Source organism: Novosphingobium sp., assembly GCF_031417815.1.
GTDB lineage: Bacteria > Pseudomonadota > Alphaproteobacteria > Sphingomonadales > Sphingomonadaceae > Novosphingobium.
The window spans coordinates 1-110,573 of record NZ_JANOWI010000017.1 but is presented as its reverse complement, the minus strand read 5'-3'; the positions used below and the strand labels follow the sequence as shown (position 1 = coordinate 110,573).

At 64.6% G+C, this 110,573-nt stretch carries 112 protein-coding genes and 2 tRNA genes (1 of these 114 running past the window's edge); 53 read left to right on the top strand and 61 right to left on the bottom strand.

Annotation, left to right across the window (positions count from 1 at the left end):
* Positions 1–328 carry the 5' end (the start) of a type II CAAX prenyl endopeptidase Rce1 family protein gene (locus RMN99_RS04600; protein WP_309622118.1) on the bottom strand. The gene continues 383 nt to the left of window position 1, outside the view, so the window shows 328 of its 711 coding nt (coding positions 1–328); the start codon lies at positions 326–328; the stop codon falls past the left edge of the window.
* Between the two features lie 101 nt (positions 329–429).
* On the opposite strand from RMN99_RS04600, the gene RMN99_RS04595 reads away from it, so the two are divergent.
* The 3 genes from RMN99_RS04595 to ruvC are packed head-to-tail and all read left to right on the top strand — an operon-like array spanning position 430 to position 1,992.
* Positions 430–1,173 carry a YebC/PmpR family DNA-binding transcriptional regulator gene (locus RMN99_RS04595; protein ID WP_309622117.1) on the top strand — a complete coding sequence of 248 codons (744 nt, stop codon included), beginning with the start codon at positions 430–432 and terminating at the stop codon, positions 1,171–1,173.
* The gene (locus RMN99_RS04590; RefSeq protein WP_309622116.1) at positions 1,173–1,523 is read left to right on the top strand and encodes a DUF3147 family protein; all 351 of its coding nucleotides are present in this window, start codon (positions 1,173–1,175) and stop codon (positions 1,521–1,523) included. The genes RMN99_RS04595 and RMN99_RS04590 overlap by 1 nt, the downstream gene beginning before the upstream one ends.
* Position 1,524: 1 nt before the next feature.
* Positions 1,525–1,992 (top strand): crossover junction endodeoxyribonuclease RuvC, encoded by a 468-nt coding sequence (gene ruvC, locus RMN99_RS04585; RefSeq protein ID WP_309622115.1) that lies wholly within the window; start codon positions 1,525–1,527, stop codon positions 1,990–1,992.
* 1 nt (position 1,993) lies between these two features.
* On the opposite strand, the gene RMN99_RS04580 is transcribed toward ruvC, so the two are convergent.
* Together RMN99_RS04580 and RMN99_RS04575 are read right to left on the bottom strand one after the other, a co-directional pair.
* Positions 1,994–3,466 carry a hypothetical protein gene (locus RMN99_RS04580; RefSeq protein ID WP_309622114.1) on the bottom strand — a complete coding sequence of 491 codons (1,473 nt, stop codon included), beginning with the start codon at positions 3,464–3,466 and terminating at the stop codon, positions 1,994–1,996.
* A 2-nt stretch (positions 3,467–3,468) separates the two neighbouring features.
* Positions 3,469–3,912 (bottom strand): hypothetical protein, encoded by a 444-nt coding sequence (locus tag RMN99_RS04575; RefSeq protein ID WP_309622113.1) that lies wholly within the window; start codon positions 3,910–3,912, stop codon positions 3,469–3,471.
* 123 nt (positions 3,913–4,035) lie between these two features.
* On the opposite strand from RMN99_RS04575, the gene RMN99_RS04570 reads away from it, so the two are divergent.
* Positions 4,036–4,362 carry a hypothetical protein gene (locus tag RMN99_RS04570; RefSeq protein WP_309622112.1) on the top strand — a complete coding sequence of 109 codons (327 nt, stop codon included), beginning with the start codon at positions 4,036–4,038 and terminating at the stop codon, positions 4,360–4,362.
* A gap of 96 nt (positions 4,363–4,458) precedes the next feature.
* On the opposite strand, the gene RMN99_RS04565 is transcribed toward RMN99_RS04570, so the two are convergent.
* Positions 4,459–5,325, bottom strand: a complete 867-nt coding sequence (locus RMN99_RS04565; protein ID WP_309622111.1) for a TIGR00730 family Rossman fold protein — start codon at positions 5,323–5,325, stop codon at positions 4,459–4,461.
* A gap of 199 nt (positions 5,326–5,524) precedes the next feature.
* Between RMN99_RS04565 and RMN99_RS04560 the strand changes: the two genes are divergently transcribed.
* From RMN99_RS04560 to RMN99_RS04545, 4 genes are read left to right on the top strand one after another with little or no spacing between them, the layout of a single operon-like run.
* Positions 5,525–6,886 (top strand): O-antigen ligase family protein, encoded by a 1,362-nt coding sequence (locus RMN99_RS04560; protein WP_309622110.1) that lies wholly within the window; start codon positions 5,525–5,527, stop codon positions 6,884–6,886.
* Positions 6,886–7,587: a polysaccharide biosynthesis/export family protein gene (locus RMN99_RS04555; RefSeq protein WP_309622109.1), complete on the top strand. Its 702-nt coding sequence runs from the start codon at positions 6,886–6,888 to the stop codon at positions 7,585–7,587. Before RMN99_RS04560 ends, RMN99_RS04555 begins: the two co-directional genes overlap by 1 nt.
* A 39-nt stretch (positions 7,588–7,626) precedes the next feature.
* Complete coding sequence (locus tag RMN99_RS04550) at positions 7,627–9,810, top strand: polysaccharide biosynthesis tyrosine autokinase (protein WP_309622108.1); 2,184 nt, start codon at positions 7,627–7,629, stop codon at positions 9,808–9,810.
* Positions 9,810–10,979, top strand: a complete 1,170-nt coding sequence (locus RMN99_RS04545) for a hypothetical protein (protein ID WP_309622107.1) — start codon at positions 9,810–9,812, stop codon at positions 10,977–10,979. Before RMN99_RS04550 ends, RMN99_RS04545 begins: the two co-directional genes overlap by 1 nt.
* Here RMN99_RS04545 and RMN99_RS04540 read toward each other — a convergent pair.
* The 6 genes from RMN99_RS04540 to RMN99_RS04515 are packed head-to-tail and all read right to left on the bottom strand — an operon-like array spanning position 10,957 to position 17,673.
* On the bottom strand, positions 10,957–11,535 hold the full coding sequence (locus tag RMN99_RS04540; RefSeq protein WP_309622106.1) for a putative colanic acid biosynthesis acetyltransferase: 579 nt from the start codon (positions 11,533–11,535) through the stop codon (positions 10,957–10,959). The genes RMN99_RS04545 and RMN99_RS04540 overlap by 23 nt on opposite strands.
* Entirely contained in the window at positions 11,532–12,668 is a 1,137-nt protein-coding gene (locus RMN99_RS04535; protein ID WP_309622105.1) for a glycosyltransferase, read from the bottom strand. The genes RMN99_RS04540 and RMN99_RS04535 overlap by 4 nt, the downstream gene beginning before the upstream one ends.
* Before the next feature lie 18 nt (positions 12,669–12,686).
* The gene (locus tag RMN99_RS04530) at positions 12,687–13,370 is read right to left on the bottom strand and encodes an NnrU family protein (RefSeq protein ID WP_309622104.1); all 684 of its coding nucleotides are present in this window, start codon (positions 13,368–13,370) and stop codon (positions 12,687–12,689) included.
* A gap of 21 nt (positions 13,371–13,391) precedes the next feature.
* Positions 13,392–14,684 (bottom strand): amidohydrolase family protein, encoded by a 1,293-nt coding sequence (locus RMN99_RS04525; protein WP_309622103.1) that lies wholly within the window; start codon positions 14,682–14,684, stop codon positions 13,392–13,394.
* On the bottom strand, positions 14,681–16,096 hold the full coding sequence (locus tag RMN99_RS04520) for an amidohydrolase (protein WP_405029552.1): 1,416 nt from the start codon (positions 16,094–16,096) through the stop codon (positions 14,681–14,683). The genes RMN99_RS04525 and RMN99_RS04520 overlap by 4 nt, the downstream gene beginning before the upstream one ends.
* Positions 16,097–16,104: 8 nt before the next feature.
* Positions 16,105–17,673 carry an oligopeptide:H+ symporter gene (locus RMN99_RS04515; RefSeq protein WP_309622101.1) on the bottom strand — a complete coding sequence of 523 codons (1,569 nt, stop codon included), beginning with the start codon at positions 17,671–17,673 and terminating at the stop codon, positions 16,105–16,107.
* A gap of 173 nt (positions 17,674–17,846) precedes the next feature.
* On the opposite strand from RMN99_RS04515, the gene RMN99_RS04510 reads away from it, so the two are divergent.
* From RMN99_RS04510 to RMN99_RS04465, 10 genes are all read left to right on the top strand, one after another.
* On the top strand, positions 17,847–18,191 hold the full coding sequence (locus tag RMN99_RS04510; RefSeq protein WP_309622100.1) for a GntR family transcriptional regulator: 345 nt from the start codon (positions 17,847–17,849) through the stop codon (positions 18,189–18,191).
* Between the two features lie 170 nt (positions 18,192–18,361).
* On the top strand, positions 18,362–18,643 hold the full coding sequence (locus RMN99_RS04505; protein WP_309622099.1) for an integration host factor subunit beta: 282 nt from the start codon (positions 18,362–18,364) through the stop codon (positions 18,641–18,643).
* Positions 18,644–19,066 (top strand): ASCH domain-containing protein, encoded by a 423-nt coding sequence (locus RMN99_RS04500; protein ID WP_309622098.1) that lies wholly within the window; start codon positions 18,644–18,646, stop codon positions 19,064–19,066.
* 64 nt (positions 19,067–19,130) lie between these two features.
* A tRNA-Leu gene (locus RMN99_RS04495) sits at positions 19,131–19,215 on the top strand.
* Positions 19,216–19,352: 137 nt separating this feature from the next.
* Positions 19,353–19,982 carry a PilZ domain-containing protein gene (locus RMN99_RS04490; protein WP_309622097.1) on the top strand — a complete coding sequence of 210 codons (630 nt, stop codon included), beginning with the start codon at positions 19,353–19,355 and terminating at the stop codon, positions 19,980–19,982.
* 49 nt (positions 19,983–20,031) lie between these two features.
* On the top strand, positions 20,032–21,642 hold the full coding sequence (locus tag RMN99_RS04485) for an NAD(P)/FAD-dependent oxidoreductase (RefSeq protein WP_309622096.1): 1,611 nt from the start codon (positions 20,032–20,034) through the stop codon (positions 21,640–21,642).
* Positions 21,643–21,662: 20 nt separating this feature from the next.
* Positions 21,663–22,088: a GtrA family protein gene (locus RMN99_RS04480; protein WP_309622095.1), complete on the top strand. Its 426-nt coding sequence runs from the start codon at positions 21,663–21,665 to the stop codon at positions 22,086–22,088.
* A 23-nt stretch (positions 22,089–22,111) separates the two neighbouring features.
* On the top strand, positions 22,112–23,149 hold the full coding sequence (locus tag RMN99_RS04475; protein ID WP_309622094.1) for an NAD(P)-dependent oxidoreductase: 1,038 nt from the start codon (positions 22,112–22,114) through the stop codon (positions 23,147–23,149).
* 68 nt (positions 23,150–23,217) lie between these two features.
* Entirely contained in the window at positions 23,218–24,927 is a 1,710-nt protein-coding gene (locus tag RMN99_RS04470; protein ID WP_309622093.1) for a hypothetical protein, read from the top strand.
* Complete coding sequence (locus RMN99_RS04465; protein ID WP_309622092.1) at positions 24,924–26,744, top strand: hypothetical protein; 1,821 nt, start codon at positions 24,924–24,926, stop codon at positions 26,742–26,744. Before RMN99_RS04470 ends, RMN99_RS04465 begins: the two co-directional genes overlap by 4 nt.
* Here the strand turns inward: RMN99_RS04465 and msrB are convergent.
* The 4 genes from msrB to RMN99_RS04445 form a co-directional block, all read right to left on the bottom strand.
* Positions 26,731–27,222: a peptide-methionine (R)-S-oxide reductase MsrB gene (gene msrB, locus RMN99_RS04460; protein WP_309622091.1), complete on the bottom strand. Its 492-nt coding sequence runs from the start codon at positions 27,220–27,222 to the stop codon at positions 26,731–26,733. The genes RMN99_RS04465 and msrB overlap by 14 nt on opposite strands.
* A 79-nt stretch (positions 27,223–27,301) precedes the next feature.
* Complete coding sequence (locus tag RMN99_RS04455) at positions 27,302–28,636, bottom strand: cytochrome P450 (protein WP_309622090.1); 1,335 nt, start codon at positions 28,634–28,636, stop codon at positions 27,302–27,304.
* Between the two features lie 112 nt (positions 28,637–28,748).
* Entirely contained in the window at positions 28,749–29,978 is a 1,230-nt protein-coding gene (locus RMN99_RS04450; protein ID WP_309622089.1) for an ABC transporter permease, read from the bottom strand.
* A complete protein-coding gene (locus tag RMN99_RS04445; protein WP_309622088.1) occupies positions 29,975–30,943 on the bottom strand; it encodes an ATP-binding cassette domain-containing protein in 969 nt (322 codons plus the stop codon). The genes RMN99_RS04450 and RMN99_RS04445 overlap by 4 nt, the downstream gene beginning before the upstream one ends.
* Positions 30,944–31,010: 67 nt before the next feature.
* On the opposite strand from RMN99_RS04445, the gene queG reads away from it, so the two are divergent.
* Entirely contained in the window at positions 31,011–32,081 is a 1,071-nt protein-coding gene (gene queG / locus RMN99_RS04440) for a tRNA epoxyqueuosine(34) reductase QueG (RefSeq protein WP_309622087.1), read from the top strand.
* A gap of 174 nt (positions 32,082–32,255) precedes the next feature.
* Here the strand turns inward: queG and RMN99_RS04435 are convergent, their stop codons facing one another.
* The 4 genes from RMN99_RS04435 to RMN99_RS04420 all read right to left on the bottom strand — a co-directional run bounded on the left by RMN99_RS04435 (position 32,256) and on the right by RMN99_RS04420 (position 39,628).
* Positions 32,256–36,923 carry an NAD-glutamate dehydrogenase domain-containing protein gene (locus RMN99_RS04435; protein ID WP_309622086.1) on the bottom strand — a complete coding sequence of 1,556 codons (4,668 nt, stop codon included), beginning with the start codon at positions 36,921–36,923 and terminating at the stop codon, positions 32,256–32,258.
* A 135-nt stretch (positions 36,924–37,058) separates the two neighbouring features.
* Positions 37,059–38,039 (bottom strand): LLM class flavin-dependent oxidoreductase, encoded by a 981-nt coding sequence (locus RMN99_RS04430; RefSeq protein WP_309622085.1) that lies wholly within the window; start codon positions 38,037–38,039, stop codon positions 37,059–37,061.
* Positions 38,036–38,881 (bottom strand): hypothetical protein, encoded by an 846-nt coding sequence (locus RMN99_RS04425; RefSeq protein WP_309622084.1) that lies wholly within the window; start codon positions 38,879–38,881, stop codon positions 38,036–38,038. The genes RMN99_RS04430 and RMN99_RS04425 overlap by 4 nt, the downstream gene beginning before the upstream one ends.
* Before the next feature lie 15 nt (positions 38,882–38,896).
* Positions 38,897–39,628 (bottom strand): alpha/beta hydrolase, encoded by a 732-nt coding sequence (locus tag RMN99_RS04420; RefSeq protein WP_309622083.1) that lies wholly within the window; start codon positions 39,626–39,628, stop codon positions 38,897–38,899.
* A 121-nt stretch (positions 39,629–39,749) separates the two neighbouring features.
* On the opposite strand from RMN99_RS04420, the gene RMN99_RS04415 reads away from it, so the two are divergent.
* The 3 genes from RMN99_RS04415 to RMN99_RS04405 all read left to right on the top strand — a co-directional run bounded on the left by RMN99_RS04415 (position 39,750) and on the right by RMN99_RS04405 (position 44,556).
* Positions 39,750–41,393, top strand: a complete 1,644-nt coding sequence (locus tag RMN99_RS04415) for an alkaline phosphatase D family protein (RefSeq protein WP_409035231.1) — start codon at positions 39,750–39,752, stop codon at positions 41,391–41,393.
* A 264-nt stretch (positions 41,394–41,657) separates the two neighbouring features.
* Positions 41,658–43,655, top strand: a complete 1,998-nt coding sequence (thrS, locus tag RMN99_RS04410) for a threonine--tRNA ligase (protein WP_309622126.1) — start codon at positions 41,658–41,660, stop codon at positions 43,653–43,655.
* 157 nt (positions 43,656–43,812) lie between these two features.
* Positions 43,813–44,556, top strand: coding sequence for a sulfite exporter TauE/SafE family protein (locus RMN99_RS04405; protein WP_309622081.1), 744 nt, complete (start codon positions 43,813–43,815; stop codon positions 44,554–44,556).
* Here RMN99_RS04405 and RMN99_RS04400 read toward each other — a convergent pair.
* The gene (locus RMN99_RS04400; RefSeq protein WP_309622080.1) at positions 44,545–44,676 is read right to left on the bottom strand and encodes a hypothetical protein; all 132 of its coding nucleotides are present in this window, start codon (positions 44,674–44,676) and stop codon (positions 44,545–44,547) included. The two genes, RMN99_RS04405 and RMN99_RS04400, sit on opposite strands and share 12 nt — an antisense overlap.
* Positions 44,677–44,737: 61 nt before the next feature.
* Here RMN99_RS04400 and RMN99_RS04395 point away from each other — a divergent pair, with 61 nt between their 5' ends.
* Positions 44,738–45,790: a peptidylprolyl isomerase gene (locus RMN99_RS04395; RefSeq protein WP_309622079.1), complete on the top strand. Its 1,053-nt coding sequence runs from the start codon at positions 44,738–44,740 to the stop codon at positions 45,788–45,790.
* Between the two features lie 163 nt (positions 45,791–45,953).
* Entirely contained in the window at positions 45,954–46,268 is a 315-nt protein-coding gene (locus RMN99_RS04390) for a DUF1905 domain-containing protein (RefSeq protein WP_309622078.1), read from the top strand.
* Positions 46,269–46,320: 52 nt separating this feature from the next.
* Here the strand turns inward: RMN99_RS04390 and RMN99_RS04385 are convergent, their stop codons facing one another.
* Positions 46,321–46,683: a VOC family protein gene (locus tag RMN99_RS04385; protein ID WP_309622077.1), complete on the bottom strand. Its 363-nt coding sequence runs from the start codon at positions 46,681–46,683 to the stop codon at positions 46,321–46,323.
* The gene (locus tag RMN99_RS04380; RefSeq protein WP_309622076.1) at positions 46,683–48,776 is read right to left on the bottom strand and encodes a bifunctional (p)ppGpp synthetase/guanosine-3',5'-bis(diphosphate) 3'-pyrophosphohydrolase; all 2,094 of its coding nucleotides are present in this window, start codon (positions 48,774–48,776) and stop codon (positions 46,683–46,685) included. Before RMN99_RS04380 ends, RMN99_RS04385 begins: the two co-directional genes overlap by 1 nt.
* Before the next feature lie 99 nt (positions 48,777–48,875).
* Here RMN99_RS04380 and RMN99_RS04375 point away from each other — a divergent pair, with 99 nt between their 5' ends.
* On the top strand, positions 48,876–49,151 hold the full coding sequence (locus tag RMN99_RS04375; protein ID WP_309622075.1) for a type II toxin-antitoxin system RelE/ParE family toxin: 276 nt from the start codon (positions 48,876–48,878) through the stop codon (positions 49,149–49,151).
* A gap of 18 nt (positions 49,152–49,169) precedes the next feature.
* Positions 49,170–49,484, top strand: coding sequence for a HigA family addiction module antitoxin (locus RMN99_RS04370; RefSeq protein ID WP_309622074.1), 315 nt, complete (start codon positions 49,170–49,172; stop codon positions 49,482–49,484).
* Positions 49,485–49,877: 393 nt separating this feature from the next.
* Here the strand turns inward: RMN99_RS04370 and hemF are convergent, their stop codons facing one another.
* On the bottom strand, positions 49,878–50,735 hold the full coding sequence (gene hemF, locus RMN99_RS04365; protein ID WP_309622073.1) for an oxygen-dependent coproporphyrinogen oxidase: 858 nt from the start codon (positions 50,733–50,735) through the stop codon (positions 49,878–49,880).
* A gap of 85 nt (positions 50,736–50,820) precedes the next feature.
* Between hemF and pdeM the strand changes: the two genes are divergently transcribed.
* From pdeM to RMN99_RS04350, 3 genes are all read left to right on the top strand, one after another.
* Positions 50,821–51,492: a ligase-associated DNA damage response endonuclease PdeM gene (gene pdeM / locus RMN99_RS04360; protein ID WP_309622072.1), complete on the top strand. Its 672-nt coding sequence runs from the start codon at positions 50,821–50,823 to the stop codon at positions 51,490–51,492.
* A gap of 88 nt (positions 51,493–51,580) precedes the next feature.
* A complete protein-coding gene (infC, locus tag RMN99_RS04355; protein WP_309622071.1) occupies positions 51,581–52,102 on the top strand; it encodes a translation initiation factor IF-3 in 522 nt (173 codons plus the stop codon).
* Between the two features lie 34 nt (positions 52,103–52,136).
* Positions 52,137–53,543 (top strand): DASS family sodium-coupled anion symporter, encoded by a 1,407-nt coding sequence (locus tag RMN99_RS04350; protein WP_309622070.1) that lies wholly within the window; start codon positions 52,137–52,139, stop codon positions 53,541–53,543.
* Here RMN99_RS04350 and RMN99_RS04345 read toward each other — a convergent pair.
* Complete coding sequence (locus RMN99_RS04345; protein ID WP_309622069.1) at positions 53,540–54,310, bottom strand: hypothetical protein; 771 nt, start codon at positions 54,308–54,310, stop codon at positions 53,540–53,542. The two genes, RMN99_RS04350 and RMN99_RS04345, sit on opposite strands and share 4 nt — an antisense overlap.
* Positions 54,311–54,417: 107 nt before the next feature.
* Between RMN99_RS04345 and RMN99_RS04340 the strand changes: the two genes are divergently transcribed.
* Positions 54,418–55,728, top strand: coding sequence for a cystathionine gamma-synthase family protein (locus tag RMN99_RS04340; RefSeq protein WP_309622068.1), 1,311 nt, complete (start codon positions 54,418–54,420; stop codon positions 55,726–55,728).
* A gap of 248 nt (positions 55,729–55,976) precedes the next feature.
* A complete protein-coding gene (locus RMN99_RS04335) occupies positions 55,977–56,459 on the top strand; it encodes a PaaI family thioesterase (RefSeq protein WP_309622067.1) in 483 nt (160 codons plus the stop codon).
* Here RMN99_RS04335 and RMN99_RS04330 read toward each other — a convergent pair.
* From RMN99_RS04330 to hisB, 15 genes are all read right to left on the bottom strand, one after another.
* Complete coding sequence (locus RMN99_RS04330) at positions 56,456–56,770, bottom strand: YciI family protein (protein ID WP_309622066.1); 315 nt, start codon at positions 56,768–56,770, stop codon at positions 56,456–56,458. The two genes, RMN99_RS04335 and RMN99_RS04330, sit on opposite strands and share 4 nt — an antisense overlap.
* A 7-nt stretch (positions 56,771–56,777) precedes the next feature.
* Positions 56,778–57,311 carry a J domain-containing protein gene (locus tag RMN99_RS04325; protein ID WP_309622065.1) on the bottom strand — a complete coding sequence of 178 codons (534 nt, stop codon included), beginning with the start codon at positions 57,309–57,311 and terminating at the stop codon, positions 56,778–56,780.
* A gap of 404 nt (positions 57,312–57,715) precedes the next feature.
* The gene (gene pal / locus RMN99_RS04320) at positions 57,716–58,231 is read right to left on the bottom strand and encodes a peptidoglycan-associated lipoprotein Pal (protein WP_309622064.1); all 516 of its coding nucleotides are present in this window, start codon (positions 58,229–58,231) and stop codon (positions 57,716–57,718) included.
* 54 nt (positions 58,232–58,285) lie between these two features.
* Entirely contained in the window at positions 58,286–59,650 is a 1,365-nt protein-coding gene (tolB, locus tag RMN99_RS04315) for a Tol-Pal system beta propeller repeat protein TolB (protein ID WP_309622063.1), read from the bottom strand.
* Entirely contained in the window at positions 59,647–60,492 is an 846-nt protein-coding gene (locus RMN99_RS04310; RefSeq protein ID WP_309622062.1) for a hypothetical protein, read from the bottom strand. Before RMN99_RS04310 ends, tolB begins: the two co-directional genes overlap by 4 nt.
* Positions 60,493–60,501: 9 nt before the next feature.
* Positions 60,502–60,891 carry a biopolymer transporter ExbD gene (locus RMN99_RS04305; protein ID WP_309622061.1) on the bottom strand — a complete coding sequence of 130 codons (390 nt, stop codon included), beginning with the start codon at positions 60,889–60,891 and terminating at the stop codon, positions 60,502–60,504.
* Between the two features lie 51 nt (positions 60,892–60,942).
* The gene (gene tolQ, locus RMN99_RS04300) at positions 60,943–61,668 is read right to left on the bottom strand and encodes a protein TolQ (RefSeq protein ID WP_309622060.1); all 726 of its coding nucleotides are present in this window, start codon (positions 61,666–61,668) and stop codon (positions 60,943–60,945) included.
* Complete coding sequence (locus RMN99_RS04295; RefSeq protein WP_309622059.1) at positions 61,665–62,123, bottom strand: YbgC/FadM family acyl-CoA thioesterase; 459 nt, start codon at positions 62,121–62,123, stop codon at positions 61,665–61,667. The genes tolQ and RMN99_RS04295 overlap by 4 nt, the downstream gene beginning before the upstream one ends.
* 185 nt (positions 62,124–62,308) lie before the next feature.
* Positions 62,309–62,686: a histidine triad nucleotide-binding protein gene (locus RMN99_RS04290; RefSeq protein ID WP_309622058.1), complete on the bottom strand. Its 378-nt coding sequence runs from the start codon at positions 62,684–62,686 to the stop codon at positions 62,309–62,311.
* On the bottom strand, positions 62,686–63,000 hold the full coding sequence (locus tag RMN99_RS04285; RefSeq protein WP_309622057.1) for a phosphoribosyl-ATP diphosphatase: 315 nt from the start codon (positions 62,998–63,000) through the stop codon (positions 62,686–62,688). Before RMN99_RS04285 ends, RMN99_RS04290 begins: the two co-directional genes overlap by 1 nt.
* 37 nt (positions 63,001–63,037) lie before the next feature.
* Entirely contained in the window at positions 63,038–63,223 is a 186-nt protein-coding gene (locus RMN99_RS04280; RefSeq protein WP_309622056.1) for a hypothetical protein, read from the bottom strand.
* Positions 63,224–63,319: 96 nt separating this feature from the next.
* The gene (gene hisF, locus RMN99_RS04275; RefSeq protein WP_309622055.1) at positions 63,320–64,081 is read right to left on the bottom strand and encodes an imidazole glycerol phosphate synthase subunit HisF; all 762 of its coding nucleotides are present in this window, start codon (positions 64,079–64,081) and stop codon (positions 63,320–63,322) included.
* Positions 64,082–64,334: 253 nt separating this feature from the next.
* Entirely contained in the window at positions 64,335–65,063 is a 729-nt protein-coding gene (gene hisA / locus RMN99_RS04270) for a 1-(5-phosphoribosyl)-5-[(5-phosphoribosylamino)methylideneamino]imidazole-4-carboxamide isomerase (protein WP_309622054.1), read from the bottom strand.
* On the bottom strand, positions 65,060–65,680 hold the full coding sequence (gene hisH / locus RMN99_RS04265; protein WP_309622053.1) for an imidazole glycerol phosphate synthase subunit HisH: 621 nt from the start codon (positions 65,678–65,680) through the stop codon (positions 65,060–65,062). Before hisH ends, hisA begins: the two co-directional genes overlap by 4 nt.
* Positions 65,673–66,266 carry an imidazoleglycerol-phosphate dehydratase HisB gene (gene hisB / locus RMN99_RS04260; protein WP_309622052.1) on the bottom strand — a complete coding sequence of 198 codons (594 nt, stop codon included), beginning with the start codon at positions 66,264–66,266 and terminating at the stop codon, positions 65,673–65,675. Before hisB ends, hisH begins: the two co-directional genes overlap by 8 nt.
* Before the next feature lie 83 nt (positions 66,267–66,349).
* On the opposite strand from hisB, the gene RMN99_RS04255 reads away from it, so the two are divergent.
* The 3 genes from RMN99_RS04255 (at position 66,350) to gmk (ending at position 67,941) form a co-directional block, all read left to right on the top strand.
* Positions 66,350–66,838, top strand: a complete 489-nt coding sequence (locus tag RMN99_RS04255; RefSeq protein ID WP_309622051.1) for a ClpXP protease specificity-enhancing factor SspB — start codon at positions 66,350–66,352, stop codon at positions 66,836–66,838.
* 94 nt (positions 66,839–66,932) lie between these two features.
* Positions 66,933–67,253 carry a hypothetical protein gene (locus tag RMN99_RS04250; protein WP_309622050.1) on the top strand — a complete coding sequence of 107 codons (321 nt, stop codon included), beginning with the start codon at positions 66,933–66,935 and terminating at the stop codon, positions 67,251–67,253.
* Positions 67,254–67,284: 31 nt separating this feature from the next.
* Entirely contained in the window at positions 67,285–67,941 is a 657-nt protein-coding gene (gene gmk, locus RMN99_RS04245; RefSeq protein ID WP_309622049.1) for a guanylate kinase, read from the top strand.
* On the opposite strand, the gene RMN99_RS04240 is transcribed toward gmk, so the two are convergent.
* The 4 genes from RMN99_RS04240 to RMN99_RS04225 all read right to left on the bottom strand — a co-directional run bounded on the left by RMN99_RS04240 (position 67,938) and on the right by RMN99_RS04225 (position 72,176).
* Entirely contained in the window at positions 67,938–68,813 is an 876-nt protein-coding gene (locus RMN99_RS04240) for an SMP-30/gluconolactonase/LRE family protein (RefSeq protein WP_309622048.1), read from the bottom strand. The two genes, gmk and RMN99_RS04240, sit on opposite strands and share 4 nt — an antisense overlap.
* Positions 68,814–68,815: 2 nt before the next feature.
* Positions 68,816–69,631 carry an SDR family NAD(P)-dependent oxidoreductase gene (locus RMN99_RS04235; RefSeq protein WP_309622047.1) on the bottom strand — a complete coding sequence of 272 codons (816 nt, stop codon included), beginning with the start codon at positions 69,629–69,631 and terminating at the stop codon, positions 68,816–68,818.
* 125 nt (positions 69,632–69,756) lie between these two features.
* Positions 69,757–70,896 (bottom strand): acyl-CoA dehydrogenase, encoded by a 1,140-nt coding sequence (locus RMN99_RS04230; RefSeq protein WP_309622046.1) that lies wholly within the window; start codon positions 70,894–70,896, stop codon positions 69,757–69,759.
* A gap of 119 nt (positions 70,897–71,015) precedes the next feature.
* Positions 71,016–72,176 (bottom strand): acyl-CoA dehydrogenase family protein, encoded by a 1,161-nt coding sequence (locus RMN99_RS04225; RefSeq protein ID WP_309622045.1) that lies wholly within the window; start codon positions 72,174–72,176, stop codon positions 71,016–71,018.
* 170 nt (positions 72,177–72,346) lie between these two features.
* On the opposite strand from RMN99_RS04225, the gene RMN99_RS04220 reads away from it, so the two are divergent.
* The 5 genes from RMN99_RS04220 (at position 72,347) to RMN99_RS04200 (ending at position 78,407) form a co-directional block, all read left to right on the top strand.
* The gene (locus tag RMN99_RS04220; RefSeq protein WP_309622044.1) at positions 72,347–73,201 is read left to right on the top strand and encodes an SDR family NAD(P)-dependent oxidoreductase; all 855 of its coding nucleotides are present in this window, start codon (positions 72,347–72,349) and stop codon (positions 73,199–73,201) included.
* A complete protein-coding gene (locus RMN99_RS04215) occupies positions 73,198–74,652 on the top strand; it encodes an MFS transporter (protein WP_309622043.1) in 1,455 nt (484 codons plus the stop codon). The genes RMN99_RS04220 and RMN99_RS04215 overlap by 4 nt, the downstream gene beginning before the upstream one ends.
* A gap of 86 nt (positions 74,653–74,738) precedes the next feature.
* Positions 74,739–76,022 carry an acyl-CoA dehydrogenase family protein gene (locus tag RMN99_RS04210; RefSeq protein WP_309622042.1) on the top strand — a complete coding sequence of 428 codons (1,284 nt, stop codon included), beginning with the start codon at positions 74,739–74,741 and terminating at the stop codon, positions 76,020–76,022.
* 117 nt (positions 76,023–76,139) lie between these two features.
* The gene (locus tag RMN99_RS04205) at positions 76,140–77,228 is read left to right on the top strand and encodes a Zn-dependent alcohol dehydrogenase (protein ID WP_309622041.1); all 1,089 of its coding nucleotides are present in this window, start codon (positions 76,140–76,142) and stop codon (positions 77,226–77,228) included.
* Between the two features lie 105 nt (positions 77,229–77,333).
* Positions 77,334–78,407, top strand: coding sequence for a phosphotransferase family protein (locus RMN99_RS04200; RefSeq protein ID WP_309622040.1), 1,074 nt, complete (start codon positions 77,334–77,336; stop codon positions 78,405–78,407).
* 62 nt (positions 78,408–78,469) lie between these two features.
* Here the strand turns inward: RMN99_RS04200 and RMN99_RS04195 are convergent, their stop codons facing one another.
* Positions 78,470–80,866: a S8 family peptidase gene (locus RMN99_RS04195; protein ID WP_309622039.1), complete on the bottom strand. Its 2,397-nt coding sequence runs from the start codon at positions 80,864–80,866 to the stop codon at positions 78,470–78,472.
* 175 nt (positions 80,867–81,041) lie between these two features.
* On the opposite strand from RMN99_RS04195, the gene dapD reads away from it, so the two are divergent.
* From dapD to RMN99_RS04180, 3 genes are all read left to right on the top strand, one after another.
* Positions 81,042–81,881, top strand: coding sequence for a 2,3,4,5-tetrahydropyridine-2,6-dicarboxylate N-succinyltransferase (gene dapD, locus RMN99_RS04190; protein ID WP_309622038.1), 840 nt, complete (start codon positions 81,042–81,044; stop codon positions 81,879–81,881).
* Positions 81,881–82,660, top strand: coding sequence for a glutaminyl-peptide cyclotransferase (locus RMN99_RS04185; protein ID WP_309622037.1), 780 nt, complete (start codon positions 81,881–81,883; stop codon positions 82,658–82,660). The genes dapD and RMN99_RS04185 overlap by 1 nt, the downstream gene beginning before the upstream one ends.
* A 72-nt stretch (positions 82,661–82,732) precedes the next feature.
* On the top strand, positions 82,733–82,930 hold the full coding sequence (locus RMN99_RS04180; RefSeq protein WP_309622036.1) for a hypothetical protein: 198 nt from the start codon (positions 82,733–82,735) through the stop codon (positions 82,928–82,930).
* Positions 82,931–82,937: 7 nt separating this feature from the next.
* Here the strand turns inward: RMN99_RS04180 and RMN99_RS04175 are convergent, their stop codons facing one another.
* Positions 82,938–84,212 (bottom strand): dipeptidase, encoded by a 1,275-nt coding sequence (locus RMN99_RS04175; protein ID WP_309622035.1) that lies wholly within the window; start codon positions 84,210–84,212, stop codon positions 82,938–82,940.
* Between the two features lie 37 nt (positions 84,213–84,249).
* Positions 84,250–85,365, bottom strand: a complete 1,116-nt coding sequence (locus RMN99_RS04170) for a hypothetical protein (protein ID WP_309622034.1) — start codon at positions 85,363–85,365, stop codon at positions 84,250–84,252.
* Between the two features lie 121 nt (positions 85,366–85,486).
* Between RMN99_RS04170 and RMN99_RS04165 the strand changes: the two genes are divergently transcribed.
* Positions 85,487–85,624: a hypothetical protein gene (locus RMN99_RS04165; protein ID WP_309622033.1), complete on the top strand. Its 138-nt coding sequence runs from the start codon at positions 85,487–85,489 to the stop codon at positions 85,622–85,624.
* A 132-nt stretch (positions 85,625–85,756) separates the two neighbouring features.
* On the opposite strand, the gene RMN99_RS04160 is transcribed toward RMN99_RS04165, so the two are convergent.
* The 3 genes from RMN99_RS04160 to dinB all read right to left on the bottom strand — a co-directional run bounded on the left by RMN99_RS04160 (position 85,757) and on the right by dinB (position 88,010).
* Positions 85,757–86,191 carry a hypothetical protein gene (locus RMN99_RS04160; RefSeq protein ID WP_309622032.1) on the bottom strand — a complete coding sequence of 145 codons (435 nt, stop codon included), beginning with the start codon at positions 86,189–86,191 and terminating at the stop codon, positions 85,757–85,759.
* A 123-nt stretch (positions 86,192–86,314) separates the two neighbouring features.
* Positions 86,315–86,713, bottom strand: coding sequence for a hypothetical protein (locus RMN99_RS04155; RefSeq protein WP_309622031.1), 399 nt, complete (start codon positions 86,711–86,713; stop codon positions 86,315–86,317).
* A gap of 169 nt (positions 86,714–86,882) precedes the next feature.
* On the bottom strand, positions 86,883–88,010 hold the full coding sequence (gene dinB, locus RMN99_RS04150) for a DNA polymerase IV (protein ID WP_309622030.1): 1,128 nt from the start codon (positions 88,008–88,010) through the stop codon (positions 86,883–86,885).
* Between the two features lie 76 nt (positions 88,011–88,086).
* On the opposite strand from dinB, the gene RMN99_RS04145 reads away from it, so the two are divergent.
* Both RMN99_RS04145 and RMN99_RS04140 read left to right on the top strand, forming a co-directional pair.
* Positions 88,087–89,340: a multidrug effflux MFS transporter gene (locus RMN99_RS04145; RefSeq protein WP_309622029.1), complete on the top strand. Its 1,254-nt coding sequence runs from the start codon at positions 88,087–88,089 to the stop codon at positions 89,338–89,340.
* A complete protein-coding gene (locus RMN99_RS04140; RefSeq protein WP_309622028.1) occupies positions 89,337–90,812 on the top strand; it encodes a glycerol-3-phosphate dehydrogenase in 1,476 nt (491 codons plus the stop codon). The genes RMN99_RS04145 and RMN99_RS04140 overlap by 4 nt, the downstream gene beginning before the upstream one ends.
* Before the next feature lie 166 nt (positions 90,813–90,978).
* On the opposite strand, the gene RMN99_RS04135 is transcribed toward RMN99_RS04140, so the two are convergent.
* Entirely contained in the window at positions 90,979–92,499 is a 1,521-nt protein-coding gene (locus RMN99_RS04135; RefSeq protein ID WP_309622027.1) for a carboxyl transferase domain-containing protein, read from the bottom strand.
* A 137-nt stretch (positions 92,500–92,636) separates the two neighbouring features.
* On the opposite strand from RMN99_RS04135, the gene RMN99_RS14370 reads away from it, so the two are divergent.
* Positions 92,637–93,521 carry a c-type cytochrome gene (locus RMN99_RS14370; protein ID WP_409035230.1) on the top strand — a complete coding sequence of 295 codons (885 nt, stop codon included), beginning with the start codon at positions 92,637–92,639 and terminating at the stop codon, positions 93,519–93,521.
* 77 nt (positions 93,522–93,598) lie between these two features.
* Here the strand turns inward: RMN99_RS14370 and RMN99_RS04120 are convergent, their stop codons facing one another.
* Genes RMN99_RS04120 through RMN99_RS04110 form a run of 3 tightly spaced genes read right to left on the bottom strand, consistent with a single transcriptional unit; the run spans position 93,599 to position 95,899 of the window.
* Complete coding sequence (locus RMN99_RS04120; RefSeq protein ID WP_309622026.1) at positions 93,599–94,006, bottom strand: GFA family protein; 408 nt, start codon at positions 94,004–94,006, stop codon at positions 93,599–93,601.
* Between the two features lie 28 nt (positions 94,007–94,034).
* Positions 94,035–94,691 carry an RlmE family RNA methyltransferase gene (locus tag RMN99_RS04115; protein ID WP_309622025.1) on the bottom strand — a complete coding sequence of 219 codons (657 nt, stop codon included), beginning with the start codon at positions 94,689–94,691 and terminating at the stop codon, positions 94,035–94,037.
* Positions 94,688–95,899 (bottom strand): Ppx/GppA phosphatase family protein, encoded by a 1,212-nt coding sequence (locus RMN99_RS04110; protein ID WP_309622024.1) that lies wholly within the window; start codon positions 95,897–95,899, stop codon positions 94,688–94,690. Before RMN99_RS04110 ends, RMN99_RS04115 begins: the two co-directional genes overlap by 4 nt.
* A gap of 142 nt (positions 95,900–96,041) precedes the next feature.
* Between RMN99_RS04110 and RMN99_RS04105 the strand changes: the two genes are divergently transcribed.
* Positions 96,042–96,115: transfer RNA gene (locus tag RMN99_RS04105), tRNA-Gln, on the top strand.
* A gap of 59 nt (positions 96,116–96,174) precedes the next feature.
* On the opposite strand, the gene RMN99_RS04100 is transcribed toward RMN99_RS04105, so the two are convergent.
* The 5 genes from RMN99_RS04100 to RMN99_RS04080 all read right to left on the bottom strand — a co-directional run bounded on the left by RMN99_RS04100 (position 96,175) and on the right by RMN99_RS04080 (position 102,445).
* Positions 96,175–97,581 (bottom strand): sugar transferase, encoded by a 1,407-nt coding sequence (locus RMN99_RS04100; RefSeq protein WP_309622023.1) that lies wholly within the window; start codon positions 97,579–97,581, stop codon positions 96,175–96,177.
* A 57-nt stretch (positions 97,582–97,638) separates the two neighbouring features.
* Positions 97,639–98,670, bottom strand: a complete 1,032-nt coding sequence (gene holA / locus RMN99_RS04095) for a DNA polymerase III subunit delta (protein WP_309622022.1) — start codon at positions 98,668–98,670, stop codon at positions 97,639–97,641.
* Positions 98,667–99,185 carry an LPS assembly lipoprotein LptE gene (gene lptE / locus RMN99_RS04090; RefSeq protein WP_309622021.1) on the bottom strand — a complete coding sequence of 173 codons (519 nt, stop codon included), beginning with the start codon at positions 99,183–99,185 and terminating at the stop codon, positions 98,667–98,669. Before lptE ends, holA begins: the two co-directional genes overlap by 4 nt.
* Positions 99,185–101,899 (bottom strand): leucine--tRNA ligase, encoded by a 2,715-nt coding sequence (gene leuS, locus RMN99_RS04085; RefSeq protein WP_309622020.1) that lies wholly within the window; start codon positions 101,897–101,899, stop codon positions 99,185–99,187. Before leuS ends, lptE begins: the two co-directional genes overlap by 1 nt.
* Before the next feature lie 63 nt (positions 101,900–101,962).
* Complete coding sequence (locus RMN99_RS04080) at positions 101,963–102,445, bottom strand: DUF3576 domain-containing protein (protein ID WP_309622019.1); 483 nt, start codon at positions 102,443–102,445, stop codon at positions 101,963–101,965.
* 282 nt (positions 102,446–102,727) lie between these two features.
* Here RMN99_RS04080 and RMN99_RS04075 point away from each other — a divergent pair, with 282 nt between their 5' ends.
* The 3 genes from RMN99_RS04075 to RMN99_RS04065 all read left to right on the top strand — a co-directional run bounded on the left by RMN99_RS04075 (position 102,728) and on the right by RMN99_RS04065 (position 105,071).
* A complete protein-coding gene (locus tag RMN99_RS04075) occupies positions 102,728–103,522 on the top strand; it encodes a hypothetical protein (protein ID WP_309622018.1) in 795 nt (264 codons plus the stop codon).
* Positions 103,523–103,630: 108 nt separating this feature from the next.
* Positions 103,631–104,353, top strand: a complete 723-nt coding sequence (phbB, locus tag RMN99_RS04070; RefSeq protein ID WP_309622017.1) for an acetoacetyl-CoA reductase — start codon at positions 103,631–103,633, stop codon at positions 104,351–104,353.
* A gap of 61 nt (positions 104,354–104,414) precedes the next feature.
* The gene (locus RMN99_RS04065; RefSeq protein WP_309622016.1) at positions 104,415–105,071 is read left to right on the top strand and encodes a PilZ domain-containing protein; all 657 of its coding nucleotides are present in this window, start codon (positions 104,415–104,417) and stop codon (positions 105,069–105,071) included.
* Positions 105,072–105,086: 15 nt separating this feature from the next.
* Here the strand turns inward: RMN99_RS04065 and RMN99_RS04060 are convergent, their stop codons facing one another.
* Positions 105,087–105,845 (bottom strand): DUF4019 domain-containing protein, encoded by a 759-nt coding sequence (locus RMN99_RS04060; RefSeq protein WP_309622015.1) that lies wholly within the window; start codon positions 105,843–105,845, stop codon positions 105,087–105,089.
* A 134-nt stretch (positions 105,846–105,979) separates the two neighbouring features.
* Here RMN99_RS04060 and RMN99_RS04055 point away from each other — a divergent pair, with 134 nt between their 5' ends.
* Both RMN99_RS04055 and RMN99_RS04050 read left to right on the top strand, forming a co-directional pair.
* Positions 105,980–106,222: a ribbon-helix-helix domain-containing protein gene (locus RMN99_RS04055; protein WP_309622014.1), complete on the top strand. Its 243-nt coding sequence runs from the start codon at positions 105,980–105,982 to the stop codon at positions 106,220–106,222.
* Positions 106,222–106,923, top strand: coding sequence for a hypothetical protein (locus RMN99_RS04050; RefSeq protein WP_309622013.1), 702 nt, complete (start codon positions 106,222–106,224; stop codon positions 106,921–106,923). Before RMN99_RS04055 ends, RMN99_RS04050 begins: the two co-directional genes overlap by 1 nt.
* Before the next feature lie 106 nt (positions 106,924–107,029).
* Here the strand turns inward: RMN99_RS04050 and RMN99_RS04045 are convergent, their stop codons facing one another.
* Entirely contained in the window at positions 107,030–107,278 is a 249-nt protein-coding gene (locus RMN99_RS04045) for a hypothetical protein (RefSeq protein WP_309622012.1), read from the bottom strand.
* A gap of 85 nt (positions 107,279–107,363) precedes the next feature.
* Complete coding sequence (gene murA, locus RMN99_RS04040; protein ID WP_309622011.1) at positions 107,364–108,647, bottom strand: UDP-N-acetylglucosamine 1-carboxyvinyltransferase; 1,284 nt, start codon at positions 108,645–108,647, stop codon at positions 107,364–107,366.
* A gap of 337 nt (positions 108,648–108,984) precedes the next feature.
* Here murA and galU point away from each other — a divergent pair, with 337 nt between their 5' ends.
* Positions 108,985–109,869, top strand: coding sequence for a UTP--glucose-1-phosphate uridylyltransferase GalU (galU, locus tag RMN99_RS04035; protein WP_309622010.1), 885 nt, complete (start codon positions 108,985–108,987; stop codon positions 109,867–109,869).
* Between the two features lie 6 nt (positions 109,870–109,875).
* Here the strand turns inward: galU and RMN99_RS04030 are convergent.
* Positions 109,876–110,573: transketolase C-terminal domain-containing protein (locus RMN99_RS04030; RefSeq protein WP_309622009.1), on the bottom strand; the 698-nt coding region annotated here is incomplete at its 5' end.

Genomic DNA, 110,573 nt, shown 5'->3' with positions numbered 1-110,573 from the left:
GGCACAGCGCAGCGCGGGTGCCGCTTTGCCAGCCGCGGAACAGCAGCTCTTCGGACAGCGGGGCAAACAGCACCACAATCGGCATCAGCCAACGCTGGGGCACCGCCTCGAACGCCACCGGATCGGCCAGATCGAACATGCCCTGCCACAGCCGGATGAACGGCAACACCAGTGCGAACAGCACCGCGATCAGCAGCGCGGTCAGCCACAGCCAGGTCCGGCCGCTGCCTTGCGCCAGCAGGCCCTGCGGCGCCAGCAACTGCGGGCGGCGCAAGAACGCGCCGAACTGGCCAAGGGTGGTGCGAAGCGTGCGTGCAGGCAAGATCATCGCGCCGCCTTATCATGCAATACTTGTCACAAGGTTGCCCAAATCACCCGCGCCGGTGTAAGGGCGCCGGAACCCGCAATCTACAGGCGCAACAGGTTCCCATGGCAGGCCATTCCAAATTCAAGAACATCATGCACCGCAAGGGTGCACAGGATAAGAAGCGCGCGTCCCAGTTTTCCAAGCTTTCCCGCGAAATCACCGTCGCGGCCAAGATGGGCATGCCCGATCCTGACTTTAACCCGCGGCTGCGCGCGGCGGTCAACGCCGCCAAGGCGCAATCGGTGCCCAAGGACAACATCCAGCGCGCGATCGACAAGGCCAGCAAGGGCGACGCCGAGAACTACGAAGAGATCCGCTATGAAGGCTACGGCCCGGGCGGGGTGGCGCTGATCGTCGAAGCCCTGACCGACAACCGCAACCGCACCGCCACCAATGTCCGCACCGCCTTTGCCAAGAACGGCGGCAATCTGGGCGCTTCGGGCGCGGTCAGCCATGGGTTCGAACGGCTCGGGCTGATCGAATATCCCGGCAGCGTCGGCGATGCCGACAAGGTATTCGAAGCCGCGCTTGAAGCCGGGGCCGACGATGTTGAAAGCGACGAGGACGGCCACGCGATCTGGGTCGCGGTCGAGAACCTCCACCCGGTCGCGCGCGAACTGGAAAAGGCGCTGGGCGAAGCCGAAGGGGTCAAGCTGGCGTGGAAGCCCAGCCTCAAGGCCGAAGTCGGCGAAAGCGATGCCGCCACGTTGCTGAGGCTGATCGACGTGCTGGACGATGATGACGACGTCCAGACCGTCTGGGGCAATTACGAGATCAGCGACGATGTGATGGCGAAGCTGGGTTGATGCTCCCACTGGTCGCGAAAGCCCTGCTATCCGGCGCGCTGATCGTGGCCATTGCCGAGATTGGCAAGCGCCTGCCGACTTTCGCCGCGCTGGTAGCGTCCTTGCCGCTGATATCCGTGCTGGGGATGATCCTGTTGTGGCACACCCGTCCAGACGCGGAAAACATGGCAATCCATGCCGAGGCGACGTTCTGGTTCGTATTGCCCAGCTTGCCGATGTTCCTGCTGATCCCGTGGTTGCTGCGCCACGGCTATGGCTTCTGGATCGCGCTTTTGGCCGGATGCGCACTGACCGTGGCGCTCTATCTGCTGATGGTTCAGTTTGGTCCGAAGCTGGGCATCAGGTTCTGACATGCTGATCCTGGGTATCGATCCCTCACTGTCCTGCACCGGCTGGGGCATTATCGCCAAGGTCGGCAACCGGCTGAGCCACATCGCCAACGGCCAGATCAAGACCGATCCGAAGATGCCCCTCGCCGAACGATTGGTCGTGATCGACCGTGAACTGGCTGCGGTAATTGCCGCCCACACGCTCGATGCGGCGGCAGTGGAAGAGGTGTTCGCCAACACGAACGCCCAGTCCACGCTCAAGCTGGGGCAGGCACGCGGGGTCTGCCTGCTGGCAGCGGCGCGGGCCGGTCTGCCGGTCAGCGAATATGCCGCGCGGCTGGTCAAGAAAGCGATTGTCGGCACCGGGGCGGCCGAAAAAGCGCAGATCCAGGCGATGCTTGGCGTATTGTTGCCGGGCGTGAAGCTGGCGGGGGCGGATGCCGCCGATGCGCTGGCCGTGGCGATTACCCACGCCAGCATGACGCGCTGAGTCAGAGCGTCTCACGCTCCAGTGCGGCCTGGTAGGTCCAGTGGGGGTCCGCCTGACAGGTGCCTTTGCGGACATAGGTGCAGGCGCGCATGACAGCGTTCTCCTCGCAGCCGCGCTCCTCAAACCCAGCGGCGCCGCGCGGCAGGTAGGGGAAGACAAGCACATTGGCCGAGGCGGCAATGCCCGGCGGCAGCGGTTCGATGGCTGACATAACCGTTTCGGGCGCGACATAGATCGGCACCGCGCGCGGGAGCAGTGCAGACACCAGATGCGCGCGCCACTGGTCGGGGATGGCGATCCCGCAGGCCGGCCCTTGCGCCACCCCGGCCAGCGCCGCCCGCACGATCGGCGCGCCGCCGCGCATTGCTCTGGCCCCGCCCGAATGCGCCTCGGCCGCCATGCTCATCATGAACCACAGCGCACCAAGCAGGGCGAGACCGGCACCAGTGACCTGCATGCCCCGCGCCCTGGCCGAACGTTCGAGCAGCGAAACCGAGGTGATTGCCGCCAGCACCAGCGCAGCCTGCACCGCGATCCAGATGAAGCGGTATTCCTTGTGCGCGATCAGCGAATGGAACAGCACCGTTGCTACCAGCGCATAGACCAGCGGACGGTACCGCGCCGGAGCAAGAAGAGCCGCAGCCAGGATCGGCGCGGCCAAGGGGCCAAGGTGGGTGAGCAGCATGGTGGCATAGGCGAACGGCCCTTCGCGTCCGAACCGCGCGGCGCGTCCTTCGATCATGTTGTACTGGAAATTGACCAGAATCCAGCGCAGCGGCACCTGCCCCGCGACCAGGTCGCTGACCGCGCAGATTGCCAGCGCGCCCAGGCCGCCTTGCACCAGCCAGATCCAGGCCTGCCGATCAAGCCGCAGCCGCGCCAGGCACAGCACCGCGGCGAACGGCGCATACTGGAGCCGCAGTGCCACGCCGATGCCCAGCAGCAGCCCAGCCCAGCGCAGCGCCCGCGCGCTTGGCTGCGGCGCAAGGATCAGCGCCGCCGCCAGCAGCATCGGTCCGGCAGCGATCACTTCGGACAGCAGCAACGTTGAAAACAGCACGCTTTCGTACCACAGCGCCACTACGCCCAGCGCCGCGAGTGCATGGACCCGCGAGGTCAGCGCCCCCAGCTTCCACGCCGCCGGCAAAACCGCCAAGGTCAAGCCAATCGCCGTGATCCGCGCGGCGTGCATGCCGACCAGCGTGCCGGGCGCAAGAGCGTTGCCGAGCCAGTACGGCAGCGAAAGCACCTGGCCGATCAGGCTGTTTCGCGCGCCGAAACGGAATTCCCACGGCACGATCCCGGATCCGGTGGCCAGCCGCTTGGCCTGTTCGAGATATTGCATGATCTCATCGGCATGGCTGATATCGAACGGGGCGTAGCCGAGCGCGCGCAGCACCAGGCCGACCCAGACGACCGTGGCAGCGGCAATAACCGTCCAGTTGGGCGTCGTCGGGCTGCGCGGCGCGTCCATCGTCAATCGAAGGCCGCCAATTCTTCATCGGCAGTAGCCAACCCGCGGCGCAAGGCCGACGCCCCACGCAATCCCTGGACGAGAACGATCAGCACCACGACGTTGATCGCCGTTCCGCCCCAGCCCGACAGCGAAGCCAGATTGGCTAGCACATTGAAGACCACGACCACCGCGAGCAGCGAACCTGCGATCAGGCCCTTGCCATCGCGCAAGCGAAAGCCGGCAACGACCGCCAGAAACGAGATCCCGAAAGGCATCAGGTTGAACGAGGTCTGGCCATATTTTCCAATCGGTACAAATAATTGCCCGAACAGCATGGCCACAAGAACCGCAAGCCCGCCATAGATGAACGCGGCAGTCCCTGCGGAGCGCGCAGCCGATCGCGCGCCATCCGCCGTGGTCAGATCGACTTGCCAGAACCGGCTCCCATGTTCGCTGTAAGACATTGTCCCTCCCCGCTTTGCCGCAGGGATTGCACGGCTTTGCAAAAGGCGCAATCGGCAAGCCCCCGTTCAGCAAGCCAGGCCTAGAGCGGTGCACGAAATCCGTTTCCCCTCGAGGAGTCGCCGATGCGATCGCTTGCCCTAGTTCCGCTTCTGGCCGTTGCCCTTTCGGGCTGCATGGCCAGCCGTTACCAGATTGCCAACGCGCTGGAGCGTTATGGCCTCAACTCCAACCAGGCGAGCTGCGCCTCGGAATTCCTGCGCGGCCATCTGACCACCGGCCAGGTCGACCGGCTGGCCCGCGCTGCGGACGATTATCGCAGCAATGACAACCTCAATTTCGGGGATCTGATCCGCGTCGCGGCTTCGGTGCGCGATGGCGAAACCTTCATGCAGGTTGGCGCTGCCGCTGTTGCCTGCAAGCTCATCGCCGATATTCCGCTGCCGGTCTGATACCACCGAGGCAGCGGATCGGGGCGGCGTGCCATTGGCGCGCCGCCCTTTTCTTTGTCTGGTGCGCCAATCGCCTCCGCGCGATCAGCGCACCAATCATAACTCATAAAATTCAACCACTTTGGCCCAGGCGTCCTCGGCCGTTTCCACCCAGTGGAACAGATTGAGGTCTTCGTGGTTGATCACGCCTTCATCGGCGAGCGCCTCGAAGTTGACCACCTTGTTCCAGAATTCACGGCCGAACAGCATGATCGGGATCGGCTTCATCTTGCCGGTCTGGATCAGGGTCAGCAGTTCCATGAATTCGTCAAGCGTGCCGAACCCGCCGGGAAACACCGCCACCGCGCGGGCGCGCAGCAGAAAGTGCATCTTGCGCAGCGCAAAATAGTGGAACTGGAAGGCCAGGTCGGGCGTCACATAGCGGTTGGGCGCCTGTTCGTGCGGCAGCACGATGTTGAGCCCGATCGTTTCCGCACCGGCTTCGGCCGCACCGCGGTTGGCCGCCTCCATGATCGAGGGACCGCCGCCCGAGCAGACCACGAACTGGCGCATGCCCTTTTCGACAATCGCACAGGTCGCCGCGATTTCGCCCAGCCGCCGCGCTTCCTCGTAATATTTGGCATTGGCGGCCAGCCGTCTGGCAATCGGCTTGCGCGCTTCAGAGGCTTGCGCGACCAGTTCGTCCGCAGCTTCGGGCGAAGGGATCCGCGCCGAGCCATAGCACACCAGGGTCGAGCCGATCTTCGCCTCTTCCAGCAGCATTTCGCATTTCAGCAGTTCAAGCTGAAAGCGCACCGGCCGCAATTCTTCGCGGAGCAGGAAATCGGTGTCGCGCCAGGCGAGCCGATAGGCTTCGCTCTGGGTCTGCGAGGTCGAAACGACATGGCTCTCGACAAATTCGGCTTCCTGTTCGGCAGGATAGAACCGGCGGCGATGGAGCCGCTTTTCTTCTTCGTTGGTCATTGCCCCCTTTTCGCCGCGCGAAGCAGCGCTGTCAAAGCCGAACCGTGCAAGCGGTGCACGGCGGGACGCAGCACCCCGGCAAAACGCGGTTGCCCTATGCGGGAATGCGTATCATTGAAGGGCAGTCTGCGATTCTGCGCGTGTCCCCGAAGGAATGCCTTTGCCCGCAACTGCAATCCACCGGGATGCCGCCTCCGCTTTGCCCGCGACAACCGGTGTGCTGGCGCTGGTCCTGCTGGGTACAGCGCTGCTGCTGGGCGGTGGCGGATCTCCGGCTCCTTGGCCCGAATTGCTGCTCGAATGGCTGGCGGTTGCCATTTTTGCCGCGTGGCTGGTGCTGCCGGGATCGCGCGATAGCTGGCGCACGGTGCCGCGCGGGGTCTGGCTGATCTGCCTGCTCGCGCTGATTGTGCCCGTGCTGCAGCTGGTTCCATTGCCGCCCGGTCTGTGGCGGGCGCTGCCCGGGCGCGAGCCTGAGGTTGAGGCCCTGGCGCTGATCGGCCGCGCAAACACCTGGCGGACCTGGACCATGACGCCCGAACGCACGCTTGCTTCCCTGCTATCGCTGCTGCCGCCGCTGGTGCTGCTGGTCATGGCCGCCACGCTCAGCCTGCGCCAGCAGGTCTGGCTGATGCTGGTTGTCGTTGGCGCGGGGATTGCGACCCTGGCGCTGGGGGCATTGCAGCTGACTTCCGCCGCGGACAGCGCGGTGCAGCTTTATGGCGTGACCACCCCCAACCTGCGCGGGTTTCAGGCCAATCACAATGCCACCGCCGACGTGCTGCTCGCCGCGCTGATCGCTTGCTATGCGCTGCTCAGGATCGGCGCGCTGCGCGGCCTTATCCCGAACCGCGCCGGACCGGTGCTGGGGCTGGCGGTGCTGGCCACCGGGCTGTTCGGCTTCGGCATCGTTTTCACGGCATCGCGGATGGGCATCGCGCTGCTGCCGGTGGCCATGCTGGCCGGGCTGTGGTTGCTGCGCGCCTGGTTGCCAAGGCCGGGCCGCAAGGTGCTGATCGCCGCAGCGGTGCTGGCGGCGCTGCTGGCGGCGACCGGCACCGCGCTGGTGCGCGCAAGTCCGACACTGGCCGCCATCACGGGGCGTTTCCAGTTTGACCAGGATCTGCGCCTCGAGTTGTGGCGCGACGGGCTTTACGTGGCGCGCAAGCACTATCCGGCGGGGGTCGGCATGGGCGGATTCGTGCCCGCGCTGGTGCTCGAAGAACGGCTCGAGGTGGTGCGCCCCGCGATGCCGAACCGCGCGCACAACGAATATATCGAACTTGGTGTCGAAGCCGGTCTGTTCGGACTGCTGGCCTGGGGCGCGGTGATTGTGATTGTCGCCCGCTCCGCAGCGGCCGCGCGGCACCAGCAAAGTCGCAGTGCGCGCGCAGCAGCGCTGTTTGCCGGCGCGGTGCTGATCTTGCTGATGCTGCATTCGATGGTTGATTATCCGTTTCGATCCATGTCATTAGCCGCGCTTGGTGCCCTGTGCGCCGCGCTGTTGCTGAGCCGCGCCAATCCGGCCGCCGCGGGCTCGTTCGAAAAGGATCACATGTGATGCCGCTGCGCCAACCGGTGCGCCTTATTGCTGCCTTGCTGGCTGTGTTGGTGCTGGCTGGCTGCATGCTCCGCCAGGCCCCCAACGCGCTGCCGGCGGGGCCCGCGGCCTATGCGATATTCGAAAACACCGAGGCGTGGCCCGATGACAACCTGATTCGCATCGGCGATCGCTTGTCAGTGCGGGTGCTGGGCGAACCGGAATTGACCTCGGACGCCTATTTTGTCGATGCCCGCGGCAATATCCAGGTGCCGCTGGCGGGCGAGGTTGCCGCTGCCGGACGCCGCCCCGACCAGCTGCGCGATGATCTCGTGCGGCGGCTCGGCGCGCGCTATATCCGCGATCCGCAGGTGACGGTGATGGTTTCCGAACGCAAGCGCACCACCTTTGCCGTCGAAGGCGATGTGCGCGAACCGGGTGTATTCGAAGCCGTGCCCAACACCACGCTGCTCAGCGCCATCGCCCAGGCCAAGAGCCCGACCGACAGCGCCAAGCTCGATGAGGTGATGATCTTCCGGGTGGTGAACGGCCAACGCCTCGGCGCGCGCTTCAACCTTGACGACATCCGCAAAGGCCGCGCGGCCGATCCGCTGGTGCTGGCCGGCGATACGATCGTGGTTGGCCGTTCGGCGCTGAAGGATGCCTGGCGCCAGTTCCTGCAGGCTGCCCCGGTCTTCAACCTGTTTTACATTTTCCGCTAGGATCGCTTCTTGACCGCTTCCCATCCAGCCTCGCAGCGCATGTTACACGGCCCCGGCGATCCTGATCTCCACGATGAGGTTGAGCGGTTGGGACAAGCCCGTTCGGCGTTCGATTTTCGCTATATCGTCGCTGCCGTCCGCGCCAACCTGTGGCTGATCGCGGCACTCGTCGCTGCGGCGCTGGCGGTAGCGCTGGTATCAACGATGCTGCAGACCAAACGCTACGACGCGGCGGTCTCGATCCAGATCAACGATTCGACCGGGCGCGTGCTGGGATCGAAGGAAGATCAGCCCGACGATGTCAACCAGGCAGCGTGGGACGTTGATCGCTTCCTCAAAACCCAGACCGACATCATTGCCAGCCGCGGCATGGCGCTCAGGGTTGCGCAAAAGCTGGGCCTGATCGGCAATCCCGCGCTCTACCAGGCGCAAGGGGCGACCCCGCCGCCGGCCGGAACCTCGCCCGAACTGCTCAAGATCCAGGCGGCCGGGCTGTTGGCCGGCAACCTTTCGGTCAAGATGCCGCGCGATTCGCGGATCGTGAAGATCATCTACAATTCGACCGATCCCGCGTTCAGTGCGCAGGTTGCCAATGCCTATGCCGGCGAATTCATCCAGTCCAACCTGCAGCGCAAGTTCGACAGTTCGGCCTATGCGCGCAATTTCCTTGGCGAACAGCTGACCGAAGCCAAGGTCAAGCTTGAGGCATCGGAACGGGCGCTCAACGCCTATGCGCGTTCGGCGGGGATCATCCGCACCCCCGGCGGCGCTGAAGGCGATGGCAAGGCCGGCGGCAGCGGTTCGGTGATCGGCGACAGTCTCGAACAGCTCAACGCCGCCGCCAACGACGCCACCGCCCGGCGGATCGAAGCCGAGGGCCGCTGGCGCGCGGTGTCGGGCGGGCCGCTGCTCTCATCGTCAACCGTTCTGGCCAATCCTACGGTCGTCGCGCTGCTCAATCAGAAAGCCATGGTCGAGGCCGAACTCAGCCAGGACCGGGCGCGGCACCTCGAAGATTATCCGACCGTTCGGGCCAAACAGGCGCAGCTCGATACGATCAACCGCCAGCTGCAGGTTTCCTCAAACAACGTGCGCGCCTCGGTGCGCGCCGAATACGACGCCGCCGTATCGACCGAACGCCAGCTCAAAGGGCAGGTCAGCCAGCTCAAGGGCGAAAGCATGTCCGAACAGGATCGTTCGGTGCAGTACAACCTGTTGGCGCGCGAAGTGGACACCAACCGCGAACTTTATGGCGGACTGCTCGAACGCTTCAAGACGCTGAACGCGATCGCCGGGGTCAGCCTCAGCAATGTTGCGATCATCGATCCGGCCGAAGTGCCGCGCGGGCAAAGCTCGCCCAACCTGTTCAAGAACCTGCTGGTCGGCTTGCTGCTCGGTCTGGGGCTGGCGGCGCTGGTGGTGTTCTTCAAGGACCAGTTCGACGACGCGATCCGCGTGCCCGAGGACATCGAGGCCAAGCTGGGCCTCGCGCTGCTGGGCGTGGTGCCGCAATCGCGCGATAACGAGCCCGATGCGGCGATGCGCGATCCCAAGTCGCCGGTCTCGGAAGCCTACAATTCGCTGCGCGGTTCGCTGCTCTATTCGACCCCCGAAGGCTTGCCGCAGATCATGCTGATCACCTCTGCACAGGCCGCCGAAGGCAAGACCACCACCTCGATCGCCACGGCACAGGGCTTTGCCCGCATGGGCAAAAACGTGTTGCTGATCGATGCCGACCTGCGCCGTCCGTCGCTGCACAAACGGCTGTCGCTTGAGGCGGAGCGCGGGCTTTCCACCCTGCTGACCTCGCACGAGCCGCTGGCCAGTGCGGTGGTGCCAGGCGGGCTGCCGAAGCTTTCGGTGCTGGTGGCCGGCCCCGTTCCGCCCAGCCCGACCGAGCTGCTGTCAACCGCGCGGATCGAGGAAATCCTGCAAGAGGCGGCGAGCCAGTACGATGTCGTGCTGGTCGATAGCCCGCCGATCCTTGGCCTGGCCGACGCTCCGACACTGTCGGCGCTGGTCGACGGGGTGATCTTCGTGGTCGAGGCTGATCGCAGCCGCCGCGGCGCGCTCAAGACGGCGCTGCGCCGTTTGCGTGCGATGCGGCCGATCATTCTTGGCGCGGTGCTGACCAAATTCGATCCGCTCAAATCCGGGAACCGCTATTCCGAATATTACGGCTACCAATATTACCAGTACGAAAGCGGATCCGGGAAACGCTGATGCTGCGCGGGGCTGCGATCCTTACCGGCGCGCTGGCCTTGATCGGGCTCAGCGCGGCGAGCGGGATCGACCGGCTGGCGCGCACCGATCCGGCCGTGGCCACCGCAGTGCCGCTGCCGTTCGCGCGCGCCGCGCTGCGCACGCTGGGCAGCCAGGCATTGATCGCCGGGCGCGGCAAGGATGCCGCCTCCTATGGCTGGCATGCGCTCAACCGCGCGCCATTCGAAGCCGAAAGCGTGGCGCTGTTTGCGGCCGGACAGCTTGCCGTCGGCAATGCGCCGATGGCCGAGCGGGCCTTTGGCCTGGCCGGGCGCATGGGCTGGCGGGTGCCGCTGACCCAGGCCTATTGGCTGACCCGCGCCATGGAAACGCGCGACTATGACAGCGCGGCCATGCGGCTCGACGCGCTGCTGCGCCAGCAGCCGACGCTGGTCGGCCAGCAGGCGCTGCTCGATCCGGTCGAGCGCAATCCGGTCGCGCGCGCCGCGCTGGTCGAACGGCTGGATCCGGAGACCGCGTGGCTGGGCAAGTATCTCAACGAGGTTTTCGCCTTGCCGCCGCAGGCGCTGCGCCAGCGCGCCCAGGTGATGATCGATGCGGGCGGCGCCGGACTGGTTCTGGGCTGCGAAGCCGTGTCAAATCTTGCTGCAGCAGTGACCAATGCCGGGCTTTACCGCGAAGCCGGTGCGCTGTGGGCAGCGCAGTGCCCCGATACCGGCGGACTGCTGCAAGGCGGCGAAGGCTTTGCCACGCTTGACCTGCTGGGCACGCGCAATCCATTCGCCTGGCAGGCGGTCGGCAGCGGCGACGTGCTGTTGGGGCTGGTCCCTGAGACTGCAGGGCGCGGCCAGCGGCTGACCATTGATGGCACGCTGTCGGCCACGCGGATATTCCTGGCCAAGCTTTTGCTGCTCGCGCCGGGGCGCTATCGCTTGCACTGGCGGGCCGGGATGACCGATGGCTCAGCCGGGGACCGGATTCGCGTATCACTAAGCTGCAAGGGCCAGCAGCAAGTATGGCTACCCGCACAAAGCGTTGGCGATGGGCTGAGCCGCACCGCAGTGTTCAAAGTGGCCCCCGGTTGCGCCGCGCAGGTGCTCAGCTTTGCCCTGACTTCGGGCGGCGGCAACCTGTGGCTGGAACAGGTCAGGCTGGATCCGCTGCCCTGAGCTGCCGCTTTTTCAGCAGCGCCGCCGGATTGCCCGCATAGATCCCGTCCGCTTCGGCATCGCCGAACAGCGCGCCGCGCGCGGCCAGCACCGCCCGGTCATGCATGGTCACCCCGGGGCCAACGAAGGCTTCGGCGGCGATCCAGCACTGGGCGCCGATGGTGATCGGGCGCAGTTGCAGCTGAAAATGCGGATCGTTTACATCGTGCGTGCTGGCGCAGATGTGCGCGCGTTGCGATATCACGGTGCGCGGCCCCACGGTAATCCGCCCCTGATTGTAAAGCCGGACCCCGGGGCCAATCAGAACCTGATCGCCCAGATCGAGATTGCCCGGATGCCAGATCGAAACCGAGGCATGAACCCGCGCGCCGCCGCCGATCTGCGCCCCGAATGCCCGCAGCACCAGCCGCCGCCAGCCGTGCAGCGGCGGCGGGGTAAAGCGCGCCAGTATTAGCCATGCTGCCATCCAGACCACCCGGAACAACCGGTTACCCAGCGAGAAGCTCGCCCCGCCCTCAAGCGGCCTGGCCCGCGATGCGTCGAGCGGTTGGGTCATGGCTTGGCACCCTGGGACATTGCGGCACGGTAGGCCCCGGCCCAGCACGCGGCAATGGTTGGGGCGCTGAAGGGTCCGGCGGCGAGATCGCGGGCGGCGCGGGCCATCCGCAGATAGTCGCCGTCAGCGAATGACAGCGCCTGCTCCAGCGCTGGCGCAATCGTATCTGGATCATAGCCACACGCGATTGCCGCGCCCGCGGCAAAGCCATCGGGCAGGTTGCACTGGCCGGTCATGATCGTCGGCACCCCGGCGGCCCAGCTATCGAGCACCGACATCGGCAGCCCTTCGCTGTGCGAGGGCAGCACCGTGAACCGCGCACTATCGAGCAGCGCCTGCTTGGCCGCGCAATAGGCCGGGCCGACAAATTCCACCGACGGCCCTGCCGCTGCCACCGCTGCTTCAAGTGCGGCAACATCGCCCGGTTCGCCCCATCCGGCCAAGGTCAGCCGCGCATCGCTGCGGCGCCGGGCCAGGCCCCAGGCTGCGACCAGCGCGAGCAGGTTTTTCTTCGGGTGGATCCGGCCGATATAGACCAGATGCGGTGGGCGCGGCGCGGCCGGCATTGCTGCCGGAGCAGGGCCGGAATTGGCAATGACCATGCTATCTTCGCGCCCGCTTTCGCGCGCGATGTCGGCCTTTTCGGCCAGGGTCAGCGCATGCAGGAAGCTTGCCCTTCGCCAACTGGTCCGTTCATACCCGGCGCGGGCCAGCGCCTTTTTCCAGCGCCCGCGCGCGGTGATCCATGGATCGAGCATGCCGTGCGGCGAGATCACAAAACCCTTGCCGCTCTGCGCCGCCCAGCGGCTGGCAGCCAGCGATGGATACATCCAGATGCCGTGGAGGTGGAGGCAATCAAGCTGCGCAGCGTGCAGCGCTGTGACAAGTTCGGGGGCATAGCCGATTTGGCCGGGGCCCTTCACCGCGAAGGTCTGCACCGCAATATCGCCGAACCGCGCGGCGTCCCCGGCGCTGTGCGAATCGCGCAAGGCGAAGACCAGCGGCTCTGCGCCCAGACTCCGCAGCACGTCGCCCTGCGTCAGGACGGCTTCATAGACCCCGCCGCCCAGCCGCGAAGCCCAGGCTGAAAGCAAGCCGATCCGTTTGCCCGCAAGCGGCGCCGGGCTATCCACGGCTGCAACATGCGCGGGTCAGATCCAGCGCCACAGGCCCGCCGCCATGCCGATCAACGCGCCGTGCAGCCAGGTGGCACCCAGCCACAGCGCCGTGCCGCCGAGCCATGGCACCAGCCCGGCCTGCGGTAACCGTTGCCAGCGCGGCAGGAACGACGTGTGCTTTTCCCAGATCGACCAGCTTTCGCCCATCAGCACCATCTTCTTGTCATCCTGCAGCTTGGCGCCAATCAGGGCGAGGAAGGCGATGGCGAAAGACAGCACCAACACCCGCATGGTGGGGCTGACCAGCACGTGGGCCAGGCTCCACAAGGCGAAGCTCCACATCATCGGATGGCGGGTCACCTTGAAAATGCCTTTCGGCGTGTGCCGCGCTAGCTCGCCCGCACGCGGATCGGGCATCGCGGGATTGCCGCGCAGCGATCCGGCCAGCAGCACCGAGGCGATCAGCATGATCGCGCTGGCAATGCCCCAGGCAATGTCGCTGGTTCCGTTCCACCACGGCACCTCGCCCACTGGCACCGCGCGAAACGCCAGGACCATCCAGGCGAACGTGGCCAGCGCTACAAGCGAATAGAGCGCCATGAAGCCGCCCGCGCCCAGCCGCGCCACCAACGGGCCACGCAACGGATGTGACAGTGCGAAATGCGTACCGACAAAACTGAGCGAGGCCGCGACCAGAACCGTCAGCTGTTCATCCATTACCCGCGCCCCTTGTGCTCATTACCACTCATACGCCTTGGGCAGATCGCCTTCGGCCGGGTTGAGATAGCGATCCCGCAGCTTGGTCTGATGGTTGGACATCGGCTGTTCCACCCCGTCGATGAACACGCGGACCGGGCCCGAGGTTACTTCGAGCGGATCGCCGTCCCAGATCACCACATCGCCGACGCGGCCCGGGCGCAGCGATCCGATCCGGTCACCCATGCCCATCACCTCCGCCGGGCCGGAGGAGATCGCGGCGAAGGCCTGGCCCCAGGTGAGGCCCGTGGCCCCCGGAACCCGGGTCAACGCCACCAGATTGCCGGCATATTGCGGGGCATAGCGCGGCTGATCGCCGAATGCGCCGAGTGCAACCTTGACCCCGCCGGCGCGCATCCGTCCGACATTCGATTGCGTCGCACCCAGCTGTTCGAACGAATTTGGCAGATCGGTCAGCGGCGTGGCCAGCACCGGTACACCGGCCTGCGCCAGTTCGGGCGCGACCATCCAGCCTTCCGCCGCGCCGACAATCACCAGCTTCAAGGCCGGGAATTCCTTCTTGAGCGAGAGCACCATGCGGATATCGGCCGCGCGCTCAACCCGCACGTAAAGCGGCTGCTGGCCGGTCACCACCGGGATCAGCGCGGCCGCATCGGCGCGGGTCAGCAAGGTATCGTCACGCCGCACACCGGTGGGCGAAAGCGAAAGCTCGCGCGCCTCGGCCAGGGCATTGCGCAGCATGGCGTAAGTCGCGGCGCGACTGCCGCCAGCGCGGCGCGCGCCGGTTTCGCCCAGATCGACATACTGGAACGCACGCGGCTTCATCACCGCACTGGAATCAGCCCCCAGATCGATCACTGCGCCCTGCCCGCCAAAGATCGAGCCGGTGGCGATCGGTGCCACCGCCGCGCGGGTCACCCCGCCGGCGCGGCTGACCTGGATCGGCAGATCGTTGGGATTGATCGCCGCCGAGACATCGAGCGCGGCGCTGAACGGGCTCTTGTCAGCATCGCTGTCGTTGCTCTCATCGACTGCGCCGACATCGACCAGTCCGAGATCGGTGATCGCGACGACCAGCCCGGGGGTGACCCATTTGCCCTCGGCATCGATCGTGCGGACCCCCGCAGGCACGGCCACCGCCGGGCCCGCTGCGACAACCTTGCCGCCCTGGACCAGCACCGTGCCATCGGCAATTGGTTCGCTGCCATCACCGATCACCAGCCGTGCGTGGGTGATCGCAATATCCTGCGCCATTGCCGGTGCGGCCGCCGCCAGCGCGCCGAGCGCAGCCGAAAGAGCAAGGAGCCGCTTCATTTCACGTCCCCTTCACCGGGCTGGCCAAGCTCGAAATCGCTGACCGGGCGCAGCTTGCGGTTGCTGCTGTCAAACAGCAGCGCGCCATCGATCCAGACCTTTTCGGGCCGCGAATAGACCGACAGCGGGTTGCCGTTCCACAGCACCACATCGCCCATCAGGCCGGGTGCAAGGCTGCCGGTCATCTTGTCGACGCCGATCGCCTTGGCGGCGTTGTAAGTGAACCAGCCGACCACATCGGCATCGGGGATATTGATCCCGATCCGGCGGGCATCGCCTTGCGCCTTGGCGGCTTCCTGGTTGAGCCGCTGGATGCCGTTTTCGTCATCCGAATGGATCACCACGCAGGCCCCGGCCTTCCACAGGATCCCGGCGTTTTCGGGGATCGCATCATAGGCTTCCATCTTGAAGCCCCACCAGTCCGACCAGATCGCGCTGCAGGTATCGGCCTGCTTCAGCAGATCGCCGATCTTGTAGGCTTCGACCGCGTGGTGGAAGGCGCTGACGTGGTAGCCGAACTCTTTGGCCATATCGAGCACCAGCGCCATTTCATCGGCGCGGTAGCAGTGGTTCTGGACCAGGATCTTGCCATCGAGCACCCCGGCCAGCGTTTCCAGCGCAAGGTCGCGTGCTTCCAGCTTCCCGGCAGCGCGCTTGGCGCGGTATTCCTGCGCCTTGATCCAGGTTTCGCGGTTGACCGCGAAATTGCCCATGCGGGTCGAAGGGGTCCGCCCCTTGCCGCCATAGACGCGCTTGGGATTTTCGCCGCAAGCCATTTTGAGGCCATAGGGCGCATCGGGGAACTTCATCCCCTGCACGGTCCGCGCATAGACGTTCTTGACCACCACCGAGCGTCCGCCCATCAGGTTGGCCGAGCCGGGCAGCACTTCCAGGCTGGTCACCCCGCCATTGGCCAGCGCGCGGCTGAACCCCGGGTCTTGCGGCCAGATCGAATGTTCGGCCCAGACGTTGGGGGTGGTTGGCGCGGTCGCTTCGTTGCCGTCCGAATTGGCCTCGACCCCGGGCGATGGATAGACCCCCAGATGGCTGTGCACATCGATTACGCCCGGCGTGATGAACTTGCCGGTGCCGTCGATCCGCACCGCATCGGCTGGCACGTCCATATCCGCAAGTGACCCGCCGACGCCTGCGATCTTGCCGCCTTGCAGTAGCACCACGCCGCGCTCGATCCGCCCGCCGCGCCCGTCAAATATGGTCGCCCCGACAATCAGCGTCGATCGCCCGGGATAAGGCTTGTAGGTCGAAGGATAGGGATTGGTGTTGAAATCCCGCGCGGCCTTCACCGCCGCGCCGTCTTCCTTCTTGTCATCCTTGTCCTTGGCCGAAAGGACCCCGGTGCCGCCCAGCACCAGGGCCAGCGCGGCCACGCTCAGAAATGCCCCCTTGCGCATCATAACTCCTATTCCGGCTTGGGTTCGGCGCGGTCCTCGAGCGTATCGAGGTGCATCCAGCGTTTGACGAACGGCGAGACCATCAGGACCACCACCGAGATACCGATCGTGATCCAGCCGATCTTCGAATAGATCTGCAGCGTCAGCTCTTTCGACATTTCGCCGCCTTCGCCCCCCGTAGCCTCACCGATCTTGCCAGCCACGAAATTGCCGACCGCGGTCATGTAGAACCACGCGCCCATCACGAAGCTGGCCAGGTGGAGCGGCGCCAGCCGGGCCATCGCCGAAAGCCCGACGGGCGACAGGCACAGTTCGCCGGTGGTGTGGAGCAGGTAGATCAGGAACACGAACAACACCGGGGTCATCGCCGCGGCGCCAACCGAATTGGCACCCCAGACGAACACCAGGAAGCCCAGCCCGACCTGCGTCAGCGCGAGCCCGAACTTGGCCGGCGCGCTGGGTTCAAGCCCCTTGCGTCCAAGGTATTGCCACAAGGCCGCAAAGATCGGCGCGAACAGCACGATATAGATCGGGTTGATCGACTGGAACAGGCTGGTCGGCACGCCCGCGCGATCGACAAACCTGTCAGTATAGAGGTTGAGGCTGCCCCCGGCCTGTTCGAACAGGCCCCAGAACAGCGGATTAAGCGCGATCAGGAACAGCATCGCAAAAATCCGTTCGCGCGCTTCCTTGGGCAGCTTGAAGGCTTCATAAAGCGTGTAGCCCAGCATCGCCAGGCCGCTGACGATCAGCAGATTCTGGATCACGTCCTGATACTGGATCAGGCCCCAGACCACTGCGACCGCCCCGATACCCACAGCATAAAGCGTGAATTCACGGCCCTGTGCCAATGGGGCCGGGGGTTCGCCGCGGCCGCGCAACGCGGGCTTGCCGATCAGGAAGATGATCAGCCCGATCACCATCCCGATCCCCGCCAGGCCAAAGCCATAGGCCCAGCCGATCGTCTCGCCGAGGTAGCCGACCAGGATCGTGCCCAGCGCGGCGCCAACGTTCACGCCCATGTAGAAGATCGTATATGCGGCATCGCGGCGCACGTCGGTCATCTTGTAGAGCTGGCCGACGATCACCGAGATGTTCGCCTTGAGGAAGCCGGAGCCGACGATGATGAAGGCCAGCGCCGCCCAGAACACGTTGATCGTGGGATCGCTTTGCCCGCCAATGCCTTCGACCGCCATCAGGCCGTGGCCGAGCGCGAGCAGCACGCCGCCGAAGATCACCGCCTTGCGCTGGCCGAGATAGCGATCGGCCAGGATCCCACCCAGCACCGGCATGATATAGACCAGCGCGCCATAGGCTCCGTAGACCAGGTTCGCCTTGCTGTCCGCGAACAGCCAGTGCTTGGTCAGATACAGCACCAGTAGCGCGCGCATCCCGTAATAGGAAAAGCGTTCCCACATTTCGGCGTAGAACAGCACGAACAGCCCGCGCGGGTGGCCGACGACTTCCTCGCTCTTACGGCCGGCAATGATCCCGCCGATGGCGAGGATCGCGAACAGCGCGATTGCGGCGATCGCGGCAATCCAATCGCCTTCGTTCCACAAGGCCATGTCTTTCATTCGAAGCTCCCGGTAATTTTTTCGGACGGCCTGGCCAGTCCCACATGACCTCGGAGACTAGCCGCGATTTCGCGTGTGTGAAGCGAAATTCGCGGTCCCTGTTCGATTGTTGCGCGCTCCACAGATCCGCGAATCCGCTTGCCTGACCCGCTGTATTATGGCACTGATGCACCATGCCCGATAGCAGCAAGCCGGTTTACCTCAAATTGCGCGATCTGATCGCCGCCGCGATTATTGACGGCACCTATGGCGAAGGGGCGATGCTGCCATCGGTGCGCGCCTTCGCCGCGCAGCAAGGTGCCAATCCGCTGACCGTGGCCAAGGCTTACCAGCAGTTCCAGCTCGATGGGCTGGTCGAAGTGCAGCGCGGGGTCGGCATGTTCGTGGCGCGCGGTGCGGCCGAAAAGCTGCGGAACAGCGAGCGGGAGGTCTTCCTGACCCGCGAATGGCCGGCACTTCGCCGCCGGATCGATCGCTTGGGCATCGCGCCCGCAGATTTGCTGGCCGAAAAATCCTGATCCGAGACTTAACACTTATTAACCTCAGATGAAATTCCCCGATTGCTTCGCCTTGCTGGTGGTGGCATTACCGTGTTCGTGCAGTGCTGCTTGCACCGGGTCGGAAGCTGCGCCGCGCTCTTTTACCAAACCCAACGGGTCCTGCTTTAGGCTCCGGTGAAAGGCGTGTAATGATTAGATCCGAACTGCTGGCGGCGCTTTCCCGTGAAAATCCCGGGCTGCGCATGGAAGAAATCGAAAAAATCGTCGGCACCTTTTTCGATGAGATAACCGCGCGGCTGGCCAATGGCGGCCGGGTTGAACTGCGCGGCTTTGGCGCTTTTTCCACGCGCGGCCGCGATGCCCGCACCGGCCGCAACCCCCGCACCGGCGAAACCGTTGCGGTGCCGGGCAAGAAAGTGCCCTATTTCAAGCCCGGCAAGGAAATGCGCGCCAAGCTCAACACTGACTAGATGCCAGGTGCGTTCCCCGATTGGCAGGCGCTTGCGCGCTTTCCGTTCGGCGATGGCCCGGACCTTGCCGACGAACTGCTGGATCTGATCCTGATCGGCAAAAAGCACGCCACCTGCTGGAGCGCAGCGGAAGGCGTGAAGGGCACTGTCGTCGCGGGCCGCTGGGTAGCCCAGGACGGGCAAGGCCGCCCGCGTGCCGTGCTCGAGACAGTGGCGCTCAGCCAACAGCACTTCGATCAAGTTGATGCGGATTTTGCGGCAGCCGAAGGCGAAGGCGATCTCTCGCTCGGCTATTGGCGCGCTGCTCACCAGGGCTATTTCACCAGGAACGGCGGCTTCACCCCCGACATGCTGCTGTGGTGCGAACGCTTCGATGTGATCGCAATCCTGCCGGGCGAAGTCCCCGCACCGGAAAGCGGCTGATCCGGCGGACCGGGTACTGCAGGGCTGGCTACCGGCAGCACTCTTCCCTAAAGGCGGTTGCAACGCGGACGTGGCGGAATGGTAGACGCCGGGGACTTAAAATCCCCTGAGCCTTGCTCGTGTGGGTTCGAGTCCCACCGTCCGCACCACCTGCCCAGGCAGATTCCCCTAGACCAACTTTGACCCGCCCTTTGTCACGCGCGCCCCAGTGCAGCGAGGCAGCGGCGCGCATCAATCCGGCGCGGCGTGAAAGGACCCCATGGCTTGCCGGAACTCCGATCCGCAAATGGATGAACCGCCGCCCGATCAGCGCGCCGATCAGCGCTTCACCCTGATCCTGCGATCGGGCAAGCTGGTCACTGCAGCCGGGGAATTCCTGTGCGTGCTGCGCGACGTTTCCAGCGGCGGCCTGAAAGTCCGCCTGTTCCACCCACTGGCGCTGGACAGCGCCTGCGAGATCGAACTTTCGGGCGGCGAACGCTACCGGCTCGATCCCGCCTGGCAGCAAGGTGAAGAAGCGGGGCTGCAATTCACTGATTCGCCGGTCGATATCGAACAGTTCCTCGAAGAAGCCGGACCCTTTCCCAAACGCGCCATTCGCCTCGGTCTGCGCGGCGGGTGGCCGGTCAGGCTGCATGGCAAGGGCCCCGCCGTGCCTGCGGTGATGTGCGACCTTTCGCAGCATGGCAGCGCGGTGCTGTGCCAATCGCGCCTGTCCGTCGGCCAACTGGTCGAGATCGAGGCGGATGGGCTGGGTCCGATCGAGGCGCGGGTGCGCTGGCGGCGCGGCGAGCGCTATGGGCTGGTTTTCCAGCAAAGCTTCCGGCTCGATGCACTGGCGCGGATCGCTCACCGCCTGCAAGCGGCCAATTTTGTGCCGGGTCCTGTAATCGGCGCAGCCCGCGTTAACCACTGATTAGGCAATTTCCTTCACTTCTGGCTCCACACTTCAAACGGGGCATTTCATGAGCCAGTCTGTTATCGGATCGAACAACGCGCGGTCCAATGTTGTCACTGTCGATGTCGCCATTATCGGTGCCGGCCCGGCCGGCCTGACCGCGGGCTATCTGCTGACCAAGGAAGGCTATTCGGTCGCGGTCATCGAGAAAGATGAAACCTACGTCGGTGGGATCAGCCGCACGGTGGAACACGAAGGCTACCGCTTCGATATCGGCGGTCACCGGTTTTTTTCGAAGAGCGCGGCGGTGGTCGACCTGTGGAACGAAATCCTGCCCGACGACTTCATCCAGCGTCCGCGGATGAGCCGGATCTACTACGAAGGCAAATTCTACTCCTATCCGCTGCGCGCGTTCGAAGCGCTATGGAACCTCGGCATCATCCGCAGCACGCTGTGCATGATGAGCTTTGCCAAGGCCAAGGCCTTCCCGAACAAGAATGTGAAGAGCTTCGAAGACTGGACCGTCAACCAGTTCGGCTGGAAGCTCTATTCGATCTTCTTCAAGACCTACACCGAGAAGGTCTGGGGCATGCCCTGCGACGAGATGAGCGCCGATTGGGCCGCGCAGCGGATCAAGGGCCTTTCACTGTGGAGCGCGGTGGTCGATGGGCTGAAGCGCAGCCTTGGCCTCAACAAGCGGCCCAACGACGGGCAGGAAGTCAAAACCCTGCTCGAAACCTTCCGCTATCCGCGCCAGGGCCCCGGCATGATGTGGGACGCCGCACGCGACAAGATCGTGGCGACCGGCAAGGGCGAAGTCTTGATGGGCCACGCGCTCAAACAGCTCGCCAGCGATGGCCAGGGCGGCTGGCGCATGACGGCCAGCCACGGCGGCGGCGAGACGGTGATTGCGGCCAAACACGCGATCAGTTCCGCGCCGATGCGCGAACTGGCGGCACGGCTCCATCCGCTGCCCCAGACCACGCTCAACGCGCAGGCGCTGCGCTATCGCGATTTCCTCACCGTCGCGCTCAAGATCCGCGCCGATGAGGACATGTTCCCCGACAACTGGATCTATATCCACGACAGCAAGGTCAAGGTCGGCCGGATCCAGAACTTCCGTTCGTGGTCGCCCGAAATGGTTCCCGACGAGGGGGTGGCCTGTGTCGGCCTCGAATACTTCTGCTTCGAAGGCGATGGCCTGTGGTCGATGAGCGACGATGACCTGGTCGAACTCGCCACCCGCGAAATGGCCACGCTTGGGCTGGTTTCGGCCGAACAGGTGATCGGCGGGGCGGTGGTGCGTCAGGAAAAGGCCTATCCGGTCTACGATGAAGATTATGCCAGCCATGTTGCGGCGATGCGCGGGGAACTGGAAGGCCAGTACGACACCCTGCACCTGGTCGGCCGCAACGGCATGCACCGCTACAACAACCAGGATCACGCGATGATGACCGCGATGCTTTCGGTTGAAAACATCAAAGCCGGAACCCGGATCTATGACATCTGGTGCGTTAACGAGGATGCCGAATATCACGAGGCGGGCGATGAAGGTGCCGAGAAGGCGATCCCTGCCGCGGCCCGGGTCGACCTGAGCGAAGACCAGGCCGCAGCGCTGGCCTCGGTGCGCGCGGTTCCGACCCGCGTGAGCGAAGCCGCCAAGCGCGACGCAGCCTGATCTTGCGGGGCTGGGGGGCTATGACAATGGAACGGCTGCTCAAGCAACTGCTCAGCATCCAGTTCCTGCGCTATTTCGCCGCATCGGCGGGTGCACTGGCAGTGGACATGGGCGGGTTCCTGCTGCTTTTGAACACCGCACTGCCGGCCGGATTGTGCGCCGCACTCAGCTATATGCTGGGGATGGTGGTCAACTGGTTCCTGCTCAGCCGTTCGGTGTTTGAAAAGGGCACGCATGAGGCGGGTCCGGCCCGCACCCGGCAGAAGGCGCTGTTTCTGTTCACCACCTGGGGCGGGCTGGCGGCAACCACCGTGATCGTTTCGGGGGCTGATCTGATCGGGGCCGATGTGCGCCTGTCCAAGGGCCTGGCGATCGGGGTCAGCTTCGTGCTCAACTATTTCGTGCGCAAGCACTACGTCTTTACCGCAGGCCAGGCCGCGGCCTGACACGGATCCAAGCGGGGGCTTTGATGGCACACTATCTGGTTACCGGCGGTGCGGGCTTTCTTGGCACGCTGTTGGTATCGAAACTGCTGGAGGATGGCCACGCCGTCACCAGCATCGACTTGCTGCCCGTGGCGCTGACGCATTCGCGGCTTCATGCGGTGGTTGGCGACATTCGTGATCGCGCGGCGCTCGATGCGATCTATTCCCGGTCCAGACCCGACGCCGTATTCCACTGTGCCGCGCTGTTGGCCCATGGTTCAATTACCCAGGCCGAGCTGATGAGCCACAACGCGCATGGCACCCGGGTTCTGGCTGAAGCGACTGCAGATGCCGGGGTTGCCAAGCTGGTCTATCTGTCCAGCAATTGCCTGTGGGGTCACGGTTTCGACGATCCAGTGAGCGAGGCCGAAGCACCGGCCCCGTGCGAACCTTATGGGGCGAGCAAGCTGGAAGGCGAACGCATTCTCGCCGGATTCGGCAACCGCTTTGAAACGGTCGCAATCCGTTGCCCGACGATCATCGACGAAGGCCGGCTCGGCCTGCTTGCGATCCTGTTTGAATTCATCGCCGATGGCAACCGCGTGGTGCTCGTCGGCAAAGGCCAGAACCGCTATCAATTCATCTATGCCGCCGATCTGATCGATGCGATGTTGAAGGCCGCGCAGTGCCAGGGCAGCCACACCTTCGGGATCGGCTCTGACGATGTCCCCACCATGGCCGGCTGCTTCCAGCAGGTGATCGACGGGGCGGGCAGCAAATCAAGGCTGCTGCCCTTGCCCAAAGCGCCGATGATCTGGACGATGAAGCTGGCGCATGTGCTGCGCATCTCGCCGCTGGGGCCCTATCACTACCGGATGATTGCCAGTTCGTTCGTGTTCGATACCAGCGCGATCAAGCGCGTGCTGGACTGGAAGCCCACCCTGACCAACGGCGAAATGATGCTCAAGGCTTATCGCTATTACCACCACAACCGCCAGGAAATCGCCGCGCGCAAGGATGTGTCGGCGCACCGCCAGGCCACCAGGATGGGCGTGATCCGCGTGCTCAAGGCGCTGAGCTGAACCCCGCCGCCATGCCCGATCCGAAAGGCCCTACTGCAGCAAGTGCATTTTCGCCATGGCTGGTCTGGATGCTTGTCGCTGCTATATTGACCCTGGCCGCGCTGCCAATGATTGCCAGCCACAGCGCGCAGGATCCCGATGATTATATGCGCCTGCTGCAGGTGCGCGCGCTGCTGGATGGGCAGGGCTGGTTCGACAGCCATCAATACCGGCTCGATCCCCCGTCCGGGGCCGACATGCACTGGGTGCGGCTGGTCGACCTGCCGATTGCAGCGGCGCTTGCGCTGTTCCGCCTGTTCCTCGCGCCGCTCTGGGCTGAAACCGCAGCGATGATCGCGGTGCCGCTCGGGCAGTTGGCGCTGGCCATGTGGCTCCTGCGCCAGTTGATGCGCGAACTGCGGCTTGAACCGGTTGCGCAGCTGTGGGCCTTGCTGTTGATCCCGCTGTTTCCGCTGTTGTCGACCAACCTGATGCCGATGCGGATTGACCACCACGGCTGGCAGGCGCTGGCCGCGCTGGCCGCCGTGCTGCTGGTGCTGCGCGGCACCTGGCGCGCCGCGGCGCTTGGCGGGGCGATCACCGCGGCATGGCTGTTCATTTCGCTGGAGGGCGTAGCGATGCTGGCCGTGATCGGTGCGGTCTATGCCTGGCGCTATTGGCAGCAGGCCAGCCGCGCGATCGAAGGCTTCCTGTTTGGACTGACGCTCGGCGCAATGATTTTGCTCGCCGCGCTGATCCCGCCGGGCGGATATACAATTGCGCGCTGCGACATGGTTTCCTGGCCGCATATCATGGCCTTCGCCGCTGCCCTGATGGCCGCTGCGGCGCTGCGCGCGATGCCCGGGCAGCAGGGCAAGGCGGGGCGTTTGCTGGCGCTGGTGCCGATCCCGCTGCTGGCTGCGCCGTCGCTGATCCTGCCGCTTGGGGTCTGTGCGGTCGCGCCGATGGCGATGGTTGAGCCGCTGGTGCGCAGCAACTGGCAGGCGTACCTGCGCGAATCCGCGCCGATCTGGCAGCAGAGCCCCTCGGCCGCCGCCATGTTGCTGGCCTTGCCCGTGCTGATCGCGCTGGGGCTGCGCCAGGCGCTGAAGGTCAGTGCCGATCCGGGCGCGCGTGCCGCCTGGACAACGCTAGGGGCACTGGCACTGGGGGCCTCGGCGATTGCCCTGCTGATCATGCGCGGCGGGATCATTGCCCAGCTTCTAGCGCTGCCCTTTGCCGGTGTCATGGTGGCGCAGCTGTTGCCGCGCGCCCGGGCGCTGCAACAGGTGCCGCTGCGGATCGTCGCGACAATCCTGGCGATTGCCGGCCTGACCCCGGCCTTCGTCGGCGCGCTGGCCAAACCGCTTGACCCGCGCGTTACCCATTCGTCGGTGCGGCACGCCGGGCTGGCCGCCGCGCAGCCGTGTGATCTGGCCCCGCTGGCCGCGCTGGCCGCGCTGGCGCCCGCGCATATGTTCGCCAATCTCGATATCACGCCCGAATTGCTGGTTCGGACCCGGCACACCGCGGTCGCCGCGGGCTACCATCGCAACTACGCCCGCCTGCGTGATGTTATCCTCGCATTCGGCGGGCCGATCGATCAAGCCCGGGCGATTATCACCGCCAACCGCGCCCAATATCTCATCGCCTGCAAAGGCTCGGCCGATCTTGCCGGTTTTGCCAACATGGGGCCCGACACCTTGGCCGACCGGATCTATGCCGACCAGCCGGTTCCTTGGCTTGAACCGATCGCACAGTTGAGCACTGGCAGTCTCAGAGTCTATCGGGTCAAATGACCATGGGGGGAGACACCGTGCCGCAGGCAGTGGGTAAAGCAGCCGGTGCGATGCCATGGAAGGCCTTCTTCCTGACCTGGCTGGGGGTCGCCGGGCTGCTGGTGCTGACCTCGCTCAGCCGCATCGCGACGCGCGATTTCTTCGATCCTGACGATTTCATGCGGCTGGTCGAAGTGCGCGATCTGGTCGGCGGGCAGGGCTGGTTCGACCTTGCCCAGCACCGCCTGAACCCGCCGTATGGCACGCCGATGCACTGGTCGCGGATCGTCGATGCGCCGCTTGCCCTGGTGATCGCGCTGCTCACCCCGCTGCTGGGCAGCCCTGGCGCTGAAACGGCGGCGCTGGTGCTGGTGCCGATGGTGACGCTGGGCTGCGTGATGGCGCTGGCGATGCGGATCGCCGCGCAGTTCTTCGAACGCGAACTGGCGGTGATGGCCGGGGTCTGTGCGGCGCTGGTCCCGGCCACGCTGGCGCAGCTCAATCCGTTGCGGATCGATCACCACGGCTGGCAGATCGCCTGCGTAATGCTGGCTGCGGCCAGCCCGGTGATTGCCCGCCGTGCTCATCGCGCCGCGCTGCTGGCGGGCGCGGCTTTTGCCGTTTCGTTGTCAATTTCGATCGAAGCGCTGCCGATTGCGGCCGCCTATGGCGCGATCCTCGCCTGGGGCTGGCTGCAGCGGCCCGCGGCGGACCAGCGCATCGTCTGGTTCATGGCCGCGCTGGCCACCGGGCTCGAAGTGCTGTTTCTCGCCACGCGCGGACCTTCGGCGACCTTTGCGTGGTGCGATGCGATCGCCCCGGCGCATATCGCCTTTTTCCTGATCGCCGCCACCGGGATCGCGCTGGCGGCGCGCTTTGGCCCGGCCCGGACCGGCTTCGTGCTGGCTGCCCTCGCCTTGAGCGGCGCGGCCGGCGGTGCGGTATTCGCAAGCATGGCACCCGCCTGCCTCGGCGCACCATTCGGCGCGCTCGATCCGCTGGTGATGAAGTATTGGTATGGTAATATCGCGGAAGGCAACCCGGTGTGGCACCAGGGGTTGCTGCTTGCCTCTGTTTCCGGACTGCCGGTCCTTGCCGCCCTCGCCGGATTGCTAGCCATCCGCCGCAGCGCAGATGCCAAGGCACGCCGGTTCTGGAACGAATACCTGCTGTTGTTCGTGGCCGCGCTGCTGACCGGCGCGATGGTCTGGCGCTCGGTCGCCTTTGCCGGGGCGCTGGGCGCTGTCGGGCTGGGCTGGCTGCTCAGCCGGATCATGGCCTGGGCGCAGTATGACCGGACCGCTTCTGCGCGCGGCGAACTGCCCAGGCGCTATCTGACCATCGCCGCGGTGATCGCGCTGTTCGGCGTGCTGACGCTGTGGCCCGAATCGGCTGAGAAGTCGTCCGCCAAACCTGGTGCCAGGGTTGATGGCAAGGATGCCGATTGCGGCCTGCCCGGTGCGGCGGCGCTGCTGAACACGCTGCCCGCGCAGACGATCTTTGCCCCGCTCGATATATCGCCGACGATCCTGTCATTGACTCACCATGCGGTGGTGGCCAGCAACCATCACCGCGCCAATCTGGCGATCCGCGACGTGATCCTGGCGTTCCTTTCGCCCGAGGCCAAAGCGCGCGCGACTATTGAGGGTCACGGCGCCGGGCTGGTGGTGATCTGTGCCGGGCTGACCGAGCCGAACAATTACGCGCAGGATGGGCCCGGCGGCCTGATGGCGCAGATCCAGCAGGGGCGCGCGCCGGTATGGCTTGAACCGGTCGAACTGGGTCAGCCCGGCGCGCTCAAGGTCTTCCGTGTCGTGCCGAAGACTAAGCGGCCTTGAAGGTCAGCGCATCGCCGTTCATGCAAAAGCGCTTGCCGGTCGGCTTGGGCCCATCGTTGAACACATGCCCCAGATGCCCGCCGCAGCGCGCGCAGTGCACTTCCTTGCGCGGAAGGCCGGTCTCGAAATCGGTCGAATAAGCCACCGCGTTGGGTATGGGCTGCCAGAAGCTGGGCCAGCCGGTGCGGCTGTCATATTTGGTGCTGCTTGAAAACAGCGGATTGCCATCTGCTGCACACAGGAACGTGCCCGTGCGGTGTTCCTTCAGCAGCACCGATGTAAACGGCGGTTCGGTGCCTTTCTTACGCAGGATGTAATACTGTTCGGCGGTTAGCCGCTTCTTCCATTCTGCATCGCTGAACTGAACCGGATAGCTCTTGGCCTTGGCCGCCGATCCGCAAGCTGCCAGCGCCACAGTGGCTGCACTGCCCCCCAGCCAGCTCAGCATTCCGCGCCGATCAAATGTTCCTGCCTTCATGCCAAGTTCCTTTCGCCGGGTTTGGCTCCGCCATACTGGGCTATACGGCGTGATCGGGCAAAAGGTTTCAGCCGGGTGATCAGAACTTCTCGAGCGTGGTTTCGAGCGTGCGGAAGCCGTGGACGAAATTGGCGCGGACGCGCTCGACCTTGCCGGTGACTTTCACCCGCATCCGGCGTTTGTGCATTTCTTCCATCAGGATCTTGAGCTGCAGTTCGGCCAGCCGTGCGCCGACGCAGCGGTGGATGCCATAACCGAACGCCACGTTGCGCCGCGCGTTCTCTCTGGTCAGGATCAGCTGGTCGGGCTGTTCAAACACCTCTTCATCGCGGTTGGCCGAGATGTACCACAAGATCAACTTGTCGCCCTTCTTGATCTGGTGGCCGAACAGATCGGCATCGGCGGTGGCGGTGCGGCGCATGTGCGCCAGCGGGGTCTGAAAGCGGATGCATTCCTGCACCGCATTAGGAATGATCGAAGGATCGCTTTCGAACAGCGCACGCTGATCGGGGAAGCAGTCGAGCCCTTGGATGATCCCCGACATGGTGTTGCGGGTGGTATCGTTGCCGCCAACGATCAGCAGGATCAGGTTGCCCATGAATTCCTGCGGGCTCATGTCCTTCATCGCATCGGAATGGATCATCATCGAGATCAGATCGCGGCTGGGTTCCTTGCCCATCCGGTCGATCCACAGCGTCTTGAAATACTGCGCCATTTCGCCGAACACTTCCCAGCGGGTGTCTTGCAGTTCCCTGGCGAAGGCCAGTTCGGTGCCGCCGGCCCAGTCGGACCAGAAGGTCAGCAGGCGGCGGTCTTCCCACGGAAACCCGAACAGGATCGCCAGCATGCCCGTCGTCAGCTCGATCGAGACCTTGTCAACCCAGTCAAACTGTTCGCCCCACGGCAGCGCATCGAGCGTGGCGGCAGTGCGCATCCGCACTTCGGCCGAGAGATACTCGATTTCGGCGGGGGTAAACGCCGGAGCGACTGTGCGGCGCTGGCCGGTATGATCGGGCCGGTCCATCGCGATGAACATCGGCAGGCGGCGCTCAGCCAGCCGCTCGGGATCGATATCGGCCGGCGGATCGGCGATCGTGATCCCGCCCTTGTCCCACGACGAGGAATAGAGTTCAGGCAGCGATTCGACGTGCTGGATCGCCTTGACCGTGGTGACGTTCCAGTAATCGCCATAGGGCGTGCCGGTGACTTTGTTGACCGGAGCATTGGCGCGCATCTCGGCAAAGATCGGCTGCCAGCGGTCTTCGGCATAGATGTCAGAGCGCGACACGTCGCGCGGATCGGTATGTTTGGGCAGTTCGGGCGCGTGATCTTTAAGCCAGGCATCGAACGCCTCGGTAACCGTCGGCGCGGTGCGGTACTTGAACTTTTCAGGGCTTGCTGCCTGGCTGGCCATGCGAATCTCTCCAACGCCCGCATCGCTTAGCCGATACGTTGCGCGATAAGACTTATCCCGCCGCACTTACCGAAATGTCAATAGCGGCTCGGCGAACTGCCGGATCGCGGCGTCAGGCGGCGGCCCGGCGGAACAACCATCGCTTCTTCGCACCGCCAGTGTTCGGCCCGCTCATCATCACCCGCCGCTTGAACAGCAAGGCCCCGCCGCGCACCAGCAGCACCACCCACATCAGCTGCCACAGCAATGCCAGCGCGTGCGGCCACAGATCTGGCGATTGCGCGGCGCGCGCCAGCATCGTGAAGGGCGACGAGAACGGGATCGCCATGGCCAGCATTTCCAGCCAGGTTCCCGGCTTGGCCATCGCAAAGTTGGCGAAGAAGAAGTTGATCAGCTGCAGCATAGTGACCGGCATCGACAGCGTCTGCACCTCGCGCACCGTGCTCGCCATCGAACCGATGGTCAGAAACAGCGAGCCCAGCACCAGGTAGCCCATCGCAAAATAGACAATCCCGAAACCGAGGAACATCGGCCAGCCAACTGCGGGCGCGGTGAAATTCGACAGACTGTTGCCGGTCGCCAGCCACATCGGCGTGCCCACGCCGAACCACACGGCAATGCCCACGAACGACACCCCCAGCATGGCAAACAGCTTGCCCAGAAACACCGCGTCCATCGGGATCGCCGCGGCCAGCACTTCGATGATCTTGTTGCCCTTTTCCTCGACCAGATTGGACAGCACCATCCCGGCGAGGATCATCATCAGCATGAACAGCACGGTCTGCCCGATCTGCGCGGTTACCAGCCGGCTGCGCGCCTGATCGACCCCGGTGCGCTTGATCGGTGCCAACGCGATGGCCGGATAGGCATCGGGATCGGCCGATGCCGCCGACCCGGCCAGCAACGCGACGCGGCCCTGCCAGTTGTTGATCCAGCCTTCGGATCCGGTCAGCAGCGGTTTGCCAAGATCGCCCGAGAGCACCGCGGCAACATTGGTCTTGCTGGTTTGCAGCGCAGCCAGCGGATCGGCCGTTTCGCCCGGCTTCAGCCGCTTGAGCACGACCAGTTCGGGTACGACCCCGTCAAGCTTGCCTTCCAGCGCCTTGGCCCGGGCCACCAGCGCATCGGCATCGGCGGCGGGCATGATAATCCCCAAAACCGGGCGGCTGGTGCTTTGCTGCACGCTTTGTCCGATGCCGCCCGCCAGCATGCCGATCCCCAGCGTGAACAGCGGGCCGAGCAGGAAGAAGATGAAACTGCGCGACCACAGGATCGCGAGGAAATCGCGGCGCGCCACCACCATGGCGGCCTGCAGCGTCGAAAGGCGTCCGTGCTGGCTCATCGGCGCTGCTCCTCTTCCTTGTCGGCTTCGAGCGCGCGGGCCGCAGCTTCACCGGCGATCGCGACAAAGGCATCGTGCAGCCCGGCGCGTTCGATCGACAGCGAAAGAATCCCCGCTTCGCCTTCGATCAGCGCACGCAGCAACGGCTCGATCCCGGTTTCGGGCAAGTTGAAATACCAGAAGCTGCCTTCGTGGCGGGCACCGGCGGGCAAAGCCCTGCGCCAGTTGCCGTCCTGCGCGCGGGTTTCCAACCGCACTTGCGGGCGGATCCGGTCCCGCGCGAGGTCAACCGGCCCGGCGAACGGCACCTTGCCCCCGGCAATGATCGCCACTTCATCACACAGCCGTTCGGCGTGGGCGATCACATGGGTTGAGAAGATCACAGTCGTGCCCTGTTCGGCCAGATCACGCATCATCTTTTCCAGCTTGCCCTGGTTGATCGCATCGAGCCCCGAAAACGGTTCATCGAACACCACCAGCCGCGGCTGATGGACCAGGGTGCCGAGCAATTGCACTTGCTGTGCCATGCCTTTTGACAATTGCCGGATCTGCCGGTCGATCGCATAGCCAAGGCCATGCGCCTCAAGCAGTTCCTTGCCGCGCTTGCGCCCTTCGGCCAGCGGTAGCCCGCGCAGCGCGCCAAGGAACGCAATTGCCTCATAGGCTTTCATCGAGGGATAGAGCCCGCGTTCTTCGGGCAGGTAACCGATGGTGTGGGCCACTTCGTGCGGCCGGTCATGCCCCAGGATGCGGCGGGTGCCTTCGTCGGGATCGATGATCCCCAGCAGCATCCGCAACGTGGTGGTTTTACCCGCGCCGTTGGGGCCAAGGATGCCGTAGATCGCGCCTTCAGGCACGGTCAGATCGACCCCGTCGACCGCAGTAAAGCCCTCGAATCGCTTGACCAGCCCGCGGGCCTCGATCGCCAGCGGCCGTACCGCTGCCTCGCCCGCGTTGCCGTGCATTTGCCAATCCCCTAGCTTCATGGTCTGGGGCGTTATGGAGTCTGCGTGAACAGGAGCAACAGGAAGTTTGGTTAACGCCGCAGAAATCGCATCGCTAAAGCACGATCTGGCGGCTGAGGCCGCGCGGCTGGGCTTTGCCGCGTGCGGCATTGCGCCCGCAGCCGAAGACCCGCTGGCTGCGCGCCGGCTCGAAGAATGGTTGGGCGAAGGCTGCCACGGCACGATGGAATGGATGGAAAGTCGCCTGCACCACCGAAGCAGCCCACAAGGGCTGTGGAGTGCGGCGCAAAGCGTGATCGCATTGGGCATGAGTTACGCTCCGGGCCGTGATCCGCTGGCGCTGGAAGGACAGCCGGACCGCGCGCGGATCTCGGTCTATGCCCAGGGCAAGGATTACCACGACACCGTCAAAAAAGCGCTGAAGGCACTGGCCCGCTGGCTGGTGGCGGAAGCGGCGGCAAGGGGGCTGGGCGAGATCGACGTCAAGGTGTTCGTCGATACCGCACCGGTGATGGAAAAGCCGCTGGGGCAGGCGGCGGGGCTGGGCTGGCAGGGCAAGCACACCAATGTGGTCAGCCAGAGCCATGGCAGCTGGCTGTTCCTGGGCGCGATTTACACCACGCTGCGCTTCGAACCCGACACGCCCGGCGAGGACCTTTGCGGCAGCTGCAGCGCCTGCCAGGTGGCCTGTCCGACGCAGGCCTTTCCCGCGCCCTACCAGCTCGATGCGCGGCGCTGCATTTCGTACCTGACGATCGAGCACAAAGACGCTGTGCCGCTGGAATTCCGCACGGCGCTGGGCAACCGGATCTATGGCTGCGACGATTGCCTGGCGGTCTGTCCGTGGAACAAGTTTGCCTCCGCCGCGCAGGCGATGCAGGCCTTCGTGCCGCGCGCCGAACTGGTCGCGCCGCGCCTGGCCGAGCTGCTGACGCTTGACGATGCGGGGTTCCGCGCGCTGTTCTCAGGCTCACCGATCAAGCGGATCGGGCGCAATCGGTTCGTCCGCAATTGTCTCTACGCCGCCGGCAACAGCGGAGATGGCGCGCTGATCCCGGCAGTGGCAGCGTTGACCAGTGACCCCGATCCGGTTGTGGCTGAAGCGGCGAGCTGGGCGCTAGGGGAACTACAGGGATAGGGGTTCACGCAGAGACGCGGAGAAGGAAGGGAGGTTCAGAGGAATTGCGCCGCAGGCCGTGCTTTTGAAACCGGCCATCGCTTAAATCCTGACTTTGCCGAACAAGGCGGCTTCGCCGCAAAGCGCAACGTCTCTGCGTCTCCCTTTCTTCTCTGCGCCTCCGCGTGAACCAATCTACCGTGCCAGCAGATTGCGCGCCTGGCTGGCGATCTGCGCGAGCATGGCCGGGGCCACCGTCATGGTGTTCTGCGCGCGGGCGATCACGGTGCGGAACTGGCGGATGGCCGAAGCCTGTTCGTCCGCCCAGCGCTCCACCGCCTTGGCCCCATCACCCTTCTTGCCGGTGTTGCGGCGCAGGAAATCGAGCCGCATCTGCTGAAAATCGCGCGCCAGGCCGTTGATCAGCAAGCGCTCCCACGGATCCGACGGGCTCATCCGTGCGGCGATCTGTTGCGCCCAGTCAAGCCCGAGGCGCGCACCCAGATCGGTGAAGGCCAGGGTCAGCGACCGGGTTGGCACGCCGCTTTCCTGGGCGAGGCGCGCCAGCCCGATCACCCCGTCGAGATCGAACAACCGCACCACCATCGCCGCTTCGGCCGGGGGTGCGCCCGCGCCGACCAGTTCGGCCTGCATCCGGGCCGAATGGGTGCGCGCTTCGCTGGCCAGCAGGATATCGAGATCGCGGGTCAGCTCGCGCACCCCGCCTTCCAGTTCGGCCACCAGCTTCGAAGGCAGCAGCGTGCCTGCGCCGATCCGCAGCAGGTCGGCCATATGATCGGCCACTGCTGACGACGCGCGCTCGAACAACAGGATCCGCGCGCTTTCCGGCATTGGCGTGGTTTCGATCGCTTGCCACACCGCTGGCACGCCGAGCAGCTTTTCCGCCGCCACAAAAGCCGCAGTAACCTGCGCCAGGGTCGCCCCTTCTTCCTCCGCCAGTTCGTAGGGATGGATCAGGCCCATCCGGTTGACCATGCGGTTGGTCAGCTTGGTGGCGATGATCTCGCGCCGCAGCTGGTGGGCCAGGATATCGGCCTTGAACCTGGCGCGCATCGGCACCGGGAACTTGTCCAGCAATTCATCGGCCAGCCCCGGATCGTCGGGCAGATGCGAATCTTCAAGTGCTTCCTGCAGCGCCAGCTTGGCGCAGGACAGCAGCACCGCCAGTTCGGGCCGGGCCAGCCCATGGCCTTCGGCGGCGCGGCGGCTCAGCACTTCGGCTTCGGCCAGGCCTTCGGTCTTGCGATCAAGCTGGCCCAGCGCTTCTAGCGTCTCGATGAGGTGCAGGTGCGACGGGACCGATTTGGCCCCGCCGGCCTGCGCGATCGACAGTGCCAGGGCCTGCAGCCGGTTATCCTCCAGCACGATTTCGGCAACGTCATCGGTCATTTCGATCAGCAGCTTGACCCGCGCCGGCTCGGTCAGCCGCCCGGCGCGCTTGGCACTGGCCAAAGCGATCTTGATATTGACCTCGTTATCGGAACAATCGACCCCGGCCGAATTGTCGATGAAGTCGGTGTTGATCCGCCCGTCACGCAGTGCAAATTCGATGCGCCCGGCCTGGGTGCAGCCCAGGTTGGCACCCTCGCCGATCACCTTGGCGCGCAAGTCTGCTCCGTCGATCCGCAGCGCATCGTTGGCCGGATCGCCGACATTGACGTTGTTTTCGCTCGACGCCTTCACATAGGTGCCGATCCCGCCGAACCACAATAGATCAATTTCGGCCTTGAGCACCGCGGTGATCAGGCTGTCAGGATCGATCGTTTCAACCTGGAGCCCCAGCATCTCGCGCACTTGCGGCGAGAGCGGGATTTCCTTGAGGCTGCGGGCAAACACCCCGCCGCCCTTTGAAATCAGCTTCTTGTCGTAATCCTCCCAGCTTGAGCGCGGCAGCGCGAACATCCGCGCGCGTTCGGCCCAGCTTTTCGCCGGATCGGGATGGGGATCGAGGAAAATGTGGCGGTGATCGAACGCTGCGACCAGCAGAATCGATTGCGACAGCAGCATGCCATTGCCGAACACGTCGCCCGACATGTCGCCGCAACCCGCCGCGCGAACCGGATCGCTTTGCACATCGACGCCCATTTCGCGGAAATGGCGCTGCACCGATAGCCAGGCACCCTTGGCGGTGATGCCCATGGCCTTGTGATCATAGCCCTTCGAGCCACCGCTGGCGAAAGCATCGTCGAGCCAGAAATCACGCTCGTCGGCAATCGCGTTGGCAGTATCGGAAAAGGTCGCGGTGCCCTTGTCGGCGGCGACCACGAAATAGGGGTCCGCGCCATCATGCACGACAACCGACCCCGGATGCACCACCTTGCCGCCCACGATGTTGTCGGTGATCGAAAGCAGCGTGCGGATAAACAGCTTGTAGCTTTCCTTGCCCTCGATCAGCCAGCCATCGCGGTCGCGCGCGGGATCGGGCAACTGCTTGGGATAGAACCCGCCCTTGGCACCGGTCGGCACGATCACCGCGTTCTTGACCCGCTGGGCTTTCATCAAGCCCAGCACTTCAATGCGGAAATCGTCGCGCCGGTCGGACCATCTAAGGCCGCCGCGCGCCACCGGCCCCGCGCGCAAGTGGATCCCTTCAACCCGGCGCGAATAGACGAAGATCTCACGCCACGGCAGCGGCTTGGGCAGGCCCGGAACCAGCGCTGAATCGAGCTTGAAAGCCAGCGCTTCCTCGCCCGCAGGGGCAAAGGCATTGGTGCGCAACATGGCTTCAACCAGCGCGCGATACTGGCGCAGCAGGCGGTCATCGTTGATCGCGCTGACTTTGGCCAGGCCCGCGCGGATCGCAGTCTGCGCGTCAGCTTCGCACCTCGCCCGGTCGCCCTTGAACCGAGGATCGTGGCGGCAGGTGAACAGATCGATGATCCCGCGCGTAACCATCGGCGCGTGCTGCAACGCATCGACCACGGTGGGGATGCCATAGGTCATCCCGGCCTGGCGCAGATAGCGATACCAGGCGCGCAGCCAGCCCGCTTCTTCCGCCGACAGCCCGGCGGCAACGATCAGCCGGTTGAAGGGATCGTCTTCGGCATGGGCGTTGAGGACATTGGCAATCGCCGCTTCCAGCGCGTCGGCGCGTTCGAGCAGCGCGAGGCAATCGAGCCCGGCGGGCACGCCCAATGCGAAATCGTGGATCGTGCCCAGCCGGCCCTCGTCGAGATCGGTGGGGACGTCCTCGACTACCCGGAAGCCGAAGTTTTCGAGCGCGGGAACCGTGTCTGACAGGGCAATCGCGCCGCTGCGCTGATACAGCTTGAGCCGCAGTTCGCCCGGATCGACCGCATCGGCGCAGCGCAGCCGGGCACCGCGGCGCGGACCTTCTTCGCCATCATCGGCGAGGCGGCGCAGGCGCGCGATATCGATCGCCGCCTCAACCGCACCATAAGCGCTGCGGTAGGCCGGGGGGAAGGCTTCGGCAAAGCGCGCGGCGATCGCGGCAGCGCGCGAAGGATCCTCGCTGGCGGCGATTTCGGCTTCCACCGCATCGGTCCAGCCGCGCACCATGGTCTGCAATTGCAGGTCGAGCTTACCCTCATCGGGCGCGGGCACCCCATCGCGCACGTCGAGCACGAAGCGGATCATCGCCAGGTTGCTGCCTTCGACCTGCAGGCTCCAATCGAGCACCGGGGCCTGCGCGGCGTGGCTCAGCATCGCGGCGATAGCATGGCGCACATCGGTCGAGAGCGAATCGCGCGGCAGCCAGACGAACGCGAACAGGTGACGCTTGAGCGGCGCCTGGACCAGCGCGAGGCGCGGGCGCGGGCGATCGACCAGGCTCATCATCGCCATCGCAATCCGTTCCAGATCGGCGTCGGAGAACCCGATCAGCAAGTCGTGCGGCAGCGCGGTCAGCGCATGGACCAGCGCCTTGCCGGCGTGGCCATTGGGCGCAAAGCCAAACTTGGCCATCAATTCTGCCAGCTGCGCGCGCATCCGCGGGATCCGGTCGGGCGAGGCGGACAGCGCAGCGCTGGTCCAGACCCCGGCATGAACCGACAGCGCGGTGACCTTGTTGCCTTCGATCACCGGGACCAGGAACAGATCGAGCGGGACCCGGCGGTGGACATTGGCGATCAGGTTCGACTTGATGATCAGCGGCACCCGGCCGCCGCCCTTGCCCGCGCCATCGAACCAGGCAAAGGCCCGGTCATAACTGGCCGGGGCAAGCAGCGCCTTGGCGCTTTTCTTGCAGATCCCCAGCGCGTCCGACTGGCTGCCATCGCGCTGGCGGGTGACGTGGCCAAGCTGGGTCAGCATCCCGTCCTTGAACCAGCGCATCAGCGCAGCGCCTTCGCCGTCCGCCAGGGCATCGGCATCCTGGCCCATCGCTTCCTGCATCCGCGGCCAATCGGCCACCGCGGCGCGCACATCGGCGAGCGTTGCCGACAACGCGGTCTCGAGATTGCGCCGCAGCCGGGCATCGGCGCGGTCCGTCTCGAGATAGATCATCGATTCGCGCTTTTCACCGGCGGCCTGGCCATCGGGCACATCCGCCAGCTTGCCGCTGCCATCGCGGCGCACCGCGATCACCGGATGGAGCAGGCGGTCGATCGTCAGGCCGTGCGCGGAAATGGTTGAGGCAATCGAATCGACCAGGAACGGCATGTCATCGTTGATCAGCGCCAAGCGCATGAAGCGCTCGCTGGTACTGCCCGAAATCGATTCGATGATGACCTTGCCCTGGCCGGGATCGCGCTGCTGCGCGGCGGCAAGAACGAAACCGGCCGCCGCCTCGAGCCCGCCGGCGGCGAACGGCAGATCACCGGGAAGCAGCGAATCCGCCAGATGCCCAGCCAGGGCCTTGCTCAGTGCCGACTTCGAACTCATCGCGAACGCTCCTCGCAGCGGGGCTGACCCGGCTAGATCCTGCTTGTTATTTTATTACCGCTTGTAGCAGTATTTATGCGCACTGTAGTGGCAACCGGTCTCCATCGCAACCACCTTGCCCCTAGGGAAATGGGCCTAATGCAGTGCTTTCATCGTTAATTCGAGCGAACGGCAGCGGGCGGCAGGATCGTAGGTTGCACCCGAAACGATGATCTCATCGGCACTGGTCCGCTCGGCAAACTTCGTGATTTCGCGCGCCACCGTCGCGGGCGAACCGACCGCGCTGGCCTGGCGCATATGTTCAAGCATGGCGAGCTGGCTGGGCGGCAGGGTCTGGCGGTAACCGGGCACCGGGGGTTTGAACCGGCCCGGCGTGCCGGTGCGCAGCGCGACAAACGCCTGATCCATCGATGTGCCAAGCACCTGCGCCTCTTGATCGCTATCGGCGCAGATCACCGTCATCGCCGCCATCACGTGTGGCTTGTCGAGCCACTGCGAGGGCTTGAACGTGCGGCGGTAAACCTCGAGCGCAGCATCGAGCTGATCGGGCGCGAAATGCGAGGCGAAAGCATAAGGCATTCCCAGCATCGCCGCGAGCTGCGCGCCAAAGGTGCTTGAGCCGAGCATCCACATCTCGACCTGAGCCCCCAGCCCTGGCGTCGCGCGGATCGGCAATTCTGGTGTGCCGGTGAGCAGCGCGCGCAGTTCGACCACGTCTTGCGGGAAATACTCCGAAGCGCGCGCCAGATCGCGGCGCAAGGCCTGCGCGATCCGCAAGTCGGCGCCGGGCGCGCGGCCCAGCCCCAGATCGATCCGGCCCGGGAACAGCGCATCGAGCGTGCCGAACTGTTCGGCGATCACGAACGGATTGTGATTGGGCAGCATGATCCCGCCCGAACCGATCCGGATGGTCCTGGTCGCATGCCCGATATGCGCCAGCACCACCGAAGTCGCGCCGCCGGCCACCCCGTCCATGGCGTGGTGTTCGGCCACCCAGAAGCGGTTGTAGCCGGCCGCTTCGGCGATCTGCGCGAGAGCGGCACTATCGGCGAGCGCCTCGGCAACCGTGCCGGTATCGCGCACGGTGACAAGGTCGAGGACGGAAAGTTTGATCACCTGCCGGGTTGTGCGGCAGGCGGCCCCAATTGGTCAAGATAACCCTGCGCGGTCTTTGCAGCCGGACTGCCAGGCGCGGTCTTGATTACCGACAGCCAGCTCAGCCGCGCTGCCTCGTCGCGGCCCGAAAGCACCGCGATTACCCCGGCTTCAAGCCCGATTTCGGGATCGATCGGGAACAGTTCGGCGGCGCGCTGGATTTGCTGTTGAGCTTCGGCGAGCTTGCCCATCCGGCGCGAAAGTGTGGCGGACAGCAGCCAGCCCTGGGCATTTTCGGGAACCAATCGGCGCGCCTCGGCCAGCGCTTGTGCGGCTTCGTCCTGACGGCCGAGCGCCACCAGTGCGCGGGCCCGGTCGATCTGGATCAGCCCGTCCAGCTTGGCGTCGCCCGCAGCTGCGGCATCGCCGTGCGCCAGATCGAGCGCGGCCAGCGCCTGATCGACATCGCCCGCCACGATCCAGGCATTGCCGCCGAGCGAACCCAGGCGGCCGCGTTCGCCGCGTTCGCTGGCCGGCAACTCATCGCGCGCCGAAAGGAACAGCGCGGCAGCCGGTTCCCAGCCCTCGATCCGGGTCAAAGCCATGGCCTTGCACTGTTTGGCCCCGGCGCGCTCGGCCTGGGTTTTGGCTTTGGCGAGCCAGCCATCGGCGACCTCGATTCCGTCCGAAGGGCGTTCCATTGCCAGCCCAAGGCACTGCTGCAGCATCGTTGGCTGGGCCGGGGCGGCACTCTGGGTCATGGCGGGGGCATCCTTCTTGCGCGGATCGGGCAGCGGCGCCTGAGGCAAGGCCGGGCCGACCCCGACCTGGGCAAGCAGTGGCAGCAGCAAGGCAAGCGGCATCGGCTCACTCCGGGGTCAAGGCAACATTTCGATCGTGCGCAACAGCAGCGCGATATCCTGGTCGCGCGACAGGCGGTGGTCGCCGTCCTTGACCAGCGTGACCTGCACATCGGCTGAACGCAACATTTCAGCGAGGCGGAGCGCGGTCTGCCACGGCACATCGGCATCGGCCTGGCCATGGATCAGCCGCACCGGGCAGGTCAGCGCGATGGGCGCGTCCAGCACCTGCTGCGCCTCGCCGTCGGTCCAGAAGCCGGGATAGATCGGCGTTGGATCGGGACCATAGGGATTGTCTTCGAATACCGTCTTTCCAGCAGTCAGTGCGGCCTTCTGGTCGGCATCATAACCCCAATCGGTGAAGTCCGGCGCAGCGGCAATCCCGACCAGTCCCCGGACCCGCTGCGGCATCGCCAGCGCCGCGAGCAGCATCAGCCAGCCGCCCATCGAAGACCCGATAAGGACCACGTCGGGGCCGCATAGCGCCGCAACAAGCGCAACGACTTCATCGCGCCACCGCGTCAAAGTACCATCGGCGAACTGGCCCTCACTTTCGCCGCAGCCGGAATAGTCCAAGACCAGACATTCGCGTCCGTTAGCGACCGCCCAGCCGAACACCGCGCTCGCCTTGCCGCCCGCCATGTCGCTCATGTAGCCGGGCAGGAACACCAGCGCCGGGCCAGTGCCGGGGGCATGGCGATAAGCGATCCGGCGGCCATCGGGGAGGGGGTGAAATGCGGTTGACTCCATTGGCCGAGACCTAGGCCGGGCCGCCGCTCAGCGAAAGTGCCTTCTTCAATCCGCCATGCCGCCATTGCCCCGTCACAAAAGCCCGCTAGTCTTGATGCAAACACCACCCGGAGACCCGCCGATGCCTTTGCCGCCACCACCGCCCGCGCCGCTTGCCCAGACCAGCCGCCGCACCGCGCTCAAGCTGGCGATGCTGGGGCTGGCCGGGACCGGCGCGCCGGTGCTGGCGCGGCGGGCGCGGCGGTTCAGCCACGGGGTGGCAAGCGGCGAACCGGGGCACGACAAGGTGCTGCTGTGGACCCGGTACCAGACCGGGCAGGACACCCAGGTCAAATGGGAACTGGCCGAGGATGACGCCTTCGCCAAAATCGCGGCGCACGGCGAGGGCATCGCCGCGCCCGCCCACGATTGCTGCGTCAAGGTCTGGGCCAAAGGACTGCGGCCGGGGCAGTGGTACTATTACCGCTTTATCGGCGACGGCGGCGAAATGTCGGTCACCGGCCGCACGCGGACCCTGCCGGCCGGCAAGACCAAGCGCTTCCGCATGGCGGTGTTTTCCTGCTCGAACCTCGGCTTCGGGTTCTTTAACGCCTATGCCCACGCGGCCGAGGCGGGCGATTTCGATCTTGCCGTGCACCTCGGCGACTATTTCTACGAATACCAGCGCGGCGACTATCCTTCGCCCAAGCAGGTCGTCCCGGGCCGCGAAGCGCCGATCGACGAGGCGGTGACGCTCGAAGGCTACCGCGACCGGTTCCGCACCTATCGCAGCGATGCCGATCTGCAGCGGCTGCACCAGCTGCTGCCGATGGTTGCAATGTGGGACGATCATGAGACCGCCAACGATACCTGGGCTGGCGGGGCCGAAAACCACCAGCCGAACGAAGGTGACTGGGCCACGCGCAAGGCGGCGTCCGAGAAGGCCTACCGCGAATGGATGCCGGTGGCGGACGAATTCTACACAGCTTACGAGATCGGCGGTCTCGCCACCCTGTTCAAGGTCGACAGCCGCCACCTGGCACGCAGCAAGCCGCTCGATCTGTTCAGCGTGTTCAAGGGTGCCGCGCCGGGGCAGGCCGAAGCCGCCTATGCGCATTTTCGCGATGGCGAATGGCGCGATCCCCGGCACACGCTGCTCGGTGCCAAGCAGGAACGCTGGCTGGCCTCGGCGCTCAAGGCCTCGGTCCGCGCGCGCAAGCCGTGGCAGGTGCTGGGCCAGCAGATCGTGATGGGCGAACAGGTGATGAGCGCCAAGGTGGTGGACGGCATGCCCGCCGCGACCCCCGATTGGCTGAAGGCGCGGCTGCAGGCCAACATCGTGGCGGGCCAGGCCGGGGTGCCGTGGAACATGGACGCCTGGGGCGGCTATCCCGCCGCGCGGGGCCGACTTTACAAGGCTTCGCTTGAGGCCGGGGCCAACCTGGTGGTGCTCTCTGGCGACAGCCACAACGCCTGGGCCTTCGATCTGAACCGCGGCGGCAGCCGTGTCGGTGTCGAGATGGCCGGTCAAGGCGTCACCTCGCCCGGGGCCGAGGGCACCCTGCCGTGGCTGAAACCGGACGATCTGGCGCGCGACATGGTCGCGGCCAACCCGCAGCTCAAATGGTGCGACACGTCCCAGCGCGGCTACATGGCCGTCGAACTGACCCCGGCCGCCGCCACCAGCGAATGGCGGTTTTTGGCGAGCGTGCGGCAACCGGGCACCGCGCTCGCAGGGGTAAAGCGGATGACGGTGCTGGCGGGCGCGCGGAGGTATTCGGTTTAGTTCCTCCCCGAAACGGGGAGGAATGTTGCCTCCTTTACCCCTCCCTGCTATCCACCTCAGCGATGACGCAGCACCGCGCCTTGCAGACCACTACCACCACCCCGGCTTTCCGGGGGCGGGTGGCTGTCGCCTAGGCGAAAGCACACCGCCGTCCGGGTTCGGGCGGCTGGCGTTTCCTCTCGAACCTGATCCGCAACCAACGCCGCCCCTTCCGGTGTGCGCACGCTTGTGCCAAAGCGCCGGTCGAACGAGATGAGAGTGAGCATGTCAGACCAGTTCAAGATCAGCCTGCCCGATGGTTCGGTGCGCGAAATGCCCGCCGGGTCCACCCCTGCAGATGTGGCCGCGGCGATTGGCCCCGGCCTTGCCAAAGCGGCGCTGGCCGCGCGGGTGGACGGCGAGCTGGTCGATCTGACCCGGCCCTTTACGGGCGATTCCAGCCTGGCGCTGGTCACGGCCCGTGACGAGGCCGATGCGCTGGAGCTGGCGCGGCACGATTTCGCCCACGTGCTGGCCGAAGCGGTGCAGGCGCTGTGGCCGGGGACGCAGATTACCTTTGGCCCTTCGACCGACGACGGGTTCTATTACGACGTGATGGCCCCTGCCGGGCGCGAGCCGTTTTCGATGGACGATCTGCCCGCGATCGAAGCGAAAATGCGCGAGATCATCAAGGCGGACAAGCCGCTGCGCCGCGAGGTCTGGACGCGCCAAGCCTTGATCGACAAGTGGGCCAAGGACGGCGAGAGCTTCAAGGCCGAATGGGCGCAGGAACTTCCCGAGGGCGAGGAACTGAGCGTCTATTGGTCGGGCGATGACTGGCTCGACATGTGCCGCGGCCCGCACCTGCCTTCGACCGGTAAACTCGATCCGGCGGCTTTCAAGCTGATGCGGGTGGCGGGTGCTTATTGGCGCGGCGATCAGAAAAACGCGCAGCTGACGCGGATTTACGGCACCGGTTGGCTGAACAAGAAGCAGCTTGATGCGCACCTGACGCGGCTGGAAGAAGCGGCCAAACGCGATCACCGCAAACTGGGGCAGGAGATGGACCTGTTCCACCTCCAGAGCGAGGCCCACGGCAGCGTATTCTGGCACCCGCAAGGCTATGTCATTTACCGCATGCTTGAGGACTATATCCGCCGCGCGGTGCAGGGTGCAGGCTGCAAGGAGGTCAAGACCCCGCAGGTGATGGACGCGCGCCAGTGGGAGCAATCGGGCCACTGGGGCAAATACCGCGCCAACATGTTCGTGATCCCCGATGAAGTGCCCAATACCGAGGATGAAGGCCCGGTGATCAGCGGCGCTGCCGAGTGGATGGCGCTGAAACCGATGAATTGCCCGGCGCACGTGCTGATCTTCCGCCAGGGGATCAAAAGCTATCGCGATCTGCCGCTGCGGCTGGTTGAGAACGGCTGCTGCCACCGCAACGAACCGCACGGCGCGCTGCACGGATTGATGCGGGTCCGCCAGTTCACCCAGGATGATGGCCACATCTTCTGCCGCGAGGACCAGATCGTCGAAGAGGTGCGCAATTTCTGCGCGCTGGCCGACCGGGTCTATCGCGATTTCGGCTTCACCTATGCGGTCAAGCTGGCGCTGCGGCCCGAACAGCGGTTCGGTTCGGACGAAGATTGGGACAAGGCCGAAAGCGAGCTGCGCCAGGCGGTAATCGATGCAGGGCTTGCCACCGAAGAGTACGGCTGGGAAGAGCTGCCCGGCGAAGGCGCGTTCTATGCGCCCAAGCTGGAATGGCATCTGACCGATGCGATCGGCCGGACCTGGCAGGTCGGCACGATCCAGTCCGACCGGGTGCTGCCCGAACGGCTCGATGCCAGCTACATCGGCGAAGACGGCGAACGCCACCGCCCGGTGATGCTCCACCGCGCGATCTTTGGGTCTTACGAACGCTTTATCGGCATCCTGATCGAGCACTATGCCGGCAAGCTGCCGGTCTGGCTCGCCCCGGTGCAGGCGGTGGTGGCAACGATCGTTTCGGATGCGGATGGCTATGCCGGCGAAGTTATGACCGCGCTGGAGGCTGCAGGAATTCGTGCCGAAAGCGATACCCGCAACGAGAAGATCAACTACAAGGTCCGCGATCACAGCCTCAAGAAGGTCCCGCACTTGCTGGTGGTGGGCAAGCGCGAGGCCGAAGAGGGCACCGTCGCGTTGCGCACGCTGGGTGCCGAGCACCAGAAGGTCATGCCGCTGGCCGAGGCGATTGCCTTGCTCAAGGCTGAAGCAACCCCGCCGGATCTGCGTTGATTCCTCCCCGGCACGGGGAGGGGGACCGCCCGCAGGGTGGTGGAGGGGACTCGCCGCGGGGCGCACCCCTTCGTTGGCTGCGCCGTGACGCTAATCCCCTCCACCATCCTGAAACGAGTTCAGGATGCTCCCCCTCCCCGTGCCGGGGAGGATTTTAATGCTCGGCCTGACCACGCTCCAGATCGCTGTCGCCATCGCCGCGGCGCTGGGCGCGGCCTTCGTGCGCGGGCTGGCGGGGTTCGGCATGGCGATCCTGCTGGTGCCGGTGCTGGGTCTGGCGATCCCCCCGCGCGAGGCGGTGGTGGTGGCCAACTGGCTGGGGCTGCTGATCGGGCTGGTCGGCCTCAAGAAGATTCTGCACGCCAGCGAGAAATCGGCATTCCAGATCGCGGGGATGGCGGTTCTGGCCACGCCGCTGGGGGTGTGGCTGCTGGCGATTGCCGATCCTTCGTTGGCGCGGCTGCTGATCGCGCTGATCGCGTTCGGATCGTTCCTGCTGGTATTGCTGCCCAAAAAGCCTGCGCATTATGCGCCGGGCATGGGCGAGACCGGGTTTACCGGGCTGCTTTCGGGCGTGCTGACCGGGTTTGCCGGAATGCCGGGGCCGCCGGTGGTGCCCTATTACCTGCGCCGCGAGATCGCGCCAGATCTTGCCCGCGCTTCGATGATGACGATTTTTCTGGCCACATCGGTTGCCGGGGTGGTTTCGGCCACCGCGCTGGGCGTGGCAACGGTGCGCGAGCCGCTGTTTGCCGCCCTGCTGTTTCCCGGCGTGCTGCTGGGCAACTGGCTTGGCACCCGTGCTTTCGGCAAGATCAGCGACCGGACGTGGCGTAGCTTTACCGGCCTCGTGCTGGGCCTGGCGGCTGCTGCGGCTTTGCTGAAACTGCTACAGAACTGACGGGAACGGCGAACCGGCGAGGATCAGCGCCAGCGCGCAGCCGATCACCAGAACCGGGCGCAGCAGCTCTTCGAGCTGCGGAAGCGGACGCGCGGTAACAAAGGCAAGGGCTTTGGCCATGGCTGGCATTGTCGCGCGGGGACCTTGCCAAAAGGTAAAGATTGGCGGCACAGTGGCAGACATGCGCAAGACCTCCATCGTCCTCACCGCCCTGCTCGCCGCCAGTGCCTCCGCGCTAATCGCTCAGGCTTCCGCCAACCAGGCTGCGGGGCGTACTTCGCCCTCGCCGCTCGCCCCCAGCGAGATCGTTGCCAAAGCGCCCAAGGCTGATTGGACGGGAATCGCTGCGTCGGACCTGCTGGTGATGGACCTTACCCCCGATGCCAAGGGCAAGCCCCGCCGCGTGGTGATCCAGCTGATGCCGCCGCCGTTCAGCCAGGGCTGGATCGGCAACATCCGCAAGCTCGCCGCCGCGCACTGGTGGGACGGCACCGCGATCAACCGTGTGCAGGACAATTATGTGGTGCAGTGGGGCGATCCAAATGCCGATGACAAGGCGAAAGCGAAGGCGCTGCCTGCGGGGTTGGTGGCGGTGCCGGAGAGTGCGTATGTTACAGGGGCATCAAATATCGAGGTCACTCTTGCCCTCGCGCGGATGGCTGGCGGTCACGCGGCAGAGTTGGCAGTAATCGAGGCACAACGACAGATGGAAGAGCAAACCGACGGTCCATCGGTTGGCGATCCTTATTCGATAGCGACAGATTTTATTTTGGGTTGGCCAGTGGCAGGCGCGATTGCGGATCAAAAGGTCTGGCCCGTCCATTGCTACGGCATGGTCGGCGTCGGTCGCGACCTTTCCCCCAACACCGGGACCGGGGCCGAGCTTTACACCGTTATTGGCCACGCCCCGCGTCATCTCGATCGCAATATCGCGCTGGTTGGCCGAGTGATCGAGGGGATCGAGTTCCTCTCCAGCCTGCCGCGCGGGCATGGCGCGCTGGGGTTCTATGATCTGGCGCAAGGCGACGAGCGGACCGGGATCGTCTCGATCCGGCTGGCGAGCGAAATGCCGACCGACAAGCCCTTCCCGGCCTACGAATACCTCTCCACCGAAAGCCAGAGCTTCGCCGCCTACGCCGACGCCCGCGCCAACCGCCGCGATGATTTCTTCATCCGGCCTGCTGGCGGCGCGGATGTCTGCAATATCCCGGTGCCGGTGCGGCGGGTGAAGTGAGTTTGGTTTCACGCGGAGGCGCGGAGACGCGGAGAAGAAGTCCTTCTGCTTTCATCGCCGATTTTCCGCGATGCGGAAACACCAATGGCTTGTTTTCGATGGTGCCCGCTTGCGCGGGAAGGTCAATCTGCAAGGCTCCTTCATCTCCTTCGCGTGAAACCAGATGACCGAACGCCTCAACCACACCGGCCCCTTATGGCGCTGGACCACGCCTGCGGCCCCGGCAGCCTGGCACTTCATCACCATTGACGGCGCGGCGGGCGAGGCGCTTTCGGCCACCGCGCTGATGCGGCGGATGGAAGGCATGTCGCACGGATTCGGCTCGATCAAGGTTGCCGCGCGGATCGGCGACAGCGTGTTCAAAACCTCAGTATTTCCCTCCAACGAGCTGGGCTGGCTGCTCCCGGTCAAAGCCAGCGTACGCAAGGCCGAGGGGGTGAGCGAAGGCGATGTGGTTGCGGTGGTGCTGGAGGTTTGAGCCCGACTAGGTCCTCCCCGTTTTTGGCATTCGCCAAAAATGGAGAGGATCTTCAGGCTTGCATCAGTTCGATCCGGTTGCCGAACGGATCGCTGACATAGCAGCGCGCGCGGCCATCGACTGGATCGTCTGGCGCCACCGCCACCCCAGCTGCTTCAAGCGCCTCAAGCATGCCCGCCAGATCGTCGACCAGCAATGCCGGGTGCGCCTTCTTGGCCGGCCGAAAATCGGCCTCCACCCCCAGGTGCAGCTTCACGCTCTCGCTTTCGAACCAGCACCCGCCGCGCGCGGCCAGCACCGGCGGCTTTGGCACTTCGGCTATGCCTAGCAGGTCTGCGTAGAAGCCCCGCGCCGCATCTTCCCCGCCCGGCGGCATGGCCAGCTGGACATGCTCGATGCCCGTAATCCGCAACATCAGATCCGTTCAGCCTCGGCCACCGCATCGCTAGCCCGCAAAGCGCTGACGATCCGGGTGAGGTGGGCCAGGTCCGAAACCTCAAGGTCGATCTCGTAGGTCGAGAACAGCTCGTCGCGGCCCAGGTTTTCAAGGCTGGCGATATTGGCGCGGTTGCCGGCGAATATCCCCGCCGCTTCGGCCAGCGTGCCGGGCCGGTTATAGAGCACGATCCGCACCCGGCCGAGCGCGCCGGTGGTGCGTTCGCCCCACGACAGGTCCAGCCAATCGGCATCGACCCCGCTGGCCAGATCGAGGCAATCGATGGTGTGGACCACCACGCCCTTGTCGGGCTCGCGGATCCCGACGATGCGGTCACCGGGCACCGGGTGGCAGCACTGGCCAAGGTGGAAAGCCATCCCCGCGGTCAGCCCCTTGATCGAGATCGCGCGGTTCTGCTTGGTCCAGTGTTCGGGTTCGGGCAGATCTTTGGTGCTGCCCGGGACCAGGGCTTCCATGACGACGCGGTCTTCCAGCTTGGCGGTGCCGATCGCCACCATCAGGTCTTCCTCGCTGGCCAGTTCGAGCCGCTTGGCTGCATCCTTGACCGCCTTCTTGCCGATCTTCGAGGGTAGCCGGTCAACGATCTGATCGAACAGCTTGCGCCCGATCATGGCCACTTCGGCGCGTTCCTTGGCGCGCACCGCGCGGCGGATCGCGGCGCGCGCCTTGCCGGTCACGACAAAACCCAGCCACGACAATTGCGGGCTGGCATTGCGGCTCTTGATGATCTCGACCACGTCGCCGTTGTTCAGCACCGTGCGCAGCGGCATGTGCCGCCCGTTGATCTTGGCCCCCACCGCAAAGCTGCCGAGATCGGAATGGACCGCATAGGCAAAATCGACCGGGGTCGATCCCTTGGGCAATTGCAACAGCTGGCCCTTGGGGGTGAAAGCAAAGATGCGGTCCTGATAGATCGCCATCTTGGTGTTTTCGAGCAATTCGTCGGCATCGTGGCTGGCATCGACGATTTCGATCAGATCGCGCAGCCACCCCACCTGGCCATCGGGCCGCACCCCGCCCTGCTTGTAGGCCCAATGCGCCGCCAGGCCATATTCGTTGAGCCGGTGCATCTCCTGATCGCGGATCTGCACTTCCATCCGCATCGAATTTTCATAGATCAGCGCGGTGTGGAGGCTGCGATAGCCGTTCGATTTGGAGGTCGAGATGTAGTCCTTGAAGCGGCCCGGAATCACGTGCCAGGTCGAATGCAGCACGCCCAGCGCGCGGTAGCAATCGGCCATGCTTTCGGTCACCACCCGGAACGCCATGATATCGGTGATCTGTTCGAACGAAACATGACGTTCGGCCATCTTCTTCCAGATCGAAAAAGGATGCTTCTCACGCCCCGAAACCTCGACCTTCAGCCCCGCTTCGGCCAGCGCCTGCTTGATCGCCAGGGCAATCGCATCGACCTGCCCGCCCTCGGATGAGCGGATCGTCGCCAGCCGTCCGGTGATGATCCCGTACGCTTCGGGCTCAAGCTGCTCAAAGGCGAGCAGCTGCATCTCGCGCATGTATTCGTACATCCCCACGCGCTCGGCCAGCGGAGCGTAGATATCCATCGTTTCGCGGGCGATCCGGCGGCGTTTCTCTTCGCTCTTGATGAAGTGCAGCGTGCGCATGTTGTGCAGCCGGTCGGCCAGCTTGACCAGCAGCACGCGGATATCCTCGCTCATCGCCAGGAAGAACTTGCGCAGGTTTTCGGCAGCGCGCTCGCTCTCCCCCATAGCTTCGATCTTGGACAGCTTGGTGACGCCATCGACCAGCCGCGCCACCTCGGGCCCGAACAGCTTCTCGACCTCTTCGATCGTCGCCAGGGTATCCTCCACCGTATCGTGGAGCAGCGCGGTGATGATGGTTTCCTGATCGAGCTTGAGCTCGGTCATCAGCCCCGCAACCTCGACCGGATGGCTGAAATAGGGATCGCCACTGGCGCGTTTCTGGGTGCCGTGTTTCTGCACGGTATAGACATAGGCACGGTTGAGCATCGCCTCATCCGCATCCGGATCATAGGCTAAAACGCGTTCAACAAGTTCGTACTGGCGCAGCATGGCAGGCTATGTGGCGGGATAAGGGGGCAAAGGGCAAGGGGGAAAGGGAACTTGACAATCATTGATTGACATTTGACACGTATCACGTGACACAGGCGGATGATTGCGTCATGGCGGCACAAGGGCCTGCGGGATTTGTTCCTGACCGGCACGAGCGCAAAGGTGCGCAGCGATCAACATAAGAAATGCTTGCGCCTGCTCGATGCACTCAATCAAGCGGATCAGGCGGACGACATGAACCTGCCCGGTCTGCTTTTTCATGGATTGCACGGCAAGCCCAAGCGGTTTGCCGTTGCGGTCAACGGGCCGTGGCGGATCACGTTTGGCTTCACTGCGGGCGACGCCGTAGACGTTGACCTGGAACAATATCATTAGGCGAAGGAAGCCAGCGATATGAACATGCAAATGCCAGTACGGGAAACACGGTGCCCAACCCATCCCGGCGAACTGCTCAAGGAAGATGTGCTGCCCGCACTCCACCTGCCGGTCACCGAAGCGGCGCGCCAGCTCGGCGTGTCGCGCCAGACGCTCTACAAGATTATCGCTGGAACCTCGCCGGTTACCCCGGAAATGGCCGTTCGGCTGGGCAAATGGTGTGGCAATGGTCCGGGCCTGTGGCTCAGGATGCAGCAGGCGTACGACCTGTGGCATGCGGAGCAAGCGCTGGGGAAGGTGCTGGAAGCGATACCATCGCACGCCGTGGGGTAACCTGCCCTCTCGAATTCTCTGCTAGGGGGCCACCGCCATGAGCTTTAGTCAATGTCTTGAAATATCTGCGAATCTTGCGGCGATTGCGACTTCTGCATTGGCAGCTTGGGCGTACTTGAAGTTCCGAAGCGACCGTCGGCATTGCCGTATTGCGCTCAAGAGCTACCTCCTTAACGAACTGAACACGAAGCCCGAGACCTGCCAAAAGTCATTGTTGCACCTAATGGCCCAGCTTTCGATGACAGAAGCTGAGGTGCTTGCGGCAGGATTTGAAGCCAAACGAGAAGGTGTGGTTAGGACTCGCCTACTGAACAACAAAGCCGGATATGCGCAAAAATCCTGTTCAAGCATTGCGGATCGAAACCTCCAAAAGGGCAATAGCCAAGGCCGCCCTCAACTCCACACTGCTTCAGGCGGCAAGCTCATCAGGATCGCATCGATGTTGCCGCCGGTCTTTAGGCCGAACAGCGTTCCCCGGTCGTAGACCAGGTTGAATTCGGCGTAACGGCCGCGCCATTCGAGTTGCTGCTGCTTTTCGGCATCGTTGAATGCCAGCCCCATCCGGCGGCGGACCAGTTTGGGGAACACGTCCAGAAAAGCCTCGCCGACATCGCGGGTGAAGGCGAAATTGGCTTCGAATGCCGCGTCGCTATCGCATTCAAGGTGATCGTAAAATATCCCGCCGACGCCCCGGTGCACGCCGCGGTGGGGGATGAAGAAATAGTCGTCCGCCCAAGCCTTGAACTTCGGATAATAGGCCGCATCGTGGCCATCGCAGGCGGCTTTGAAGGCGGCGTGGAAGTCCCCCGTATCTTCTTCGTAGGGGAGCGGAGGGTTGAGATCACCGCCGCCGCCGAACCAGGCCTTGGTAGTGGTCAGGAAGCGGGTGTTCATATGCACTGCGGGGACGTGCGGATTGGCCATGTGGGCGACCAGGCTGATCCCGGTGGCGGTGAAGCCGGGGCTGTCTTCCGACGCGCCGTTGACGCTGGCGGCGAACTGCGGCGCGAACGTGCCGTGGACGGTCGAGACATTGACCCCGACCTTTTCGAACACCTGCCCCTTCATCAGCCCGCGCGTGCCGCCGCCGGGATTGGGGTTGCCCGCCTCCTCGCGGTGCCAGGTCAGGTAATCGAACCGCGCGGCGCTGCCGGCTTCGGCTTCGATCTTCTCGAACTCGGCGCAAATCCGGTCGCGCAGCGATTCGAACCACTGTTTGGCGCGCAGGGTACAGGGGGTCCAGTCGGTCATCGGTCCTCTTTCCCCCCTCCTCTAACGAAGAGGGGGCTAGTTGCCCGCCCTTGCCAAGCCACGGGCGATCCGGCAAGGAAAAGCCATGGTTCCCTTTTCGTTCGCAGGTGAGGAGATGGCGCTGCTGCCCGGCAATGCGCTCTATTGGCCGCGCGAAAGCGCGCTGCTGGTGGCTGATCTGCACCTTGAAAAGGCCAGCTTCTATGCCCGCTTCGGCCAGCTGCTGCCGCCCTATGACAGCCGCGAGACGCTGGCGCGAGTGGCGGCGGCAATCCGCGTAACCGGTGCGCGGCGGGTGTTTTGCCTGGGCGACAATTTCCACGATGCTGACGGGGCGGCCCGGCTCGAACCGCACGCCGCAGGCATGCTTGACGCGCTGACCTGCGCGACCGACTGGGTCTGGGTGGCGGGCAACCATGACCGTGGGCAAGTGCCGGGCGGCACCGCGCTCGACGAACTTGAAGTGGCCGGGCTGATCCTGCGCCACGAAGCTTTGGCAGGCGAACGGCGGCCCGAACTGTCCGGGCATTACCATCCGCAGTTCAAACTGGTCACCCGCGGCCGCGCGATCCGCCGCCCTTGCACCGTGGCGAGCGAGCGCAAGCTGATCCTTCCGGCGTTCGGCGCGCTGACCGGCGGCATGGACGCTGCCGACCCGGCGATCATCGCCGCAATGCAGCCCGCGCGGGCCATAGATGCCCTGCTGGGCGTGCAAGGTAAACTGGTGCAATATCCGCTGTGGCGGGCTGCCGCGTAAATACTTCCCCCGCACGCCGTTTCGCTCTAAGGACGCGCGCAGTGAAACCACCAATGGAGAGTCTCTTATAGCACCCCCACCCCGGCGCATGTTGGCGCCCCCCGTGAAAAGCGGACCGCGCTTCAACACGATGATCACCAGCGACAAGGTCCGCGTGATCGACGAAGAAGGCGAAAATCTGGGTGTCATGTACACCAAGGAAGCGATCGAGCAGGCGGCCGGAGTTGGCCTCGATCTGGTCGAAGTCTCGCCCAACGCCGATCCGCCGGTGTGCAAGTTCCTCGATGTCGGCAAGTTCCGGTATGAGGCGCAGAAGAAAGCCAACCTGGCGCGCAAAACCCAGAAGACGCAGGAGATCAAGGAGATCAAGATGCGTCCCAACATCGACGATCACGATTACGATGTGAAGATGCGCGCGATCCACAAATTCATCGGCGAGGGCGACAAGGTGAAAGTCACCTTGCGCTTCCGTGGCCGCGAACTGTCGCACCAGCAGCTGGGCATGAACCTGCTCAAGCGGGTCCAGGACGATACCGCCGAAGTCGCCAAGATCGAGGCTTATCCCCGCATGGAAGGCCGTCAGATGCTGATGGTGATTTCGCCGAAGTAGGCACGCAAGCTCCTGCCCGCGGGGAGGGGCGGCCATGTCAGTACAGCGAATCGCCTTCTGGATCGGGCCGCTCGGCTTCCTGTTCACGCTGCTGAGCGCGGCGCCGGCAGGAATGCCCGCGCTGGCCTGGCCTACTGCCGGTCTGGTCTGGTGGATGGCGGCCTGGTGGATGAGCGAGGCGATGCCGCTTTCGGCCACCGCGCTGCTGCCGTTCGTCGTGCTGCCGCTGATCGGCGTCAGCGATGCCGGCAAGACCGCCTCGGCCTATTATTCGCCGACCATGTTCCTGTTCCTTGGCGGTGCCTTCCTGGCGCTGGCGATCGAGCGGACCGGGCTGCACCGGCGGCTCGCGCTGGCGATCCTGGCCCGCGCCGGGAATTCGCCGGCCCGGCTGCTGCTGGCAGTGATGATGGCCACCGCGCTGATCAGCATGTTCATTTCCAACACTTCGACCGCGCTGATCATGATGCCGATGGCATTGGCCATGCTGGCCTCGGGCAATATCGCCAAAGGTGACACCAAAGGCATGGCCGGAGCCTTGCCGATGGGCATTGCCTTTGCCGCGACGCTGGGCGGCTATGGCACGATCGTCGGCACGCCGACCAATGCCATTGCCGTGGCGCTGCTAAACAAGAGCCTTGGGGTCGAGATTTCGTTCCTCCAATGGTCGATGTACGGGATCCCGGTGGTGGTGCTGTCGGTGCCCTTGGCGGCGCTGATCATCGCCCGGGTGCAAGGCATCCAGCACAGCAATTTCGATCCCGCCGCAGCCCATGCGGCGATCCACCTGCCACCGGCCTGGACCACGCCCGAAAAGCGGCTGGCCCCGGTGTTCGTGCTGACCGTGCTGGCGTGGGTTTCCATGCCGCTCTTGAAGCCGCTGTTCCCGGCGGGCGGACTTGATGATGGCACCATCGCCGCGATCGCCGGGTTGACGCTGTTTTTCCTGCCCGATGGGACCGGCCGCCCGCTGCTCAACTGGGACGAGGCCAATCGCGCGCCGTGGGCGGTGATCCTGATGTTCGGCGGCGGCTTGTCGCTGGCCATGGGAATGACCGAAAGCGGCCTTGCCGGCTGGCTTGGCCAGATGCTGCTGCCGCTGCGCGCGGTGCCGCTGCCGATTGTCGCGCTGGTCCTGGTCGCCTTTGTGGTGGTGGTCACCGAATTTGCCAGCAACATTGCCGCCGCCAGCGGAATCATGCCGGTGGTCGGCGCGCTGGTGATCGCGCTGGGGGCCGATCCGATCCTGCTGGCGCTGCCCGCTGCACTGGCCGCCAGCTGGGGCTTCATGCTGCCCGCCGGAACCGGGCCCAATGCGCTGGCCTGGTCAACCGGGCATATCGCCATGCCGCGCGTGTTGAAGGCCGGGCTGCTGCTCGATCTTGCGGGGGTGCCGCTGATGGTCGGGGTGGTCTGGACGGTCGCGGCGCTTGTGGGTTAATACTCGCCGCCAAGCCGGCTGGTCTCCGACCGGTTGCCGTTGACCCCATCACAGGTGGTTTCCTGAATGTTGCAGACCCCGGTGACCCAGGCGCGCAGCACCAGCGGGCGCTTTGAGACAACAGCCTCCTGGCGGTACTTCGGTTGTGGCCGCGTAGGCAAATCCTTGTCCGGCCCGGTGCGCCAATCGGCCAGCACCCAGCGCCCCTCGCAGGCGACAACGCGGAGCATCGGGGTTGCGTCGAAATGGCCATCGGAGGTCAGATCGACCAACACCGGCGATTTATGGGACGGCATGGCGAAACCCAGGCTGCTTTGTAGGGTGACATGGATGCCGCCGCCCGCGATCCAGCCGTGCCCCGAATACATCGGCGGCGGGGCCTTGCCGTAGAGTTGAGGATCATAACCTGCGTCGGCGATTTCCAGCCAGCCGTCCTTGCTGCCAAGGATCTGGAAGGTCGCCGCCAAGCCATAATCGGACTCCTTTTCGGGTGGCAATATCCGGCCCAGTTCGCGTCCGTTCTGCAATGGGGCATCGCGCACGATCCGGCCCGCCGGATCGGGATCGGTGAGATAGCCCCAGATGTCTTTGCAGCCCGTATGTCCCCCCGAAACCGGCGGTATCGCCGCCAACGCCAGGTCGATCCCCGGCAAGGGTTTTTCGGGCGGTCCCGGCGCTTGTGCTGCTGCATCACTGGCTGGATTGGCCGGATTGGCGCTGACCGCTTCGCTAGGTCGGTCGCCGCACGCAGCAAGGCAAAGGACCACCAGGGCGATTGGGAACCGAATAGCAATCATGACTGGCAAGTTGGCCCCCAGTCCATCGCCCGTCAACCGTCTAGCCAAGCCCGTTCAAACCGGTTACAGGTGTAACCATGTCTGACAATTCCGAATCCGGGCCGACCCCGGCCCGCAAGCCCAAGGCTGCCGTTACCATGATCGGCAACCGGCCGCTTTCGCCCGCCACGATGATGATGGGCCATGGCTATGATCCGGTGCTGTCCGAAGGCAGCCTCAAGGCCCCGATTTTCCTGACCAGCACGTTTGCTTTTCCCAGCGCGGCGGAAGGCAAGCGGTTCTTCGAAGGGATCACCGGCAAGGTGCCCGGCGGCACCGAGGGGCTGGTCTATTCGCGCTTCAACGGGCCCAACCAGCAGATCCTCGAAGGGCGGTTGGCGCTGTGGGACGGGGCGGAAGAGGCGCTGTGCTTCTCGAGCGGGATGACCGCGATCTGCGTATTGTTCATGGCCTTCGCCTCGGCCGGCGATGTGATCGTTCATTCCGGCCCGCTCTATGCCGCCAGCGAAGGCTTCATCGCCAAGACGCTGAGCCGGTTCGGGGTGACCTATGTCGATTTCCCCGCCGGGGCGACGCGTGATGAGCTTGATGTGGTGATGGCCAAGGCCAAGACGCAGGCGGCCAGCCAGGGCGGCAAGGTGGCGATGGTCTATCTCGAAAGCCCGGCCAACCCGACCAATGCACTGGTCGATGTCGAAGCGGTGCGCGATGCCCGTGATGCGGCGTTTGGGCCCAATTGCCCGATCGCGATCGACAATACGTTCCTCGGGCCGCTGTGGTGCCGCCCGATCGATCAGGGCGCCGACATTGTGGTCTATTCGCTGACCAAATATATCGGCGGACATTCGGACCTTGTCGCCGGTTCGATTGCCGGGGCGAGCAAGTGGATGACCCCGGTGCGGATGCTGCGCAACACCATGGGCGGGATCGCCGATCCCAATACCGCGTGGATGCTGATGCGCAGCCTTGAAACGGTCGAACTTCGGATGACCCGCGCGGGTGAGAACGCCGCCAAGGTCTGCAAGTGGCTGGCCGCGCATCCCAAGGTCGAGAAGCTTGGCTATCTGGGCATGATCGATGATCCGCGCCAGCAGGATATCTTCGATCGCCACTGCACCGGTGCAGGCAGCACCTTCTCGCTCTATGTCAAAGGTGGCGAGGCCGAGGCGTTCCGCTTGCTCGATAACCTCAAGATCGCCAAACTGGCGGTCAGCCTGGGCGGTACCGAAACCCTCGCCAGCCTGCCCGCGGCGATGACTCACCTGTCGGTGCCCGATGCGCGCAAGGCGCAGCTTGGCATCACCGACAACCTAGTGCGGGTTTCGATCGGGATCGAGGACGCTGACGATCTGATTGCAGATTTCGAACAGGCGCTGGCAGCGGTCTGATCGCGGGATTGTCGCGATTGGGGCACGCGTTGGGGGATTCGCGCAAAGGCGCAAAGGCACGAAGAGCTTGTTCAAACGGCGAAGCCGCTCGCCAATTTGGACCGCCCGCAATCCACTGAACGGCGTTTGGCAAACTGCCCGTGGCAGAAAGTGCGGCCTCTTCGCGCCTTTGCGCCTTTGCGTGAACCAATTCTCTTCTTCTTTGAGCGACTCTTGCCCCACCCGCTCCATTCTGCTTTGCCACGCCCATGACCCACGAACCGCATGACAAGCTGGCCTCTGACGCCGACACTCCCGGCAATTCACGCCTCGTCACCCTGACCGAAGGTCCATGGGCCGGATGGCAGCACTGGGAACCGGTCGACGATTTCGAGGAGCATTCCGGGCCGTTCTATTGCAAGCTGGACGGCGGCGACACGCTGTGCGGGTTCATTCCCGATGCCAAGAACCGCAATGGCGGCGGCAATGTCCACGGCGGGGCCTTGATGACCTTTGCCGACTATGTGTTGTTCATGACCGCGCTGGGTGCCGATACTGATCTGCACGGAGTGACGCTGACCATGAACAGCGAATTCATTGGTGCAGCCGAAACCGGGCGGTTGCTGACCGGGCGCGGCGAGATTGTCCGGCAGGGCTTCTCGATCGTGTTTGTGCGCGGCATCGTCGATGACGACGGCCGTCCGGTGCTGACCTTTTCGGCGACGATCAAGAAGCTGAAGAAGCGGGGTTAGCCCTGCATCTGCCCCGGCATCGATGACAGCGCGTTGAACACCCCGAAAATCGGGTCCCATTCTTCGACCACCATATCCGCGATCAGGCCGTGCACGGCAAACGGATCACGCGCGATGATGGCGTCGAGCGCGGCCCGGTCCGGCGCTTCGATCAGCAGCAGTGCGGCCTTGTCGCGGCCGCCCGGCAACGGGCCCGACGCCTTGAGCACGCCTTGCTTGAGCAGGTCCTGAAGGAATGCGATGTGCGGCATCAATTGCTGCTGCCAGCCTTCCGCGTCAGGGTGATGGAAGCGAACCACGAATAACGGCATATTGGGCCTAACCCTTCCACTCGCGCCGTTCTTCGGCGGCGCGCAGCACTTCGTAGGCCAGTTGCAGCGCCTGGAAGGCCTTGGCGGCATCCGCGTCGCCCGGACGCAGATCGGGGTGGACCAGCTTGGCCTTGGCCCGGTAACTCTTTTTGATCGCGTCGAAATCGGCGTCGGGGGTCAAATCCAGCAAATCGAGCGCGCGTAATTCGTCGCGGTTGCGGCTGCCATCGCCCGATCCCGCCCAGCCATAGTGCGCGGCTTCGTGGTAGCCCGAATTGTCGCGGGTTTCCTCAGCCTCGCGCGCGGCCTTTTCTTCGGCATTGAGCCCTTCGAAATAGTCCCAGCGGGAATTGTATTCAGCCGCGTGGGTCTGGCAGAACATCCAGCGATCGGGGTTGTTGGGGCTTTTGGGCGCTGGGCAGATGCCGGCATCGGTGCAGCCATTGCGGTCGCACAGCCGGACCTGCACAGCATCGCGGCTGCCACCATAGCCGCCCCAGCGGGGAAAGCCCCAGTTATCGGTTCTGCGTGCGCGGGTCATCGTTTCCAGCGTTAGTCGCTTGGCCGTCTGTGGCGCAAGCCAAACCCGCACTTTAGGGTAGTTTTAAGTTTTCTTTTGCAATGCTGCGTTGCAATAGAGGCTGCGCATGCCTATTTCGTTATCAAGATTGAATCAGAAAGTGACGATCATGAGCAAGCAACTCAAGCTATCCGCCGCGCTGTCCTTCGTGCTGATGACCGGCTTTGCGGCCATGTCCCAGCTGGCCCCGCTGCTGAGCGCGCAGCAGCTGATCGACGGGTAAAATCCTCCCCGGCATGGGGAGGTAGCAGCCGCAGGCTGACAGAGAGGACTATCGTCCGGGCGCGACACCCGAAGGGTGCGCCTGGCCGATCGCTCCCTCCACCACTTTGTGACCCCCTCCCTGCTAGCGGGGAGAAATCCCATCAATCAACCGTAACCGTCACCGCGCGGCGGTTCCTGGCCCAGCTTTCCTCGTCCGAACCCACCGCGATCGGGCGTTCCTTGCCATAGCTGACCGTGGTGATCCGCATCGGATCGACCCCCAGGCTAACCAGATAGTTCTTCGCCGCATTGGCGCGCCGTTCGCCCAGCGCGAGGTTGTATTCGCGGGTGCCGCGTTCGTCGCAGTGGCCTTCGATGGTGATTCGCTTGGCCGGATAGCGCTGCAGCCATGCTGCCTGTCCGGCCAGTGCCTGCTGATCGGCGCTGTCGATATTGAAGCGATCGGTATCGAAATAGATCGTGTCCTGACCCATCATCTGCTGGACGAAATCGGCCTGACTGCCCGGGACAGTCGCGCCGGTAGAGGTGCCGCCGGTACCGTCATCGGTGGTGACCGAGCCTTGGGGGCCGACCGGCAGGTCTTTGGGCGCCTTTTTGGCGCAGGCCGAAACCGCGAGCGCGGCGGCGAGGATCGCAATGGTTGCCGTCTTGGTCATGGTTATCTCCTTGTCGTGTCAAAGCTTCATGGATTGCCGGGCGGAGTCAACCGTTCAGGGCCGGATCGGGCCCCAGGCCGGGTCGCTGCCATCAACCGGCGTGTCGAGCTTGCGTTCATTCTTGCCAGTCAGATCGACCTGCCAGATGCCGGTCTTGCCGCTGCCCCGCGCGGTGCGGAAAAACTGGATCACGCGGCCATTTGGGGCCCAGGTCGGCGCTTCGTCCTGCCAGCTGTCGGTCAGGTAACGCAGATTGCCACCCGCCGGATCCATCACCGCGATGCGGAAATTGCCGGCAATATGGGTAAAGGCGATCTGATCGCCGCGCGGGCTCCATTCGGGCGTGGCACTGCGCCCGCCAAAGAAGCTGATCCGCTTCTGCGCGGTGCCATCGGCATTCATCAGATAGACCTGCTGGCTGCCGCTACGATCGCTTTCGAACACGATCTGGCTGCCGTCGGGCGAAAAGCTGCCGCCGATATCGATCCCCGGGGTGTCGGTCAGCTTGACCGGCGCGCCGCCCGCAGACGGCATCTTGTAGATATCGGTATTGCCGCCGATCGCCATCGAATAGAGGATCCAGCGGCCATCGGGCGACCAGCGCGGTGCGAACAGCGGGTTCTTCGCTTGCAGCAGCAGCCGCTGGCTGGAGGTGGCCAGATCATAGATATAGATCCGCGGCTGCCCGTTGAAATAGCTCAGGTAGAGGATCTGCTTGTAATCGGGCGAGAACCTGGGGGTCAGCGCGGTCGATTGCCCGGTGGTGAGATAGCGGTGATTGGCACCGTCCGAATCCATGATCGCCAGCTGCTTCATGCGGCGGTTCTTGGGGCCGGTTTCGGCGATATAGGCGATCCGGCTGTCGAAGAACGGGTTTTCGCCCGAAAGCCGCGAATAGACCATATCGGCACATTTGTGCGCAGCGCGGCGCCAGTCTGACGGTGGCAACGTCCACCCGGCCGCAGCGACCCGCTGGCCCAATGCGACATCGTAGAGATAGCACCCGACCGTGATGTTGCCGCCCGGTTCAGCGCGGACATAGCCCTGCAGCAGCATATCGGCGCTGCGCGATTGCCAGCTGCCGTAATCGGGGGCCTGCACCTGGCTGAGCGCGGGGCGCGGCAGGCTGCCCGGGCCAACCGGCTTGAACAGCCCGTTGTTCTTGAGATCGCCGAAAATCACGTTCGACACCGCCAGACCCAAGGCCGAGGTTGAACCGGCGCTGGTTTGCGTGGGCACATCGGCATTGGTCGCGAAAGCGGGGACAGCAATTATCTGATTTTGCCAGTCAGCATCATCGGAAACCGAACCCGTTAGACCAGTTTCCTCGGGTTGGGGAACACCGGTGGTCCCTGCCTGCTGAGATAGCGCAGGTTGAGCCGCAAAAAGAGCGACCAGCGCGATCAGTAAACGGCTCATTGACCCAAACTCCTGTCAAAACGGAACGAGGCTATATGCTTCCATGCAGAATAATATTGCGGCGGCAGATCAAACTTTCCGACAAGCTTCACAGCTTTTATAGCTTCTTCAGCATGCCTTGCCGCTTGTGCTCGGTTTGCAGGCGTTATGCCTTCTTGCCTCACCACACGAGGCGATCCCGCCATGGTGCCATCGGGATTCAGATCCCAAGTCAGAAAGGTGACAAGCTTGTCTGCATCAAGGCCTTGAGGTGCACGTCCGCGCCACCGCGGCTTTAGCTGGCGAGTGATTGAAGAAGCTAAGGCGCTCCTGACTTCGCTCGTTACTGCTGCACCTTGTGCCTGCGCAGGCGGGGTCTTGCCCTTGCCAGCGGGATTACCCTGCGGAATGCCATCGCCAAAGGCATCGGCGAAACGGCTGTTGCCCGGCTTGGTTCCGGGGCGCGGCGGGCTCTGATTGCGCGGCGGCTGGATCGGCGGGCGCTGCGCCGGCTTGGTCTGCGGCTGCACCTTGGGCTGGACCAGTGGTCGCGCGGCCGGCGCGGGGACAGGTCGCGGCTGGGCCTGGGCTACTTCAACCGGTTCAGGCAGCGGCGGCGGGGCCATATCACCGACCACTGGGCCGCTATCCTGCACCGGATCGGCCTGCGGATCGGGCGAAGTCGAAACCAGCCCGGTCTCGTCGCTGATCGTCACGCTCATCCGCTCGGGCGGCGGGGGCGGCAGATCAGCCGGTTTCAGCCAGACTAGCGCCGCCACCAGCGCGACGTGCCCCAGCACAGCCACGCCCAGCGCGGCGGCTTCATTCTGGCTCAGCGGCATGCGGGGCGCGGTTTCGGCCATGGTTAACCGCTAGGGGGCCGCAACTGAACTGTTGGTGACCAGCGAGATCGCGTTGAACCCGGCGCGGTTAAGCTCGCCCATCACCGCCATCACGGTGCCGTATTCCAGCCCCTTGTCGGCCCGCAGCGTGACCAGCGGCGGCTTGCCATTGCTCCCTTGCGGCAGGGCCGCCAGCCGCGCAGCCAAAGTGCCCGGTTCGACCAGCGTTGAATCGATAAACACCGCGCCGTCGGGCGTGATCGACAGCGTTACCTGCTCGGGCGTCTGATCGAGCGGCTTGGCGTTGCTATCGGGCAGATCGACCGGAACCCCGGCGCTCATCAGCGGCGCGGTGACCATGAAGATGATCAGCAGCACCAGCATCACATCGACCAGCGGGGTGACGTTGATCTCCGCCATCGGCGCGCGGCCGCGGCGCGACCGGCGGCGCAAAGGCCCACCCATCGCCATTTACATCCCCTCCAGTTCGCGGCTGAGGCTGGCGTGGAGCTTGTCGGCAAAGCGCTGCAGCCGCGCTTCGAGTTGATCGACCCGGTGCGAAAAGCGGTTGTAGGCGATCACCGCCGGGATTGCCGCAAACAGCCCGATCGCGGTGGCGAACAGCGCTTCGGAAATCCCCGGCGCGACCACCGCGAGCGAGGAGTTCTGCTGCTGGCCGATCTGGAAGAACGAATTCATGATCCCCCAGACGGTGCCGAACAGCCCGACAAACGGGGCGACCGCACCGACCGTGGCGAGGAAATTGAGCCGTTCGGAGAGCTTTTCAGCTTCCAGCGCGGTGGCGCTGTCCATCGCGGCCGCCAGACGCTGGCGCGCGCCCTCCTTGTCGAACCCCTTGGTGCCGACCGAGCGGCGCCATTCGGCCAGGCCCGCTGACGCAACTTTGGCCGAAGGCACATCGCCCTTGCCGCGTTCGGTCTGGAATGCGTCGATATTTTCCGCCTTCCAGAAATCGCGTTCGTAGGCGTCGCAGCGCTTGGCCATCGCGGAGTGACGCAGGCTGAATGAAACGATGATCGTCCAGACCCACACCGAAGCGAGGATCAGCCCGGCCATGACCAGCTGGACGACGATGTCGGCATCCATGAACAGCTTGAGCGGATTGAGGTGCCTGGGCGCATCGGCGGCGGCGGGTGCGGCCTCAGCAACGGCGGCAAGAATGGCAAGAACGGTCATGCGTTTCCTTCAAGGGCAATTTTGGCGAAGGCCGCGCGCCAGCCATCGGGCATGCGGCGCGGGCGGCCATCGGGGGCGACGAAACCGACGCGGAATGTGGCATCGGACAGCAGGCGGCCGTCCTCGTGATAAGCCTTTTGCTGCATCCGGCACGATGCGGCGCGCAGATCGGTGACGATGGTTTCGATCAGCACGCCGTCATCCAGCCGCGCCGGTGCGCGATAGCGGATCGACAGATCGGCGACGGCAAATGCGCCCGCGCCGCTTTCGTTCGCCGCGCGCTGATCGATCCCCAGCAGCCGCACGAAATCCGAGCGCGCGCGTTCGAACCAGCGCAGGTAATTGGCGTGATAGACCACCCCCGACAGGTCGGTATCCTCAAAATAGGCGCGCACCGCAAAGCGGTGGACCTGGCCATCGATCAGGCCTTGAGGGAGCGGGGGGAACGACGTCATTGTGCCAGACCCTTAGCAACTGCGCGAGTCGCAGGGCAAGGGCGCTGCTTCGGGTGAGCGCATCTTTCATTCGGTTGGTCATGTTTGTAGGCCAACACGCTAATTCAGGGACACAATACGAATTAGCCACAGGCCGCCCAATCTGCCCGGCGATTGTCGATGCTAATTCGTATTGTGTCCCTGATTTAGCGCGCCAGCATTGGTCCCAGTGGGCGCCCGCCGAACAGGTGGACGTGGAGGTGCGGCACTTCCTGATGGCCGTTCAGGCCGACATTGGTGAGCAGCCGGTAGCCGGGCCCGGTCAACCCGGCTTCGCGCGCAACGTGGCCGACCGCGCGCACGAATCCGGCGATTTCCTCTGCCCCGGCGCGGGCCGAAAAGTCGTCCCAGCTGACATAGCCGCCCTTGGGGATCACCAGCACATGGAGCGGGGCCTGCGGGTTGATATCGTGGAAGGCCAGCGCCCATTCATCTTCATAGACGGTCTTGTTCGGGATCTCGCCACGCAGGATCTTGGCGAAAATGTTCTGATCATCATAGGGCAGGGTGGCATCGATCGGCATCACTGATCCCTTGCGGCTTTTTCGGCGATCCCGCTGGTGCCATCGCGGCGTTCAAGCTCGGCCAGGACCACCTCGAAGCGCACATCCTTGGCATCGAGCAGGACCAGCAGATGAAACAGCAGGTCCGCCGCCTCGCCGACCAGTTCCTCGCGGCTGCCGACCAGCGCGGCGACCACCGTTTCAACCGCTTCCTCGCCCAGCTTGCGGGCGATCACCGGCACGCCGCGCGCGTTCAATTTCGCGACCCAGCTGGTTTCGGGATCGGCGGCGCGACGTTCTGCGATGGTTGCGGCAAGGCGCGACAGCGTGTCCATCGCCCGGCAATGCGGCGGCGCAGGCCGGAAATCAACCCTACTCTTCGGGCGGACGCCGTCCATTGCGGCGGCCGATCAGCAGACCGGCGACAGCCAGGGCGATCAGTGAGAGGTCGGTGGGTTCGGGGATCGATATGCCCGCGCCAGCCGCAGCCGGTGCCGCTGCGCCCAGGCACAGCGCGCAGCTGCTGATTGCGATCAGGCGAAGTTGGCCCCCGGTCATGCCGGGCGATTGCGCCGCAAATTGCTGATCCGCAAGCCGATTAACCCTGTACGTCCCAAGTCGGGACTGGCGGCCAGCTTGGCGTTAAACTACAACTTATCCGCGCGCGGGCAGCCCGGCAGCGCGCAACGCGGCATGCGCCTCGGCAATGGTGTGGGTGCCGAAATGGAAAATCGAGGCGGCCAGCACCGCGCTGGCGTGGCCCTTGGTCACCCCTTCGACCAGATGCGCGAGCGTACCGACCCCGCCCGATGCCACCACCGGCACCGAAACGGCATCGGCGATTGCCCGGGTCAGCTCGAGGTCATAGCCTTGCTGCGTGCCATCGCCGTCCATCGAAGTGACCAGCAGCTCGCCCGCGCCGAACTGCGCCAGCTGGATGGCGTGCTCCACAGCATCAATCCCGGTGGCTTGCCGCCCGCCATGGGTGAAAATTTCCCAGCCGCCGCTTGCCGCCTTGCGCGCATCGACCGAGGCGACCACGCACTGGCTGCCCATTTTCTGGGCGATATCGGCCACCACTTCGGGCCGCGAAACCGCAGCAGAGTTGACCGCCACTTTGTCTGCGCCGGCCAGCAGCAGCGCGCGGGCATCCTCCACCGAGCGGACCCCGCCGCCCACCGTCAGCGGCATGAAGCACACTTCGGCGGTGCGCCGCACCACATCGAGCAACGTCCCGCGCCCTTCGTGGCTGGCGCTGATATCGAGGAAGCACAGCTCGTCCGCCCCAGCCGCATCATAGGCCCGCGCCTGTTCGACCGGATCGCCCGCGTCCTTCAGGTCGACGAAGTTCACGCCCTTGACCACGCGGCCATCGCGGACATCGAGACAGGGGATGACGCGGATGCGGACGGTCATGATGTTGGCGCTTCGATATAGACGGTACAAATGCCCCTATTGTCGCAATTGGCGGGATGCTGAAATGCGACAATGGCCACAAAAGTCAGCAATAACGCCAATGCGATTTCAACCGCGACCACCGTCCAAAACGGTATCGGCCGATCCTTACGGCGAAGCGTTATGAATACGAGTCCCACCTGTTGTCTGCGCAGGTCAGTTGATGCCAACCATCCAAACAGGCCCGCCAGTGCCGCTAAGCTTAAAACTGCAATCACGCCCGGTTCGCCATCGCAATCGCCGCCGCCAGATCTAGCCGTCCTTCGAACAGCGCCCGCCCGGTGATCACCCCTTCGATTCCTTCGTGCGCGTGAATGGAAAGGATGTGGATATCATCGAGCCCTTTGACCCCTCCGCTCGCGATCACCGGCAAGTCGACTCGCCGCGCCAAATCGAGCGTGGCGTCGATGTTGCAGCCCTTGAGCATCCCGTCGCGGCCGATATCGGTGAACAGCAGGCTCGCCACCCCGGCATCCTCGAAGCGGCGGGCCATGTCGACAACTGGCACGTCGGAAAGTTCGGCCCAGCCTTCGGTGGCGACCATGCCATCACGCGCATCGACCGCGACCACGATCCCGCCGGGGAATTCCGCCGCCATGTCCTTGACGAACTGCGGGTCTTTGAGCGCGGCGGTGCCCATCACCACGCGGGACACGCCAAGATCGAACCACCCCTCGACCGCCTCGCGCGTGCGGATCCCGCCGCCCAATTGCACGTGGCCATCAAACGCCTCGAGAATCGCTTCAACCGCGCCGCGATTCTCGGCCTTGCCCGCGAACGAGCCATCGAGATCGACCACGTGCAGGAATTGCGATCCCGCCTCGGCAAACAGCACCGCCTGCGCCGCCGGATTATCGCCATAGACCGTGGCGCGGTCCATATCGCCTTCGGCCAGGCGCACCACCTGTCCGCCTTTGAGGTCGATTGCGGGAAAGACGATCATGGTTTCCACTCGAGAAACCGGGCGAGCAGCGCCAGCCCGTAGGCCTGGCTTTTTTCAGGGTGAAACTGGACGCCCACCACGTTGCCGTGCGTCACCGCCGCGACCAGCCCGCCGCCGTGATCGGTCATCGCCGCCACGTGCCGGCCATCGTCCGGCGCGAAATGATAGGAATGGAGGAAATAGGCCTCGCCCGGCTCTACCATCGCGGCGTGGGCGGTTGTCTCAACGTCGTTCCAGCCCATGTGCGGCACCTTGATGCGCGCGTCGGTGCGCTCGATCTTGCGCACTTCGCCGGCGATCCAGCCGAGCCCGGCGGTCTCGCCATGCTCCAGCCCGCGCGTCGCCAGCAACTGCATGCCAACGCAGATACCAAGGAACGGCGCCCCGCCGACATGAACCCGCTCGGCCATCGCCTCGATCATGCCCGGCAACGCACCAAGCCCCGCCGCACAGGCCGCAAAACTGCCGACCCCGGGCAGGACGATCCGGTCAGCCGCGCGCACCACATCGGGATTGTCGGTGAGGGTTACCGTATCGCACCCCGCAACCCGCAGCGCATTGGCGACCGAATGAAGATTGCCCGCGCCGTAATCGACGAGAGCCAGGACTTCAGCCACCGAGCTGGCCTTTCGTTGACGGAACGGCCCCCTGCTTGCGCGGATCGAGCTCTACCGCGGCGCGCATCGCGCGGGCAAAGCCCTTGTAGATACCTTCGCAGATGTGGTGGTTGTTGCTGCCATAGATGAGTTCGATGTGCAGCGTGATCCCGACCGCCTGGGCAACCGAATGGAACCAGTGTTCGAACAGCTCGGTGTCCATTTCACCCAGCCGTTCCTGCGTGAATTTCGCGTTCCAGGTCAGGTGCGGGCGGCCCGAGATATCGAGCACGACGCGGGCCAGCGCCTCGTCCATCGCTGAGTGTGCCTCGCCATAGCGGCCGATCCCGCCCTTGTCGCCCAGCGCGGCCAGGATTGCCTGACCGATCGCGATCGCGCTGTCTTCGGTGGTGTGGTGCTGGTCGACGTGGAGGTCGCCCTTGATGTGGCAAGTGATGTCGATCAGCGAATGGCGGCTGAACTGCTCGATCATGTGATCGAGGAAGCCGATCCCGGTGGACACGTCATAGGCCCCGGTCCCGTCGAGGTTCACTGCGACGGCGATATCGGTTTCATGCGTCTTGCGGGCGATCTGGGCGGTGCGCATGCGCTGGCCTATAAGCTCGATTCGGCCCGATACAATCCCTTTCCCCCTTGACCCTCGCCGCCGCGATGGCCACTTGTCTTTGCATGAGTGACGTTCCTGTCGATAGCCTGATCCCTTATGATGAAATCGTGCAGGAGGCACTGCGCGCGGTTGTCGGCCGGGTGCTGGGCCAGATCGAGCAGGGCGGCGGCGAATTGCCCGGCGCGCATCACTTTTACATCACCTTCAAAACCGGCGCGCCCGGCGTCGACATCCCGCTCCACTTGCGCGAGCGCTTTCCCGACGAAATGACGATCGTCCTCCAGAACAAATTCTGGGACCTCAACGTCGGCGAGGAACAATTCAGCGTCGGCCTGTCGTTCAACCAGATGCCGTCCAAACTGGTGGTACCCTATTCGGCGATTACCGCGTTCGTCGATCCCGCGGTCGATTTCGGGCTGCAGTTCCAGGCCGTCCTCGATGACGATGCGCAGCCCCACGAACAGGCCGAAAACGACGCCCCGGACAGCGCCGCCGCCATCAGCGATGATGGCTCGAACGTGGTGACGGTGGATTTCGGCAAGCGCAAGTAAGGTGGCCAAGGGCGTCATCCGCACAGGCGGTAAAGCCGCGAGGGACGCCCTGGAAGAGGTTGCCGACAAGGCACCGGCACCCAGCCCCAACCCGATGACCAACCTGATCATCGCTGATCTGGCCTTGCGCGGCGGCGGGCAATTGCTGCGCCGCGCGGTGGAACGCACGTTGCTGGGCGTGACCTATTCAAGGGCCGATGCGAAGAACCTGGTCAAGGGGCGGACCATGGCGCAGTCGCTGATCGGCACCGCGATCGCGCGGATTGCGACCCGTTCAGTGCCCGGGGCGATCGTGGTCGGCGGGGGGCTTTTGGCCAAGACGCTGTATGATCGCCGCCGCGGCAAAGGTGCGGCACGCGCCGATGGGGCCAAGGCGTTAGCGAAACAGGCGGAAAAGGGCCGCGAGGACGGTTGATTTTCACCCTCCAAATGCGCCATCAGCGCACATGGCCAGTTCAACCAAGCACGCTTCCGGCGATACCCTGCAACGCCGTGGGCTGATGTTCATCCTGTCTTCGCCTTCGGGCGCGGGCAAGACCACGATCAGCCGGATGCTGCTGAGCCGTGATCCGCAGATCAGCCTGTCGGTATCAGCCACCACCCGGCCGATGCGGCCAGGCGAGCAGGACGGGGTGCATTACCACTTCGTGCAGCAAGCGGAATTTGAGCGGATGGTTGATGCCGACGAGTTCTACGAATGGGCCACCGTGTTCGGCCATTCATACGGAACGCCCAAGGCGCAGATCCGCGCGGGGCTGAAGGAAGCCCGCGATTTCCTGTTCGATATCGACTGGCAGGGCACCCAGCAACTTTACCAGAAAGATCAGCAAGACGTCGTCCGGGTGTTCATCCTGCCCCCCAGCATCGATGAATTACGCCGCCGCCTGACCGAGCGGGCGACCGACCCTGCCGATGTGATCCAGGCACGGATGGAGCGCGCCCGCGCCGAGATCAGCCACTGGGACGGCTATGACTATGTGGTGGTCAACGATGATGTCGAGACCTGCTATGATCAGGTCTGCGAAATCCTCCACGCCGAACGCCGCAAACGCGCCCGCCAGACCGGGCTGATCGGGTTCGTGCGCGAACTGATGAAGGATTAGGGGCGGCCGGCGGCCCGCACGCTGACCTCGCTGACCATGACCATGCCTTTGGCTGCCTTGGCCGCGTCAGGCGGGGCAACCAGCATGAACAGGTGCCGGCCGGCGGGCCCACCCAGCATGCAGGCATAGCAATTGAGATTGCCGGTCGCGACGGTATCGAGCACTTCACCGCCCGGGGCGATCAGTGCGCATTCGGGCGCCGCCGGGTTGGCAATCCAGACCGCGCCCGAGGCATCGAGACAGATCCCGTCAGGCAGGCGCGGGGCGAGGGGGGCCCAGACGCGGCGGCCCGTCAGGCTGCCGTCCGCGCCGATATCCAGCGCGGTGAGCTGCTGGCCGAACGTTTCGGCCAGAATCAGGGTGCCGCCATCGGGCGTGATTACCATCCCGTTGGGAAAGCCAAAGCGCTCGCCCGAAGCGGCATCGCTGACCGTGCCGTCGGGCTGGACCAGCGCCAACATCGTGACCGGGTGATCGGCAATCACGCCCGCCGGGCCGCGTTCCTGCATCGCAGCGTCAAGATCGAACCCGAAGTTGCCGACATAGGCCCGCCCCGCTGCATCGACCACCATGTCGTTGCACAAGTGCGCCGAATGATCGGCAAGGTCAGCGTGAATTTCAAAGCGTCCATCGGGCCAGCGCCGCCAGACCTGACGCAGTTCCATCCGCACCACCAGCAGCGAGCCATCGGGCATCCAGCCGAGGCCCGAGGGCTGCCCATCAAGCTCCAGTTCGGTGCGCAGGTCGCCGTCCAGCCCGACCGAAGCCACCCGGTGCGCGTAAAAGTCCGAAAACCACAGCCGCTCCTCATGCCAGCGGGGGCCTTCGCCAAAATAGATCCCTTCGGCGAGAATCTGCGCCGCCCCGGCCATGTTCAGTGCCCCGAAGGATCGTTGTAATCGGTCGGGATCCAGGCGTTGACGATGCCGCCATCGATCGGGATCGTGGTGCCGACCACATAGTCGCCCGCGCGGCTGGCAAGATAGATCGCACCGCCAGCGATGTCTTCGGCCACTCCCACGCGGGCATAGGGGATGCCCTTGGCGCTGCCTTCGGGGTTGCGTGCGGCGGCCTTGTTCATCTCGCTCGGATAGGCCCCCGGTGCGATGCAGGTCGCGACGATATTGTCCTTGATCAGCCGTGCTGCCATCCGCTTGGTCAGGTGGATCACCGCCGCCTTGCTGGCTTGATAGCTGTAGGTTTCCCACGGATTGGGGCGCAGCCCATCGATCGAGGCGATGTTGATCACCTTGGCCGGGCGATCGAACGATCCGGCCGCCTTGAGCAGCGGGAACAGCTTCTGGGTCAGGAAGAACAGCGATTTGACGTTGAGGTCCATCACTTTGTCCCAGCCCACTTCGGGAAAGCTTTCAAAGTCTCCGCCCCACGCCGCCCCGGCATTGTTGATCAGGACATCGAGTTTGCTCTCGCGTGCAGCCAGGTCTTCGGCCAGCTTTTTGATATCGTCCATCTGCGAAAGATCGCCGGGCAGGCCGATCACCTTGCCGGGATACTGCGCGTTGAATTCGGCTTCGGTTTCGGCCAGCTGCTCGCGCTTGCGGGCGGTGATGTAGACCCGCTCGCACCCCGCAGCGAGGAAGCCTTCGAGCAGCATCTTGCCGATCCCGCGGCTGCCACCGGTGATCAGGGCAACCTTGCCTTCAAGACTGAACAGTTTGGTGAAATCCATTGTTTCTCTCCTTCTCCCCTCCCGCTTGCGGGAGGGGCCGGGGGTGGGTCAGTCGCGGCAGGCGCTGTGCATGGACTAACACACCCACCCCTAACCCCTCCCGCAAGCGGGAGGGGGATTCCAGTTCAGTACCCGCTCAATTTCGCCACGCGGTCGGCATGGTAGTACACATCGCCCATGAACTCGGCCAAGGCCCGATCACGCTTCATGTAGAGGCCGATGTCGTATTCGTCGGTCATCCCGATCCCGCCGTGCATCTGCACGCCCTCCTTGACCGCGAGGCCGGCCACCTTGTCGGCCTTGGCCTTGGCCACCGAGACCATCAGATCGGCCTTTTCGCTGCCGGCATCAAGCAGTTGCTGCGCCTTTATCACCGCAGCGCGGGCAATCTCAAGCTCGGAATAGAGGTGCGAGGCGCGGTGCTGCAGCGCCTGGAAGCTGCCGATCAATTCGCCGAATTGCTTGCGCTGCTTGAGGTAGGTGGCGGTCATGTCGAACGAACCCTGCGCCACCCCGACGCTTTCCGCCGCCGCGCCGATCCGGCCTGCGCGGACCACCTTGTTCAGAACGTCGCGCCCGCCATCGACTTCGCCGATCACCGCATCGGCATCAAGCTGGACCCCGTCGAGCTTGATGTGGGCGGACATCGAACTGTCAACCAGTCGGGCGTTTTCGAGACTGACGCCCGCTGAGTCGTTGGGCACTGCAAACAGCGTGATACCGGCATCATCGTCATCCGATCCGGACGTGCGCGCGGCAACCACCAGCATGTCAGCCGATCCACCCTGGATTACAAACGTCTTGGCCCCGGTCAGCTTGAAGCCATTCCCGGCGCGTTCCGCTTTGGTGGTGATCCGTTCAGGACGATGCTTGGGGCCCTCATCGATCGCTACGGCGAAGACACTATCGCCGGTCAGCAGCCCCGGCAGATAGCGGCCCTTGAGCTCGTCCGAAGCGGCGCCAAGCGCGGTGGCCGCCATCACCGAACTGGTCAGAAACGGCGAAGGCGTCAGGTTGCGGCCGATTTCTTCCAGCACGATCCCGGCTTCGACATGGCCCATGCCCAGCCCGCCATCGGCCTCGTCCACCAGCATCCCTGTAAAGCCCAGTTCGGCGAACTGCTTCCACAGTGCGTGTCCGAAACCGTCCTTGCAATCGATGTCGCGGAAATGGCGCAGCTGTTTGGCGGTGTTGCCTTCAGCGGCCATGAAGCCGCGCGCGGTGTCAGCCAGCATGGCCTGATCTTCTGTGTGATACAGCGGCATTCGGTCTCTCCAGTCCCCCGCCCGCTTGCGGGAGGGGTTAGGGGTGGGTCAGTCAGGGTGGGCGAATTGGCCTACTGGCCCACCCCCGGCCCCTCCCGCAAACGGGAGGGGAGAAGCGCTTACGCTCCCGGCAAATCCAGGATGCGTTTGGAAATCACGTTGAGCATCACCTCGCTGGTGCCACCCTCGATCGAATTGGCCTTGGTTCGCAGCCAGCTACGCGCCCTGCCGCCGTGGTTTGATGCTTCGCTGTCCCATTCGAGCGCAGCGCTGCCGCCGGCCGCCATCAGCAATTCATGGCGGCGCTTGTTAAGCTCGGTCCCGGCGTATTTCATCATGTTGGGCTGGGCGGGGTGCGCCTTGCCGACCTTGATTTCATCGAGGAACTTCTCGCCCATCGCGCTGAACGCCAGCGCATCGACATCGAACATCGCCAGCTCAGCACGCAGCAGCGGGTCCTCCAGACCATTTCGCTTGGCAAAGGCACCGATGGTATTGAGCCGGTCATTGCCGCCCGCACCCGAGATCATCTCGCGTTCGTGGCCGAGCAGATACTTGGCCACGTCCCAACCGCGGTTGAGTTCGCCCACAATCTGCTGCTTGGGCACCGAAACACTGTCGAAGAAGGTTTCGCAGAACGGCGAATTGCCGCTGATCAGCAGGATCGGCTTGGTCGAAACGCCTGTGCTTTCCATGTCGAACAGCAGGAACGAGATGCCCTGATATTTGTTCGTCTTATCGGTACGGACCAGGCAAAAGATCCAGTCAGCCTTGTCAGCATAGGAGGTCCAGATCTTGCTGCCGCTCACGGCCCAGTGATCGCCCTTGTCTTCGCCGTAGGTCTGCAACGAGACGAGGTCCGAGCCCGAGCCGGGTTCCGAATAGCCCTGGCACCAGCGGATTTCGCCGCGCGCGATCTGGCCCAGATAATGGACCTTCTGCTCCTCGGTCCCGAACTTGAGCAGCGCCGGGCCGAGCATCCAGATCCCGAAGCTGGACAGCGGCGGGCGCGCACCGATGCGGTTCATTTCCTCGCGCCAGACCTTGGCCTGCGCGGCGTCGAGCCCGGCCCCGCCATAGGGTTTGGGCCAATCAGGAACGGTATAGCCCTTGGCCGCGCAGCGCGTCAGCCACAATTTCTGCGCCTCGTTCTTGAACGTGAACTTGCGCCCGCCCCAGCAGACGTCGTCTTCGTCCTTCACCGGCTCACGCATTTCGGGCGGGCAGTTCGCTTCGAGCCAGGTGCGGATTTCCTGACGAAAATTCTCAAGCTCGGACATAATCTTCCTCTCGCTTCTTAACCGCTAGGTTAAAGCCAGTTTGCCGCTGTGCGCAAGCGCGGATTTCAGCCATTTGCAAACAATGCAGAATGCCGTAGCGTCAGCGCCCGAGCGTTGACCGCGCCGCTTCGATCTGCAAATCTCGAATAAACGGTATGGAGAGAGACACAATGCGATTCTCTGGCAAGGCAGTGGTCATTACGGGTGCGGCATCGGGCATCGGGCGCGCCGCGGCGTTGCTGTTCGCGCGCGAGGGGGCAACCGTCTTTGCCGCCGACCTCAACCTGGCCGGGGCCGAAGCTGTCGCGCGTGAGGGTGACAACATCATCCCGGTGGCCTGCGATGTCTGCGATGTCGCCCAGATCAAGGCGCTGATGGATCACGCCGCGGGGACCTGCGGCGGGATCGACATTTTGTTCAACAACGCGGGTGCGGGCGGTGACCGCGCGCCAATCGACGAGATCGAGCCTGAGGGCTGGGACCGCACCTTCCACCTGCTGCTGCGCTCGGTGGCGATGGGGATTCGCTATGCCGCGCCGCACATGAAGCACCGCAAGGGCGCCTCGGTGGTCAACACCTCCAGCGTCGCCGCGGTCGGTCCGGGCTATTCGCCGACTGCCTATGCCGTGGCCAAGGCCGGGGTGCTGCACCTGACCAAGTGTGCGGCGACCGATCTGGCCAAATACGGCATCCGGGTGAACGCGGTGCAACCCGGTTTCATCAACACCAACATCTTCACCACCAGCCTCGACGTCCCGGACGAAATGGTTGACCAGGCCAAGGCCTTCATCAAGCAGATGTCTTCCAACGCCCAGCCGGTGGCACGCAGCGGCATGCCCGATGATATTGCCAATGCCGTGGCGTTCCTGTGCAGCGAGGATGCCAGCTTCATGACCGGTGCCTCGTTGATCGTCGATGGCGGGATCACGGTCGGTCCGCGCCATAGCTGGGATCCCGAAGCGCCGGGGATGTTCGATGCGCTGCTGGCGATGGAGGAGCAGGCCAAGGCGGCCGCAGCGAAATGACGGCCCGCAGTTTTATCCCTGCGGCAGAGCGATTGCCGCTGCGCATCAAGCTGGGCAACGGCGTCGGATCGATTGCCTATGGCGTCAAAGACAATGGCTTCGCGGTGCTGTTGTTGCTGTTCTACAGCCAGGTGTTGGGCCTCGAAGCACGGCTGGTCGGGCTGGTGCTGCTGGTTGCGCTGTTGCTTGATGCCTTGATCGACCCGCTGGTCGGCTATTGGAGTGACAAGACTCACAGCAAATGGGGCAAGCGGCACCCGTGGATGTATGGGGCGATCCTGCCGATGGCGGCAGCCTGGGTGATGCTGTGGCACCCGCCCGCGATTCGTTCGGACTGGCTCTATGGCTATCTGCTGCTGTTTGCATTCCTGATGCGCGCGGCGGTGTCGTGCTATGAAATCCCGTCGCTTTCGGTGGTTCCAGGGCTCACCAGCGACTATGATGAGCGAACCTCGGTTACCCGGTGGCGTTTCATCTTCGCCTGGGCGGGCGGGCTGGCCATGCTGATGCTGGCGTTCGGCGTGTTCCTCGTCCCGTCGCCGCGCTATCCGGTGGGACAGCTCAATCTCGACGGATACGGCTATTATGGCTGGACCGGGGGCGCGCTGATGGCGCTCGCCGCGCTGATCGCAGCCTTGACCACTCACAAGCGCATCGCCCGGCTGGAAAGCGTTCCGCCGGTGCATTTGCCACTGGGCCAGACGATCCGCAAAATCGGCCGGACGCTGGCCAACCACGCGTTCCTGGTGCTGCTGGCCACCACCTTGCTGAACTATGTCAACGTGGGCATGACGTTCTCGGCGACGACTTACATCATGACCTATTATTGGGAAATGCCGCAGGCCGGCTTTCTGGCCTATTCCGTGTCGCTGTTCGTGGGGGTGATCGGCGCGTTCCTGCTGATCGGATTCCTGCAAAGCCGGATCGAAAAGCGGGTCGGCGCGGTTGCCTGCATGCTGGTATCGCTGGCGTTCGGCCTCACACCCTACCTGCTGCGCTTTGCCGGCTGGTTTCCCGAGAACAACCAGCCGCTGCTTATTCCGCTGCTGTTTACGCTGATAACAATTTCGAACGGGATGGCGGTCGCCGGCGGCATGCTGACCCAGTCGATGGGCGCAGACATCATCGAGGCATCGCAGGAACGGACCGGAGAGCGGACCGAAGGGCTGTTCTTTTCGGCCTATTTCTTCACCCAGAAATGCGCGACCGGGGTTGGCATATTCCTGGCTGGCACGATCATCAGTGCGTCCGGGTTTCCAGCCAAAGCCCGACCCGGCGACGTGCCGTTGGCGGTTCTGGACCAGTTCGCATTCTATTTTGTCATCGCGGTTGCCGCGATCAGCTTGCTGGCGATCGCTGCAATATCGCGCTTTCCGATTACGCGCGCCGATCACGAACGGCGCATCGCCAATTTGGCAGCTTCCGGTCAAACCGGCAGCGGCCCTCCTTAACCGCGCGATTAATACCCCTTGGCGCGGGCCAGACCTCGTGGCAGGGAAGCTTATGAGAATCGACAGTATCGTTGAAAGGATGACCCATGGATTTCGACCCCACCGAACGGCAAGTCTACTGGCGCGACCGCGTCCGTGACTTCATCGAAGCCAACGTCCGCCCCCGCCAGGGTGATTACAAGAAGCAGGACGCCGAAGGCGGGCGCTGGAAAGTGCTTCAGGTGGTCGAAGACGAAAAGGCCAGGGCCAAGGCCGCCGGCATCTGGAACCTGTTCATGCCGCCGCAGATGGGCCGCAGCCATGTCGACGATAGCTTTGAATTCGACGGCCCGGGCCTGACCAACCTTGAATATGCGCTTTGCGCCGAGGAAATGGGCCGCGTCGGCTTTGCCTCCGAAGTGTTCAACTGCTCGGCGCCCGATACCGGCAACATGGAAGTGTTCCATCGCTATGGCACCCGCGAGCAGAAGGAAAAGTGGCTGAACCCGCTGATGAACGGCGAAATCCGTTCGGCCTTCCTGATGACCGAGCCGCAGGTTGCCTCGTCCGACGCGACCAACATCGAATGCTCGATCAAGCGTGAGGGCGATGAATATGTCCTCAACGGCGTCAAGTGGTGGTCGTCAGGCGCGGGCGATCCGCGCTGCAAGATCGCGATCGTGATGGGCAAGACCGATTTCGAAGCCAAGAAGCACGCCCAGCAATCGATGGTGCTGATGGAGCTTGATGCGCCGGGCGTCGAAATCCTCCGCCACCTGCCGGTGTTCGGCTATGACGATGCGCCGCACGGGCACATGGAAATCAAGCTCAACAACGTCCGCATTCCCGCCAGCAACATGCTGCTGGGCGAGGGGCGGGGCTTCGAGATCGCGCAAGGCCGCCTCGGGCCGGGCCGCATCCACCACTGCATGCGCACCATCGGCGTGGCCGAGGAAGCGCTGGCCAAGATGGTCAAGCGCCTCTCCAGCCGCGTCGCGTTCGGCAAGCCGATCAGCACGCACTCGATCTGGGAACAGCGCATCGCCGAAGCCCGCATCGAAATCGAATGCTCGCGGCTCTTGTGCCTCAAGGCTGCCGACATGATGGACAAGGTCGGCAACAAAGCCGCCCAGGCTGAAATCGCGATGATCAAGGTCAAGGCCCCGAACATGGCGCTGAAGATCATCGATGATGCGATCCAGGCCCACGGCGGCGGCGGCGTTTCGGAAGACTTCGGTTTGGCCAAGATGTATGCCGGCCAGCGCACGCTGCGCATCGCCGATGGTCCGGACGAAGTGCACAACCGCTCGATCGCGCGGATCGAAATGGGCAAATATGCCCCGCCGACCGAAGCTGGCATGAGCTCGGGCGAGATGGGCGTTTCGCGGTAATACTGGCGTCGTCCCGGGCTTGACCCGGGACCGCTGGCCTCTGGACGCTGCGCCGGCCTGGTCCGGCCAGCGGTCCCGGTTCGAGTCCGGGACGACGAAATGGGAGTAGGTACAAAAATGAAAGCCGCAGTCCTGATCGAGCCTGGCAAGCCGCTCCAGATCGAGCAGCTCCAGATCAGCAAGCCCGGCCCGCACGAGGTGCTGATCCGCACCGTCGCCTGCGGCCTGTGCCATTCGGACCTGCATTTCATCGAAGGCACCTATCCCCACGCGCTGCCCGCCGTGCCGGGCCACGAAGCCGCCGGGATCGTCGAGGCGGTCGGCAGCGAAGTGCGCACGGTCAAGGTTGGCGATGCGGTCGTGACTTGCCTTTCGGCTTTCTGTGGCCACTGCGAGTTTTGCGTCACCGGCCGCATGGCGCTGTGCCTGGGAGCCGAGACCCGGCGCGCGCCGGGGGCCGAATCGCGGCTGTCGCGCGGTGATGGCAGCCCGGTGGCGCAGATGCTCAACCTCTCGGCCTTTGCCGAAATGATGCTGATCCACGAACACGCCTGCACCGCGATCAATCCTGAAATGCCGCTGGACCGGGCATCTGTGATCGGCTGCGCGGTAACCACCGGGGCGGGCACGATCTTCAACGCCTGTAAGCTGACGCCGGGCGAGACCGTTGCCGTGGTCGGCTGCGGCGGGGTTGGCCTCGCCGCGATCAACGCCGCCAAGATCGCCGGCGCGGGCATGATCATCGCCGCCGACCCGATGCCCGAAAAGCGCGATCTTGCGATCAAGCTGGGCGCAACCCATACGGTCGATGCGCTGGCGCCGGATGCCGCCGCGCAGATCCTCGAAATCACCAAGGGCGGGGTCGATTACGCCGTCGAAGCCGTCGGCCGTCCGGCTTCGGGCGAACTGGCGGTCAAATCGCTGCGCCGCGGCGGCACCGCCACGATCCTGGGGATGATGCCGCTGGGTCATTCGGTCGGGCTTTCCGCAATGGACCTGCTCTCGGGCAAGAAGCTGCAAGGCGCAATCATGGGGATGAACCACTTCCCGGTCGACATGCCGCGGCTGGTCGATTTCTACATGCGCGGTCTGCTCGATCTTGATTCGATCATTGCCGAACGGATTCCGCTGGAGAGGATCAACGAAGGCTTCGAAACGATGAAATCGGGCGCTTCGGCGCGCAGTGTCATCGTGTTTGACAGCTGAATTAAGTCCCCCTCCCGCTTGCGGGAGGGGCTAGGGGTGGGCCCGACCCGCCCTGTGGCCCCCCCCCGACCCCGCCCGCAAGCGGGCGGGGGGACAGTGCAAGAGATGAGCGAAGCCATCAACGCGGATGAAGCCTTTGTCGGCACGGTGGAGCCCGAAGGCGCCGACCGGCTTGACGAAGGTCGGCTGTCTGAATGGATGACCGCCAATGTCGCAGGTTTCGAAGGCCCGCTGCACCTGACCAAGTTCAAAGGCGGGCAATCGAACCCGACCTACAAGGTCGAGGCGAAAAGCGGCAACTACGTGCTGCGACGCAAGCCGTTCGGCCCGCTGCTGCCCAGCGCCCACGCGGTTGACCGTGAATACAAGGTCCAGAACGCACTCAACAAGGGCGGCTTCCCGGCGGCCAGGCAATATGGCCTGTGCACCGACGAAACCGTGGTCGGATCGTGGTTCTACATCATGGACATGGTCGACGGGAAAACGATCTGGGACGGCGCCATGCCCGAGGCCGCGCCCGAATATCGCCGCCAGACCTATCTGGCGATGATCGAGACGCTGGCGCAGTTGCATAACACCGATGTCCAGCAGGTCGGCCTGTCGGACTTTGGCAAACCAGGCAACTATTTCGGCCGGCAGGTCGATCGCTGGACCAAGCAGTACAAGCTCTCCGAAACCGAGCACATGCCCGATATGGAGCGGCTGATCGCATGGCTGCCTGCAACCCTGCCCGAACAGACCCGCACCTCGGTGGTCCACGGCGATTACCGGATCGACAACATGATCTGGGCCAAAGACGAACCCAAAGTGCTCGCGGTGCTCGATTGGGAACTTTCGACGCTGGGCGATCCGCTGGGCGATTTTTCCTATATCTGCATGGCCTATGTCACCGAAAACGGCGGACGCTCGGGGGTGCAGGATCTTGACCGCGCGACGCTCGGCATTCCCGAGCTTGACGAATTGGTCGAACGCTATTGCGCCGCCACGGGCCGCGACTCTATGCCCGACATGAACTGGCTGTTTGCCTACAACTTCTTCCGCCTGGCCGGCATTCTGCAGGGCATCAAGAAGCGCGTGCTGGATGGCACCGCCAGTTCGCCCCATGCCAAGGCCCAGTCCGACCGGGTCCAGCCGCTGATCGACCGCGCAACGCAATTTGCCAAGCTGGCGGGGATGTAGGCTGGGATTGGCTTGGTGCGCTGATCGCCTCCGCGATCAGCTTGGCCTGACCGGCCAACAATCTAGAACTTCCGGCTCCAGCTTACCGCCACGCCCTTGTCGTCCGGGATGGCGGCGTAGTGCCCCGGATCGGTGCGGTAGAACAGGCTGACCATCGCCGAACCGGTCCACAGCGGTGAACGCCAGTTGAGTTCGGCGTCCAGTTCGCGCCCCTGCGGCGCAAGGTCGAGCAGGCTGGTGGCGAAGGTCGGCTGCAAAGTGGCATAGGAATAGGCCACCGGCAGATTGAGCGCGATCCCGCCGCTTTCAACGCGCAGCGGCTGGGCCAGGCGCAGCGACAGGCTGTCAGCCTTGCCGAACACCCCGAGGCGCGTGGCATCGAGCGACCAGGCCGAACTGACCATCCGCCCGCCGGTAACGATCGCACCGGCCCCGCGCGGATAGGTAACGCCGCCGCGCAGCTGTGCCCCCAGCCGCCAGCGTTCGGCCGGCTGCCAGCTGGCTCCGAAATCCACGAACAGACTTTCCGCGCCGCGGCCGTTCAGGCCATCGGTAAAGCGCGCGCCCAGCACCGTGGCGCGTTCATCGAGCAAGCTTGCCCCGGTGGCAAAGTGCCACTTGCCCGCCTGCCGGTCGATGCTGACGCCGAACCGGTCGGCCGCTGCATATTTACGCCGGTCAAGCTGGGTGGCTGCGCTCCAGGCGGGGGCGGCGGTGATGGCGGTGCCGTGCTCGCCGCTGACCGCGAAGCCCCAGCGCCCGGCCTGGTGGCGGAGCGCGAAGCTAAGCAGGTTTTCCTGCCCGAAGCCGGGGTTGTCACCGGGGGCGCGGGCAATCAGAAACGCCGGGCCATCGCGGCCCTGCAGCTGCGAGACGAGCCCATCGGAGCCTTGGGCAAAGCCGAATGCGGCCAGTGCTGCGGGCGAAAGCCGGGCGATGACGCGGCCCGCCAGCACTCTGGCCGCCTGACTGTCGGCGCCGCCATTGCGCAAGGCGCCCTGCCAGGCCATGCGCTGCACCCGGCCCTGATTGTCGACCGAGAACGACATCGACAGCCGCTCGCTGCCCACGGTCACGTTGCGCAGTTCATTGGCCAGCGCTTGGCCCAACCGCGGTTGCACTTCGGCACCGCGGATCAGCGATCCCAGATTGTACTGGTAGGCGCGGTCATAGCCATCGAGCACGATCGCGCTGAGCCCGGCCGCCTTGCCGCGGGCATCGCCCATCGGCGCGGAGGTGATCAGCGTGGTATCGCCCAGCGGAACCGCGACTTTCGAACCCGCCAGACTGGTGGTGCCCTGCGGTGCGAAAGCCTGGGTGATGTTGAGGATCCCGCGCCCATAGAGCGGATCCGTCCCGGCGGCACCGGCATCGGTCGCGGTGCGCAGCAGCAGGTCGACCACTTGCGGCGCGGTCAGATTGGGGAAAGCTTCGCGCAGCAGGGCCACCGCACCCGCGATCTGCGGCGCAGAAAAGCTCGTACCCGAAAAAACATAGACCGAACGCGAGCCATCGGGATTGGTCACGACCTTGAGCGTGCCATTTTCGTAAGTGCAGCACACCCGTTCGCCGCGCGCAGCCAGAAAAGCACTGGCGGCGCTGGTGGTGCCGGCCTTGTTGCTGAAGTCCGAGATCACATTGGCGGAATTGACCGATCCGGCGATGATCACATTGCCGTTGCCGACGCCAAAGATGCCCGCCGCCAGCGGATCGGGATTGGCGGGATCAATCCCGGCCTTGGTCGAATCGCCATCATTGCCGGCCGAAACCACCACCACCACACCATTGTTGGCCGCGTTGATGATCGCTGCGCGCAGCACCGTGTTGGGCGGTGATCCGCCGAGCGAAAGGTTGATAACCTTGGCCCCGGCAGCCACCGCAGCATTGATCCCGGCAGCGATGCTGCTGTCGGAAAAGGTGCAGCCGCCATCGGCCGAAGTATCGGCGCAGGTTCCGACCGAATCGCCCCGGAACATCAGGATGGTGGAATTGAAAGCGATCCCGACGATGCCGGTATTGTCGCGTGCGGCGGCAGCCACCATGGCGACATTGGTGCCGTGATCGCTATCGGGATTGGTCAGGCCGCGGCTGCCCGCAACATCGCGCGATGCAGGATCGATCCGCCCGGCAAATTCGGGGCTGGCGGTATCGATCCCGGTATCGACGATCCCGATCTTTATGCCTTGCCCGGTGACACCCGCCGACCAGGCGGTGATCGCGCCATGCTGCGCGGGGCCGGTCGAGCGGTTGTATTCGCTGGTCTGAAAGGCTGAGGTCGGCGTTGGCGTTGGCGTTGGCGTTGGTGTGGGCGCAGGGGTCGGGGTCGGTGTGGGGGTTGGCGCGGGTGCCGGGGGCGGCGCAGGCGCGGGCGTGCTGCCCACTCCGCCGCCGCCGCCGCAAGCAACCAGTGCAAACGACAGCGCGGCCACCACCAGATGGAGCCTCGGCTCGAAAACCATCGACTTGGACACTTGCGCAACCCCGATCCGGCGGGCCAAACCAGGTGGGCCCATGATGTCAGTTGCTACACTGTGCCATACGAATGCTTAACCGCATATTTCTGCCGGGGTCCCACGCAGGCGCTTGCCCCGCATCGCCGGGCCGGATAATCGCCGCGCTACAAGGAGATTTTCGATGACTGACCAGCTTGCCGCCGCAATCGACCGGGCCTGGGAAAACCGTGACAGCGTGACCCCGGCCAGCAGCGATGTGCGCGAAGTCGTCGAAGCGGCGCTCGAGCTGCTCGATACGGGCCGCGCACGCGTGGCCGAGCCGGATGGGCAGGGCGGCTGGCTGGTCAATCAGTGGCTCAAGAAGGCCGTGCTGCTGAGCTTCCGGCTGAACGACAACGTGGTTGTCGAGCATGGTGCAGCGGGCGCTCCGGCGTTCGACAAGGTGCCGTCCAAGTTCGCCGGGTGGGGCGAAAACCGCTTTCGCGAGGCGGGCTTCCGGATCGTGCCGGGCGCGGTGGTGCGGCGCGGATCGCACATCGGGCGCGGCGTGGTGGTGATGCCCAGCTTCGTCAACATCGGCGCCCATGTCGGCGATGGCACGATGGTCGATACCTGGGCCACGGTCGGCTCTTGCGCGCAGATCGGCAGGAACGTGCACCTGTCGGGCGGGGTCGGGATTGGCGGCGTGCTCGAACCCTTGCAGGCCGGCCCGGTGGTGATCGAGGACAACTGCTTCATCGGCGCGCGCAGCGAAGTGGTTGAAGGGGTGCGCATCTGCGAAGGCGCGGTGCTTTCAATGGGCGTGTTCATCGGCGCTTCGACCAAGATCGTCGATCGCGCCACGGGTGAAGTGCATATCGGTATTGTGCCGCCCTACAGCGTGGTCGTTCCGGGATCGCTGCCGGGCCGGCCACTGCCTGATGGCTCACCGGGTCCCTCGCTCTATTGCGCGGTGATCGTCAAGACGGTCGATGCCCAGACCCGCGCCAAAACGGCTATCAATGAATTGCTGCGCGATTGATGAAGCGGCTGGCCGCCCTGCTGCTGCTGGCGGTGGCTCCGCTGGGCGCGCAGCGCGCGGCCGAAGAGCCGGTTCCGGTGGATGTAGCCGTTGCGGTGCAGCGCTTTCCGCACGATCCTGGCGCTTTCACGCAAGGGCTGTTCATCGATAGGGGCGAACTGTTTGAAAGCACTGGCAAGGTCGGGCGCTCGTCAGTGCGCAAGGTCGATCTGAAAAGCGGCAAGGTGCTGCGCCAGGTTCAGGTGCCCGCGCCCTATTTCGGCGAGGGAATCGCCCCATGGAAAGGCCAGGTGCTCTCATTGACCTGGCAGGATGGCACCGGCTTTCGCTGGGACCGCAAAAGCTTCAAAAAGCTTGGCACGTTCCGCTATCAGGGCGAAGGCTGGGCGCTGACCAGCACCGGCACGCAGCTGGTGATGTCGGACGGCAGCGAAGTGCTGCGTTTCATCGATCCCGCCACATTCGCGGTGCAACGCACCATCAGCGTGACTTTCAAGGGCCAGCCGCTGCGCCAGCTCAACGAGATCGAATGGATCGACGGGCAGCTCTTCGCCAATGTCTGGCAAACCGACTATGCGGTGCGGATCGATCCGGCCAGCGGACGTGTGGTGCGGGTGATCGATCTGGCCGCGTTACACCGCGAAGCGGGCGTTCTGGGGCATGACCAGGTTGCCAACGGCATCGCCTGGGATGCGCACAGCCGCAAGATCTACATGACCGGCAAGGAATGGCCCTGGCTGTTCGAAGTACGGCTGGAGCCTTCCGGACAGCAGTTCTGAACAGGGCGCGGCGGAACCGGCACGCCCGGCGGTGCGTTTAGCCTTCGCACAGCGTTTCGGAAGGCCAAGACAATGCACCGCGAAGGCGAAGAAATTCACATCACCACTACCGAAGCCAAAGGCGGCAACAAGGGTTCGTTCCTGTTTCAGATACTGGTTATCAGTCTTGCCGTGATTGTCGTGGTTTTCGGCGGGCTGTGGCTGTTCGGTTCGGCCACATCGACCAACACCGGCGGCCCGGTGACGATCCCCACGGTAACGGCGACCTGAAGACCGGTCAGAAGGTCGTCGGGTTTTCGAACGGCGCATCGCCGCGCCGCGACCGGGCATAGGCTTCGGCAGCCTTGAGCACGCGCAACATGTTGCGGCTGGCAAGTTTCTCCAGATCCGCCTGGCTCCACCCGCGCCGCGCCAGTTCGGTGAACAGCGCCGGATAGGCTGCAACGTCTTCCATCCCCACAACAGCCACGTCGATCCCATCAAGATCGCCGCCCAGCCCAACGTGATCGGCGCCGATCCGCTTGGCGATGTAATCGATGTGCGCGGCGACATCGGCAAGCGACCCGCGCGGCATGGGATTGGCCTTGTCCCAATTGGCAAGCGCCGCCTTCGCGCCTTCCGGGTTGCCGCGATAGAGCGCCTTGAAGCGCGCTTCGGCAGCATCACGCTCTGCCGACCACAGCCGTGCTGCCTCGACCACGTAGGGCGGATAGAAGTTGACCATCACGATCCCGCCGTTGGCCTTGATCGCATCGAGTGCCGCATCGGGCACATTGCGCGGATGGTGATTGATCGCGAAGGCGTTCGAATGGCTGACGATCACCGGTGCGCCGGCCACGGCCATCGCATCGAGCATGGTCTTTTCGCTGACATGCGCCAGATCGACCAGCATGCCGATGCGCTGCATTTCGCGCACCACATCCTTGCCGAACGGGGTCAAGCCATTGTGCGCTGGGGCATCGGTGGCGCTATCGGCCCAGGCGGTGTTCTTGAAATGGGTCAGGGTCATATAGCGCGCGCCCAGCACATACATCTGGCGCAGCACGGCCAGGCTGCCGCCGATCGAATGGCCGCCCTCCATCCCGATCAGCGAGGCGATCCTGCCGCTTTTGAACGCCGCTTCGACGCAGGCCGCATCGCCGCAATACTGCAGATCATCCGGATAGCGCGCGATCAGCCGCCGGGTCACGTCGATCTGTTCAAGCGTCGCCTGCACCGCCTGCTGGTCGGTCAAATTGGCCGAGACATAGACCGACCAGAACTGTGCCCCCACCCGGCCTTGCCGCATCCGGCCAATATCGGTCTGCATCGCGCCAATGCCCTTGTCGGAATCGGCGGTGCCGGTGGTGTCGCGGAAATCGAAGTCTCCCAGCACGTCCTTGCGGCGGTCGCGCAGTTGCTCGGGCACATCGTTGTGGCCATCCCACACCGGCGCGGCTGCCAGGGCGGCCGCCGCCACCTGTTCGGGGCTTGGCGCGGGCTTGGCCGGAAGCGATGCCGACAAGGCGAGCAGCGACGCAAGGGTAACGGCAACAAGAGCGGGACGGCGCATCGGCGATCACTTCCAGGTGGTTGGTCTGGCGGGCAGACTAGTCAAGCTCACCGGCCAGGTCGAGCACCTTGAGCATGACCGCCGCGCCGCATTGCCTGGACCGGACAGCGGGATCGAAGCGGCCGTCGGCAATGAACTTGCCGCGCGTGTAAAGCGTTGAAAAGCTCCACAGATAGGGGCTGGCGCGGCGGGCGTGGCGATAGCCGAAACCGTTATAGGCTTCGAGCCGGTAGAGCATCCGCGGCAGCGACCAATCGTCCTGCCCGGCAAAGCCCATCAGCCGCAGCGCATCAAGCGCGCTGGCTTCCCAGCTGGACGGCGGCAGCCAGGCGCGCGGCCGACCGGCCGGGACCTGGCGGGTGCGCTGACCCAGCGGATAATCGCCATTGTGCAGGTGGGCGCGGAAATTGAAGCTGGCCTCAAGCCCGTGGATCGCAGCCAGGAACTGCCACGGCACGTCCACCTGCTTGCCCAGCGCCGCATAGCGCGGGCGCGATTGGCGCATCATGGTAAGGTGCCAATCGGCGCTGTCGCGGTGTTCGGGGCGAATTTCGGCAGCGGCAAACCAGGCGGAATACTCGCCCGCAATCTCGGCAAAGACATGCGACGGGCTGACGGGCGACAACGGCGCAGCAAGCGCGGGCAGCACGCCGCCTGGCACCTCAAGCGGAGCGCCGGGCAATTGCGGTTCGGGCAAAGTCAGGGGTTCATCGGCGTCCAGCGGCAAAGCGAGGCGCGGCGCAGTGTTGCCGAGCCACAGCTCAGGCACAACATATTCGCTGTGATGCAACTTCGCCAGCAAGGCTCCGGCCTTGTCAGCCAGGTACGGCGCACGGCGTTCGGCCCGGTCGATCAGCGCCACCAGTCGCGGCATGGCCGCCTGATAGAGCTGTGCTGGATCAAGCGGCACGCCGCCGGTGCCGAACTGCAGCGGCGAGGCCGGCAGCCGCAGCGCCTTGGCCTCTTCTTCCAACCTCAGCAGTTCGGCGATCAGGCCGGCGGCCTCTTGCGCCGCGTCTGGCATCAGAGCGCGCAAAGGTGCCGGCAGAACCCGTTCAAGCGCGGCGGGCAGCGCGATCGGACCAGCCAGCGCCGCAGCAATGGCAGCGCTGGCCGAACCCAGCAGCCCGCGCCGGTCGATCGCTTCGCCCATCGACTCGCCCCCTTTCCGGGCAAGCCTAACACTTCCAGCAGGTTAGCCCAAATCAGCCTTGGGCTTCGCGCTCGAACGCGGCCGCACCGCCACCGCGACCAGCGTGGCGAGGATTGCATAGGTGAAGAGCCCGGCCAATGCCGCGACGCTGGCCGGGGTCTGGCTGGTGCGGCGGATGGACACCGCGCGGTTCTATACGCTGGTCAACCTGCTGATGATCGCACGGGGGGCAAGGCTGGCCTGGCAGGTGCTGGTCTAGAGTCTGTTTCAGTGAAGCTGGAACAGGCAACACCGGCCCGCTCCCCCTCCCGGCCACCCATTCATAGGTACTCTCATGGGTGGCCGGGAGGGGGAGCGGGCTGGTGTTGCTTCCACATGAGTGGACAAAACTCTAGTCGATCAGGCCGAGCAGCTTTCCGGCCTGCTGCGCCAGAGCGGCTGAACTGAGCGCAGTTGCGTGCGCTGCCACCGTTGCGGCCCGGCGGCAGAACGCGGCAGGATCGCGCTGGTTGGCAAAGCGGTTGTAAATCCGGGTCTGGTGCTGATCGAACCCGCCGCCATGACGGCGCTGTTCGGCGCGGTAAGCGGCGTCCAGCAGCGCGCGATGCCGCCCCAGCAGCCGCGCATAGGCACCTGAAACCGCGGTGCGGCCGCGCCCCTTGCACATCAGTGCAGCCACGTTGAGCCCCACGCGCAAGTGCCAGACCGCTTCGGACGGTGCGGCTGGATAGCGATCGGCACTGCCCCGCACGGCGCGGTAGTCAGGCCGGCCCGCACAGCCGCCAAGCAGCGCAAGCACAGCTGCCGCAGTCAGCAATCCCCGCATGCAAACGACCCTCCCGGGCGCGCTTGTCTTGCAAAAAGGGCTCCGCGACCAGTGCGCGGAGCCCTTGTTTGCGTTCAGCCGGATCAGGCCTGCGACTGTCTGCCGCGGGCCGGAGCCAAAGGCTTACTTCTTGTCGTTCAGCGCTTCGTAGGCGGCTTCGCCCAGCGCGTTGCACAGCTCGGCATTGTCGCGGATCAGCTTTTCAGCCGCGCCATCCTGCGACAGCGACGAAATCATCTTGGTGTTGAGCTGCTTGACTTCCTCGGTGACCATCTTGGGGTCCTTGTCGTTGAGGAGCGCAGCGGCAACCGTCAGCGAAGCGGCGTGCTGGTAATAGGTTTCAGCCTTGGTCTTGTCTTCCGCGGTGCCATCGTCGCTGTCATAGACCTGGGCCTCGAGCAGCACGAAAGCGGCGCAGTTGGTAAGTTCGGCATAGGACACCTTGTCATCATCGGCACCGGCCGAGGCGGACATGGCGAAAGCAGCAAGCGCAACCGCGCCGCCAAACATCTTGATCTTCATTGAACGTAACTCCCCACACATATTGACGGCTCTTGGTAACACCCCTGTTGCCGTCGGGATTGTAAGAACGCGTCGCAGACTCGCACTTTGTAACCCCCCTATAATACGCAGATTATTCCTTTCCGAAACCTGACTGGCGCGTTTGCTGCGGTTAACCATGTGTCCTGTCTCAAAACGGCAACAGCGGCTGTGCCGTGCCGCCGATGGGCGTTTCGCCCTCATCCTCGTCAAGCGCCGACAGCGTCAGGCCGACCAGCCGCACCGGCTGCGCCAGCGGCAAAACCTCGTCCAGCAGGGCATGACCGATCGCGGCGAGGTCAGCCTTGCTGGCCAGCGGGCGCGGCAACGACCGGGCGCGGGTCAGCTGGCTGAAATCGGCGTGCTTGAGCTTGAGGGTCACGGTGCGCCCCTGTGACTGCGATTTCTCGATCCTGGCCCAAGTCAACTCGATGATCGCCGCCAGCACGTCGCGCAGCGCCGAGCCCGACGAGAGATCCTTGTCGAGCGTCCGCTCGGTCCCTACCGATTTGCGCGCGCGGTTGGCCTTGACCCGGCGCAAGTCGATCCCCCGCGCGGCGCGGTAGAGGTAATCGGCCTGCGATCCGAAATGGCGGCGCAGGAACGTAATGTCGCAGACCGCCAGATCGGCCCCGGTCTCGATCCCCAGCGCGGCCATTTTTTCCGCGCCGCGCGGGCCGATCCCGAAAAAGCGCCGCACCGGCAGGCCGGCCACGAACTGCGCGCCTTCGCCCGGGCGGATGACGCACAGGCCATCGGGCTTGTTCTGGTCGCTCGCCAGCTTGGCGAGGAACTTGTTGTAGGACACCCCGGCGCTCGCGGTGAGGCCCGTTTCGGCCTTGATCCGGGCGCGGATGAGCTGCGCGATGCGGGTCGCCGAGCCAATCCCCTGGCTGTCCTCGGTCACATCAAGAAATGCCTCATCAAGGCTGAGCGGTTCGACATGCGGGGTGTAATCGAGGAACACGTCGCGGATCTGGCGCGAAACGGCGGTGTAGACATCGAAGCGCGGGCGGCGGAAAATCAGATCGGGACAAAGCCGTTTGGCGGTGACCGACGGCATCGCGCTGCGGCACCCGAACTTCCGCGCTTCATAGGAACAGGTGGTCAGCACCCCGCGCGGGCCATCGCCGCCAACCGCCACCGGCAGCCCGCGCAGCGCGGGCTCATCGCGCTGTTCGACGCTGGCATAGAACGCATCCATATCGACGTGGATCACTTTGCGCAGGCCCTGCGCCTCTTCGCCGGGCTCTTCGGAATCGGGCGGGGCCTTGCTCATACCTATGGTGTAGCGCGGATCGGGTCTGCACGAAAAGGCACTGGCAAGATTGGCGCAAAGCCGCCATGGGCACCCCATGCCCGCATCGCCAACTCTTGCCCAGCCCCGAACGCGCACGCTTGGCGAGCGTGAATTCGTGTGCATGATGGCGACGCTGATGGCGCTGGTGGCGCTGTCGATCGATTCGATGCTGCCCGCGCTCGATGAAATTGCTGCCGATCTGAACGCGGGCGATCCCAACCGCCGCCAGCTGGTAATCGGGGTCTACCTGTTCGCCGCCGCGATCGGCGCGCTGATCCCCGGGGCGCTGGCCGACCGTTATGGCCGCCGCCCGGTGCTGTTCGGGGCGCTCGGCTGTTATGCCGTGCTCGCGCTGGTCTGTGCGCTGGTGCAGGATTTCAACACGCTGCTGCTGGCGCGCGGGCTGCAGGCTTTGCTCAGCGCCGGGCTGTCGGTGCTGCCCAGCGCGATCGTGCGCGACCGCTTTTCGGGCGACCGGATGGCGCGGGTGCTATCCACGATCACGCTGGTGTTCATGGCAGTGCCGATGATCGCGCCCAGCTATGGCCAGTTTATCCTGCTGTTCGCCGACTGGCGCTGGATCTTCGGTGGCACCTCGCTGCTGTCGCTGGCGGTTGGCGTGTGGATCTGGCTGCGGCTCCCCGAAACGCTCGATCCCGCCAACCGCCAGGACATCCACCTTGCCACGATCAGCGGCAACATGATGGGCGCACTGGGGGATCGCGCGTCGATCGGCTATGTGGTGGGCGGCGGAATCCTGTGGTCGGGGCTGTTCGGCTACCTCAATTCCTCGCAACAGCTGGTGGCCGAACATTTCGGCGCGGGCGACAGCTTCGCGCTCTATTTCGCGCTGATGGCGGGAATGATGGCGCTGGCCAACCTGACCAATGCGACGATCGTCATGCGCTTTGGCGCGCGGCGGGTATCGCACACCGCGCTGTTTGCCTTCATCGCGGTGGCTTGCCTGCAGATCTGGCGTTCGTTCAGCGGGCACGAGGCGCTGTGGGATTTCGTGGCTCTGATGGGATCGCAGATGTGCCTGATCGCTTTCATGGGTGCCAATTTCACCTCGATCGCGCTGCAACCCTTCGGGCGTACCGCAGGCGCTGCGGCATCGGTGCAGATGTTCGTGCGCTCAACGCTCTCCTCGCTGCTCGGGATCGCCATCGGGCAGGCCTATGACGGATCGGCCCGGCCGATCTCGCTGGCGCTGCTGGCGGGCGGATTGATCGCGCTGGGACTGGTGCTGTTCAGCGAGAAGGGCCGCCTGTTCCGCCGGCTCAATCCTCCTGGTAGCGTGGCAGCATGAGCGCGGCGGAACTTTATGATCTGGCGGTGATCGGCGGCGGGGTGAACGGCGCGGGGATCGCGCGCGATGCCGCCGGGCGCGGCGCAAAGGTGCTGCTGCTCGAAGCGGGCGATCTGGCGCAGGGGACCAGCTCGGCCTCGACCAAGCTGATCCACGGCGGCTTGCGCTATCTAGAGCACTACGAATTCGGGTTGGTGCGCGAATCGCTGAAAGAGCGCGAGGCGCTGTGGGCGATTGCCCCGCACATCATCCATCCGATGCGATTTGTGCTGCCCTATGTCCATGGCCTGCGCCCGCGCTGGCTGCTGCGGTTGGGACTGTTCCTTTATGATCACATCGGCGGGCGCAAACGCCTGCCCGCCACGCGCACGATCGATCTGCGCCAGCACCCGGCCGGCGCGGCGCTGAAGGGCGGCTTTACGACCGGGTTCGAATATTCGGACGGCTGGGTCGATGATGCGCGGCTGGTGGTGCTCAACGCCATGGACGCGGCTGCACACGGCGCAACCATCAAGATCCGCAGCGCGCTGACCGCTGCGCACCGCAGCGAAGGCACGTGGGAACTGACCACCGCAACCGGCAGCTACCGCGCCAAGGCGCTGGTCAATGCTGCGGGCCCCGGCGTGCTAAAGGTCGAAGGGCTGCTGGGCGATGCGCCTGATTACGCGATGCGGCTGGTGCGCGGATCGCACATCGTGGTGCCCAAGCTGTTCAGCCATGCCTTTTCCTATTTCTTCCAGCTGCCCGATGGACGGATTTTCTTCGCGATCCCCTATCAACGCGATTTCACCCTGATCGGCACCACCGATCGCGATCAGGCCGAGAACGCGCCGATTGCGGCGAGCGAAGAAGAGATCGCCTATCTGTGCGAGGGGGCGAGCCGCTATTTCGCGCAGAGCATCACCCCCGGCGATGTGGTCTGGACCTATTCGGGGGTGCGCCCGCTGATCGATGACGGATCGGGCAAACCCGAAGCGGCCACCCGCGGCTACCGGCTTGAACTGTCGGACCCGGCCAAAGGCGCACCGCTGCTCAGCGTCTATGGCGGCAAGATCACCACCTATCGCCACCTGGCCGAAGAGGCGGTCGATTTGCTGGCCCCGCGCCTGACTGCGCTTTCGGGCAAGACCTGGACCACCAGTCAGCCGCTGCCCGGCGGCGATTTCCCGGTAGGCGCACTGGACGTACTGATGGCCAGTCTGGCCGCGGCCTATCCGTTTCTGGGCGAAGCCGATGTCGATCGGATCACCCGCGCCTATGGCACCCACGCCCGGACCTGGCTGGGCGAGGCACAAGGCTGGCAGGCGCTGGGGCGCAATTTCGGGGCCGGGCTGACCACGGCCGAAGTCGATTACCTGCGGACGCACGAATGGGCCATCAGCGCCGAAGACGTGCTGTGGCGGCGCACCAAGCTAGGCCTGCGGTTGAGCAAGCCCGAGCAGGCGGCGCTGGCGGAGTATTTGGGCACCTAAGGTCCTCTCCATTTTTGGCGAAGTGCAAATGGGGAGGTGGCAGCCGCAAAGCGGCTGACGGAGGGGCAAAGACGCCCGCCCAGAAACCCCTCCGTCTCGTCCTTGCGGACGATCCACCTCCCCGTTTGTGGCATTCGCCAAAAACGGAGAGGACCTTGGTTGTTGGTTAGGCCCCCATCCCCCGCCACGCCAGTTCGGCAAATTCGCACAGCAACGGCCGGGTATCGCGCGGATCGATGATGTCCTCGATCCCGAAGATTTCGGCGGTGCGGAACGGGCTGCGGACCTTGTTGAGCCGCGTCCGGATTGCCTCCAGATGCGCCTGGCTATCCTCGGCGGCTTCGATCTCGGCCTTGTAGGCCACTTCGATCCCGCCCTCGATCGGCAAGCTGCCCCAATCGCCCGAAGGCCAGGCAAAGCGGTACTGGAAGGCTTCGGCATTGCTCATCGCGCTGCCGGCGATGCCATAGGCCTTGCGCACCACCACGCAGCAAAGCGGCACCGTGGCCTTGTAGATCGCGTTCATCGCATTGACGCCGTAGCGGATCGTCCCGGCCATTTCGGCGGCATTGCCGATCATGAAGCCGGGATTGTCGACCAGATGGACCACCGGCAGGCGGAACTGGTCGGCCAGCTTGATAAAGCGCTCGGCCTTTTCGCTGGTCTTGGCTTCCCACGATCCGCCCAGAAAGCTGGGATCGCTGGCCAGCACCGCCACCGGCCAGCCATCGAGCCGGGCAAAGGCGGTGATCGCGGCGCGGCCCCACATCCGGCCCATTTCGAACACCGAGCCCTTGTCAAACACCGCTTCGAGCACCTTGCGCATCGAATAGACCTCAAGCGCCCCGCGCGGGACGGTTGAAATCAGCGCTTCCTCGCGGCGGTCTGCCGGATCGTTGCAGGCGGTGCGCGCCGCGTACTGGCCCACTGCCGAGGGGAGGTAGGACAGGAATCGCCGCGCGCGGGCGAAAGCTTCGGCCTCGCTGGCCACTTCCTCGTCGACCACGCCGTTGCGGGTGTGGATCTCGCTGCCGCCCAGACTTTCCTTGTCGCTCTTCTCGCCGATCGCCTCGACCACCGCAGGCCCGGCGGCAAACAGCTGCGACAGGCCCTTGACCATGATCGAATAGTGGCTGGCCACCACCCGCGCCGCGCCCAGCCCGGCCGTGGGGCCCAGCGACAGCGCCACCACCGGCACGCTCTCGAGATTGCGGATCACATCGCCCCACCCCGGCACCGCAGGAACGTACGTGGCGCCGATCACTTCCAGCGTCTTGACCGAGCCGCCGCCGCCGGTGCCGTCGATCATCCGGATCAGCGGGATCTTCAGCGTGTGCGCCATGGCCTCGCACTGCTCGAACTTGCGCCGGATCGCGGCATCGGCTGCGCCGCCGCGCACGGTGAAATCATCGGCGCTTGCCACCACTGCCCGGCCTTCGATGTTGGCCCGGCCGAAGATCAGGTTGGACGGGGCCAGGCCGAGCAAATTACCGTCGGCATCATAGCTGCCCTTGCCGGCAATCTTGCCGATCTCGCGGAATGATCCGGCATCGACCAGTCCAGCGATTCGCGCCCGCGCATCAAGTTTGCCCCGGCCGTGCTGGCGCGCGACTTTTTCCGCGCCGCCCATCTGCTCCGCCATGACCTCGCGGGCGCGAAGTTCGTCGATTTCCTTGTCCCAGCTCAACGCGGTATCCCTTCGGCGTGGATAATTCCATGCAAGGGCTAGAGTGCATTGGCAGGCACCGCAATGCCCCTTGCGCTTGGCCTTTCGCCTGACTAGAGCGGCGCGCAAAGCGCTAATCCCAACGGGGCATTTGAGACATGGAAGACCGTTTCAACACCATCGCCGGCTGGACTCTGGGTGCAGGCATCGTCGCGCTCGGCCTGGCCAGCATTTCGGGCCACTACTTCCGTGCCGACAAGGAAAATCGGCCGAACCCGATGGGCCATGAGATCGAAGGCGTGGTGCAGGAAGGTGCTGTTGCCGATGCCACCCCGTTTGAAGCCTATCTGGCCAAGGCCGACATGGCCAAGGGCGAAGCGACTTTCAAGAAGTGCGCCGCCTGCCACACGGTCGCGCAGGGCGGGGCCAACGGCATCGGCCCGAACCTTTACGGCGTGCTGGGCGAAGGCATCGGCCAGGGCCGCGGCGGCTATGCCTTCTCCTCCGGGCTATCGGGCAAGGGCGGCAAGTGGGACTGGACCAGCATGAACAGCTGGCTGACCAGCCCGAGCGCTTTTGCCGCGGGCACCAAGATGAGCTTTGCCGGGATCACCGATCCGCAGGAACGCGCCAACGTGATGGTCTACCTCAACAGCCAGGGATCCAACCTGCCGCTGCCGCCGGTACCTGAAGTGAAGGCCGGGGCTGCTCCGGCCGCTGCTGTCGCGGTGGTCGGCGATGCCGCCAAGGGCCAGAAGAGCTTCGCCAAGTGCGCCGCCTGCCACACGGTCAATCCGGGCGGGGCCAACGGCATCGGCCCCAATCTTGCGGGCGTTTACGGCGAACCGATCGGCAAGGGCCGCGGCGGCTATGCCTTCTCGGAAGTGCTGGCCGGCAAGGGCGGCAACTGGGACGATGCCACGCTCGATGCCTGGCTGACGGCACCCAGCGCCTTCGCCGCCGGCACCAAGATGAGCTTTGCCGGACTGGCAGACGCGCAGGAACGCGCCAACGTCATCGCCTATCTCAAGACCGCGAAATAAGCTTCGCGCGTCAGGGACAAGCAAAGGGCGGGGCCGCAAGGTTCCGCCTTTTTGCTGTTGCAAGAATTGGCAGGCCGTCAGGACTGGCCAGAGTAGCCGCCTATTGCATCAATCCCGCCAACCCATGCCCAGCGTCGGTCGGTCCAGATCTGCTTGCCGGGTGCCGGCAACTGGCCGCTTTGATCCAGCCCACCAATCCGCAACGCATAGTTCGGATTGTTATCGGTCGGCAGCCTGAACACCGGGGTTCCGCACGTCCCGCAAAACGCGTGGCCGCGGCGCGATCCACTGTCGGCGACCTTGTAGTAGATCCGCGGTTCGCCGCGTAGCATGGTGAAGTCTTGCGGCGCAACCGCAACCGTGACGCGAAAGGCCGATCCGGTCAGGCGCTGGCAATCACGGCAATGGCAGATCATGATGCGATCAGGATCGATCACCGCCTGATAAGCGATCGCCCCGCAATGGCATTGGCCAGTCACGTCCATGGCTATCCCCTTGCCGCCCAAGCCTGCCTTACCCCTTGAACCCTTGCGCGATCACGTACCATTCGGACGAATCCTTGCGGCTGGCAGGCGGTTTGGCGTGTTTGACGCTGCTGAAATGCTGTTTGAGCAAGGCCAGCAGCTCGGTATCGGTGCCGCCCGCCAGGACCTTGGCCACAAAAGCTCCGCCCGGCACCAGTTCCTGTATCGCGAAGTGCGCGGCCAGTTCCACCAGCCCCATCGTGCGCAAGTGGTCGGTCTGCTTGTGGCCGGTGGTGTTGGCGGCCATATCGGACAGCACCAGATCGGGCTGACCACCCAGCGCCCCGATCAGCGCAGCGGGTGCCTCATCAGCTAAGAAATCCATCTCGAAAATCGTCACGCCTTCGATCGGATCGGTGGGCAGAATATCGATCCCGACCACTGCAGCCTTGGGGCTTTGCTTGCGCACCACCTGGCTCCAGCCGCCCGGGGTGATGCCCAGATCAACCACCCGGCGCGCGCCCTTGAGCAGTGCGAATTTCTCGTCGATCTCGATCAGCTTGAACGCCGCACGACTGCGCCAGCCCTGCGCCTTGGCCTTTTGCACATAGGGATCGGCCAGCTGGCGCTGCAGCCAGCGCGCCGAACTGGCGGTGCGTTTGCCCGATTTGCGCAGCCGCTCGGGCTCTTTCCCTTTGCCTCTCATATCGCGATCCGCCGGGCCTGGCGCAGTGCCGCGCGGCTCTTTTCGCCGGCTCCGCTCGACGCCATCAGGCTGCGCAAGATGCCTTCGCGGATGCCGCGATCAGCCACGCCCAGCCGCTCGGCCGGCCACAGTTCGATGATCGTCTGAAGGATCGCACAGCCGGCCACCACCAGATCGGCCCGCTCGCGCCCGATGCAGGGCTGTTCGCGCCGCTGCGCCGGGGTCAGCAGCGCCAGCCGTTCGCACAGCGCGCCCATATCCTGGCTCGCCACGATCAGCCCGTCGACCGCGCGGCGATCGTATTGCGGCAGTTCAAGATGGAGGCTGGCCAGCGTCGTCACCGTCCCGCTGGTGCCAAGCAGGCGCAGCGGCTGTGGCCCGCCGGCCTTGCCGGCCACGCGCTGCGCAAAAGGAGCCAGGCTATCGCGCACCAGCGCGCGCATCGCATCATAGCGATCGGCCCGGCCCAGCGCGTCCTCGGGTTCGGCCGACACGCTTTCGGTCAGCGAGACGACGCCCCACGGCACCGAATGCCAATCGTGGATCAGCGGGATCCGGCCATCGCGGCTTTCCACCAGCACCAGTTCGGTCGAACCGCCGCCGATATCGAAAATCATCGCCGGCCCATCGCCTTCCTCCAGCAACAGATGGCAACCCATCACCGCGAGGCGCGCTTCTTCCTTGGCGCTGATCACATCGAGCAGAATGCCGGTTTCCTGCGCCACGCGGGCGATAAAATCACCGCCGTTTTCGGCCCGGCGGCAGGCTTCGGTGGCGACCGAGCGGGCCAGGTGGACATTGCGCCGCCGAAGCTTGTCGGCGCAGATCTTGAGCGCACCCATCGCCCGGTCCATCGCTTCATCGCTGAGCCGCCCGGTTTGCGCCAGGCCTTCGCCCAGCCGCACCACGCGGCTGAACGCATCGATGACGGTGAAATGATCGCCCGCCGGCCGCGCGATCAGCAGACGGCAATTGTTGGTCCCCAGATCGATCGCGGCAAAAGCCTGGCGGTGGTACGGCGCGTCACGCAGCCATGGAGCGCACGCCGGGGCTGCGCCCGATGGACTCGCGCTAGGTGTTTTCTCGCCGGAGCGGCGCTCATCGGTTGGCGTAAACGCGGCACGCGCCTGGGGGTCATGACCCCCGCTTGTTGCGTCGCGCTCTGCCGTCCCCGTTTCGCGCATCGCCGGCGGCTGGTCATCCGCCATGGCACGTGCACTCTTATCATTATCCTGCCGCATGTGGCAGGTACCTGACGATCCCGGTAGACGTGTCGAGGTTTCGGGGCAAGCGCAGATGCATTGCCCGGCTTGACGAGGACCCTTTGCCCGCCTAGAGGCCCTGCCCTGTTGCCCGATCGTCTAAAGGTAAGACTACGGTCTCTGACACCGTCAATCGAGGTTCGAATCCTCGTCGGGCATCCATCTTTTCCAGGTGCGCTGATCGCCTCAGCGATCAGCTTGCAGCGCCAGTCCGCACCTAACTAAAACGCTTTCTCGTGCACCAGCACACGCAAGGTTGCGGCGATGATCCGCATGTCGCGCCACAGCGACCAGCCGTCGAGATATTCGAGATCTGCCCCCAGCCGCTCGGCAAGGTCGCTTTCTTCGTGGGTCGCTCCGCGCAGGCCGCGCACCTGGGCCAGGCCGGTCAGCCCCGGTTTGAGCGCGTGGCGCAGCCAATAGCGGCGGTCGACTTCCCAGAACAGTTTGTCGCCGGCCTGCGATCCCAGCGCATGCGGACGCGGGCCGACCAGCGACATCTTGCCTTCGATCACGTTGATCAGTTGTGGCAGCTCATCCAGGCTGGTGCGGCGGATGAAGCGGCCGACGCGGGTCAGCCGCACGTCATCGCGGGTGGCCGACTGGTCGCCGGCATCATCGCGGCGCGCGGCGCGCATCGAGCGGAATTTGTAAATGGTGATGAAGCGGTTGGCGCGGCCCACCCGGCGCTGCACGAACAGCACCGGGGCGCCGTCCTCGATCAGGATCGCGAGGGTCACCAGCAGCATCAGCGGCGCCAGCAGCACCAGCCCGGTGCCGGCCAGCACCACATCGAACAGCCGCTTGGCTGCGCGCGCGCGCAGTCCCAGCGGGCCGATCGAAACGCGCAGCAGGCCGTGCCCGCTGGCGATCCGTGCGCCGGTCGCGCCCAGCGCGGAGACGCTGTCGTCGAGCACCTCGCCATCGATATTGGCGCTTTTGAGGATCATCGCCCAGGCGGCGCGGCGGCCGGGTGTACAGGACACGGCAACCCGGTCGAACCCGCCCAGCACCGCGCCGATCCGGTTAAGCGCGCGCGGATCGTCAAGCGCGGGGATGAGGCCAAGCGCGGCGGCATCGGCATGGAATGCGCCGGGCCAGTGGAGTGCGGGTCCGCCATCGTCGATCACCAGTTCATTGGTGACCCGCGGTCCGCAGCGCCAGCGCACCACCGCTGCAATCTGAAAGCGCAGCCAGACCAGCGTGAACGCCGTCAGCAGCGCCCCGCCCGTGAACAGGACGCGCGAAAATTCCGCGCTCGATTTGGTGTAGAAGGCGAAGAATACCACTACCGCCACGCCCATCATCAGCGACAGCAGGGCGCGCTGCGCACCCTTGCTGGCCGATTGCAGCCCGGATAGCGAATAGGCGGCATTATACAGCGCCAGCGTCAGGTAGACCGGCAGCAGCAGCTGGGCGAGTTCGAACGCCTGGCCCAGCCCGGTCATGCCGAGATAGAGATAACCGGTCAGGCAAAACCCGGCGATGATCGCCACCACATCGCCCAGCATCTGCGCCAGATAACTTTGCAGTCGCCGCCGCTCGAGCGATTCGGGCTGGGCAAATGCCGCCGCATCTCCCGCCTGGGCGGGAGGCGACTGCGGATTGGCGGCTTGACGTGCACTCATGGTTTGCGACCCGGGTTAACCCCTAAGCGGTCTGAGTGGCGCATAAAGACTGCCAGATCAACCGCGCGGCGCGGCAAAGCGGGCAATCTCGGCCAGACCATGGGCCAGCAGCAGTTCGGCGTTCTGGCTGTTGGCCAGCAATTGCCGGTGCAAGTCGATCAACCGGTCGACCAGCCGGGCGAGCCGCTTGCCGCGCCACGTCGCCAATTGCTGGATCAGATCGCGCTGGTCTTTCCAGAACACCCGGCGGGCATTCGATTCGGCTTCGATGAACTCGCGGACTTTCCCGTGCGGGCCAAGCCGGGCGGCCAGCTGGGCCAGTTGGGCGGCGCGGCGTTCGAAGGCCAGCAGCAGGCCAACCGGGTTGATCCCCTGCTCGTGCATCCGGCGCAGTTCACCGCGCAGCTTGCCGGTCTCGCCGCTCAGCACGGCATTGACCAGCGGCATGAACCCGTCGTCCTCGCACGGTGCGCCAATCGCGTCGAGATCTTCCGCGCGGGCGGTGCGCGGCGCTTGCGGGCCGGCATCAAGATAGAGCGCCAGTTTGGTCACTTCGGACGCGGCCAGCCGGGTATCGAGCAAGGCGGCGCGCGCGATCCGTTCGGCCAGGTCACCGCTCAAGGTGACCCCGGCCGCATCGGCCATGCCGCGCACCGCACCCGCCACGCTTTTGAGGTCGGGCGGCCAGAACATCGCCACCAGCGCATCGCCGCGCGCCGCCAGCAGCTTCGCGGTACGCGATTTGTCGGTGGCGGAACTGGCGACGATCACCACCGGACAGGCCGCACCCGCGCCGCCGAGCAGCGTTTCGACCGCATCGTGCACCTCGTCGCCCGCCGCGCGGACCCAGATGTGGCGCTTGTCGCCAAACAGCGAGATCGAGCGCGCTTCATCGCCCAGCCGCACCGGATCGCGTTTGAGGTCGGATCCCGAAAGCTCGATGCGTTCGCCGGGGTCTGCCAGCAGCGAAACGATCTGGTGCGCGGCATCGGTTGCGCCAGCCTCATCCGGCCCGCAGAAAAAGAACACTCCGGCCTCGCGGGCGGCGCGCGGCGCGATGCTTTTGAAATCCTTCTGGGTGGCTTTCACCGCGCAGCTTCGTCGAGCGTGCGCAGCTTCAAGGCGATCCGGGTAACGATCCGGTCAGCCACTTCCTTGGCGAGGTTTTCAAGCGCGGTGTTTTCCGCCGCGATCGTCGCGTATTCGGACGAAACCACATCGATCCCGGCATCGAGCCCGACCGTTTCATCGAGCACGATCGCCCCCGTGGCGAGATCGACCAGTTGATAGCGCGCGCGCAAAGTGCGGCGTTCGCGCGTCACGGTATCGTCCGAGAGCAGCCCCAGCCCTTCGAGCTTGTCATCGAGCCGCACGTCGAGCCGGTAGCGCGCCGGGCCGGTGCGCTGCCCCGAACCGAGCTTGTCGACCAGCGCCGAATGCATCAGCCAGCCGGCCCGCCCGGGCATTTCCGAAACGTCGATCGCCGACAGCCCCTGGGCAATCGCGCCGCCAGTGCCGCCGGCATACATCGGCTTCAGCCCGCACGCGCCAAGCGGCAGGGCAAGCACCAGCGCGAGCGCCAGTGTGGGGACCAGCCGCCTCATCATGCCACCAGATTGACCAGCCGGTCGGGCACTACGATCACCTTCTTCACTGCCTTGCCATCGAGCGCACGCTGAACCTTCTCGGATGCCAGTGCAAGCGCCTCCAGCTCCTCGCGCGGCAGGCCCTTGGCCACGGTGACGGTATCGCGCAGCTTGCCCAGCACCTGGATCGCAATGGTGACTTCATCATCGACCAGCGCGGCAGGATCGACGTCGGGCCAGGCGGCTTCGGCGACCAGTCCGGTGCCGCCAAGCGCATGGTACATTTCCTCGGCAAGGTGCGGCATCATCGGCGAAGCGAGGCGCGGCAGCACGGCAATCGCGGCGATCTTTTCGGCCGAGGGGGCGGCCTTTTCGATTCCGCCCGCCAGCTCATAGAGCTTGGCCACCGCCTTGTTGAACTGCAACGCCTCGATATCCGCGCCAACCCCGGCAATCGTGCGGTGCATCAGCTTGTGCAGCGCGGGGTTGGATGCGGCATCGGCTGCTGCTTGAGGATTGCCCGAAGCAATCCGCCACAGCCGCTGCACAAACCGCCCGCAGCCTTCGATCCCCGCTTCGGACCACGGCAGATCGCGCTCGGGCGGGCTGTCGCTGAGCATGAACCAGCGCACCGCATCGGCGCCATACTGGGCGATGATGTCGTCGGGATCGACCACGTTCTTTTTGGACTTGGACATCTTGATGACCCGGCCGGCATTGAGTTCTTCATCGGTTCCGCGCTTGAACACCTTCGTGACGCGACCTTGTTCTACCTTCATTGCTTGCCCTGTGACGGGGATCGCAATTTCTGGCGAAACGCTGCCCTGAGCGACGCCAATTCCCATTCCGGTGAGGGCTACTGTTACATCGACGCCTGAGGTCGCAATGCCACTTGGTGTTTCGTGTGGCGCCTGTTCGGGTGAAGCGGGCACTGCGCGCTTTTCAATTTCCGAGGGCGAGAAGTAAACGACTTGGCCATTGCCAGGATCGACTCGCGAATACGTCTCATGCGTCACCATCCCTTGCGTGAACAGGCTGGCGAAGGGTTCCTTGACATCGATCAGGCCGATATGCGCCAGCGCGCGGGTCCAGAAGCGGGCGTAGAGCAAGTGCAGGATCGCGTGCTCGATCCCGCCGATGTACTGTTCCACCGGCAGCCACTGCTTGATCACTTCAGGATCGAACGGGCGATCGGCGGGCTGGCTGGCGAAACGCAGGAAATACCATGACGAATTGACGAAAGTGTCGAGCGTATCGGTCTCGCGCGTCGCCGCCTTGCCGCAGTTAGGGCAATCGACATGCTTCCAGGTCGGGTGGCGTTCGAGCGGATTGCCGGGGACCGAGAAATCGACATCTTCGGGCAGCACCACCGGCAGCTGGTCCTTGGGCACCGGAACAACGCCGCAGTCGCCGCAGTGGATGAACGGGATCGGCGTGCCCCAATAGCGCTGGCGCGATACGCCCCAGTCGCGCAGCCGCCACACGGTGGTGCCGCGGCCCCACTGGCTCTGCTCGGCACGGGCAATGACTTCGGCCTTGGCCGCTTCCACGTCCATGCCATCAAGGAAGCGCGAATTCACCAGCGCGCCGGGGCCGGTATAGGCCTCGTCCCCGACAAACACCGGGTCGGTCAGGTCGCCATCGGCCACCACGCGGGTGACCGGCAGGCCGTATTTGCGCGCGAAGTCGATGTCGCGCTGGTCGTGCGCCGGGCAGCCGAACACCGCCCCGGTGCCGTAATCCATCAGCACGAAATTGGCGATGTAGAGCGGCAGCTCGATCGCCGGATCGAACGGATGGACCAGCCGGATCCCGGTATCGAAGCCGAGCTTTTCCTGCGTCTCGATCTCAGCCGCAGTGGTCCCGCCCTTGCGGCATTCGGCGATGAAGTCGGCCACCGCGGGATCACCCGCAGCCAAACCCTGCGCAATCGGATGATCGGCGGCGATCGCGACAAAGCTCGCACCGAATATCGTATCGGGCCGGGTGGTGAACACCTCGACTTCGGTGGCGCGGTCTGCGCTCCAGAACGTGAACTGCAGGCCTTGTGATTTGCCGATCCAGTTTTCCTGCATCAACCGGACCTTGTCGGGCCAATTCTTGAGCGCGCCCAGCCCATCGAGCAGCTCGTCAGCAAATTGGGTGATTTTCAAAAACCACTGGCTGAGCTTGCGCTTTTCAACCAGCGCACCACTACGCCAGCCGCGTCCGTCGATCACTTGTTCGTTGGCCAGCACGGTCATATCGACCGGGTCCCAGTTGACCGCCGATTCCTTGCGGGTGACCAGCCCGGCTGCATAGAGATCGAGGAACAGCGACTGTTCGTGGCCGTAGTATTCCGGCTCACAGGTCGAAAGCTCGCGGCTCCAGTCAAACGAGAAACCCAGCCGTTTCAGCTGCGCGGTCATCGCCTTGATATTGGCCCGGGTCCAGCCGCCGGGGTGGACGCCCTGTTCCATCGCAGCATTTTCAGCCGGCATCCCGAACGAATCCCAGCCCATCGGGTGCAGCACTTCAAAGCCCTGCATCCGCTTGTAGCGCGCCAGCACGTCGCCCATCGTGTAATTGCGGACGTGGCCGATGTGGATCCGGCCCGAGGGGTAGGGAAACATCTCGAGCACATAGCTGCGGGGGCGCGGCGAGGCATCGTCGGCGCGGAAAGTCTGCGCCGCATCCCACGCGGCCTGCCAGCGGACATCGGCGCTGGACGGATCGAAACGTTCGCTTGTCATAGAGGCCCCTCTAACGGCTCGCTGCACCGGCGCAAGCCGGGACGGCGGCGGTGGGGCGCTTGATTAGTTGACCGAAGACGCCTGGCGGCGCAGGTCGCGGGCGCGGGTTAGGATGATGTCTTCAAGCTTCTGCACCGTGGCAGCCTGAACCGGGGCATCAACCCAGGTCCCGTTCTGCATGACCTGACGGCTGGCGGCAACGCGCAGCGCATCGGCGCGCAGATCCTGATCGAGGATCGTCACGCTGACTTTCATCCGCTCGTTCGGGTTGTTGGGGTTGGCGTACCAGTCGGTCACGATTACGCCGCCGTTGCTGTCGGTCTGGACCAGCGGCATGAAGCTGAGCGTATCGAGGCTGGCGCGCCACAGATAGCTGTTGACCCCGATCGTGGTGATCCGCGATGCCGCCAGATCGGCCTTGGGACGGCTCTTGTTCCCGCCGCATGCCGACAGCGCCAGCGCTGCAAGGACGATCAGCCCGGCCCGGCCAGCAAAGCGCAGGGTGGTGCGCACGGAATTGGCCTGGTGGAAATTGCTGCCGTTCATACTGATGTGTTCCGGATCCTGATCGCCTGTTCGGCGGTTGGTTGTTCGCAAATGGTGCGCCGAGCCTCTATAGCCAAGCAGACCTTGGCGGCAAGAGCACGAATGGCACCCAGGCGCGCTATTGCCGATTCTTGGACTGAACCACGGCTGAATAGGCGTTTCGCGGCCCGGATCGCCCTGCCGTTCAGCCCGCGTTAAGTGCATTTGGGCCATTCGCGCTTGCACTGACGAGCGGTTTCGCGCCATTGGCGTTGCGGTCCGGTCGCGCGTTACGCGACCCGCATGAAAGCTAGGGTAACCATGGCACAGCAGGGCATTACCAAGCGCGGCAGCGGCGGCATGGCATCAGCCTTGCTACTGGGCAGCGCGGTTGCCGGGCTGGCCTTGCCCAGCGCGGTGCTGGCCTTCACATCCGGTGCCGAGGCAGAGCCGCTGGTCAGCTCGGCCCAGATCGCCGCTTCGGGCGCGTTCGTTCCGGCCGAAGTCGATCCGCGGTTGACCCGGTCGATCACGGTGCGCGCCTTGTCGAAGGGCCGGATCTTCCGCTTTACCCCGGCCGCCACGCCCAGCCGGGTTGATGCATCGGTGGTCACGGTGGCAGTGCGGCTCAATGGCAATACCCTGCCCCAGCTTGGCCTGCGCCGTCCCAACGTGATGCCGGCCACCATCGCCAGCGGATCAGCCCTGGCGATTGCCCCAACCGCTTACAGCCTGGGCACCGCGCGCGGTTATTCCAGCTTTGCGCAAAACAGCGCCAAGCCTGCTGTCAATTCACCGATCCGTCAGCTCGAATCGCCTGATCTCGCCAGCTTCCAGCCGCGCGGCGGAACGGCATCGGCGCCCTCGCGGCTGGCCCCGCGGATCGCGCTGGATGAACGCCAGAAGACCGGCCGCAGCCCGCAGACGTTTGAGCAGAGCGATCAGCAGGTTGATCTTGGCGGCAGCTACCGCGTCAGCCGCAACCTTGATGTAACTGCAGGGGTGCGCGTAACCTCGGACCGGGACCGGCTGCGTCCGCTCACCGATGGCCGCCAGGACAACCAGGCGGTCTACGTCGGCACCCAGTTCCGGTTTTAAGCCGGCTCATTGCACCTTTACGTATGCGTTAGCTTGCGCGCCGCTGCGCCGTGCGTAAACTTGCCTGCGTTTGCCGTAACGGCAGCTTGGGAAAGGTAAGACAGCACAATGGCACGCGTAGCAATTGTAACCGGTGGCACCCGCGGAATCGGTGCGGCAATCTGCAAGCGGCTGCAGCGCCAGGGCCACACCGTGATCGCCAATTACGGCGGCAACGAGGAAAAGGCCAAGGCTTTCACTGCTGCCACCGGCATTCCATCCTACCGCTGGGACGTGGGCGATCACGAGGCCTGCATCCACAATTGCAACGACATTGCGGCAACCCACGGCCCCGTCGATATCGTCATCAACAATGCCGGGATCACCCGCGACGGGGTGCTCCACAAGATGAGCTTCGATGACTGGAACGAGGTGATGCGGATCAACCTCGGTGGCTGCTTCAACATGGCCAAGGCGACCTTTCCGGGGATGCGCGAACGCGGCTGGGGCCGGATCGTCAACATCGGTTCGATCAACGGCCAGGCCGGGCAATACGGCCAGGTCAACTATGCCGCCGCCAAATCGGGGATCCACGGCTTCACCAAGGCGCTGGCGCAGGAAGGGGCCAAGTTCGGCGTCACCGTCAACGCGATCGCGCCGGGCTATATCGATACCGACATGGTCGCCGCCGTGCCGCCACCGGTGCTCGAAAAGATCGTCGCCAAGATACCCGTAGGCCGGCTCGGCATGGCCGAGGAAATCGCCCGCGGCGTGGCCTTCCTCACATCCGAAAACGGCGGGTTCATGACCGGATCGACCATGAGCATCAACGGCGGGCAGCATATGTATTGAGGGGTGTGACGCCCCAGGCCTTAGTGCTCCCTTAACCATCCCCGGGTAGGTTCGGTTATCCATGATCGAACCGAGACCCGCCATGTACGCCACGCCCCAGACCGACCCCCGCCAAGACCAGCGCCACACGCTGATGCTGCGCACCGCCAAAGTGGTGTGCCAGAGCGGCGAATATCTCTGCCTGGTGCGCGATGTTTCGGCCGGCGGGACAAAGCTGCAGTTCTTCCATGATGTGCCGCAGGAAAAGCGCATCTTCCTCGAGCTGGCCAATGGCGCGCTCTATCCGATCGAACAGCGCTGGGCCGATCACGGCGAGGCCGGGTACCGCTTTGCCGCGCCGGTGGTGCTGGAACAGTTGCTGACCGAAGCGAGCCAGTTCGCGCATCGCCCGATCCGGCTGCGGCTACAGGTGCCGGTGCTACTGACGGTCGACGGCCATGATTTCCACGCCATGCTGGCCGATGTGTCCCGCTGCGGTGCCAAACTCAACATCGACCGGCGGCTCCCGCAAGGTGCCTTCGCCCGGTTCGATGCCGTCGGCCTGCCGCTAAGGTTCGGCCATGTCCGCTGGCGCGCGGGCAACGAACACGGGGTGGTGTTCCAGGATGCGATCCCGCTCGAGGAACTGGCGCGCTGCCTCTATGCGCTGCAGCCCTGTGCCGTGGCACCGGGCGGCGAGCACGCGGGCGACGGCCAGACTTCAATTCGCGCCGCCTGATCGCCGCGTTTCGCGCTACTCGATGGTGTAACCCACCACGCGCCAGGCATCGTCCTCGCGCACCAGCGCGATCCGCTCGATCGCTCCGGACTTGCCGGCAAAATCCGTGCGGAATTTGATCACCCAATAGCCATCGGGCGGTGCCGGTGCGAAATCGGCCGTGACCAGCACCCGTGCTTTCACCGCGCCCAGCGGCACCCGCACCTGCCTTGAGGCATCGGCCCAGCGCTCAACCGTGTTGACCGAACGAAATGATTTGGCCGTGGCATCATAGCTGGCCTGCCAGTCACTGGAATCGACAAGGGCCAGCCAGCGATTGGCCGAAGCGACCGCGGCATCCTGTGCCGGGATGACAGCGGGGACACCGGGGGCGGCGGCAGGAGCGGTGCCGACGCCACCTGTGAGCGCCGCCAGGGCATAGAGTGCAAGGGCAAATGACATGGTCAGACTTCCTGTAATCCAGACGATCCGGCTTTTGCCGCCGTTCGCCTCGGTTGAGAGCTGCAGCTGTTCCACGCCGGGCCCGCCTGGCGCATCCCCCAAAGCCTTGTCCCCCAGCAATTGGGGGTCCGCACCTTCCAGCTCGCGCAATTGCCGCGCCGCCTCGCGGCTGCTCGAGACCGCCAACTTGCGCCGCGCATCGCGCAGCCGTTCGTTGACGGTGTGGACCGACAGACCCAGGCGGCGGGCCATGCTTTTGGCATCATAGCCATTGACCAGCAGACGTAGTGTCTCCTTCTCCTTTTCCGTCAGCGCCTGATAGCCCTCGCTCATGACCTGAGGTTTAGGGGTGGGGGCCAATGCGGGCCACCCCGAATTTTTCGTACCTGCCTGCAGCCAGTCGTCGGCATGGTCCTCCCCGTTTGTGCTTCGCAAAAACGGACAGGATCGCTTACGGTATCGCTTCAATGACCACGCCCTATCACCCCCCGGTCAAACGCTCGGTCGAGATCGCCGGGCACAAGACCTCGATCAGCCTCGAGCCGCTCTACTGGGCACTGCTGAAGCAGGCGGCCGAAGCCGAGAGCCTGCCAATCAACGCGCTGGTCGCCCGGATCGATGCCGAACGGATCCAGGCTCCGACCCCGCCGGGACTGGCGGGCGCGGTGCGGATCTGGCTGGTGGCCTGGCTGGCGGGGCGGATGGGTTGATGGAGCCGCACAAAAGTAGCGAAACGGCTGAACACCAAATCAAGCCGTCCGTTTCGCGGGCCGGTTGGTTCTGGCTTGGCGGCATGTTTGCCGTCGTCGCGTTGTCAAAGCTCTTGGAAACTTTTGACCGTTCGACCACGCTAGTCCCCATGCGCGCTGATGCCATCTACATGGCGATAGTATTTGCATTACTGTTGGCATGCCTTTCCGTCATTGTCGGCGTCAATGAGACAAGTGGTCCACCATGGACCAAATTCACCTGTGGTGTGCTTGCATTTGGGATGGTCGGGTTCCTCGCTCCTTTCATGTTGCTTAGCCAAATCAGCTCCTTATTTTTCGCCAGGATCGATTTCTCGCCGGACAAGGTGCGGACGTTCAACGCCCTGTTGCCGATCGGTCGCACGTGGCACAGCAAGCCGCGCCGGAGCCCTGAGTCCTTCACAATCCAGCCAACCCCGCTATGGTCCAACATCGACATTGCTCGCGAAGATTGGAACTTCATGCTTGCCGAGCTCAAGCTAAACGACGACCCGGAGCGTGATGATATCCCAAGCAACGGGCGTTTCTGTGCCAGGGTGCGCATGCAACAAGCAGGGCCGGCCCTGCGAGTCCTGAACGCGGGCAGCCACGCCTTGCCTAAGGGGAGCGTTATCTTGTGCCCGCCTGAAACCGATGGCTTGCCCTTCCTCGAAATCAGTTGAACCCGGTCCAAGTGACTGCATGCGATAGGGCGCCAAAGCTCAGTCGAGGTTTAGCGTGGCCTTGCCCCCACCCCGCCGGGGCTGGCCGGGGCGGGGCGGATCTAGCTCAGCGCTTGCCCATCGGCGGCGGGTCGCTGGCCGGGAAGCTTTCGTCGACTTCCTCGTCAACCTTGTCCCAGCGCGGCAGATCGCTGGCCATGGCTTCAGGCCCGGCATTGCGCACCGGAGCGAACCCCGGCGTTGCTTCGCCGGTGGCGAAGGCGGCCGGGCCGCTCTCCTCCTGCTGGTTATGCTTGTAGTACTGATAGAGCGCGTAACCGGTGGCACCGGCCAGGGCGAGTTTGAAGAGAGCCATGTGATTGTACTCCGTGCATGCGAGGGTTACCCCCGCTCAACGCACGGCACGCCGACAAGGTTCACTTGAACCTCGCCGAACTGCCTCAATCCCCGCCAACCCGTTCGATTGCCGCGCCGACCAGAGCGAGCTTTTCTTCCAGCCGCTCGTACCCGCGGTCGAGGTGATAGAGCCGGTGCACCTGCGTTTCGCCCTCGGCCGCGAGGCCAGCGATTACCAGGCTCATCGAGGCGCGCAGGTCGGTCGCCATCACTTCGGCGCCGGTCAGTTTGCCCACGCCGTGGACCACAGCTGTGCGGCCCTTGGTTTCGATGTGCGCGCCCATCCGGTTAAGTTCTGGCACGTGCATATAGCGGTTTTCGAAGATCGTTTCGGCCAAGACCGATGAACCTTCGGCGAGGCACAGCATCGCCATCAGCTGCGCCTGCATATCGGTGGCAAAGCCGGGATAGGGCGCGGTGGAAAGGGTGACGGCCTTGAGCTTGCCGTCGCTGGCCACCTGAATCCCACCAGCCTTGGGTTCGACATGGACCCCGGCATCGCGCAGCGCCTGCAGGGTTGCGTCCATTTCCTCGGCCACGGCGTGCTTGAGGAACACTTCGCCCCCGGTGATTGCAGCGGCGCAGGCATAGGAACCCGCTTCGATCCGGTCCGACATCACCCGGTAGGTTGCGCCGTGGAGGCGCGGGACGCCGTGGATGGTGATATCCGAGCTGCCGATTCCTTCGATCTGCGCTCCCATGGCGACGAGCAGGTTGCACAGGTCAACAATCTCGGGCTCGCGCGCGGCGTTGTGGAGCACCGATTTGCCGTTGCACAGCACTGCGGTCATCAGCGCATTCTCGGTCGCGCCAACCGAAACCACCGGGAAGGAGTAGCGCCCGCCGGGCAGTCCGCCATCGGGTGCAATCGCGCGGACATAGCCTGCCGCCAGCTCGATCGTCGCGCCGAGCGCTTCCAATACCTTGAGGTGCAAATCGATCGGGCGGTTGCCGATCGCGCAGCCACCGGGCAGCGAAACCGTCGCCTCGCCCATCCGCGCCAGCATCGGGCCCAGCACCAGGATCGAGGCGCGCATCTTGCGGACCAGTTCATAGGGCGCAACCGACGATGTGATCCGCGGCGCTTCGAGCGTCATCACCCGGCCGAAATCTTCCGGGCGGCTGCCGGCAATGCTGGTGGAAATGCCGAACTGGTTCATCAGGTGCTGGAACCCGTCGATATCCGCCAGCCGCGGCAGATTGCGCAGCGTCAGCGGCTCTTCGGTCAGCAGCGCGCAAGGCAGCAGCGTGAGCGCGGCGTTCTTCGCGCCAGAGATGGGAATGGTGCCGGAAAGGCGCTTGCCGCCCTCGATGATGATCTTGTCCATGGCGTTCTCGTTTAACGGGAAACTTCGGGGCGGCAAGGGGAAGGGTAGGATGGTTCACGCAGAGGCGCAGAGAAGAAAAGGGAGGCGCGAAGGTGCCGCGCTTTCGGCGAAGCCGCTTTCGATCTCAAACCTCGCACCAAACCCATTGGCATTCGATCCAAAGCGGCTCCGCCGCAGGAGCTGTCTCTCTGCGCCTCCACTTACTTCTCTGCGTCTCTGCGTGAACCATTCGGACCGTTCCGCACAGCCGGTCCTCTCCGCTTCCATCCATCTGTTGCGCCGATCACCCGAAACCGCTTTAACGCGGCTGAAACAAGAACATGGTTAAGGGCCGCGCATGACCGACAGTTCGCTCCGCAAACCGATCCGCAAGGCCGTGTTCCCCGTCGCCGGCCTCGGCACGCGGTTTCTGCCTGCGACCAAGGCGATCCCCAAGGAGATGCTGCCGATCATCGATCGTCCGCTGATCCAGTATGCGGTGGACGAGGCGCGCGAGGCGGGGATCGAGCAACTGATCTTTGTAACCGGACGCGGCAAGACCGCGATCGTCGAGCATTTCGACCATGCCTTCGAACTTGAAGCGACCATGACCGGGCGCGACAAGAGCCTCGATGTGCTCGAACCCACACGGATCCAGCCGGGCAACCTGGTGACCGTGCGCCAGCAGGTGCCGCTGGGCCTAGGCCACGCGATCTGGTGCGCGCGGGCGATTGTCGGGGACGAGCCGTTCGCGGTGTTCCTGCCCGATGAGCTGATGATCGGCCAGCCGGGCTGCATGAAGCAGATGGTCGAGGCCTATAACCAGGTTGGCGGAAATGTGATCTCGGTGCTCGAAGTGCCCGAGGAAGAGGTTTCAAACTATGGCGTGATTGCGCCGGGCAAGCAGGATGGCGCGCTGACCGAAGTGCTGGGGCTGGTCGAAAAGCCCAAGCGCGCAGATGCCCCCAGCAACCTGATCATTTCGGGCCGCTATATCCTCCAGCCCGAAGTGATGCGGGTGCTCGAAAATCAGGGCATCGGCGCAGGCGGCGAAGTGCAATTGACTGACGCGATGGCGCAGATGATCGGCCAGCAGCCGTTCCACGCGATAACCTTCGCTGGCAAACGCTATGACTGCGGCAGCAAGACCGGCTTCGTCGAGGCAACGCTGGCGATTGCGCTGGAACGCGAGGATATGCGCGATGAGGTGCGGGCGATGGCGAAGCGACTGCTGGGGGAATAGGCGGCGCTAAGCCCGTGCCTCTTCAACCCCGGCCGAATTATGGCGCAGTGCCGCCAGCACGCAATCGACTATTCCTGAAGCGTTGAGCCCGGCGGCATCGTATTGCTTGTCGGGGCTGTCGTGATCCTGGAACACATCCGGCAGGCGCAGGGTGCGGATCTTGAGGCCCCCGTTGGCACTGTCAGGGTCGGTCAGCCCTTCATCGCTGGCCATGGTCAGCACGTGGGCACCCAGCCCGCCGATGCTGCCTTCTTCGACCGTCACGACCACTTCGTGGGTGATCATCAACTGGCGGATCAGCGCGCCGTCGATCGGCTTGGCAAAGCGCAGATCGGCGACCGTGGTTGAAAGCCCCTTGGCCTCAAGCTGGTCGGCAGCTTTCATGGCCTCGGCCAGCCGCGTGCCGAGCGAAAGCAGCGCGACTTTGCTGCCGTGCCGGACGATCCGGCCCTTGCCGATTTCGAGCTGCTGCGGTTCGGCAGGCAATTCGACGCCGGTGCCGTTGCCGCGCGGATAGCGAAAGGCGATCGGGCCAGAGTCATGAAGCGCCGCAGTGTAGGTCATGTGGACCAGCTCGGCCTCGTCCGCCGGGGCCATGACCACGAAATTGGGCAAAGTGGCAAGATAGGCGATGTCGAACGATCCGGCGTGCGTCGCGCCGTCGGCACCGACCAGCCCGGCGCGGTCGATCGCGAAGCGGACGG

Coding starts and splice junctions, on each gene's coding strand:
- RMN99_RS04250 (WP_309622050.1), top strand. CDS start 66,933: ATGACCAACCTGATCATCGCTGATCTGGCCTTGCGCGGCGGCGGGCAA.
- RMN99_RS04520 (WP_405029552.1), bottom strand. CDS start 16,096: ATGCGCAAGGGGGCATTTCTGAGCGTGGCCGCGCTGGCCCTGGTGCTG.
- RMN99_RS04400 (WP_309622080.1), bottom strand. CDS start 44,676: ATGGCCAAAGCCCTTGCCTTTGTTACCGCGCGTCCGCTTCCGCAGCTC.
- RMN99_RS04490 (WP_309622097.1), top strand. CDS start 19,353: ATGGATGAACCGCCGCCCGATCAGCGCGCCGATCAGCGCTTCACCCTG.
- RMN99_RS04205 (WP_309622041.1), top strand. CDS start 76,140: ATGAAAGCCGCAGTCCTGATCGAGCCTGGCAAGCCGCTCCAGATCGAG.
- gmk (WP_309622049.1), top strand. CDS start 67,285: ATGGCCAGTTCAACCAAGCACGCTTCCGGCGATACCCTGCAACGCCGT.
- RMN99_RS04425 (WP_309622084.1), bottom strand. CDS start 38,881: ATGCCGCTTGCCTTGCTGCTGCCACTGCTTGCCCAGGTCGGGGTCGGC.
- RMN99_RS04045 (WP_309622012.1), bottom strand. CDS start 107,278: ATGGCTCTCTTCAAACTCGCCCTGGCCGGTGCCACCGGTTACGCGCTC.
- RMN99_RS04285 (WP_309622057.1), bottom strand. CDS start 63,000: ATGGACACGCTGTCGCGCCTTGCCGCAACCATCGCAGAACGTCGCGCC.
- galU (WP_309622010.1), top strand. CDS start 108,985: ATGACCGACAGTTCGCTCCGCAAACCGATCCGCAAGGCCGTGTTCCCC.
- RMN99_RS04475 (WP_309622094.1), top strand. CDS start 22,112: ATGGCACACTATCTGGTTACCGGCGGTGCGGGCTTTCTTGGCACGCTG.
- dapD (WP_309622038.1), top strand. CDS start 81,042: ATGACTGACCAGCTTGCCGCCGCAATCGACCGGGCCTGGGAAAACCGT.
- RMN99_RS04055 (WP_309622014.1), top strand. CDS start 105,980: ATGACCACGCCCTATCACCCCCCGGTCAAACGCTCGGTCGAGATCGCC.
- RMN99_RS04305 (WP_309622061.1), bottom strand. CDS start 60,891: ATGGCGGAGATCAACGTCACCCCGCTGGTCGATGTGATGCTGGTGCTG.
- RMN99_RS04290 (WP_309622058.1), bottom strand. CDS start 62,686: ATGCCGATCGATGCCACCCTGCCCTATGATGATCAGAACATTTTCGCC.
- RMN99_RS04330 (WP_309622066.1), bottom strand. CDS start 56,770: ATGCCGTTATTCGTGGTTCGCTTCCATCACCCTGACGCGGAAGGCTGG.
- RMN99_RS04065 (WP_309622016.1), top strand. CDS start 104,415: ATGATCGAACCGAGACCCGCCATGTACGCCACGCCCCAGACCGACCCC.
- tolQ (WP_309622060.1), bottom strand. CDS start 61,668: ATGACCGTTCTTGCCATTCTTGCCGCCGTTGCTGAGGCCGCACCCGCC.
- RMN99_RS04050 (WP_309622013.1), top strand. CDS start 106,222: ATGGAGCCGCACAAAAGTAGCGAAACGGCTGAACACCAAATCAAGCCG.
- RMN99_RS04580 (WP_309622114.1), bottom strand. CDS start 3,466: ATGGACGCGCCGCGCAGCCCGACGACGCCCAACTGGACGGTTATTGCC.
- RMN99_RS04555 (WP_309622109.1), top strand. CDS start 6,886: ATGCCGCTGCGCCAACCGGTGCGCCTTATTGCTGCCTTGCTGGCTGTG.
- RMN99_RS04310 (WP_309622062.1), bottom strand. CDS start 60,492: ATGGCCGAAACCGCGCCCCGCATGCCGCTGAGCCAGAATGAAGCCGCC.
- RMN99_RS04510 (WP_309622100.1), top strand. CDS start 17,847: ATGCCCGATAGCAGCAAGCCGGTTTACCTCAAATTGCGCGATCTGATC.
- RMN99_RS04180 (WP_309622036.1), top strand. CDS start 82,733: ATGCACCGCGAAGGCGAAGAAATTCACATCACCACTACCGAAGCCAAA.
- RMN99_RS04485 (WP_309622096.1), top strand. CDS start 20,032: ATGAGCCAGTCTGTTATCGGATCGAACAACGCGCGGTCCAATGTTGTC.
- pal (WP_309622064.1), bottom strand. CDS start 58,231: ATGACCAAGACGGCAACCATTGCGATCCTCGCCGCCGCGCTCGCGGTT.
- msrB (WP_309622091.1), bottom strand. CDS start 27,222: ATGAAGGCAGGAACATTTGATCGGCGCGGAATGCTGAGCTGGCTGGGG.
- RMN99_RS04420 (WP_309622083.1), bottom strand. CDS start 39,628: ATGGAGTCAACCGCATTTCACCCCCTCCCCGATGGCCGCCGGATCGCT.
- RMN99_RS04220 (WP_309622044.1), top strand. CDS start 72,347: ATGCGATTCTCTGGCAAGGCAGTGGTCATTACGGGTGCGGCATCGGGC.
- RMN99_RS04230 (WP_309622046.1), bottom strand. CDS start 70,896: ATGCCGCTGTATCACACAGAAGATCAGGCCATGCTGGCTGACACCGCG.
- RMN99_RS04370 (WP_309622074.1), top strand. CDS start 49,170: ATGAACATGCAAATGCCAGTACGGGAAACACGGTGCCCAACCCATCCC.
- RMN99_RS04385 (WP_309622077.1), bottom strand. CDS start 46,683: ATGTTGCGGATTACGGGCATCGAGCATGTCCAGCTGGCCATGCCGCCG.
- thrS (WP_309622126.1), top strand. CDS start 41,658: ATGTCAGACCAGTTCAAGATCAGCCTGCCCGATGGTTCGGTGCGCGAA.
- RMN99_RS04595 (WP_309622117.1), top strand. CDS start 430: ATGGCAGGCCATTCCAAATTCAAGAACATCATGCACCGCAAGGGTGCA.
- lptE (WP_309622021.1), bottom strand. CDS start 99,185: ATGAGGCGGCTGGTCCCCACACTGGCGCTCGCGCTGGTGCTTGCCCTG.
- RMN99_RS04470 (WP_309622093.1), top strand. CDS start 23,218: ATGCTTGTCGCTGCTATATTGACCCTGGCCGCGCTGCCAATGATTGCC.
- dinB (WP_309622030.1), bottom strand. CDS start 88,010: ATGAGCAAGGCCCCGCCCGATTCCGAAGAGCCCGGCGAAGAGGCGCAG.
- RMN99_RS04435 (WP_309622086.1), bottom strand. CDS start 36,923: ATGAGTTCGAAGTCGGCACTGAGCAAGGCCCTGGCTGGGCATCTGGCG.
- RMN99_RS04140 (WP_309622028.1), top strand. CDS start 89,337: ATGAGCGCGGCGGAACTTTATGATCTGGCGGTGATCGGCGGCGGGGTG.
- RMN99_RS04235 (WP_309622047.1), bottom strand. CDS start 69,631: ATGGATTTCACCAAACTGTTCAGTCTTGAAGGCAAGGTTGCCCTGATC.
- RMN99_RS04455 (WP_309622090.1), bottom strand. CDS start 28,636: ATGGCCAGCCAGGCAGCAAGCCCTGAAAAGTTCAAGTACCGCACCGCG.
- RMN99_RS04295 (WP_309622059.1), bottom strand. CDS start 62,123: ATGACGTCGTTCCCCCCGCTCCCTCAAGGCCTGATCGATGGCCAGGTC.
- RMN99_RS04395 (WP_309622079.1), top strand. CDS start 44,738: ATGCGCAAGACCTCCATCGTCCTCACCGCCCTGCTCGCCGCCAGTGCC.
- RMN99_RS04185 (WP_309622037.1), top strand. CDS start 81,881: ATGAAGCGGCTGGCCGCCCTGCTGCTGCTGGCGGTGGCTCCGCTGGGC.
- RMN99_RS04375 (WP_309622075.1), top strand. CDS start 48,876: ATGATTGCGTCATGGCGGCACAAGGGCCTGCGGGATTTGTTCCTGACC.
- RMN99_RS04515 (WP_309622101.1), bottom strand. CDS start 17,673: ATGAAAGACATGGCCTTGTGGAACGAAGGCGATTGGATTGCCGCGATC.
- RMN99_RS04225 (WP_309622045.1), bottom strand. CDS start 72,176: ATGTCCGAGCTTGAGAATTTTCGTCAGGAAATCCGCACCTGGCTCGAA.
- hemF (WP_309622073.1), bottom strand. CDS start 50,735: ATGACCGACTGGACCCCCTGTACCCTGCGCGCCAAACAGTGGTTCGAA.
- RMN99_RS04380 (WP_309622076.1), bottom strand. CDS start 48,776: ATGCTGCGCCAGTACGAACTTGTTGAACGCGTTTTAGCCTATGATCCG.
- RMN99_RS04100 (WP_309622023.1), bottom strand. CDS start 97,581: ATGAGTGCACGTCAAGCCGCCAATCCGCAGTCGCCTCCCGCCCAGGCG.
- RMN99_RS04120 (WP_309622026.1), bottom strand. CDS start 94,006: ATGGACGTGACTGGCCAATGCCATTGCGGGGCGATCGCTTATCAGGCG.
- RMN99_RS04570 (WP_309622112.1), top strand. CDS start 4,036: ATGCGATCGCTTGCCCTAGTTCCGCTTCTGGCCGTTGCCCTTTCGGGC.
- RMN99_RS04540 (WP_309622106.1), bottom strand. CDS start 11,535: ATGACCCAACCGCTCGACGCATCGCGGGCCAGGCCGCTTGAGGGCGGG.
- RMN99_RS04145 (WP_309622029.1), top strand. CDS start 88,087: ATGCCCGCATCGCCAACTCTTGCCCAGCCCCGAACGCGCACGCTTGGC.
- phbB (WP_309622017.1), top strand. CDS start 103,631: ATGGCACGCGTAGCAATTGTAACCGGTGGCACCCGCGGAATCGGTGCG.
- ruvC (WP_309622115.1), top strand. CDS start 1,525: ATGCTGATCCTGGGTATCGATCCCTCACTGTCCTGCACCGGCTGGGGC.
- RMN99_RS04255 (WP_309622051.1), top strand. CDS start 66,350: ATGAGTGACGTTCCTGTCGATAGCCTGATCCCTTATGATGAAATCGTG.
- pdeM (WP_309622072.1), top strand. CDS start 50,821: ATGGTTCCCTTTTCGTTCGCAGGTGAGGAGATGGCGCTGCTGCCCGGC.
- RMN99_RS04170 (WP_309622034.1), bottom strand. CDS start 85,365: ATGGGCGAAGCGATCGACCGGCGCGGGCTGCTGGGTTCGGCCAGCGCT.
- RMN99_RS04340 (WP_309622068.1), top strand. CDS start 54,418: ATGTCTGACAATTCCGAATCCGGGCCGACCCCGGCCCGCAAGCCCAAG.
- RMN99_RS04465 (WP_309622092.1), top strand. CDS start 24,924: ATGACCATGGGGGGAGACACCGTGCCGCAGGCAGTGGGTAAAGCAGCC.
- RMN99_RS04200 (WP_309622040.1), top strand. CDS start 77,334: ATGAGCGAAGCCATCAACGCGGATGAAGCCTTTGTCGGCACGGTGGAG.
- RMN99_RS04550 (WP_309622108.1), top strand. CDS start 7,627: ATGTTACACGGCCCCGGCGATCCTGATCTCCACGATGAGGTTGAGCGG.
- RMN99_RS04240 (WP_309622048.1), bottom strand. CDS start 68,813: ATGGCCGGGGCGGCGCAGATTCTCGCCGAAGGGATCTATTTTGGCGAA.
- RMN99_RS04195 (WP_309622039.1), bottom strand. CDS start 80,866: ATGGTTTTCGAGCCGAGGCTCCATCTGGTGGTGGCCGCGCTGTCGTTT.
- RMN99_RS04505 (WP_309622099.1), top strand. CDS start 18,362: ATGATTAGATCCGAACTGCTGGCGGCGCTTTCCCGTGAAAATCCCGGG.
- RMN99_RS04160 (WP_309622032.1), bottom strand. CDS start 86,191: ATGCGGGGATTGCTGACTGCGGCAGCTGTGCTTGCGCTGCTTGGCGGC.
- hisB (WP_309622052.1), bottom strand. CDS start 66,266: ATGCGCACCGCCCAGATCGCCCGCAAGACGCATGAAACCGATATCGCC.
- RMN99_RS04565 (WP_309622111.1), bottom strand. CDS start 5,325: ATGACCAACGAAGAAGAAAAGCGGCTCCATCGCCGCCGGTTCTATCCT.
- RMN99_RS04415 (WP_409035231.1), top strand. CDS start 39,750: ATGCCTTTGCCGCCACCACCGCCCGCGCCGCTTGCCCAGACCAGCCGC.
- RMN99_RS04075 (WP_309622018.1), top strand. CDS start 102,728: ATGAAAGCTAGGGTAACCATGGCACAGCAGGGCATTACCAAGCGCGGC.
- RMN99_RS04405 (WP_309622081.1), top strand. CDS start 43,813: ATGCTCGGCCTGACCACGCTCCAGATCGCTGTCGCCATCGCCGCGGCG.
- RMN99_RS04530 (WP_309622104.1), bottom strand. CDS start 13,370: ATGGATGAACAGCTGACGGTTCTGGTCGCGGCCTCGCTCAGTTTTGTC.
- RMN99_RS04350 (WP_309622070.1), top strand. CDS start 52,137: ATGTCAGTACAGCGAATCGCCTTCTGGATCGGGCCGCTCGGCTTCCTG.
- RMN99_RS04525 (WP_309622103.1), bottom strand. CDS start 14,684: ATGAAGCGGCTCCTTGCTCTTTCGGCTGCGCTCGGCGCGCTGGCGGCG.
- RMN99_RS04335 (WP_309622067.1), top strand. CDS start 55,977: ATGACCCACGAACCGCATGACAAGCTGGCCTCTGACGCCGACACTCCC.
- RMN99_RS04500 (WP_309622098.1), top strand. CDS start 18,644: ATGCCAGGTGCGTTCCCCGATTGGCAGGCGCTTGCGCGCTTTCCGTTC.
- leuS (WP_309622020.1), bottom strand. CDS start 101,899: ATGACAAGCGAACGTTTCGATCCGTCCAGCGCCGATGTCCGCTGGCAG.
- murA (WP_309622011.1), bottom strand. CDS start 108,647: ATGGACAAGATCATCATCGAGGGCGGCAAGCGCCTTTCCGGCACCATT.
- RMN99_RS04445 (WP_309622088.1), bottom strand. CDS start 30,943: ATGCACGGCAACGCGGGCGAGGCAGCGGTACGGCCGCTGGCGATCGAG.
- RMN99_RS04280 (WP_309622056.1), bottom strand. CDS start 63,223: ATGACCGGGGGCCAACTTCGCCTGATCGCAATCAGCAGCTGCGCGCTG.
- RMN99_RS14370 (WP_409035230.1), top strand. CDS start 92,637: ATGGAAGACCGTTTCAACACCATCGCCGGCTGGACTCTGGGTGCAGGC.
- RMN99_RS04590 (WP_309622116.1), top strand. CDS start 1,173: ATGCTCCCACTGGTCGCGAAAGCCCTGCTATCCGGCGCGCTGATCGTG.
- RMN99_RS04110 (WP_309622024.1), bottom strand. CDS start 95,899: ATGGCGGATGACCAGCCGCCGGCGATGCGCGAAACGGGGACGGCAGAG.
- RMN99_RS04215 (WP_309622043.1), top strand. CDS start 73,198: ATGACGGCCCGCAGTTTTATCCCTGCGGCAGAGCGATTGCCGCTGCGC.
- hisF (WP_309622055.1), bottom strand. CDS start 64,081: ATGACCGTCCGCATCCGCGTCATCCCCTGTCTCGATGTCCGCGATGGC.
- infC (WP_309622071.1), top strand. CDS start 51,581: ATGTTGGCGCCCCCCGTGAAAAGCGGACCGCGCTTCAACACGATGATC.
- RMN99_RS04480 (WP_309622095.1), top strand. CDS start 21,663: ATGACAATGGAACGGCTGCTCAAGCAACTGCTCAGCATCCAGTTCCTG.
- RMN99_RS04175 (WP_309622035.1), bottom strand. CDS start 84,212: ATGCGCCGTCCCGCTCTTGTTGCCGTTACCCTTGCGTCGCTGCTCGCC.
- RMN99_RS04545 (WP_309622107.1), top strand. CDS start 9,810: ATGCTGCGCGGGGCTGCGATCCTTACCGGCGCGCTGGCCTTGATCGGG.
- tolB (WP_309622063.1), bottom strand. CDS start 59,650: ATGAGCCGTTTACTGATCGCGCTGGTCGCTCTTTTTGCGGCTCAACCT.
- RMN99_RS04155 (WP_309622031.1), bottom strand. CDS start 86,713: ATGAAGATCAAGATGTTTGGCGGCGCGGTTGCGCTTGCTGCTTTCGCC.
- RMN99_RS04080 (WP_309622019.1), bottom strand. CDS start 102,445: ATGAACGGCAGCAATTTCCACCAGGCCAATTCCGTGCGCACCACCCTG.
- RMN99_RS04390 (WP_309622078.1), top strand. CDS start 45,954: ATGACCGAACGCCTCAACCACACCGGCCCCTTATGGCGCTGGACCACG.
- RMN99_RS04210 (WP_309622042.1), top strand. CDS start 74,739: ATGGATTTCGACCCCACCGAACGGCAAGTCTACTGGCGCGACCGCGTC.
- RMN99_RS04450 (WP_309622089.1), bottom strand. CDS start 29,978: ATGAGCCAGCACGGACGCCTTTCGACGCTGCAGGCCGCCATGGTGGTG.
- RMN99_RS04060 (WP_309622015.1), bottom strand. CDS start 105,845: ATGAGCGAGGGCTATCAGGCGCTGACGGAAAAGGAGAAGGAGACACTA.
- RMN99_RS04575 (WP_309622113.1), bottom strand. CDS start 3,912: ATGTCTTACAGCGAACATGGGAGCCGGTTCTGGCAAGTCGATCTGACC.
- RMN99_RS04325 (WP_309622065.1), bottom strand. CDS start 57,311: ATGACCCGCGCACGCAGAACCGATAACTGGGGCTTTCCCCGCTGGGGC.
- RMN99_RS04115 (WP_309622025.1), bottom strand. CDS start 94,691: ATGAGAGGCAAAGGGAAAGAGCCCGAGCGGCTGCGCAAATCGGGCAAA.
- hisA (WP_309622054.1), bottom strand. CDS start 65,063: ATGATCGTCTTTCCCGCAATCGACCTCAAAGGCGGACAGGTGGTGCGC.